At 52.3% G+C, this 115,343-nt stretch carries 100 protein-coding genes, 3 tRNA genes and 1 pseudogene (1 of these 104 running past the window's edge); 52 read left to right on the top strand and 52 right to left on the bottom strand.

Annotation, left to right across the window (positions count from 1 at the left end; genetic code table 11):
• Positions 1-52 precede the first annotated feature (52 nt).
• The 5 genes from cydC to cho all read right to left on the bottom strand — a co-directional run bounded on the left by cydC (position 53) and on the right by cho (position 8,743).
• Positions 53-1,690, bottom strand: a complete 1,638-nt coding sequence (cydC, locus tag JK223_RS06330) for a thiol reductant ABC exporter subunit CydC (protein ID WP_212713363.1) — start codon at positions 1,688-1,690, stop codon at positions 53-55.
• Positions 1,687-3,447 carry a thiol reductant ABC exporter subunit CydD gene (gene cydD, locus JK223_RS06325; RefSeq protein WP_212713362.1) on the bottom strand — a complete coding sequence of 587 codons (1,761 nt, stop codon included), beginning with the start codon at positions 3,445-3,447 and terminating at the stop codon, positions 1,687-1,689. The genes cydC and cydD overlap by 4 nt, the downstream gene beginning before the upstream one ends.
• Positions 3,448-3,454: 7 nt before the next feature.
• Positions 3,455-4,501, bottom strand: a complete 1,047-nt coding sequence (locus JK223_RS06320; protein WP_212713361.1) for a cytochrome d ubiquinol oxidase subunit II — start codon at positions 4,499-4,501, stop codon at positions 3,455-3,457.
• A gap of 16 nt (positions 4,502-4,517) precedes the next feature.
• Positions 4,518-5,969, bottom strand: a complete 1,452-nt coding sequence (locus JK223_RS06315; RefSeq protein WP_212713360.1) for a cytochrome ubiquinol oxidase subunit I — start codon at positions 5,967-5,969, stop codon at positions 4,518-4,520.
• Between the two features lie 1,931 nt (positions 5,970-7,900).
• Positions 7,901-8,743 carry an excinuclease Cho gene (gene cho / locus JK223_RS06310; protein ID WP_212713359.1) on the bottom strand — a complete coding sequence of 281 codons (843 nt, stop codon included), beginning with the start codon at positions 8,741-8,743 and terminating at the stop codon, positions 7,901-7,903.
• A 179-nt stretch (positions 8,744-8,922) separates the two neighbouring features.
• Here cho and def point away from each other — a divergent pair, with 179 nt between their 5' ends.
• Together def and JK223_RS06300 are read left to right on the top strand one after the other, a co-directional pair.
• Positions 8,923-9,426 (top strand): peptide deformylase, encoded by a 504-nt coding sequence (def, locus tag JK223_RS06305; protein WP_212713358.1) that lies wholly within the window; start codon positions 8,923-8,925, stop codon positions 9,424-9,426.
• A 647-nt stretch (positions 9,427-10,073) separates the two neighbouring features.
• Positions 10,074-10,322: a DUF2534 family protein gene (locus JK223_RS06300; RefSeq protein WP_212713357.1), complete on the top strand. Its 249-nt coding sequence runs from the start codon at positions 10,074-10,076 to the stop codon at positions 10,320-10,322.
• 25 nt (positions 10,323-10,347) lie between these two features.
• Here JK223_RS06300 and JK223_RS06295 read toward each other — a convergent pair whose 3' ends face one another.
• Positions 10,348-11,220 (bottom strand): helix-turn-helix transcriptional regulator, encoded by an 873-nt coding sequence (locus JK223_RS06295; protein WP_212713356.1) that lies wholly within the window; start codon positions 11,218-11,220, stop codon positions 10,348-10,350.
• A gap of 190 nt (positions 11,221-11,410) precedes the next feature.
• Here JK223_RS06295 and JK223_RS06290 point away from each other — a divergent pair, with 190 nt between their 5' ends.
• Together JK223_RS06290 and JK223_RS06285 are read left to right on the top strand one after the other, a co-directional pair.
• Entirely contained in the window at positions 11,411-12,310 is a 900-nt protein-coding gene (locus JK223_RS06290) for a DMT family transporter (RefSeq protein ID WP_212713355.1), read from the top strand.
• A gap of 166 nt (positions 12,311-12,476) precedes the next feature.
• Positions 12,477-13,691: an OFA family MFS transporter gene (locus JK223_RS06285; protein ID WP_212713354.1), complete on the top strand. Its 1,215-nt coding sequence runs from the start codon at positions 12,477-12,479 to the stop codon at positions 13,689-13,691.
• 722 nt (positions 13,692-14,413) lie between these two features.
• Here JK223_RS06285 and JK223_RS06280 read toward each other — a convergent pair.
• On the bottom strand, positions 14,414-15,217 hold the full coding sequence (locus tag JK223_RS06280; RefSeq protein ID WP_212713353.1) for a hypothetical protein: 804 nt from the start codon (positions 15,215-15,217) through the stop codon (positions 14,414-14,416).
• Positions 15,214-15,684, bottom strand: a complete 471-nt coding sequence (locus tag JK223_RS06275) for a universal stress protein (protein ID WP_212713352.1) — start codon at positions 15,682-15,684, stop codon at positions 15,214-15,216. Before JK223_RS06275 ends, JK223_RS06280 begins: the two co-directional genes overlap by 4 nt.
• 441 nt (positions 15,685-16,125) lie before the next feature.
• Here JK223_RS06275 and JK223_RS06270 point away from each other — a divergent pair, with 441 nt between their 5' ends.
• Together JK223_RS06270 and JK223_RS06265 are read left to right on the top strand one after the other, a co-directional pair.
• The gene (locus tag JK223_RS06270) at positions 16,126-17,844 is read left to right on the top strand and encodes a sensor histidine kinase (RefSeq protein ID WP_212713351.1); all 1,719 of its coding nucleotides are present in this window, start codon (positions 16,126-16,128) and stop codon (positions 17,842-17,844) included.
• Positions 17,841-18,572: a LytTR family DNA-binding domain-containing protein gene (locus tag JK223_RS06265; protein ID WP_212713350.1), complete on the top strand. Its 732-nt coding sequence runs from the start codon at positions 17,841-17,843 to the stop codon at positions 18,570-18,572. Before JK223_RS06270 ends, JK223_RS06265 begins: the two co-directional genes overlap by 4 nt.
• Positions 18,573-18,621: 49 nt before the next feature.
• On the opposite strand, the gene glk is transcribed toward JK223_RS06265, so the two are convergent.
• Positions 18,622-19,584, bottom strand: a complete 963-nt coding sequence (gene glk / locus JK223_RS06260; protein ID WP_212713349.1) for a glucokinase — start codon at positions 19,582-19,584, stop codon at positions 18,622-18,624.
• 275 nt (positions 19,585-19,859) lie between these two features.
• On the bottom strand, positions 19,860-21,098 hold the full coding sequence (locus JK223_RS06255; RefSeq protein WP_212713348.1) for an Nramp family divalent metal transporter: 1,239 nt from the start codon (positions 21,096-21,098) through the stop codon (positions 19,860-19,862).
• 384 nt (positions 21,099-21,482) lie between these two features.
• On the opposite strand from JK223_RS06255, the gene JK223_RS06250 reads away from it, so the two are divergent.
• Entirely contained in the window at positions 21,483-22,670 is a 1,188-nt protein-coding gene (locus JK223_RS06250) for a NupC/NupG family nucleoside CNT transporter (RefSeq protein WP_212713347.1), read from the top strand.
• A 46-nt stretch (positions 22,671-22,716) separates the two neighbouring features.
• Here JK223_RS06250 and JK223_RS06245 read toward each other — a convergent pair whose 3' ends face one another.
• From JK223_RS06245 to JK223_RS06235, 3 genes are all read right to left on the bottom strand, one after another.
• Complete coding sequence (locus tag JK223_RS06245) at positions 22,717-23,760, bottom strand: glycosyltransferase family 9 protein (RefSeq protein WP_212713346.1); 1,044 nt, start codon at positions 23,758-23,760, stop codon at positions 22,717-22,719.
• Between the two features lie 323 nt (positions 23,761-24,083).
• Positions 24,084-25,220, bottom strand: coding sequence for an AI-2E family transporter (locus JK223_RS06240; protein ID WP_212713345.1), 1,137 nt, complete (start codon positions 25,218-25,220; stop codon positions 24,084-24,086).
• 950 nt (positions 25,221-26,170) lie between these two features.
• Positions 26,171-26,246 (bottom strand) — tRNA-Ala (locus JK223_RS06235).
• A gap of 284 nt (positions 26,247-26,530) precedes the next feature.
• On the opposite strand from JK223_RS06235, the gene JK223_RS06230 reads away from it, so the two are divergent.
• Positions 26,531-26,887, top strand: a complete 357-nt coding sequence (locus JK223_RS06230; RefSeq protein ID WP_212713344.1) for a YfeC-like transcriptional regulator — start codon at positions 26,531-26,533, stop codon at positions 26,885-26,887.
• Between the two features lie 42 nt (positions 26,888-26,929).
• Here the strand turns inward: JK223_RS06230 and gltX are convergent, their stop codons facing one another.
• A complete protein-coding gene (gltX, locus tag JK223_RS06225; RefSeq protein WP_212713343.1) occupies positions 26,930-28,345 on the bottom strand; it encodes a glutamate--tRNA ligase in 1,416 nt (471 codons plus the stop codon).
• Between the two features lie 271 nt (positions 28,346-28,616).
• On the opposite strand from gltX, the gene JK223_RS06220 reads away from it, so the two are divergent.
• Together JK223_RS06220 and JK223_RS06215 are read left to right on the top strand one after the other, a co-directional pair.
• Positions 28,617-28,692 (top strand) — tRNA-Val (locus JK223_RS06220).
• 3 nt (positions 28,693-28,695) lie between these two features.
• Positions 28,696-28,771, top strand: a tRNA-Lys gene (locus JK223_RS06215).
• 363 nt (positions 28,772-29,134) lie between these two features.
• Here JK223_RS06215 and nadS read toward each other — a convergent pair.
• The 3 genes from nadS to JK223_RS06200 all read right to left on the bottom strand — a co-directional run bounded on the left by nadS (position 29,135) and on the right by JK223_RS06200 (position 31,218).
• Entirely contained in the window at positions 29,135-29,419 is a 285-nt protein-coding gene (gene nadS / locus JK223_RS06210; protein WP_212713342.1) for a NadS family protein, read from the bottom strand.
• A 1-nt stretch (position 29,420) separates the two neighbouring features.
• On the bottom strand, positions 29,421-29,753 hold the full coding sequence (locus JK223_RS06205; RefSeq protein ID WP_212713341.1) for a type II toxin-antitoxin system RelE/ParE family toxin: 333 nt from the start codon (positions 29,751-29,753) through the stop codon (positions 29,421-29,423).
• Between the two features lie 544 nt (positions 29,754-30,297).
• A complete protein-coding gene (locus tag JK223_RS06200) occupies positions 30,298-31,218 on the bottom strand; it encodes a LysR family transcriptional regulator (protein ID WP_212713340.1) in 921 nt (306 codons plus the stop codon).
• Positions 31,219-31,309: 91 nt separating this feature from the next.
• Between JK223_RS06200 and JK223_RS06195 the strand changes: the two genes are divergently transcribed.
• The 4 genes from JK223_RS06195 (at position 31,310) to JK223_RS06180 (ending at position 36,819) form a co-directional block, all read left to right on the top strand.
• Positions 31,310-32,317: a bile acid:sodium symporter family protein gene (locus JK223_RS06195; protein WP_212713457.1), complete on the top strand. Its 1,008-nt coding sequence runs from the start codon at positions 31,310-31,312 to the stop codon at positions 32,315-32,317.
• Between the two features lie 242 nt (positions 32,318-32,559).
• Positions 32,560-33,702 (top strand): HlyD family secretion protein, encoded by a 1,143-nt coding sequence (locus tag JK223_RS06190; RefSeq protein WP_212713339.1) that lies wholly within the window; start codon positions 32,560-32,562, stop codon positions 33,700-33,702.
• The gene (locus JK223_RS06185; protein WP_212713338.1) at positions 33,699-35,270 is read left to right on the top strand and encodes a DHA2 family efflux MFS transporter permease subunit; all 1,572 of its coding nucleotides are present in this window, start codon (positions 33,699-33,701) and stop codon (positions 35,268-35,270) included. Before JK223_RS06190 ends, JK223_RS06185 begins: the two co-directional genes overlap by 4 nt.
• Before the next feature lies 1 nt (position 35,271).
• Positions 35,272-36,819: an efflux transporter outer membrane subunit gene (locus JK223_RS06180; protein ID WP_249213501.1), complete on the top strand. Its 1,548-nt coding sequence runs from the start codon at positions 35,272-35,274 to the stop codon at positions 36,817-36,819.
• 18 nt (positions 36,820-36,837) lie between these two features.
• Here JK223_RS06180 and JK223_RS06175 read toward each other — a convergent pair whose 3' ends face one another.
• Genes JK223_RS06175 through zipA form a run of 3 tightly spaced genes read right to left on the bottom strand, consistent with a single transcriptional unit; the run spans position 36,838 to position 40,189 of the window.
• Positions 36,838-37,062, bottom strand: a complete 225-nt coding sequence (locus JK223_RS06175; RefSeq protein ID WP_212713455.1) for a DUF3820 family protein — start codon at positions 37,060-37,062, stop codon at positions 36,838-36,840.
• Between the two features lie 2 nt (positions 37,063-37,064).
• The gene (gene ligA / locus JK223_RS06170) at positions 37,065-39,083 is read right to left on the bottom strand and encodes an NAD-dependent DNA ligase LigA (protein WP_212713337.1); all 2,019 of its coding nucleotides are present in this window, start codon (positions 39,081-39,083) and stop codon (positions 37,065-37,067) included.
• Positions 39,084-39,142: 59 nt separating this feature from the next.
• Entirely contained in the window at positions 39,143-40,189 is a 1,047-nt protein-coding gene (gene zipA, locus JK223_RS06165; RefSeq protein ID WP_212713336.1) for a cell division protein ZipA, read from the bottom strand.
• Between the two features lie 211 nt (positions 40,190-40,400).
• Between zipA and cysZ the strand changes: the two genes are divergently transcribed.
• The 12 genes from cysZ to arnF all read left to right on the top strand — a co-directional run bounded on the left by cysZ (position 40,401) and on the right by arnF (position 54,030).
• Positions 40,401-41,192, top strand: a complete 792-nt coding sequence (gene cysZ, locus JK223_RS06160) for a sulfate transporter CysZ (protein ID WP_212713335.1) — start codon at positions 40,401-40,403, stop codon at positions 41,190-41,192.
• A gap of 117 nt (positions 41,193-41,309) precedes the next feature.
• Positions 41,310-42,278, top strand: coding sequence for a cysteine synthase A (gene cysK / locus JK223_RS06155; RefSeq protein ID WP_212713334.1), 969 nt, complete (start codon positions 41,310-41,312; stop codon positions 42,276-42,278).
• Positions 42,279-42,666: 388 nt separating this feature from the next.
• A complete protein-coding gene (gene ptsH, locus JK223_RS06150; protein WP_025903583.1) occupies positions 42,667-42,924 on the top strand; it encodes a phosphocarrier protein Hpr in 258 nt (85 codons plus the stop codon).
• 157 nt (positions 42,925-43,081) lie between these two features.
• Complete coding sequence (gene ptsI, locus JK223_RS06145; RefSeq protein ID WP_212713333.1) at positions 43,082-44,809, top strand: phosphoenolpyruvate-protein phosphotransferase PtsI; 1,728 nt, start codon at positions 43,082-43,084, stop codon at positions 44,807-44,809.
• A gap of 42 nt (positions 44,810-44,851) precedes the next feature.
• Complete coding sequence (gene crr / locus JK223_RS06140; RefSeq protein WP_212713332.1) at positions 44,852-45,355, top strand: PTS glucose transporter subunit IIA; 504 nt, start codon at positions 44,852-44,854, stop codon at positions 45,353-45,355.
• A gap of 1,315 nt (positions 45,356-46,670) precedes the next feature.
• Complete coding sequence (gene arnB, locus JK223_RS06135) at positions 46,671-47,810, top strand: UDP-4-amino-4-deoxy-L-arabinose aminotransferase (protein WP_212713331.1); 1,140 nt, start codon at positions 46,671-46,673, stop codon at positions 47,808-47,810.
• A gap of 1 nt (position 47,811) precedes the next feature.
• The gene (gene arnC, locus JK223_RS06130) at positions 47,812-48,792 is read left to right on the top strand and encodes an undecaprenyl-phosphate 4-deoxy-4-formamido-L-arabinose transferase (RefSeq protein WP_212713330.1); all 981 of its coding nucleotides are present in this window, start codon (positions 47,812-47,814) and stop codon (positions 48,790-48,792) included.
• Positions 48,792-50,774 carry a bifunctional UDP-4-amino-4-deoxy-L-arabinose formyltransferase/UDP-glucuronic acid oxidase ArnA gene (gene arnA, locus JK223_RS06125; RefSeq protein WP_212713329.1) on the top strand — a complete coding sequence of 661 codons (1,983 nt, stop codon included), beginning with the start codon at positions 48,792-48,794 and terminating at the stop codon, positions 50,772-50,774. The genes arnC and arnA overlap by 1 nt, the downstream gene beginning before the upstream one ends.
• Positions 50,771-51,664 carry a 4-deoxy-4-formamido-L-arabinose-phosphoundecaprenol deformylase gene (gene arnD, locus JK223_RS06120; protein ID WP_212713328.1) on the top strand — a complete coding sequence of 298 codons (894 nt, stop codon included), beginning with the start codon at positions 50,771-50,773 and terminating at the stop codon, positions 51,662-51,664. The genes arnA and arnD overlap by 4 nt, the downstream gene beginning before the upstream one ends.
• A 10-nt stretch (positions 51,665-51,674) precedes the next feature.
• Positions 51,675-53,315: a lipid IV(A) 4-amino-4-deoxy-L-arabinosyltransferase gene (gene arnT, locus JK223_RS06115; protein ID WP_212713454.1), complete on the top strand. Its 1,641-nt coding sequence runs from the start codon at positions 51,675-51,677 to the stop codon at positions 53,313-53,315.
• The gene (arnE, locus tag JK223_RS06110; RefSeq protein WP_212713327.1) at positions 53,312-53,647 is read left to right on the top strand and encodes a 4-amino-4-deoxy-L-arabinose-phosphoundecaprenol flippase subunit ArnE; all 336 of its coding nucleotides are present in this window, start codon (positions 53,312-53,314) and stop codon (positions 53,645-53,647) included. The genes arnT and arnE overlap by 4 nt, the downstream gene beginning before the upstream one ends.
• Positions 53,644-54,030: a 4-amino-4-deoxy-L-arabinose-phosphoundecaprenol flippase subunit ArnF gene (gene arnF, locus JK223_RS06105; RefSeq protein ID WP_212713453.1), complete on the top strand. Its 387-nt coding sequence runs from the start codon at positions 53,644-53,646 to the stop codon at positions 54,028-54,030. Before arnE ends, arnF begins: the two co-directional genes overlap by 4 nt.
• A gap of 25 nt (positions 54,031-54,055) precedes the next feature.
• On the opposite strand, the gene JK223_RS06100 is transcribed toward arnF, so the two are convergent.
• The 11 genes from JK223_RS06100 to JK223_RS06050 form a co-directional block, all read right to left on the bottom strand.
• Positions 54,056-55,492, bottom strand: a complete 1,437-nt coding sequence (locus JK223_RS06100) for an ATP-binding protein (RefSeq protein WP_212713326.1) — start codon at positions 55,490-55,492, stop codon at positions 54,056-54,058.
• A complete protein-coding gene (locus JK223_RS06095; RefSeq protein ID WP_212713325.1) occupies positions 55,489-56,169 on the bottom strand; it encodes a response regulator transcription factor in 681 nt (226 codons plus the stop codon). The genes JK223_RS06100 and JK223_RS06095 overlap by 4 nt, the downstream gene beginning before the upstream one ends.
• A 112-nt stretch (positions 56,170-56,281) precedes the next feature.
• Positions 56,282-57,172 carry a cysteine synthase CysM gene (gene cysM / locus JK223_RS06090; RefSeq protein WP_212713324.1) on the bottom strand — a complete coding sequence of 297 codons (891 nt, stop codon included), beginning with the start codon at positions 57,170-57,172 and terminating at the stop codon, positions 56,282-56,284.
• A gap of 82 nt (positions 57,173-57,254) precedes the next feature.
• A complete protein-coding gene (gene cysA, locus JK223_RS06085) occupies positions 57,255-58,343 on the bottom strand; it encodes a sulfate/thiosulfate ABC transporter ATP-binding protein CysA (protein ID WP_212713323.1) in 1,089 nt (362 codons plus the stop codon).
• Entirely contained in the window at positions 58,333-59,208 is an 876-nt protein-coding gene (gene cysW / locus JK223_RS06080; protein ID WP_212713322.1) for a sulfate/thiosulfate ABC transporter permease CysW, read from the bottom strand. Before cysW ends, cysA begins: the two co-directional genes overlap by 11 nt.
• On the bottom strand, positions 59,208-60,041 hold the full coding sequence (gene cysT, locus JK223_RS06075) for a sulfate/thiosulfate ABC transporter permease CysT (RefSeq protein WP_212713321.1): 834 nt from the start codon (positions 60,039-60,041) through the stop codon (positions 59,208-59,210). The genes cysW and cysT overlap by 1 nt, the downstream gene beginning before the upstream one ends.
• Positions 60,041-61,054 carry a thiosulfate ABC transporter substrate-binding protein CysP gene (cysP, locus tag JK223_RS06070; protein WP_212713320.1) on the bottom strand — a complete coding sequence of 338 codons (1,014 nt, stop codon included), beginning with the start codon at positions 61,052-61,054 and terminating at the stop codon, positions 60,041-60,043. Before cysP ends, cysT begins: the two co-directional genes overlap by 1 nt.
• A 375-nt stretch (positions 61,055-61,429) precedes the next feature.
• Positions 61,430-62,329, bottom strand: a complete 900-nt coding sequence (locus JK223_RS06065) for a Dyp-type peroxidase (protein WP_212713319.1) — start codon at positions 62,327-62,329, stop codon at positions 61,430-61,432.
• Positions 62,330-62,447: 118 nt separating this feature from the next.
• Positions 62,448-63,059 (bottom strand): RpoE-regulated lipoprotein, encoded by a 612-nt coding sequence (locus JK223_RS06060; RefSeq protein ID WP_212713318.1) that lies wholly within the window; start codon positions 63,057-63,059, stop codon positions 62,448-62,450.
• A 63-nt stretch (positions 63,060-63,122) separates the two neighbouring features.
• Complete coding sequence (locus JK223_RS06055) at positions 63,123-63,578, bottom strand: DUF2919 domain-containing protein (protein WP_212713317.1); 456 nt, start codon at positions 63,576-63,578, stop codon at positions 63,123-63,125.
• A 43-nt stretch (positions 63,579-63,621) separates the two neighbouring features.
• Positions 63,622-64,047 carry a GNAT family acetyltransferase gene (locus tag JK223_RS06050; protein WP_212713316.1) on the bottom strand — a complete coding sequence of 142 codons (426 nt, stop codon included), beginning with the start codon at positions 64,045-64,047 and terminating at the stop codon, positions 63,622-63,624.
• 209 nt (positions 64,048-64,256) lie between these two features.
• On the opposite strand from JK223_RS06050, the gene amiA reads away from it, so the two are divergent.
• The 5 genes from amiA (at position 64,257) to ampH (ending at position 70,564) form a co-directional block, all read left to right on the top strand.
• Positions 64,257-65,135 (top strand): N-acetylmuramoyl-L-alanine amidase AmiA, encoded by an 879-nt coding sequence (amiA, locus tag JK223_RS06045; protein WP_212713315.1) that lies wholly within the window; start codon positions 64,257-64,259, stop codon positions 65,133-65,135.
• Between the two features lie 37 nt (positions 65,136-65,172).
• Positions 65,173-66,081: an oxygen-dependent coproporphyrinogen oxidase gene (hemF, locus tag JK223_RS06040; protein WP_212713314.1), complete on the top strand. Its 909-nt coding sequence runs from the start codon at positions 65,173-65,175 to the stop codon at positions 66,079-66,081.
• Between the two features lie 188 nt (positions 66,082-66,269).
• Positions 66,270-67,220, top strand: coding sequence for a transaldolase (gene tal / locus JK223_RS06035; protein WP_212713313.1), 951 nt, complete (start codon positions 66,270-66,272; stop codon positions 67,218-67,220).
• 43 nt (positions 67,221-67,263) lie between these two features.
• A complete protein-coding gene (gene tkt / locus JK223_RS06030) occupies positions 67,264-69,255 on the top strand; it encodes a transketolase (protein WP_212713312.1) in 1,992 nt (663 codons plus the stop codon).
• Positions 69,256-69,421: 166 nt separating this feature from the next.
• Positions 69,422-70,564 carry a D-alanyl-D-alanine-carboxypeptidase/endopeptidase AmpH gene (gene ampH, locus JK223_RS06025; RefSeq protein ID WP_212713311.1) on the top strand — a complete coding sequence of 381 codons (1,143 nt, stop codon included), beginning with the start codon at positions 69,422-69,424 and terminating at the stop codon, positions 70,562-70,564.
• On the opposite strand, the gene JK223_RS06020 is transcribed toward ampH, so the two are convergent.
• On the bottom strand, positions 70,561-71,598 hold the full coding sequence (locus JK223_RS06020; protein WP_212713310.1) for a DUF1176 domain-containing protein: 1,038 nt from the start codon (positions 71,596-71,598) through the stop codon (positions 70,561-70,563). The two genes, ampH and JK223_RS06020, sit on opposite strands and share 4 nt — an antisense overlap.
• 208 nt (positions 71,599-71,806) lie before the next feature.
• Positions 71,807-73,282, bottom strand: a complete 1,476-nt coding sequence (gene ansP / locus JK223_RS06015) for an L-asparagine permease (RefSeq protein WP_212713309.1) — start codon at positions 73,280-73,282, stop codon at positions 71,807-71,809.
• A 572-nt stretch (positions 73,283-73,854) separates the two neighbouring features.
• On the opposite strand from ansP, the gene JK223_RS06010 reads away from it, so the two are divergent.
• Genes JK223_RS06010 through JK223_RS06000 form a run of 3 tightly spaced genes read left to right on the top strand, consistent with a single transcriptional unit; the run spans position 73,855 to position 75,573 of the window.
• Positions 73,855-74,238: an ArsC family reductase gene (locus JK223_RS06010; RefSeq protein WP_212713308.1), complete on the top strand. Its 384-nt coding sequence runs from the start codon at positions 73,855-73,857 to the stop codon at positions 74,236-74,238.
• Positions 74,238-75,365, top strand: coding sequence for a succinyl-diaminopimelate desuccinylase (dapE, locus tag JK223_RS06005; RefSeq protein WP_212713307.1), 1,128 nt, complete (start codon positions 74,238-74,240; stop codon positions 75,363-75,365). The genes JK223_RS06010 and dapE overlap by 1 nt, the downstream gene beginning before the upstream one ends.
• A 19-nt stretch (positions 75,366-75,384) precedes the next feature.
• Positions 75,385-75,573 (top strand): YpfN family protein, encoded by a 189-nt coding sequence (locus JK223_RS06000; protein ID WP_212713306.1) that lies wholly within the window; start codon positions 75,385-75,387, stop codon positions 75,571-75,573.
• Positions 75,574-75,764: 191 nt separating this feature from the next.
• Here JK223_RS06000 and JK223_RS05995 read toward each other — a convergent pair whose 3' ends face one another.
• The 5 genes from JK223_RS05995 to dapA all read right to left on the bottom strand — a co-directional run bounded on the left by JK223_RS05995 (position 75,765) and on the right by dapA (position 81,619).
• Positions 75,765-77,768 (bottom strand): tRNA(Met) cytidine acetyltransferase TmcA, encoded by a 2,004-nt coding sequence (locus tag JK223_RS05995; RefSeq protein ID WP_212713452.1) that lies wholly within the window; start codon positions 77,766-77,768, stop codon positions 75,765-75,767.
• Positions 77,765-78,655 (bottom strand): neutral zinc metallopeptidase, encoded by an 891-nt coding sequence (locus JK223_RS05990; protein WP_212713305.1) that lies wholly within the window; start codon positions 78,653-78,655, stop codon positions 77,765-77,767. Before JK223_RS05990 ends, JK223_RS05995 begins: the two co-directional genes overlap by 4 nt.
• Positions 78,656-78,841: 186 nt before the next feature.
• Positions 78,842-79,555, bottom strand: coding sequence for a phosphoribosylaminoimidazolesuccinocarboxamide synthase (purC, locus tag JK223_RS05985; RefSeq protein ID WP_212713304.1), 714 nt, complete (start codon positions 79,553-79,555; stop codon positions 78,842-78,844).
• Positions 79,556-79,697: 142 nt separating this feature from the next.
• Positions 79,698-80,726: an outer membrane protein assembly factor BamC gene (gene bamC, locus JK223_RS05980; protein ID WP_212713303.1), complete on the bottom strand. Its 1,029-nt coding sequence runs from the start codon at positions 80,724-80,726 to the stop codon at positions 79,698-79,700.
• Between the two features lie 14 nt (positions 80,727-80,740).
• Positions 80,741-81,619 carry a 4-hydroxy-tetrahydrodipicolinate synthase gene (dapA, locus tag JK223_RS05975; protein WP_212713302.1) on the bottom strand — a complete coding sequence of 293 codons (879 nt, stop codon included), beginning with the start codon at positions 81,617-81,619 and terminating at the stop codon, positions 80,741-80,743.
• A gap of 143 nt (positions 81,620-81,762) precedes the next feature.
• On the opposite strand from dapA, the gene JK223_RS05970 reads away from it, so the two are divergent.
• The 4 genes from JK223_RS05970 (at position 81,763) to arsC (ending at position 85,016) form a co-directional block, all read left to right on the top strand.
• The gene (locus JK223_RS05970) at positions 81,763-82,341 is read left to right on the top strand and encodes a glycine cleavage system transcriptional repressor (RefSeq protein WP_212713301.1); all 579 of its coding nucleotides are present in this window, start codon (positions 81,763-81,765) and stop codon (positions 82,339-82,341) included.
• A 148-nt stretch (positions 82,342-82,489) separates the two neighbouring features.
• Positions 82,490-82,954, top strand: a complete 465-nt coding sequence (gene bcp, locus JK223_RS05965; protein ID WP_025903620.1) for a thioredoxin-dependent thiol peroxidase — start codon at positions 82,490-82,492, stop codon at positions 82,952-82,954.
• Positions 82,955-83,174: 220 nt separating this feature from the next.
• Positions 83,175-84,653, top strand: a complete 1,479-nt coding sequence (locus tag JK223_RS05960; protein ID WP_212713300.1) for a M48 family metallopeptidase — start codon at positions 83,175-83,177, stop codon at positions 84,651-84,653.
• Between the two features lie 6 nt (positions 84,654-84,659).
• Complete coding sequence (gene arsC / locus JK223_RS05955; RefSeq protein WP_212713299.1) at positions 84,660-85,016, top strand: arsenate reductase (glutaredoxin); 357 nt, start codon at positions 84,660-84,662, stop codon at positions 85,014-85,016.
• Here arsC and hda read toward each other — a convergent pair.
• The 3 genes from hda to upp form a co-directional block, all read right to left on the bottom strand.
• Positions 85,013-85,714 carry a DnaA inactivator Hda gene (gene hda, locus JK223_RS05950; RefSeq protein ID WP_212713451.1) on the bottom strand — a complete coding sequence of 234 codons (702 nt, stop codon included), beginning with the start codon at positions 85,712-85,714 and terminating at the stop codon, positions 85,013-85,015. The genes arsC and hda overlap by 4 nt on opposite strands.
• 104 nt (positions 85,715-85,818) lie before the next feature.
• Entirely contained in the window at positions 85,819-87,090 is a 1,272-nt protein-coding gene (uraA, locus tag JK223_RS05945; protein WP_212713450.1) for a uracil permease, read from the bottom strand.
• Between the two features lie 240 nt (positions 87,091-87,330).
• Positions 87,331-87,957, bottom strand: coding sequence for a uracil phosphoribosyltransferase (gene upp, locus JK223_RS05940; RefSeq protein WP_212713298.1), 627 nt, complete (start codon positions 87,955-87,957; stop codon positions 87,331-87,333).
• A 243-nt stretch (positions 87,958-88,200) separates the two neighbouring features.
• Between upp and purM the strand changes: the two genes are divergently transcribed.
• The 6 genes from purM (at position 88,201) to JK223_RS05910 (ending at position 95,885) form a co-directional block, all read left to right on the top strand.
• Positions 88,201-89,241, top strand: coding sequence for a phosphoribosylformylglycinamidine cyclo-ligase (gene purM, locus JK223_RS05935; RefSeq protein WP_212713297.1), 1,041 nt, complete (start codon positions 88,201-88,203; stop codon positions 89,239-89,241).
• A complete protein-coding gene (gene purN, locus JK223_RS05930) occupies positions 89,241-89,891 on the top strand; it encodes a phosphoribosylglycinamide formyltransferase (protein ID WP_212713296.1) in 651 nt (216 codons plus the stop codon). Before purM ends, purN begins: the two co-directional genes overlap by 1 nt.
• 162 nt (positions 89,892-90,053) lie before the next feature.
• Positions 90,054-92,114, top strand: coding sequence for a polyphosphate kinase 1 (gene ppk1, locus JK223_RS05925; RefSeq protein WP_212713295.1), 2,061 nt, complete (start codon positions 90,054-90,056; stop codon positions 92,112-92,114).
• Between the two features lie 5 nt (positions 92,115-92,119).
• The gene (gene ppx / locus JK223_RS05920; protein ID WP_212713294.1) at positions 92,120-93,646 is read left to right on the top strand and encodes an exopolyphosphatase; all 1,527 of its coding nucleotides are present in this window, start codon (positions 92,120-92,122) and stop codon (positions 93,644-93,646) included.
• Positions 93,647-93,660: 14 nt separating this feature from the next.
• The gene (gene tehB / locus JK223_RS05915) at positions 93,661-94,284 is read left to right on the top strand and encodes a tellurite resistance methyltransferase TehB (protein ID WP_212713293.1); all 624 of its coding nucleotides are present in this window, start codon (positions 93,661-93,663) and stop codon (positions 94,282-94,284) included.
• 167 nt (positions 94,285-94,451) lie between these two features.
• Positions 94,452-95,885, top strand: coding sequence for a magnesium transporter (locus tag JK223_RS05910; RefSeq protein WP_212713292.1), 1,434 nt, complete (start codon positions 94,452-94,454; stop codon positions 95,883-95,885).
• A gap of 38 nt (positions 95,886-95,923) precedes the next feature.
• On the opposite strand, the gene JK223_RS05905 is transcribed toward JK223_RS05910, so the two are convergent.
• Complete coding sequence (locus JK223_RS05905; RefSeq protein ID WP_212713449.1) at positions 95,924-98,362, bottom strand: glucose/quinate/shikimate family membrane-bound PQQ-dependent dehydrogenase; 2,439 nt, start codon at positions 98,360-98,362, stop codon at positions 95,924-95,926.
• A gap of 231 nt (positions 98,363-98,593) precedes the next feature.
• On the opposite strand from JK223_RS05905, the gene JK223_RS05900 reads away from it, so the two are divergent.
• On the top strand, positions 98,594-98,950 hold the full coding sequence (locus JK223_RS05900; protein WP_212713291.1) for a hypothetical protein: 357 nt from the start codon (positions 98,594-98,596) through the stop codon (positions 98,948-98,950).
• Positions 98,951-99,230: 280 nt separating this feature from the next.
• Here JK223_RS05900 and JK223_RS05895 read toward each other — a convergent pair whose 3' ends face one another.
• On the bottom strand, positions 99,231-100,250 hold the full coding sequence (locus JK223_RS05895) for an FUSC family protein (RefSeq protein WP_212713290.1): 1,020 nt from the start codon (positions 100,248-100,250) through the stop codon (positions 99,231-99,233).
• Positions 100,251-100,642: 392 nt separating this feature from the next.
• On the opposite strand from JK223_RS05895, the gene ycgZ reads away from it, so the two are divergent.
• The 3 genes from ycgZ (at position 100,643) to JK223_RS05880 (ending at position 101,628) form a co-directional block, all read left to right on the top strand.
• On the top strand, positions 100,643-100,876 hold the full coding sequence (gene ycgZ, locus JK223_RS05890; RefSeq protein ID WP_212713289.1) for a regulatory protein YcgZ: 234 nt from the start codon (positions 100,643-100,645) through the stop codon (positions 100,874-100,876).
• 107 nt (positions 100,877-100,983) lie between these two features.
• Entirely contained in the window at positions 100,984-101,247 is a 264-nt protein-coding gene (locus tag JK223_RS05885) for a hypothetical protein (RefSeq protein ID WP_212713288.1), read from the top strand.
• A gap of 126 nt (positions 101,248-101,373) precedes the next feature.
• A complete protein-coding gene (locus JK223_RS05880) occupies positions 101,374-101,628 on the top strand; it encodes a biofilm development regulator YmgB/AriR family protein (protein WP_343870216.1) in 255 nt (84 codons plus the stop codon).
• A gap of 662 nt (positions 101,629-102,290) precedes the next feature.
• On the opposite strand, the gene JK223_RS05875 is transcribed toward JK223_RS05880, so the two are convergent.
• The 3 genes from JK223_RS05875 to JK223_RS05865 all read right to left on the bottom strand — a co-directional run bounded on the left by JK223_RS05875 (position 102,291) and on the right by JK223_RS05865 (position 104,664).
• A complete protein-coding gene (locus JK223_RS05875) occupies positions 102,291-102,647 on the bottom strand; it encodes a putative T6SS immunity periplasmic lipoprotein (protein ID WP_212713286.1) in 357 nt (118 codons plus the stop codon).
• A gap of 229 nt (positions 102,648-102,876) precedes the next feature.
• On the bottom strand, positions 102,877-103,173 hold the full coding sequence (locus tag JK223_RS05870; protein ID WP_212713285.1) for a hypothetical protein: 297 nt from the start codon (positions 103,171-103,173) through the stop codon (positions 102,877-102,879).
• Between the two features lie 360 nt (positions 103,174-103,533).
• Entirely contained in the window at positions 103,534-104,664 is a 1,131-nt protein-coding gene (locus JK223_RS05865; RefSeq protein ID WP_212713284.1) for an FAD-dependent monooxygenase, read from the bottom strand.
• A 104-nt stretch (positions 104,665-104,768) separates the two neighbouring features.
• Here JK223_RS05865 and JK223_RS05860 point away from each other — a divergent pair, with 104 nt between their 5' ends.
• The 3 genes and pseudogenes from JK223_RS05860 to JK223_RS05850 all read left to right on the top strand — a co-directional run bounded on the left by JK223_RS05860 (position 104,769) and on the right by JK223_RS05850 (position 106,705).
• Positions 104,769-105,677: a LysR family transcriptional regulator gene (locus tag JK223_RS05860; RefSeq protein WP_249213499.1), complete on the top strand. Its 909-nt coding sequence runs from the start codon at positions 104,769-104,771 to the stop codon at positions 105,675-105,677.
• Between the two features lie 148 nt (positions 105,678-105,825).
• Positions 105,826-105,951, top strand: a pseudogene (locus JK223_RS05855) (IS3 family transposase); the annotation flags it as partial.
• Between the two features lie 223 nt (positions 105,952-106,174).
• Positions 106,175-106,705, top strand: a complete 531-nt coding sequence (locus tag JK223_RS05850; RefSeq protein ID WP_212713283.1) for a cysteine hydrolase family protein — start codon at positions 106,175-106,177, stop codon at positions 106,703-106,705.
• Between the two features lie 598 nt (positions 106,706-107,303).
• On the opposite strand, the gene JK223_RS05845 is transcribed toward JK223_RS05850, so the two are convergent.
• The 3 genes from JK223_RS05845 to guaB all read right to left on the bottom strand — a co-directional run bounded on the left by JK223_RS05845 (position 107,304) and on the right by guaB (position 111,514).
• Positions 107,304-107,954 (bottom strand): hypothetical protein, encoded by a 651-nt coding sequence (locus tag JK223_RS05845; protein ID WP_212713282.1) that lies wholly within the window; start codon positions 107,952-107,954, stop codon positions 107,304-107,306.
• 443 nt (positions 107,955-108,397) lie between these two features.
• A complete protein-coding gene (guaA, locus tag JK223_RS05840) occupies positions 108,398-109,978 on the bottom strand; it encodes a glutamine-hydrolyzing GMP synthase (protein WP_212713281.1) in 1,581 nt (526 codons plus the stop codon).
• Between the two features lie 69 nt (positions 109,979-110,047).
• Positions 110,048-111,514 carry an IMP dehydrogenase gene (guaB, locus tag JK223_RS05835; protein ID WP_212713280.1) on the bottom strand — a complete coding sequence of 489 codons (1,467 nt, stop codon included), beginning with the start codon at positions 111,512-111,514 and terminating at the stop codon, positions 110,048-110,050.
• Positions 111,515-111,673: 159 nt separating this feature from the next.
• Between guaB and xseA the strand changes: the two genes are divergently transcribed.
• Positions 111,674-113,065 (top strand): exodeoxyribonuclease VII large subunit, encoded by a 1,392-nt coding sequence (gene xseA / locus JK223_RS05830; protein ID WP_212713279.1) that lies wholly within the window; start codon positions 111,674-111,676, stop codon positions 113,063-113,065.
• 421 nt (positions 113,066-113,486) lie between these two features.
• On the opposite strand, the gene JK223_RS05825 is transcribed toward xseA, so the two are convergent.
• The 3 genes in view from JK223_RS05825 to der are tightly spaced (at most 49 nt apart) and all read right to left on the bottom strand, a layout consistent with a single transcriptional unit that may run on beyond the window.
• Complete coding sequence (locus JK223_RS05825) at positions 113,487-113,975, bottom strand: DinB family protein (protein WP_212713278.1); 489 nt, start codon at positions 113,973-113,975, stop codon at positions 113,487-113,489.
• Entirely contained in the window at positions 113,975-114,229 is a 255-nt protein-coding gene (locus tag JK223_RS05820) for a zinc-ribbon domain-containing protein (RefSeq protein ID WP_212713277.1), read from the bottom strand. Before JK223_RS05820 ends, JK223_RS05825 begins: the two co-directional genes overlap by 1 nt.
• A 49-nt stretch (positions 114,230-114,278) precedes the next feature.
• Positions 114,279-115,343, bottom strand: the 3' portion of a protein-coding gene (gene der / locus JK223_RS05815; protein ID WP_212713276.1) for a ribosome biogenesis GTPase Der. The gene runs 423 nt beyond the window's last position; the window shows 1,065 of its 1,488 coding nt (coding positions 424-1,488); its start codon lies beyond the right edge, outside the window — the gene reads right to left on this strand; the stop codon is at positions 114,279-114,281.

Raw genomic sequence — 115,343 nt, 5'->3', positions numbered from 1 at the left:
AAGAAAAAAGCCTGCACCGATAACCGGTTATCCGTGCAGGCCTTATCAGCGATTATTCCAGTATCAGTCGGCTGTCCGCCAGTACCAGTGGCTGAATCTGATGGGTTACCAGTAAAGTCGTTTTCCCCTTCACCAGCGTTTTCAGAGAGTTCAGTACCAGTCCGGTATTGGTCGCATCCAGTCCTTCTGTCGGCTCATCTAACAGGATGACAGGTGCCTGAGACAGGAATGCCCGGGCGATAGCAATTCTGCGCGCCTGGCCACCTGACAGCCTTGCCCCCAGCTCACCGACCAGAGTGTCCAGGCCGTGCGGAAACGCCCTGATTTCCTCTTCCAGCGATGCTTTCGCCAGTGCCTGCCATAACGCATCGTCATCGGCATCCGGAGCCACCAGACGCAGGTTGTCACGGATCGAGGCATTAAACAGATACGTTTTTTGCCCCACGACCGAAATTACCTGGCGCAGCACTTCATCAGACAACGTTCTGACCTCGTGGCCGCCAATGGTCACACTGCCTTCACACTCCCAGAAACCCTGAATCAGGTTAAGGATAGTCGTCTTACCGGCGCCGCTCGGCCCGAGCAGAGCAAGGCAATGCCCTTCAGACACAGAAAAACTCAGTGAATCCAGAACCGCAGGTTTGCCGGCCCCGTAACGCATCGTAACGCCGGAAAATGCCAGATCAAAGTGCTCAGGAGTAACACTGGTCTCCGGTAACGTAATGGCCGGTTTGAGTTCTGCCATCGAAAAAATACGACGTGCCGCTTCACGAGTCACTCCCAGCGCCGCAAACGCTGCAGGCAACGCAGCTACCGCTTCGGTACTGGCGAGCACAGCAAACACCAGCATGACAAAGTCATTACCGGCAATCTTCCCGGCTTGCACGGCACTTAACAGAAACAGGAAGGTGCAGAACATGCCCAGCTGACCTGCCAGCGCAGATAACGCACTGCCTAACGCACTGATCCAGGCCTGATGGCGCTGCGCCGAGATCAGTTGCTGTGAGAGATCAGACAGATGACGGGTCTGACGACGAACCGCCCCCGCAACCTGTAATTCCCCCAGACCACGGATAAGATCCGTCGAGGCCACCTGCAACGATGCCCGTAAACCGGCCACGTCATTACCGCTTTTTTTGGTGCCTGCGGCCACAGCCACCGGTATCACTACCCCGGCCAGCAGCAGCATAACGACATCAATACCCGCAACACCTGGCGAGAACCAGAACAGAACACACAGAATAGCGATCGAAGAGATTAACCCTGCAATCGCTGGCGCCAGGATACGCAGATAGAAGTTATCCAGGCTATCGATATCTGCCCGCAGACGCGCAAGCAGGTCACCGTCACGGAAGTCCTGTAATCGTGCCGGAGCCAGTGGCTCCAGATGCTTATAGAACCAGACACGCAGTACAGACAGCAGGCGCAGTGTCGCATCATGGGTCACCAGACGTTCCAGGTAACGTGCAAACGTTCTCAGTACTGCCAGGCCACGGATAGCCGCTGCCGGGGTGAAAAACTCCAGCGTCAGCTTACCCACGCCTGCCAGTGCCATAGAGGCGATAAACCAGCCAGAGACTGACAGCAGAGTGACATTAGACAGGATAACCACAACAGACAGCGCAATCCCGACAGCCATACGCAATCGCCATGGTCGCGCCAGCTTTAACAAATGACGTAAGTCGTTCATTCTGTCGCTCCCTTTTGCAAGCGTTCCAGTTCAGCAAACACACCACCGCTTCGCGACAGGTCACCCGGATGACCGGACTCAATGACCCTGCCCTGAGCCAGTACCAATACCCGGTCTGCCATCGCCGCCACCGAGGTATCATGGGTGATCACCAGCCGGGCGGATTCCGGTAATGCCGTAACCAGTGAGGCCATCATCTGCTGCGCTGTGTTACTGTCCAGCGCCGCTGTCGGCTCATCCAGAATCAATACCGGCGGAGCCGTCAGTACGGCACGCGCCATGGCCACACGCTGGATCTGTCCACCGGACAACCCCTGCCCCCCGTCACCCACCTGAGTCATATACCCTTCAGGCAGACGTTCGATGAAGGCTGCCGCCTGGGCCAGAGCCGCAGCTGCCTGCATTTGCTCAACGCTGGCCTCGGGATGTGCCAGGCAGATATTGTCCGCAATGGTCCCGGCAAACAGTGTCGGTCGCTGAGGTAACCAGCCAATCTGCTTTTGCCAGTCCCGGAGGTCAAGTTCAGACAGCTCGTGACCGTCCAGCAGGATTTTACCGGAGGCCGGGCTGATAAATCTCAGCAGTAACCGCGCCAGTGTCGTTTTACCGGCACCGCTGGACCCGACAATCGCCAGCGTTTCACCGCGGCGCAGCGTAAAGGAGATATCGTCTATTCCGCCGCCTTCCGGGTGATGGTAACCCAGCCCTTCCACATGGATTTCCTGTGGAGACTGTTCAGGTAATGGTTTGCCCTGCGGTTGTTCAGGCTGCTCTGCATTCAGAATGTCCAGCAGGCCTTCAGTGGCACCGATGGCATCCATACGCGCATGATAATGCGCACCGAGGTCACGTAGCGGACGGAAAAATTCCGGGGCCAGCAGCAGAGCAAACAGGCCTGGCAGAAACGCCAGATCACCGTAATAAAGACGAAAGCCTACATACACCGCCACCATCGCCGTACTGATCGTTGCGAAGAACTCCAGCACCAGAGAAGACAGAAATGCGACACGCAGCACTTTCATCGTCGTCTGACGATAATTATCAGAGATCACTTCAATGATCTTCGCTTGTCTGCGGGCGGCATTAGCCTGGCGTAAAGTTGTCAGGCCGGCAATCACATCAAAGAAATGGGCACTCATCAGACTCAGCTTACGCCATTGTCTGAGGTTCATTTTCTCTGCACCTTTCCCCACCAGAATCATAAACAGGGGGACCAGCGGCGCCGTAAACAGCATAATAAGCCCGGAAATCCAGTCGGCCGGGAATAAGGCGACCAGGATAGCCAGAGGGACAACACCGATGATGATTTTCTGAGGGAGGAAGGCGGAAAAATACGTTTCGATAGCTTCAACACTTTCGCCCAGCGTGCTGGCAATGCTGCCGGTCCGCTGCTGCTGGCTCCATGAGGGACCCAGTGCTGAAATTCGTTCAAGTAACGTCGCGCGTAATGTCTGACGGATACGGGCGGCGCTTTCAAAAGCAAAGCCCTGACGCAGCATGTCCAGCCCTGCGCGTAGGATCATGACGAGAGGTAACAACCAAATCGCCGGGAACAGGTCGGCTAATCCTTTGCCGCCAATGACAACCTTATCTATCAGCCATGCTAACAGCCAGCACTGGGCAATCATCATGATGGCACTGAGCGTGGCCATAGTGACAGACAAGGCAAAGAGCGCACCAGCCTGGCGGCGCTGACCCGAGAGCCAACGTTCCGCCAGGCGAGCTGCCGCTCCGCTAAGGGGGGGGCGAGACGACATAGTGTGATTAGTGTCCGTAGCCAACCAGTTTAGAGATACGGCCGCGGAATACCCAAATCTGATACCAGTTATACATCAGCATGACCGGTACGAACCCACCCATGGTCAGGGTGAAGGTGATCAGGGAAACCTGCGGGGTGGCTCCACTCCAGATGGTCCAGGTGCCTGGCACAATCCACGGGAACATGGTAATCAGCATACCAAAGCCCAGGATCAGTGCAGCGGCGTTGAACCACAGGATTGCCGCAAAATCTTTATCTTTCAGGGTATCACGACGTACCATTTCGATGCAGATCAGTGCCAGCAGGGCAAAGATACCCCAAATCCAGAAGTGCGGACCAAACCATTTCGCACGTGCCCAGTCGAAGTTTGCTGCGCTCCAGATCCAGGTAATAACCACGGCGATAATCGCTAACCAGAAAACCACGGCCGTCCAACGTGCAGCAATCTGACGCAGGGGTTCGGTTTTCTCAAAACGTGCACGGACAAACAGAACACCCGAGAACGTCATGGCGATACAGGAAGCAATACCGGTCCAGACAGAGAATGGGGTAATAAAGCTGAACGCCCCACCCGCATAGTGCGGTACACCCTGAGCAGGCGTATCCAGTGCAAAACCTTGCAGTACCGCACCGACACAAACACCACCAAAGAACGTTACTGTCAGGCTGGCAACACCGAATACACCGTCAGAGAAACGCTGCCAGAACGGGGACGCCAGGTGACGGAACTCCAGGGCCACCGCACGGGACATAATGCCCCACAGGACCAGAGCCATAGGTACCATCAGGTAACTGAACGCAGAGCCGTAAACGAACGGGAAAGTACCAAACATGATACCGCCCGCGACAATCAGCCAGGTCTCGTTAGCATCCCAGGTTCCGGCCATCGCTGCCATGATAGCGCCGCGCTCATCGTGATCTCTCACAAACAGAGAGAAGATCCCGGCACCGAGGTCTGCGCCATCAAGCGCGATGTATAACAGTACGCTGACGCCAAAGGCCAGCCACCAGGCAATTATCAAAAAATGCTGAGTATGATTAAGCATATCCATGATTTTCTTCTCCGTATCAAACCGGTCTTATGTATTCGGGATGGTCAGCATGCTCGCCTTCAGGCAGGTCAAGCTGCCCAAGGTGTTCATGACCTTCACCCGGGATGTTGCTGGTTAAATCAGGACCCTGGCGAACCACTTTCGCGAGGAACCAGATAGTACCGACAACGACCGCTGATTCGAAGATGGCAAAGCCAATCAGCCAGAAGATAGCCAGACCGGTGGTCATAGCACTCATTCCGTCTTCTGTACGCATCAGTCCGTAAACAATCCACGGCTGACGACCGATTTCACGTGTCCACCAGCCTGCGATAACCGCAAGATAAGGCAGAACCACCATCGCCACAGAAATCATCAGGAACAGCTTATTATCTGACGCTTTTTCCGCCGTCAGACGACGACGAGCCATCAGCCATACACCCCACAGGCTAACCAGCAGGAGTGCACCACCCGCAGCTGCCATGATACGGAAGGTATAGAACGGGATGACAACCGGTGGCTGCTCATCTTTCGGGAAGCTGTTCAGTCCGCGTACCGGGCCATTCCAGGTTTTAGTTTCGATAAGGCTCAGTGCATGAGGGATAGAAATCGACCATGCCAGGCCTGTACCTTCTTTATTTGGCCAGCCGATGATGTTCCAGGCATTGTTAACATTGCCTTGCGCATCATAAGCATCATAAGCATCATACTGACCTTCCATCGCTGCCAGCGCTGCAGGTTTGTTCTCAAGGGTATTTTCACCCAGAACATCCCCCATATACACCTGTGCTGCCGCGACAACTGCCAGCGCGACCAGACCATATTTAAACGGTTTCAGAAAGATATCCACATGACGGCGCTTCAGTACGAAGAAGGCACAGACTGAGACCACGAAAGTCAGCGACAGCTCAAAGCTCGCCAGCAGCATGTGCGGGAAAGCAGAACGGACGTTGGTATTAAACAGTGCCGCAATCCAGTCAGTGACCTCGAAGATACCATTTTTGTAGACAACACCGGTTGGCGTCTGCATCCAGGAGTTTGCGACCAGGATCCACATTGCCGACAGTGTTGAAGACAGCGCGACGTTAAAGGTTGCAAACAGGTGCATACCGCGACTGATTTTGCCCCAGCCAAAGATCATCAGACCGATGAATCCGGCTTCATACATAAAGGCTGTAATGGTTTCATACCCTAAGACCTGGCCGAAGAACGGACCGGCGGCCTGAGAGAAGCGACCATAAAGGATACCGAAAGCCATCTCCATCGTAACCCCGGTAGCAACACCTGCACCGAAGTTGACAATGAACAGCTTTTCAAAAAAACGTGTTATGCGGTACCACTTATCATCTTTTTTCCTGACCCAAATCAGTTCAGAAATGAACAGAAGCAGAGCCAGACCAATGGTGAGCGGTGGATAAATTATATGAATTGATGAGATTAACGCGAAGTCGATACGCGTAATCAGCGATGTGAGATCATTACTTAACATGACTATCTTCTTTTGTATTAAGTGACCGTAGTAGCCCGCGACACCCACGAGCCAATTCCCTTACCAGGCAGGTAAAATGATAAGAGAAGAGACAGGGAGAAGTAGAATCAGGTGTCGCACCATCCTTTCCTCTAAACGCCAGAGCACTCCGATAGCACATACCCCTGCAAAAAACCAAAAACACAGGATAAAACTTGCCCGACCGCCCTTATCTTGACAAACAGGGACGTAAACAATTCTTGCAACGAAGCGTTTACAGGCGAAGCTTATTGGATAAGCGCTATGCGGTACCCGACTATAAACAAATTACTGAACTGACTGACGCTGAATTTGCTTATAAGAGATGTACCCAGATTTTAGAGACGCATATATTGTCATAAGAGCACAATAACTGGTTCTGTGTAGTCCGAATGAGGCCCAGTATATTCCTCCACACCCGGATGTTGTCAAGAAAAATGTGGGAAAAACGACTTTTTGTTGCGGAGTGTATTATATTCATTCACAACCAAAAAAATTATTCCCCATTCAATGAACCAATTGTAACCAAAAGAAAATCAGCCCGTGATCTCTGAAGGGGAAAACAACTCACCCCGCCGGGTTCAGATATAATTTAAATATCAGAAATAAGATTTTACCCATTTAAATCATAAATTTAAAAACACAAGCTGCGAGAGGGCTCAGAAGAGAATTACCGCAAATAAAATTACGCTATCCTGAAAGAAATATTAATTGCCTATATTTATAATCACGCCTGGTTAATATAGTCATAGCCACCCGACGTAAATAAAGGCCATTTAATTTACTTTTAAATATACACAAATAAAACCTGAGACTATATTTTATAACCAATATAACCTAATTATAACAATATGGAAGTTGAGAATAAGAATCTTTCTTATTTAATACCCTACATTGTGTTTTCAGGGATAGCAAACTTTACTGGCAGGCCAAAAGACACTCTGGTTTGACGATCCCGCAGAACCGGCGGATGCCGTCCGCCGCCTTTGGGTCATTACGGCGCTCGGCAAAATAACCACCGGAAGCCGTCGATTGGTAGTCCGGGCAAGGGTTCCCCCCTCCCCTGTCGGGATCGCAGTGGAGGTAACGGGGTCATTCGTCTATGCCAGGCAGGCAAAGTGATTATGCCCGGTTAGAACGCTCCTGTGCCTGTGAGCAGAGTTATATAGCCGCACAGACGGAGTGTCCTTTAGCCATCGATGATAGCCCTGCCGCTGAATGTGATGCCGGAGACTCACGGGCACTGCAGACACATGGCTGCAGTGCAGGACAACCGGCAGCGCGGAGCGAAATCAGGAACTCCGGTCTCCGGTAAACCGCCAGTCCTCCCGACAGGAGCCCCGGCGGCGGCACAACCATCGCCAGGCCCTGCGGGTGACGAAGGGCCTGTCACAGCGCCTGGCCCTCTCTGTCGTGAAAAGGCCGTCTTCCCTCTCCCGGGGGGTCTGACGAACATATCGGCAGGCACCGCCACCAGGCCCCTCAATTCAGATGCGTCCGTGCTTCCGTTCCCGCGCGATAATGTCTGTGCGACAAATGAAAAAACGGCCACGTTATCCGCCGGAAATAAAGATAATCTCCCGGTTTTCTGAACGCCATATCCACCCGGGAAACCGGGTAGCCGGTATTTTCTTTTTTAGCAAGAAACACGATAAAATAAAAAAATCCTGCCGGAACAGGTCATCAGCATTTATTTCGCAGAAGGCGGAATAACTATTACCGGATAAGCCGATCCCTGAAAACCGCTCCCGGAACCGCCGGTGGCTGGCAGGATGACGCCCTCTGCCCGCCCGCCAGAACATCGCCTCCGGTCGCCACCGCACCGGTGAGACGTGACCCGGGATCCCAGGCGCCCGGTGGCAGATCCTGCAGGTCTGTCTCCTCCGGCTCCCGGGTAAAGCCGGTGCCCCTGCTCAGGAGAGCGGGATAATGCCGTAATTACCGGATAACAGAGGCTTACACAGGATTTTATAACTGTCGATATCATACCCGCCGGAGACCTGCGTCAGCTCTCTCGCCTGCTCAAGGGTCTCTGCTTCTCCGAGCCATGCCCAATGGTCAATCACATGATATCTATCGCCTTCCTGCAACGCTACCCGGCCAGGCCACGGCCAGCAGACGACTTTAAGGGTCTGTAATGCTTCCAGTAATTGAGCATTATGCGCTTCGGTAGTGATAACGCCGCAGCAGGCACCGGAACATTTACGTAATGCATGGCGGAAACAGGCGCGGCCGGCGGAAATTTTTTCAATCCCCAGCAGTCCATAACAAAGCTGATGGCGATCGGCGATCTCCTTCAGCGCTTCCTGAGCGCTATAACGGTTCCTGAATAATCCGTAGATATTTTCACTGTAGCCAATCTCCTGCTGGGTGAGGGAAACCACGCTGATACCCGCCTCATCCATTTTCAGGGTATGCAACTGCCTGATCTTCCTCAATCTTTTATTAAATAATGGCTTAAGCTGCTTAATCAATTGTGCCTCGAGCAGGAGCGCCCCTATCTCTCCGGATGTCTGCTGATAGCGGATATAGCGGGTCTGACGCAGCAGTTTCGCCTCATCAGGGTTACGTAAATGTGACAACAGGCGTGAACGGAGATTGACACTCTTGCCAATGTAAAGTGGCATCGTGTCGCTTTCACCATAAAAAAAATAGACACCGGTGACGGCAGGAACGCTTTCTATATTCTCGCGCAGTGCCACCGGGTAGATAAACGACACTTTTTCAGGCTGCCAGTGATAACTTTTGGCTCTCATTACGTCAGTATTACCTCTCTTTGAGTGACGTTATTTTAGCCGTTGCGCAGTGTTTCTGTACAATATCTTTTATACATCAGCCCCGTCCCCCGGTATGCTGCAGTAAATCCGGACTTTTCCCTGGCCAGTGATCCGGCTATGCTGTTGAAACACGATGAATTCTCAACAACGGACACATTATGGACACCACGATCTTTTCCATTGTCCAGCCTGAAATGCAGCAACCCTGCCAGCCGGTGACACAGTTTGATGAACAGCTGGCCAGGGACATCGCAACGCTGCATGAAGCCATGAAAACCCACCAGGAATCGGCACTGGCAGCCATTCAATTGGGTATACCGAAACAAATCGTCGCGATTGATATCACCGATGAACAGACTCGCCGTCAGCAATTTGTGCTGATCAATCCGGTAATTGTCGGATACTCAGAGGATACTGCCCTCTTCAAAGAACAATGTCCTTCGTTGCCCGATGAAACGATAGAGACTACCCGGGCCGTGGCGGTGAAGGTGAAATATCAGGATCCGCAGGGCCGGCATCAGCAACTGGAAGCCGAAGGTTATCTGGCCGTTTTTCTGCAGCATACCCTCGACCATCTCCATGGACGCTCTCCCGCAAGTTATCTGTCCCCTTTAAAAAAACAGCGGGTACTCACCCGTCTGAAAAAGCAGCTAAAAAAATAGTCTGCGCAACAGGCTGCCTGCTGAGGGCGCGATGCGGCAGCCGGCAATGCTGTCGCGTAATTATGCGAGACAGACAGAGGCTTTATCCCCTTCAGGAAATGTCCGGCAGATCCGTTTCTGACCAGCCGCTCGTTTTACCAAAAAGTATTTCTGCGTTTAAACACGCTCAGATTCACGGACTTTTTCGCCGCAGTCAGAAATTCACTCCGTTTGATCGCCTACCGGCAAAGACTCAAAATAATATTAATATCATTAATATTATTTTTAAATAACTCCCCCGGAGTTGAATTCCGGTTCACCGACCGGAGAACCGCACGGCGCTTATTACGCTATATTCTGTAGCCATATTTAAGCCTGATAATAATTCTTATTATAAATACATTAGTGATTTTTCACCGTGAGCAGGGAATTACCCCATCGCCGCCAGTCATTAAAGTTAACCTTTTGTTAAATAAAAACAGGCGCTATGATAGTGGTCTGGCTGAGGTTCCGGCACAGTTCAGTGCCGGTTAGCTGCTGGCGACAAGTGTTAACCGCCAATCCGCAGCAGATCACGGACTCCTGTGACATAAACAGGTATCGTTTGGTGAATACTGTCAGTATTCATGGGCATTCCGGGTCGCCGGACTGAACGAGGTAACGGAGAGATGTTAAACAAAAAAAGGCGTCATTTTTTATATGCGGTGATTACCGTAGCGGTGATCACCGCCTGTGTAATGAGCAGAGCGATAATCGGGGGCGTATTTGATGAGTATCATCTGCCACTGAACGAATGGCCTGCGGAACTTATCCTGACCCAGTGCATGATGATAGTCATTTATACTGCCGTGTTTACAGGAATTTTTTCGGTTCCGCTCTGGTATTTCTTCCTGGGTGAAAGCGACGCCCGTCACTAACCGCCCTGCCCTGAGTCCGGCACCGCTAACGGTGCCGGTCCTGACGGTATACTGAAGGGCTCATTCCGGACCAGCGGCGAAAACGGTGGCTGAAATGGCTCAGTGAATTAAACCCACAGCTTACCGCGATATCTGTCAGTGGTATGCCTTGATATCTGAGCAACTCAGCCGCCTTTGCCATGCGTTTTTCCATCACATACTGATGTGGCGGCCGTCCGGTACTTTGGCGAAACATCCTTGAAAAGTGGTATTCACTTAACGCAGCCTCCCCGGCCAGCGTGGACAACGTCAGCGAATCGCTGAGATGATGCTCAATAAATTCACACACCCGTCTGAGCGTGGCCGGTGCCAGGCCGCCCCGGACCGCCGGCAAAGCCCAGTTAACCCGACTGTACTGCTGTACCAGACAGGTCAGCAGTAACGTACTGGCCGTGCTCAGTAACAGGTGGTTCGCCGGTTGCTGCCAGTCATAATTCAGCAGAAACTGCCGGTAAAGCTGAGTGATTTTTCCATCATCCGCAAAGATTTTTTCATCGGGTACGACATCAGACGGGCTGCGATCCCAGATTTTTTCTGCCAGTACGGATAAATGCTCCGGCGTACAATAGAGATGCACAAATGAGAGGCGGGCACGGACATCCCAGACCGAACCACTGCCGGCAGGCATCAGACAAAAACGATCCGGCCCGCCCCCGTTACGCCATCCGTGGGGCGTTTTATGCCAGGTATCATAACCATCCGCAATATACAGACTCAGCGTGTGGTGGTTGCTCTGGTGGTGAACTCTGTCACACTGGTTAAACCACGAAGCCAGCTGAACCCCGCTGTCCAGTGCAACGCTGTCGAGCAGCCTGGCTTTATGGCGTTGCAGAATTTCCATCGTCTGATAATCAGGCATCTTCTCTCCGCCTTTTCCGGCTGTCAGACGCACAGTGTATTCTGCCGCTGTCCCCGTGCGCCACTAATACCTCACCCGGCACACATAAAAGCGCAGAAATACGCAAACCGGCAGCAGACTGGTACAAATGGTCGCTCTCTGTTTTGTGAATACTGGGGGCAGGAAGAAAAACACTGGCCGGAGATTAATAATGACAATACTGCTCTATTTCGCTGTAGTTCTGATCTGGGGAACCACCTGGATTGCTATCTTTGTGCAGGAACATAATGCTGCAATTCCGGTCACGGTGGCTGTGTTCTGGCGTTTTGCGCTGGCGTCGGTGGTTTTATTGCTGGTACTGAAACTCAGCGGGCGGCTGAAGTCGTTGTCCCGGCAGACACATCTCTATTGTCTCCTTCAGGGATGTACGATTTTCGGGATCAATTTCGTCTGCTTTTATCACGCTGCCCAGTGGATCAATAGCGGTCTGGAATCCGTTATCTTTTCGATGGCGGTTTGCTATAACGCGGTTAACAGCTGGATTTTCTTCCGGCAGAAACCGCCCGCCCGCTTTTGGCCGGCCGTTGTGATCGGTATCGGGGGTATTGTCATCTTATTCTGGCCGCAGTTATCAGAAAACCACGTCTCACCGCAACTGCTGGCCGGCATCGGCTTATCGGCACTCGGTACACTTGGCTTTTCGCTGGGCAATATGATCAGTGTTCGCCACCAACGGCAGCAGCAGGATACACTGACCACAACCGGTTATGCCATGCTCTATGGCGCGTTAGTGATGGCGTTACTGAGCCTGGTGATGGGATATTCACTCGTTCCTCCGGGGAATATCCGCTGGCTGGGCGCGGTCTGTTACCTGGCCATTATCGGTTCCGTCTGCGGGTTCGGCGCTTACTTTATTTTACTGGGACGGATCGGTGCCGCTAAAGCCAGCTGGAGTACCCTGTTATTTCCTCTGGTTGCCCTGGCGTTTTCCGCAGAATATGAAGGGTTCGTCTGGCAACCCCATGCCATTATCGGGCTGGCAGCTATCTCCTGCGCTAACCTGTTAATGTTTATCCGCACTCCCCTGCGGCTTAACAACCACCGTTCATAACCCCTGGCAGCGGCCGGTTAACAGACAGGCCGCTGCCCATTGCTCCGTTTATTCCCCCTCCCCTGCCATTCATTCCCTGAAAACTGCATTTCATGCCATTACCCACACACAAAAGCAGGGATTCATTATGCTCACCGCAGCAGATAACTTGCATGCGGAGCATGATATGAATACAAACTCACCTTTTTCACCCATGACCCGCTGGCTGACACTGGCCGGCACCATTGTTACGCAGTTCGCCCTTGGCTCAGTCTATACCTGGAGCCTGTTTAATCAGCCCCTGTCAGAAAAACTTTCAGCCCCCATCAGTAAAGTTGCACTTTCTTTCGGCTTACTCAGTCTCGGACTGGCAATTGCCTCCTCTCTGGCCGGTAAACTGCAGGAGCGGTTCGGCGTGAAAAAAGTCACCGTCGGTGCCGGTGTGTTACTGGCGGTCGGTTTTTTCCTGACTTCCAAAGCCTCATCATTGCCGATGCTGTATCTCAGTGCCGGAGTACTGGTCGGACTGGCCGATGGGGCCGGTTATCTGATGACATTGTCAAACTGCGTGAAATGGTTCCCGGAACGTAAGGGCGTTATCTCTGCCTGTGCTATTGGGGCATACGGTCTGGGCAGTCTGGGCTTTAAATTTATCTGCAGCTATCTGCTGGTTCACCAGGGGCTTGAACATACCTTTATGCTGTGGGGTTGTATTGCGCTGGTGATGGTGGCTATCGGTGCATCACTGATGAAAGAGGCCCCACGCAGAGAAGCGCAGCCCGGTGCTGTTTCGGTATGTGATTTCTCTCTGGCGGAGTCGATGAAACAACCGCAGTACTGGATGCTGGCACTGATGTTTCTTACCGCCTGTATGAGCGGCTTATATGTCATCGGGGTGGCTAAAGATATCGGTCAGAGCATGGTTCACCTGCCTGCGCTGAGCGCAGCTAACGCGGTCACCGTGATAGCGGTAGCCAATCTGGGCGGGCGCCTGGTTCTGGGAGTCTTATCCGATAAACTGCCACGCATTCGTGTCATCTCTCTGGCGCAGATTATCTCTCTGGCAGGGATGAGCCTGTTAATGTTCACGTCACTGAATGAAACCACGTTTTTCATGGCGGTGGCCAGTATCGCATTCAGTTTTGGCGGAACCATCACCGTTTTCCCCTCTCTGGTCAGTGATTTTTTTGGCCTGAATAATCTGACTAAAAATTATGGTGTGATTTATCTGGGCTTCGGTATCGGCAGTATTCTCGGTTCGCTGGTCGCTTCGCTGTCAGGCGGATTCACCGTCACTTTCGCCCTGATTATGGTTCTGCTGACAGTATCGCTGGTGTTATCACTAACCATTCGCCAGCCGGGCGTACGTTTTGTCTCTACCGCTCCGGTCCTGAATTCCTGACTGCCCGTTTCACCGCAATCACTGTGCCTGCTCACTGTAGCAGGCCTCCTGATCCCCCCGTCTTCCTGAACTGCCCCCTTACCCTCATTCTATCCTTGCCTGTTTGTTTGCTTTTACGTTCACAGACCCCGACAGGAAAATCAGCACAGACCGCTTCATCACTCCACAGCATTGCCGTGAGCGCAAACGGCCTGACGGCACCGGGGGGCTGAAGCGTATGGAGTCCGCAGCGAAGACCGGGAAATAATGGTTCACTTACCCTGCAGCTCAGCCCCGCAGCAGGATCATGGCGGACGTATTAACGGTCATGCACAGTAGCTGAGCCGGGTCACCGGCAATGAATACTTTGGTCCACACTTCATCGGGTCAGTATCTAATAAACAAAGCGTGAAAGCCGGATGGTCCGGTGGCACATCACCGGCAATGAGGGCTTTGATCCACACTTCATCGGGTCAGTGCCTGCTAAACAAAGCGTGGAGGCCGGATAGCCCGGCAGCACATCACCGGCAATGAATGCTTTGGTCCACACTTCACCGGGTCAGTGCCTGCGAAGCAAAGCGTGGAGGCCGGATGGCCCGGCGGCACACAAGAGGCCGCCGGCGATCGACCCGCAGACCAGCACAGCACAGCACAGCACAGCACAGCACAGCACAGCAGGATGACCCCGCCCCAGTGCAGGACGGAATACTCCCGGCATTGAGCCACCGCTCGGTTACCGCCGGTTATTCGGCACTAAGCACCATCATCCGTAACAGGTTTACCGACTGAATCGGGGGTAAGCTGAGAATGGTCTGGTAGAAGTCGATTGTCATATGACAAAGCGCCTGATGATTCGAGGAAGTATCTCCGGGCTCATTCAGTTGTCTGAGCTGATCCCCCCAGCGCGGATACAGCGTACTGACCACTTCTTTCAGGGTTTCGGTCGCCAGTGTTTTATTCAGTGGTTTATCCGGCCCCTGACTGGTCAACAGCAGTGCCTCCATTGCCTGAGCATCTTCCGTGTTCAACGCCGGCGGAAGCAATTGCATCAGATTAACCCCGCCCTCGACCTGGGGATAAAGGAAACGAAAACAGGCGTCGGATGAGAGGTTATCCAGCGTCTTCATTTCATCTACCGACATTGAGACATAATGGATCACCGCATCGTCACTGGCCCGGCCGATCCGCTGATTAATCACATCCACCAGCATACCGCGTAACTGCCCCAGCGCGACAGGCACACTATTACCTTCTCGAACTGAGCGTAAAAACGCCGGCTGAAGCATACGCCAGAGCCCGGGTTCCTGAACTTTCAGTATCCGGTAGCCCGGCAGAGAGGCCATCTCAGCCAGCGCCTGTTGTTCCTGTTTCCGGGCATCCCGTTCAGGTTTACAGGCATAAAACCAATAGAGATTTCCGGCAATGACCGGTAACACGGTCAGCAGAAGTCCGCCGGCCAGTGACAACCGGCTTTTCCTGACAACCAGTGTCCACAAAAGCCCCGATATAATCAGACCAGCAATAGAAGGGATAAGGGTGTCAGTCATACTGAAGGCGAAGGCTCTCGTGATACATCGACTAATACCGGACAGTGTGCCCTTTCCAGGACCGCCGCGCTGACTGAACCTTTCAGAATACGGTTGAACGAAGAAAGATGACGCCGCCCCATGATAATCATTGATACATTGAGCCGGTCAGCCTGTTCAACAATCGTGGTGGCCGGGTCACCGCTGCAAATCATTCCGCGGGCAGGAATACCGGCCTCCGCAAACGGGTTAAGCGCATAGCGCACTATCTGTTCAGCGGAATTACGGGAGTCCAGCGCATCCATCGACAGCGCGTTTTTTTCAGCGGTATCAATTTCAATCGGCTGGCTACAGGCAGCATCATCCGGCGCCACACAACATAAAATAATCACCGACGCCTGATGTGCTTTGGCCTGTTCCAGAGTCACGTTAATCACTTTTTCTGCCATGGTAGCCTGACGATCAATCGCCATTAACAGTGTTTTCATTCTATCAAGCTCACTTTCAGTGAAAGGCGGTTACCCGTTGTCGCATCAGTATATTTTCAGAAAGACATCACGTCGTCTGCGGGTAACTCAGTTTAACGAGCAACTACTGTAGCCTGATTATCTATATTTGTCAGAGGATTGATGCCGTCCGGCGATGAAAAAGGTCCGGAATTGCCGATTACCGCATCCCGGAGTGTAAAAGGAATACTGCGCGGCAGAAACGGGCTTTTAATATATTTTCAATCCTGAAAAATTTGATGTGATGAGGTAAGCAGCTATTTCCCGGTACCTTCAGCCAGACTGGCGGGCCGCCGGCAGGTTAAAAAATTGATCAGAATACCCATTCAGGTGGAATAACCGGGCCCGGTACTGGTGCACAGGGTGAGTTTTTTCTATCATACGCCGCAATTCCTGTCGCATTCTGATCTAAGGCCAGCCCCGATGTTCCTGCACCTTGATAAGCTACTGGCAGTTTTTGATCGGGCAGCCCTGATGCTGATTTGCCTGTTTTTTCTGACCCGGGCCGCCCCTTTCCGCCAGTTACTGCAAAAAGATGACTATACGCCGGCAGAAAAACTGACCGTCATCGTTATTTTTTCGTTATTTGCGCTGTTCAGTACCTGGACCGGGATCAATGTTGATGGGTCACTGCTGAACGTACGTATCATTGCCGTGATGTCCGGCGGGATCCTGTTTGGTCCCTGGGTCGGCATTTCTACGGGGATCATTGCCGGACTGCATCGCTATCTGATCGATATGCACGGGGTCAGCTCAATTCCCTGCCTGATCACCAGTATTCTGGCTGGCGTGATTTCAGGAATGATTTATCAGCGAGTCGATAAATCCAGACGCTGGAGCGCCGGGATCCTCTGCGGGATGTTATGTGAATCCCTGACCATGCTGCTGATTGTGCTCTTCGCCCGCCCTGCCGCCCTGGGCATCGAGATAGTCAGTGAAATTGCACTGCCAATGATCCTCGGGTCGATGAGTATCGGTCTGATTGTTTTACTGGTGCAGAGCGTGGAAGGTGAAAAAGAAGCCCAGGCCGCCCGCCAGGCCAAGCTGGCACTCGATATTGCAAACAAAACACTGCCCCTGTTCCGTCAGGTGAACAGCGAATCGTTACGCCAGGTATGTGAAATTATCCGCCATGATATCAACGCAGATGCCGTTGCCCTGACCAACTGCCGGGAGATTCTGGCTTATGTCGGATACGGCGAGGAACACTACCAGACGGGAAATATCAGCCTGAGCCCGACCACCACCCTGGCCATTACCAGCGGGAAAATCATCATCCGCAATAATGATGAAGCTTACCGTACCCGGGACATCCACTCTATTCTGGTGATCCCGCTGCGGGAAAAAGGTGCGGTCGCCGGCACATTAAAAATCTATTATCGCCGGGCCCATAAAATAACCGGCTCGCTGAAAGAGATGGCGGTCGGTCTGTCACAGATCATATCGACCCAGCTGGAAGTTTCACGGGCCGAGCAATTACGCGAGATGGCGAATAAAGCTGAACTCCGTGCGTTGCAGAGTAAAATTAATCCGCACTTCCTGTTTAATGCACTGAATGCCATTTCTTCCTCTATCCGGATGAACCCGGATACCGCACGACAACTGGTGATCAATCTTTCCCGCTACCTGCGCTATAACCTGGAGCTGAGTGATGACGAAACCATTGATATCAAAAAAGAGCTGTATCAGGTGATGGATTACATCGCTATCGAACAGGCGCGTTTCGGCGATAAGCTCTCGGTGATTTACGATATTGATGAAGATATTGCCTGCAAAATTCCTAGCCTGTTAATTCAGCCGTTGGTGGAAAATGCCATTGTGCACGGTATACAGCGGAGCCAGGGAAAAGGTGTGGTCACCATTACGGTCAGAAAGACAGAAACCTGCGGGGATGTGCATATTTCGGTGCGCGATACCGGTGACGGGATCAGCGAAGACGTTATTCGTCGGGTAGCCGGTAATGAGATGCCCGGGAACAAGATAGGACTGCTGAATGTTCATCATCGCGTCCGGTTGCTGTACGGTGAAGGGCTGTGTATCCGCCGGCTTTCACCCGGCACCGAAATCTCCTTTACCGTGACTAAAGACGTCGCGCCTAAGCCTCCCGACCAACGACAGTTCAGTCCGGAGAATATTACGTGAAGGCCATAATTGTGGAAGATGAGTACCTGGCGCAACAGGAACTCCGCTGGATGATACAGCATCACAGTCATATCAGTATTGAGGGCTGCTTTACCGACGGTGTGGATGTCCTCAAATATCTGCAAAGTCATCAGGTGGATGTGATCTTTCTCGATATCAATATCCCGTCGCTGGACGGCATGCTGCTGGCAAAAAATATCAGTATGTTCGCCGTGCGCCCGTTAATTGTGTTTATTACGGCCTGGAAAGAGCACGCCGTGGAAGCCTTCGAATTAGAAGCCTTTGATTACATTCTTAAGCCCTACCAGGAATCCCGTATCGTGACAATGCTGAATAAGCTGGAAAGCAACTGGAAGGCGCAGCAACACCCTGTGGCTCCCCGGGCGGCGGAAAAGATCCAGCAGACTATCAATCTGGTAAAGGATGACCGGATTATCGTGACCAATATCCACGATATCTGTTATGCGGAAGCTCATGAGAAGCTGACCATCGTCTATACCCGGCGAGATCAGTTTATTATGTCGATGAGTATCAGTGAGTTTTGCCAGCGGGTTCCGGAAAATCAGTTCTTCCGCTGTCACCGCTCTTTCTGCGTCAACCTGAACCGGATCCGCGAAATTGAGCCCTGGTTTAATAATACCTATATCCTGAAACTCCATGAGCTGGAATTTCAGATCCCGGTCAGTCGCAGTAAAGTGAAAGCGTTTCGCCAGCTGATGAAGCTGTAACCGTCCGGTCAGTACCGGTGCGGTTACAGCGAACTATCACAGGGTGTAGTTACAGCACCACACCCAGATACTGACGCATATGCGCACCGGCACCTAACAGCCCCGGCTGATCGTGGGTGATCAGGTAGACAGGAATATCCTGAACATAGGCACGGAAACGCCCCTTATCTTCAAAGGCGGCACGGAAACCGGAGGCTTTAAAGAATTCCAGGAAACGCGGCACAATCCCCCCGGCAATATAAACACCGCCAAAGGTGCCAAGCGTCAGCGCGAGGTTGCCACCGAAACGGCCCATGATGACACAGAACAGGGACAGCGCACGGCGGCAATCGGTACACTCTCCGGAAAGCGCGCGTTCAGTCACATCCTGAGGCTGTAATACCTCCGGTTCACGGTTATCTGAAATCACAATCGCACGGTAAATATTTACCAGCCCTTTCCCGGACAGTACACGTTCAGCAGAAACACGGCCACGTTCTGCACGCAGCACGCTCATGATCATATCTTCTTCTTCGGTGCCACAGGTAAAATCGACATGACCGCCTTCGCCCGGAAGACTGACCCAGCGTTTATCCACATGTACCAGATGACTCACGCCCAGCCCGGTCCCGGCACCATAGATGGCAATAGGTTTACCGTTAACCGGTTCATTGCCGCCAAACTGAATAACATCCTCATCACTCAGACACGGAATAGCCATTGAGACGGCGGTAAAATCGTTGATCACTTCCAGATGTTCCAGACCAAGATTTTGCTTCATCTCTTCGATGGAAAATGCCCAGTGATGATTAGTCATCTCGATCCAGTCATCTTTGACCGGACAGGCTATCGCAATACAGGCAGCCTGCACTTCCGGCTGTTCCGAAAGATAGTGACGGATGACATCCTCCAGGCTCTGAAAATCAGAGGTAGAGAAGGTTTTGGTCTGTGAGATGTTACCGTTACTCACCTCACACAATGCAAGGCGGGCGTTAGTTCCGCCGACATCGCCGACCAAGGCATAGTTTGTCATTCTTATGCTACTCCGCTTGGGGGTAATTGATGGTGAAGACGCAGTGGCGTCTTCAAATTATTTCTTCACCGGGAATTCCGGTGAAATCACATTATAATTTTTACAGTCATCTACCATACCTTGCAGAATACCCCATGCACATAGGTAAGATGCTGAATAATACCAAAGAAAACTTTTTACCCTTGACAGTCACACCTGCCACTCCGGGAGTAACCCCGCCCTTTCAGAAGGCGTTCCGCCATCCGGCTGAGTTCAGACCGGAGATTTGCAGATTACTACAATAGTCCCGGAACTTCACCTACCAACAACCCGAGGTTAAGCATTATCACCAGGACAACTATCACACAGCCGGTGATACGTATTTTTTTACTGTTCACCAGTTCACCCATCAGACGGGGATTACCGGTAAAGACCAGTAAAGGGATCAGGGCTAATGCGATGCCAAAACTCAGTAACACCTGGCTCAGGACCAGTACCCGGGTCGGATCCATGCCGGCAATAATAACGATAAAGGACGGCAACATCGTCACGACACGGCGTACCCATAACGGGATGGTAAAATGAATAAACCCCTGCATAACCACCTGGCCGGCCAGTGTCCCCACCACCGTAGATGACAGACCGGCAGTGACCAGACTCAGACCAAATACCAGGGCGGCCGCATTTCCCAGCAGGGGTTTCAGGGTCACGTAGGCCTGATCCAGTTCCGTTATACCGGTATGCCCATTAAAATGGAATACAGCCGCGGCCGTGGCCATCATCGCCAGATTAACAAAACCGGCAATCGTCATCGCCACGGCGACATCCATTTTTGTCGAACTGTAACGCTGGCTGCGGTTACCGCCGGTATCCCGCTGTGTCAGTGCCGAGTGCAGATAAATCACATGCGGCATAATGGTGGCACCCAGTACCCCGGCCGCCAGATACAGGGCATCCGTTTCCGGTAATGCAGGCACCACCATACCGCGCAGTAAGCCTGCAGGATTCGGCTGAGAAAAGAATAATTCAATGACATAGGCTACGGCGACAAACAGCAGCATTCCGCCGATCACCCATTCCAGTGGCTTCTGTCCGCGATTCTGTAACATCAGGATCAGGAACGTCGCGATGCCGGTGACTACCGCCCCTTCCAACAATGAAATGCCGAACAGCAGTTTGAACCCTAAGGCTGCACCGATAAATTCCGCAAGGTCGGTCGCCATCGCGATTATTTCGGCTTGCACCCAATAGAACCAGACGACAGGGCGGGGAAAACGGTCACGGATATGCTCAGCCAGGTTTTTTCCGGTGGCAATCCCCAGTTTCGCAGAGAGCAACTGGATAAGCATCGCCATAATATTTGCCCAGACAACCACCCACAGCAACTGATAGCCATAACTGGCACCGGCCTGAATGTTAGTTGCGAAGTTTCCGGGGTCGATATAACCAATCGCCGCAATGAACGCAGGCCCCATCAGTGCCAGTTTCACTTTTCTCTGTTTGTTATTACGTTCAGTAATCTGACTGTCTGGCATCTGGGTTCCCCGGAGCTATGGTTGACCCCCACTCTACCTGTAAAGCATCAGGGGTGTTAAATCGATAATAATTATTACATCAATAGACGGAGCTAAAAAGTATAGCACTGGCTATACTTCGAACCCTCACGTTACCCGATTAGCAAAATTTGAGCAAAGGATTTTGTGAACAGTTTCGCCGGGGGAGAATGAGAAATTAACAGAAAAACGACAGATTATTTAATAATCCGATACATTCCATACAAAAGCACACACTGTCTGCGTCGGTTATTCAGAAAAAACAGCGAGATCTTTTGCTTATATTGGGTTTTGGATCTCGTTTTTATGCGGCGTGTTACATAGAATACACCACAAAATATAACTCTCCTCAGAACCGGAGCCCGCATGGCACACATTTTTCACTTTATTCTGGCAATGGTGGTTGTCGCAGTCCTTGCCTTACTGGCAAGTAAAAACCGTAAACAAATTCGTATCCGCTACGTTATTCAGCTATTGGTTATCGAAGTTCTGCTGGCATGGTTTTTCCTGAATTCAGAAGCCGGTCTCGGTTTTGTCAGAGCGTTCGCAGGTTTCTTCGATACGCTGCTGAAATACGCCGCCGAGGGAACCAACTTCGTCTTTGGCGGAATGAATGACAAAGGCATGGCTTTCTTCTTCCTGAACGTCCTTTGCCCTATCGTTTTCATCTCCGCGCTGATCGGTATTCTTCAGCATTTCCGGGTGCTGCCATTGGTCATCCGCGCCATCGGTACGGTACTGTCCAAAATCAATGGTATGGGCAAACTGGAATCGTTCAACGCGGTCAGTTCATTGATCCTTGGGCAGTCTGAAAACTTTATCGCTTATAAAGATATCCTCGGGAAGATGTCCCATAACCGTATGTACACCATGGCTGCCACGGCGATGTCTACGGTTTCCATGTCTATCGTCGGTGCCTATATGACGATGCTGCAGCCTAAATATGTGGTCGCCGCCCTGATCCTTAACATGTTCAGTACTTTTATTGTGCTGTCGATTATCAACCCGTACAAAGTCGAACAGGAAGATGATCTGCAACTGAAAAGCACCCATGAAGGACAAAGTTTCTTCGAAATGCTGGGTGAATACATCATTGCCGGTTTCCGTGTCGCTATCATTGTGGCGGCCATGCTGATTGGTTTTATTGCGCTGATCTCTGCTATCAATGCGCTGTTTACCAGCATTTTCGGTATCAGCTTCCAGGGTGTCCTGGGTTACCTGTTCTACCCGTTTGCCTGGATCATTGGTGTTCCTGCTAACGAAGCGCTGAAAGTCGGTAGTGTCATGGCGACCAAACTGGTGTCGAACGAGTTTGTCGCCATGATGGACCTGCAGAAAATGGCCAGCCAGCTGACTCCCCGCTCTGAAGGGATCCTGTCTGTCTTCCTGGTCTCTTTTGCTAACTTCTCCTCTATCGGTATCGTCGCGGGCGCTATCCGCGGTCTGAATGAAGAGCAGGGGAACATTGTCTCCCGTTTTGGTCTGAAATTACTTTACGGTTCAACGCTGGTCAGCCTGTTATCCGCAGCGGTTGCCGGACTGGTTCTTGCCTGATCCGACACACAGACAAAAAACGGGGCCTTCGCAGGCCCCGTTTTTTTTAACGCTCAGCCACCACCGTGGCCTGATCCGCGGCGACGACCCGTTGACGTAACTGCATGAAGTGCTTCACCACCACCTCCACTTCCAGCCGGGAAACATCCTGCCCGGGGGCCTCCAGGATTTCTGAAGGTACCTTCCAGGGGCCCCAGAACCAGGCATCACTGTTACCGAACAGGGCCACGGTCGGCACCTGCACTCCGGCGGCGACGTGCAATGCCCCGCCATCACTGGTCAGTATCTGCTGGCAAAGAGACATGCCGGCAATCAGTTCTCTCAGGTTACGGGTCTGTGCCGGGATCAACGCAATATCCGGGCAGGCCTCAATAATCTGCCGGGCCTTATCATCATCCCCCGGATGACTCTTATTGTCCGCCGCGCCGGGTGACCAGAACAGCAGGAACTGACAAGGCTGCTGCGAGGCAATCTCATGCATCAGACGAATAAATTTCTCTGCCGGCCAGCGCTGTTCCGGCTTACGGGAGCTTATCTGAATACCAAACACCGGAAGTTCTTCCGACAGCGGCAGACGTTCACGCATGGTCAGGATCTCTTCGCGGGTAGGGTACAATTCCAGTCCGGCCGGCGGCTCAGTGACCCCAAGGGGAGCGGCAAGGCGGGAGAATAACTCAACAATATGACACTGCTCACCCGACAGAGTCACCGGGTCACTCACCTCCGGCGGGGTATCATTACCAATGGCTATGATACGCTTCGCACCGGAGAGTCTGGCCCATTTCAGCGGCCGCTCAGACCACTCCCCGCGGGCAATAATGGCGACGTCATATCCGGCATTGCGTACATTCAGGTAGCTTTTAACCCGCTGAAAAAGGACAGAAAACAATGACTGCCCCGGCTGCCGGTGGTGTAATTTACTGTAGGGATGAACCTTCCCCACATGAGGATTATTTTCCAGAACCTTTTGATTATAGGTATTTACCAGCAGGTCAACCTTGCCCCCCAGAGTACGTGATAAGGAGGAGATCAGCGGCGTAGTCAGTATCAGATCGCCGATGTTATCCCTCTGAATAATCAGTATTTTCATCTTTTGGTCAACTTTGTTGTTTTATTTGTACGCTCAGGCGGCCAGGCGCCTGCCACTGTTTTACAGGCTTATCATCATGTTCAGAATCATCAGTCCGACGGCCTGAGTCCAGGATCCGCAGGAGTCTCCCACTACGTGGAGCCGGAGACCTTCCTGTACCGGCGATGCTTCTGATAAGACCCTCTGATGTATAGAAGGTTGCAGCCGCAAGGCAGAAAATATGACCGCACGTAGAGATGAAAAAACCCCTGAACCAGGGGTTTTTAGTGACGACGCGCTTAAAAGTGCCGCGACCGGGCTGACAGACACGCTTTTATCAGTGACTAGTCGGCTTTATCCGCCGTCACCTGCTGCACTTTATGACTCTCCCGTCCTTCGGCAATAACATCATCATCGATTCTATCGGTATTGGACTGGTTGTCACGACCGGATAATAAATTCCAGCAGGCGATGAACAACGCAGCAATCAGCGGTCCGATAACAAACCCGTTAAGGCCGAACAATTCCATTCCGCCCAGGGTGGAGATCAGCACCAGATAATCCGGCATACGTGTTTCTTTACCCACCAGTAACGGACGAAGGATATTGTCCACCAGCCCGATCACGACGACAAAGAAAACCACGAGGAAGACTCCTTTCCACAGCGGCCCGGCGGCGAGGAAATAGATAGCCACCGGCAGCCAGATAATGGCTGACCCGACGGCAGGGACCAGTGAAAGGAACGCCATTAATGCCCCCCACAGCACACTGCCTTCCACACCCAGGAACCAGAAAGCCAGCCCCCCCAGCGCGCCCTGCACGATTGCCACGACTACCGTTCCTTTTACCGTGGCTTTGGAAACGGCGGCCAGTTTAGTGAACAGGTGATGTTTTACATCTCGGCTCAGAGGCAGGGCATCCAGTACCAGGCTAATCAGATAGGCACCATCCTTCAGGAAGAAGAACAGCAGGTATAACATAATGATAAAACCGACCGTAAAGCTGAAGGTTCCCTGCCCTATCACCAGCGCGCTACTGGCCAGTGTATGGCTCCCCTGCATCGCCAGGCCGGAAATTCTTTGCTGAAGCTGATCGACATTGGTCAGGTGATAACGATTCAGAAACTCCTGCACGAAGCCAGGCAGATGTTGAACCACAGTGCTGATGGAGGTGGATAAAAAATGGTTGTTCTGCTGGAGATTGTTGTAGACCTCATTGCCTTCATAAGCCAGAGAGCTCATCACAACCACACACGGAATAAAGACGATCAGACAGATGATCAGTAACGTCAGTAATGCCGCCAGACCATTTTTATCGCCAAGCCACGCCCTGATCCGTGTTTTAAGCGGATAAAACAGCAGTGCCAGAATCACTCCCCAGAATATGGACGAGTAATATGACTTGAGTACCATGCAAAACGCCAGGGTACTCAGCAATAAGAGCAGCACAAAAAATCCTTCATTAATGCCTTTGATTCTCATTTTTTATTCTCATTATCTCTGAATAAGTTACTGTTAACTGTAGTGAATAAAGTACAGAAAGCAACTTCCCGGCAACAGGATGCAGAAGAAATAGCCATCATTGCCCCGGTAGTCACAGGAAAAACAGTTTATTCACTCGCCGGAAGACGATCTCCCCTGCGCATTCTTCTGCAGTCCCCTTTCACCATGCCTGGCAGCAAAAACACAGAGGCGCTGATCCCGGTGAAGGCCACGAATGAGTTGACTTACTGAAAGATAACAGGAAATTCGGGGGCCTTTGCAGTGAGACGCCCGGACCTCAGGATGCCCCGGCTCTGTTTCACGCGTATCACCGCCAGTATTGCACAGCCGGAAAACACACTGTTCGGCCATTCGCCCTGATACGTCCCCCGCAAATGGCCTAAGAGCGGTCGCACAAACACGTGAGCTGCTCCCCTGCCACAACATACGTCTGTCGCGTTGCCGGTATCACTGTCATTCCTTAATACACTGCCGGGTTTCTCTGAGCATCCCGGAGGATCCGCCTCTCCGGCACGACGCCGATTGCCGGTCACCTGCTGGCGGCAACGTCCCTGAACCATACTAAGCGTCTTACCGTTTCGTCGCGATACAGACAGCGGGGGCAGTAAAAAGTATTTATCTGCCGACGGCCACAGCTAATGACAAACCTAAAAAACCTGAAAATAAGGTTATACATCATGACGTTACTTTAAATGATAACAGGATAACTATTTCGAACCGAGAACTGAGAACTGAGAACTGAGAACTGAGAACTGAGAACTGAGACTTTGCAGGGATAATGACCGATAGCCGACGAATAACAGCCTAACGCTTTATTTAATAAGCCGTTAATCGGGACAAACTGAGATCAGGAAAGCAGTGCTAACGATGATAATGCTGAAGCTGAAGGATGAGGCTGAAAGAAAACAGATCGGACGAGAAGAAAGAAGTGGTGGAGATAAGCGGGATCGAACCGCTGACCTCTTGCATGCCATGCAAGCGCTCTCCCAGCTGAGCTATACCCCCAGACCGAAAATTGTCAGGGCTGACCTGACGGACGGCATAATATGAAACCGGCGCATGAGTGTCAACGGCAAATTTCTGATCTGTGTGCAACTGCTGAAAAAGCCGCCAGATTCAGGGGGTAACCTCATCTGCAGCTCCTCAGGATCGCAGTCCCCGGGGAGTTAAGGAAAATAAAAAGTGAATCCGTCCATAGGGATGATGACGAAATCTTTTCTTTTTTCAAAGTACACGTTACCTTTCATTGTAAAATGACATCGTTACATCAACCAGGAAAGGAAAACAGTGTGAAAAAGGAATGGATGACTCCGGAAGAACTGGCGCTGGAAACAGGGTATAGCCGCCAGACGATCAATAAGTGGATCAAGCGTGAAGGCTGGACAACCCTGCCAAAACCTGGTGTACAGGGAGGCAAAGCCCGGCTGATACATATTGATGAAGAAGTGAAGACGTTTCTGGATTCCATCAGGCATGTGTCTGAACCGAAAGGCAACTATTTTGCCGAAAAAGATCCACTGGCGACCCTGCTGTTGAGCAGTATCAGTCAGATGACACGTCATGAAAAAGAACAGTTAAGCGGGTTGTTACTTCGTGAAGGGATCCGCGGAATGCTGCAACGACTGGATATCCCGGACGGGGAATAATAAAGACCGGAAACCCGTCGGTTTCCGGTACATTGACCGCGTTTACGCCTGTGCTTCGCGCTCTGCAATAAAGCCTAAGGCTTTATGAATACGGGCGATACTGCGTTGCTGGCCAATTGCCGCAACGGTCACGTCCAGGCCCGGAGACTGCCCGGCACCGGTTACCGCGACACGTAATGGCATGCCCACTTTACCCATACCCACTTCCAGTTCATCGGCCGTAGACTGAATTGCCTGATGAACATTCTCAGCCGTCCAGTCAGTGATCGCTGCCAGTTTCTCAGCCACACATTCTAATGGCTGACGCGCAACCGGACGCAGGTGCTTTTTCGCAGCATCTGCATCGAAGGCATCAAAGTCTTCATAGAAATAACGGCAGCTTTCCGCCATTTCTTTCAGTGTCTTGCAACGGTCGCCCAGCAGTTTAACCAGTGCAGGCAGTTCCGGCCCGACAGCGGTATCGATGTTCTGCTGTTCAATATGCCATTGCAGCTGGGTTGCCACATATTCTGCCGGCAGCGTATTAATATAGTGGTGGTTCAGCCACAACAGCTTTTCAGTATTGAAAGCACTGGCAGATTTGCTGACAGCATCCAGACGGAACAGCTCAGTCATCTCAGCCACAGAGAAGATTTCCTGATCACCGTGCGCCCAGCCCATACGAACCAGATAGTTCAGTAACGCTTCCGGTAAAAAGCCATCATCGCGGTACTGCATCACACCCACGGCACCATGACGTTTGGACAGTTTTTTACCGTCATCTCCCAGAATCATAGAAACGTGTGCATACAGCGGCACCTGCGCACCGATCGCTTTCAGGATGTTGATCTGACGCGGGGTATTATTGATATGGTCTTCACCACGGATCACGTGGGTAATTTCCATATCCCAGTCATCGATCACCACACAGAAGTTATAGGTCGGTGAACCGTCGGTACGACGAATGATCAGATCATCCAGTTCCTGGTTACTGAATTCAATCGGACCACGGATCTGATCGTCAAAGATCACCGAACCTTCCTGCGGGTTACGGAAGCGAACCACACAAGGCTCATCATTACTGTGATGCTCATGGCTATCACGGCAACGTCCGTCATAACGAGGTTTTTCGCCATTTTCCATCTGCGTTTCACGCAGTGTCTCCAGGCGTTCTTTAGAGCAGTAGCACTTATAGGCGGTTCCGGCCTCCAGCATCTCATCGATGACCTGGTTATAGCGGTCAAAACGTTTCGTCTGGTAATAAGGACCTTCATCCCAGTCCAGGTTTAGCCAGTTCATACCATCCATAATGGCTTCGATGGCTTCCGGTGTGGAGCGTTCAAGATCGGTGTCTTCTATACGCAGAACGAACTCACCTTTATTGTGGCGGGCGTATAACCAGGAATAAAGAGCGGTGCGGGCTCCACCCACATGTAAGTAGCCGGTAGGACTTGGCGCAAAACGAGTCTTAATTTTCATTAAACATTGCCTTAGGACGCGGTTTTATCATCACTGACGACAAAAACCAGAAATAAATGCGGAATTCAGTGGATTCATTTTAACACCTGGCAGTGAATCCTCAATCATTGCTCGCCCTCTGAAACTGTTTAATCTGCGTTTTGCGATAAAAAAAACACCGTTTTGTTTAAAACCCCCGCAGGGTGGCTATTTTTAAAACGAACGAACATTTTATTCAGGAAAAGCGTTGACTCATATTCAACTATCCCTATAATGCGACTCCACACAGCGGGGGTGATTAGCTCAGTTGGTAGAGCACCTCCCTTACAAGGAGGGGGTCGGCGGTTCGAACCCGTCATCACCCACCAAACGGGTCGTTAGCTCAGTTGGTAGAGCAGTTGACTTTTAATCAATTGGTCGCAGGTTCGAATCCTGCACGACCCACCAATTCAGAAAAAAGCTCCCTCAGGGAGCTTTTTTCGTTTCTGCCCTCTGATAAGCCCGCTCACCGTCTGCGTAATGTCAGCCAGGTCCCGGAAATATTGCCCGCATCAGCATCAGCATCAGCATCAGCAGTAAAAATTACACGGCCCTGCTGACTCACTAAAATCACTCACTGTGCGCATTTTTATCGGCCCCCTGCTCTCTGAGAACCGGATGATGGGATGAAGCTCTGCGCAGTGTCAGTCCGGTTTCGGAAAGTTTTCATCGCCGCCCGCCAGGGGGCCGGGTCTTATCTTTTCCGCTGGCATTAGCGTGACACGTAAAGCACCGCTTCTGACGGGTTACCTGCCACTTTCCCCGTCATTTTTAGTGGGCTGCCAGCACCTTAAAGTACTGCGGGTCGTCCTGAAGGGTCGCCAGAACCTTCGCGGCCAGCCCGGTCGGGTTACGCCGTTTCTGCTCCCAGCTTTTCACCGTATCAAGACTGGTACCCAGCGCTGCCGCCAGCTCGGCCTGCGAAACGTTCAGTTTCGCCCGGATAGCTTTAACATCCGCGACGTTATAACGGGTTACCCGTGCCGGTAACGCGTCACCCTTTTTGATGGCGACGGCTTCTTCGAGAGAGGTTTTCAGTTCGTTAAAAATGCTCATGCTATACCTCATCTTTGAGTTGTCGGGTCAGTTTTTTCAGCGCCGCTTTTTCTGCCGCGCTCAGACTGTCCTTAGTATTTTTCGGATAGGCCATCACCAGCCAGATAACCTCACAGGTCGCCAGAAAGTAAATGACTCTGGCACTGCCGCTTTTCCCCTGATGGCCGGTCGCCATTCTGACTTTTCTCAGTCCGCCGGTTCCCTGAATTAAATCCCCCTTTTCCGGGGATTCAATCAGTTCACACTGCAATGCTTTCAGCTCATCGTCCGTGGCAATCATTCGGATTTGCCGGGTAAAAAGCGACGTCTCAATAAATTCAATTGAATGATCCATAAAGGACTCCCTTCCAGGGTGACATTGTACTCCGTTATCTGTACTTTACCAGCCCGTTGTTAATACTCATCCCCGGGCACCGGCACGTCCGGTGACGTAGCATCTTTCGGCCAGAGTCCTGTCCTCCGGCTTAATATGCCAAGCGACCGGCCAGCCCGTTCAGGTAAATGACCGGTTCTGTTCAGCGGAGCACTCTCAGCGGCTGAGGTCTGATTCGCCCGCCGTGTCATTTTTTGCCAGGTCTGCACTCTACTAACACTACCTGATAAAGTTTACTGCGGTGTTTCTGAGTCACGCGGTAAGATCTGTGAGACGCTGAGTCAGCGATTTTCAGTCCCCGTATGGCATTACACCGATCCTGTGTAATGCCACGGAATTAACGACAGGTCTCGGTGGCGGGTAATAAACCCTCAGATAGAGGGCACTAAGACCCCGGATGACAAAGCTTTCCTTTATTACCGCGACGACAGGTATCACCGGGAGCACAGATCCCCTGCCTGCTTTTATTCACGGGTTGTCGTCCCGCCCCCCGGCACACATTCCCTTAGCATTCAGGAATAAAATCCCGGTGGCTGCTCAGATAATCCGCCTGTTCACAGACCAGTTGCCAGATAGCTTCTGCCGCCGGACTCAGTGAACGGTTTTTTCGCCGGATAAGCATCAGTGTCCGGTGATACTCCGGGTAGATCCGCCTGACGGCCAGCTGACTGCCGGAAGGTAGTGGCAATGCCAGCGCCGGCAGAATACTAATACCGATCCCGGCTTCTGCCATCGGATAAAGCGTTACCGGATGCCCGACCTGCTGGATCACACGGGGGGTTATGTTTTGTTCGCGAAAAATGTTATCAATCAGCGCCCGGCTACCGGAAGCATAATCCTGCAGCACCAGATCCCGATCACGGAGATCTCCCCAGTTGACCGCGGGGGCTGCACTCAATGGATCGTCTGTCCGGTACAGCAACAAAAAAGGATCATTCAGGATGGGCTGGATCTCAAATTCATCACTATTTAAGGGATCGATAACGATACCAAAGTCGACCGTGGCGTTCAGTACACTCTGCAGTACCGACTGCTGAACACTGTCCTGCAGCAACAACCGTATCTCCGGATAGCACTGCCGTGCCTGTGCCAGGCAGGCGGGCATTAACCGCGCAGAAATCGTCTGACTGGCAGCCAGCCTGACCGTGCCACTGCGCTGTCCCCCATAACGCCGTAGCTCCAGTAACGTCGTGTTCAGCTCCTCCAGTTGCACACCCAGCTTCGAGGCCAGTTGCTGACCGGCATGAGTCAGCCGGACTTCCCGGGTCGTCCGGTCCAGTAATTTGACACCAATCTCGGCCTCCAGCGCTTTGATACTATGGCTGACCGCAGACTGGCTCAGGCCTACTCCCTGCCCTGCCAGACTGAAATTGCCTTCGGTGGCGACAGCCACAAATACTTTCAACTGCCTGAGAGTATAATTCATGCATTATATTCATATATAGGTTCGATAAATTAATTTTATTTCTAAGCTGCATTACCGCACAATATTTTTTATTTCAGATCGGAAAATGACGATGGGATTTCTGCGCCTTGACCCGATGATGATAAAACTCATCATTACCGTATTACTTGCCACCTTTCTGCCAGCGAAAGGCGGTTTCGTGCCGTTTTTTGAATGGCTGACCACTGCCGCTATCGCTCTGCTGTTTTTTATGCACGGCGCCAAATTATCCCGGGAAAAAATCGTGGCCGGCAGCAGCCACTGGCGGCTCCATCTGTGGATCATGTTCAGTACCTTTATTATGTTCCCGATCCTTGGGTTGCTTTTTGCGTGGTGGCATCCGCTGCACATCTCTGCTGATCTCTATAACGGATTCCTCTACCTCTGCATCCTGCCGGCGACCGTTCAGTCTTCCATCGCATTTACTTCGCTTGCCGGGGGCAATGTTGCGGCGGCGGTGTGCAGTGCCTCTGCCTCCAGTTTACTGGGGATTTTTGTTTCTCCGCTGCTGGTCGGGCTGGTCATGCATGTTCACAGTAATGTGCCGGGTAACGGGATGGAACAGATCGGAAAAATCATGCTGCAGTTGCTGGTGCCATTCCTGCTGGGACATTTTTCCCGTCGCTGGATTGGCAGCTGGGTAGAAAAACACCGTTCGCTGATCGGGAAAACGGATCAGACCTCGATTTTGCTGGTGGTCTACTCCGCGTTCAGTGAGGCCGTGGTCAACGGGATCTGGCATCAGGTCAGCCTCGCGACCATGTTGTGGATCATCGTGGGCTGTCTGGGACTGTTATCCGTCGTGCTGTTGATCAACGTAATTGCAGCCCGTGCGTTCAGATTTAATCGTCAGGACGAAATTACCATCCTGTTTTGTGGTTCGAAGAAAAGCCTGGCCAATGGCGTACCGATGGCAAACATCCTGTTTCCTGCCAGTACTATCGGTATCATTGTGTTACCGCTGATGATTTTCCATCAGGTTCAGCTGATGGCCTGTTCATTTATTGCCCGTCACTACCGAAAACTGAATGATGACGCTGCTGAACAGGAGCAAATAACCGCCTCTTCATCCGGACAGTGATCCCTCCGCAGCGCAGCTACCATCAGGTTCTGCGCTGTATTACCCCCGTTCCCCCGCCTCCGGTACAGATATTTTCGGGTTTTCCCGCTATTGATTTTTCTGCCGACTCTGTCAATGATTAGTGCTGTGCTATTAAGACAAATCAGTCCGTTGAGTCAGTCCCACCACCTCAGTGACGATAATAAACTGAACTAAAAGCGTTTCAGGGCTTCACTTTTCACTTTTTAAAGGCAAAGGCAGATATGAACGAACAAACGCATGATGACAGCGCGGAAAAGAGCGCGGCCGCCTCTTCATCTCAGGATGATCAGCAGAAGAAAGAGAACTCACCGCCTGATGACGAGCGCAAACGCCCCGGTAAAAAACCGCTGATCATCCTGGCGATTGTCGTGGTGGTCGTCATCATCGCAGCCGTTATCTACTGGCTGATGAACCGCGGCATCGAAACGACAGATGATGCATTTACCGACGGGAATGCGGTGACCATTTCTCCCCGGGTCTCCGGCTATGTGACACAGTTACTGGTGAAAGATAACCAGAAGGTTAATAAAGGGGATCTGCTGGCCGTTATTGATCCGCGGGATGCTATCGCTCAGCGTGATCAGGCTCAGGCACAACTGGCACTGGCCAATGCGCAGCTCCAACAGTCCGAAGCTCAGTTAGCCCTGGCTAAAGTTCAGTATCCGGCGCAGAAAGAACAGGCACTGGCAAGCCAGGCCAGAGCCAGAGCGGAACTGAACAATGCTACCGCTGCCTATCGCCGCCAGCACGGGGTTGATCCGAAAGCGACCTCGCAGACCAATATAGACAGTGCCACGGCCCAATGGCGCTCTGCCCAGGCAGAATATCAGAACGCCACAGCACAGGTTGATGTCGCCTCACAGGTCGCACTGCAGATCCGTCAGCAGGAAACCAATGTTGAAGCGCGCAGACAACAGGTGACACAGGCGCAAGCACAGCTGGAAACGGCCGAACTCAACCTCTCATATACCCGCGTGACCGCCCCCTATACCGGTTTTGTGACCAAACGTAATGTCGATCAGGGTAGCCTGGTCCAGGCAGGCAGCAGTATGTTTGCGCTGGTTTCGCCGGATATCTGGATCACCGCGAACTTTAAGGAATCCCAGCTGGAATCGATGAAACCTGGCGATCACGTCGATATCAGTGTCGATGCCTGGCCCGATTTGAAACTGCAGGGCCATGTCGACAGTATCCAGATGGGCTCCGGTTCACATTTCTCTGCATTCCCGGCGGAAAATGCCACGGGTAACTTCGTAAAAATCGTACAGCGAGTGCCGGTTAAGATAGTTATCGATAAAGGACTGGACCCGAACCATCCGCTACCACTGGGCTTATCTGTCGAACCTGAGGTAACCATAAAATGAGTGGCGCCACAGAGTGGCGTCCGGCAGCTAACCCCTGGCTGGTCGCCTTAACGGTAACGCTGGCGGTGTTTATGGAGGTACTGGATACCACCATCGTCAATGTCGCCCTGCCCCATGTGGCGGGGTCGCTCTCATCCAGTTACGATGAATCCACCTGGGTACTGACGTCCTATTTAGTGGCTAACGGCATTGTCCTGCCTATTTCTGCCTTCCTTAGCCGGTATTTTGGCAGGAAACATTACTTTCTGCTGTGTATTGTGATGTTCACACTGTGTTCATTCCTGTGCGGAATGGCCACCGAGCTCTGGCAGTTGATTTTATTCCGTATCCTGCAGGGATTCTTCGGTGGTGGCTTACAGCCGGTTCAGCAGTCAGTCCTGCTGGACTACTTCAGTAAAAAAGACCGGGGTAAGGCCTTCGGTTTATCGTCGATAGCGATCATCGTCGCACCGGTCATCGGACCGACGCTCGGCGGATGGATCACCGATAACTTTAGCTGGCGCTGGATTTTCTTTATCAATATCCCGGTAGGGATTATGACCGCACTGGCCATTTACCAGTTGCTGGAAGATCCCCCGTGGGAGAAAAAAGCGGCAAAAGGCAGTCTCAGTATCGACTATATCGGTATCGGGCTCATCACTCTGGGACTGGGTTGCTTACAGGTTTTTCTCGATCGCGGAGAGGATGAAGACTGGTTTGCATCGCACTTTATTGTGCTGTTTGCCACGCTTGCGGTTATCGGGATCACCGGTGCCATTTACTGGCTGATGTATACCCGTAAGCCGGTGGTCGATATTCTGGTGATGAAGGATCGCAATTTCTGGGTCTCAGGTTTACTGATGGCGGGCATGGCTTTTATCCTTTATGGCAGTTCGGTGGTTATTCCGCAACTGGCACAGCAGGAGCTGGGTTACACCGCAACCCTGGCGGGCCTGGTACTAACGCCCGGGGCAATTTGTGTGATTCTGGCCATACCCGTGGTGCTGAAACTGATGCCCGTCGTGCAGACCCGCTACATTATTATGTTCGGTTTTGCTTCACTGGCACTTTCGTTCCTCTACTCAGCGATGCACCTGACGCCGGACCTCGATTTCACCTCCATGGTAATTATGCGTAGCCTGCAATCCATCGGTCTGGGATTCCTGTTTGTACCGTTAACTACCGTGGCGTTTATCTCGATTCCGCAAAAACTTAACGGGGACGCTTCGGCGCTGTTTACTATGTTCCGTAACGTGGCAGGCTCCATCGGGATTTCATTATCCACCGCAGCCATTACCGAGCGGGCACAAACCCGTTCCGCCTACCTCTCGTCCAATATGACGTCCCTGAACCAGCAATTTGATCAGGCGGTGTCGAAAATGACGCACGCGATACAGAACTTTTCGAGCGCCGCCGGAGATGCAACCTCTCTGGCCACAGGGCAACTGTATAAACAGATGATCAGCCAGGCCCGTTTTCTTGCCTATGTGGATGTCTTTTCAGGCCTCTGTATTATCGGCCTGATCCTGTTACCGTTTTGTTTATTGCTGGCTCCGGTCAAAAGCGAAGGCAGTGCCGGAGGCCATTAAAATGAAGGAAATTACTATGCGATCTGTCAGTTATCGCTTCAGTGCAATCGTTGTCAGTCTGTTACTGGCAGGATGCAGCGTGGGCCCTGATTTTCATGCCCCGGAAAATAAGTTACCCGCTAACTGGCACAATCTCGACTCGTCTCAGCAATCCCGTCCGGAAACTGCCGATACGTCAGCCAGCTGGTGGAAGAATTTTAATGACCCGCAACTGGATAGTCTGATCCAGCGGGCGATTGCCGGTAACCTGACATTACAACAGGCGATGCTGCGTATCGCCGGGGCCCGTGAACAGGTCAATGAGGCCACCGGCGGCTTTTTCCCGACGCTGAGTGCGCAGGCCAGCTATGCCCGCCAGCAGGTCGGTTTAAAAGGCCTGCTTAAATCACACGGTGTCTACGATAATCTGAACGAGGAAGGCAGTCAGCTGGTGAATTCGGCGACCGGCAGTGTGAACTTTTATCAGGGCGGATTTGATACCCGCTGGGAGCTGGACCTCTGGGGCAAAGTACGTCGCCAGCGGGAAATGGCGCAGGCCGAACAGTTGTCAGCTATTGAACAACGTAATGATGCGTTAGTGTCACTCGAAGCCGAGGTAGCGCGGACTTACCTGCAATTACGTGCTGCTCAGGCAATGACCCGTGTCACAGAAGAGCAGATCACCATTGCCCGTCAGACACAGCAACTGACGGAAAGTCAGATGCAGAACGGCCTGGCCCCGGCCACCGATCTGCAAAGTGCCACTGCCCAGGTCACGTCCCTTGAAGCACAGTTGCCGCAATATCAGGCGCAAATCAGTCAGGCCATGAACGGACTGGCGGTCCTGCTGGGCAAAGCCCCGGGCACACTGGATAACGAACTGATACAGGTGAAACCTTTACCTGCCCTGCCGGCGATGATTTCTGTCGGCGTCCCGGCAGAGCTCGCACGCCGGCGACCGGATATTCAGGAGGCGGAAGCCACACTGCATGCCCGCACCGCAGATATCGGAGTCTCGGTTGCGCAGCTTTTCCCGGATATCTCACTGACAGGCCAGCTGGGGGTCAGGAACACCGATGCCAGCTATCTTGACGACTGGAGCAGCCATTTTTATAGCATTGGTCCCGGCATCTCATTGCCTATCTTCCAGGGAGGGCAACTGGTGTCGCAGGTCAGACTCGCCAGGGCTTCTCAGGCAAGTGCGGCACTGGACTACAGAAATACTGTGCTGAGAGCATTGCAGGAAGTTGAAAACGGACTGGTAAGTTACCGGGCGGATCAGCAGCAACTGACATCGTTACAGGCCTCTGCAGATGCGCTGCAACAGGCATTTTCACTGGCCAGCGAAAGTTACTCAAAAGGTCTCAGTAGCTATATCAATGCCCTGGATGCACAACGGCAACTGGCTCAGACAAGGTTACAGTTGATCAGCGCCCGTGCACAGACCGCCACAGACCTGGTCGCATTATACAAAGCGCTGGGCGGAGGCTGGGAAAACTATCAGGCCGTATCACTGCCGGAGTATCCGGTATTCGGAGCGACCCCGAAAACCGGCGTTACCGCACAATAACCATAGCCCACAGGGTACTCAGTACCCTGTGGTTTTCCGTAGCGGATCCACCAATCCCTGTAATCCTTCTATCTTAATCGCCAGCGCCAGCTGCATTAGCTCACCGAGATGCCCCGCCGGAAAGACCTCTTTGCGGGCAAACCACAACAGATATTCTTCCGGCAGGTCTATCAGCACCCGCCCCTGATATTTTCCGAAAGGCATGCGGGTATTCGCCAGCGCAATAAGGTCCTGCTTGTTCAGAGTCAGCCTCCCAGCCAATCGATCATTTGCTGTTCATCAATGACCTGAATACCCAGTGCATTGGCTTTTTCCAGCTTGGATCCTGCCGCTTCACCGGCAATCAGCAGATCCGTTTTCTTCGACACACTGCCACTCACTTTCGCGCCCAGTGCGGTCAGCCGGTCTTTTGCTTCATCACGGGTCAGCTGACTTAATGATCCGGTCAACACGACGGTTTTACCCGCAAACGGATTATCGTCCACCGGAGTGGCTCCGCGCCCGGGGGCCGGCCAGCGAATGCCGGTCTCTTCCACCAGCTGGCGGATCACTTCACGGTTACTCTCTTCATCCATAAAATGGCGGATATGGCTGGCCACCACCGGCCCCACATCCGGGACTTCCTTCAGAGCCTCCAGCGGCGCATCCATCAGTGGCGGCAATTCACCAAAGTGTAACGCCAGGCTCAGGGCCGTCGCTTCACCCACTTCGCGGATCCCCAATGCAAAAAGAAAACGGGGAAGCGTGGTCTCTTTTGATTTTTCCAGCGCATCAACAATATTTTGCGCCGAACGTGGCCCCATCCGATCAAGCCCGGTCAGTTTTCCTGCGGTCAGACGGAACAGATCGGCTGGCGTATGCACATATTCTTTTTCCACCAGCTGGTCGATGATCTTATCTCCCATCCCATCCACATCCATCGCTCTGCGCGAAACAAAATGCTTAAGGGCTTCCTTCCGCTGAGCGCCACAGATCAGCCCCCCCGTACAGCGGGTCACGGCTTCACCTTCGGTACGCTCCACATCAGAGCCACACACCGGACAGTGGACAGGGAAGATGATTTCCTGTGTGACATCCGGGCGTTCAGAGAGAACCACATTGACAATCTGCGGAATAACATCCCCGGCACGGCGGATAACGACGTTGTCGCCGATACGGATCCCCAACCGTTCTATCTCATCAGCGTTATGCAGCGTGGCATTACTGACCATCACGCCGGCGACCTGTACCGGTTCAAGGCGGGCGACCGGGGTAATCGCGCCTGTACGTCCGACCTGGAATTCCACATCACGCACCGTGGTGACCTGCTCCTGGGCGGGGAATTTAAAGGCAGTCGCCCAGCGCGGGGCCCTGGCGACAAATCCAAGCTGTTCCTGCAAGGCCAGTGAGTTAACTTTAATCACCACGCCGTCAATATCAAAGCCCAGTTCAGAGCGCTGTTCGCCGATACTGTGGTAGAACGCCAGTACGCTTTCCGGGGTATCACAGACGCGGACATGATTATTGACCGGTAATCCCCAGTGTTTCAGTTGCTGCAAACGTTGCCAGTGCGTATCCGCCAGTTCTCCCCCTTCAGAGACTCCGATACCGTAACAGCAGAAGGTCAGCGGACGCTTTTCGGTAATTTTTGGATCCAGCTGACGCAGGGAACCGGCAGCGGCATTTCGTGGGTTGGCGAAAACTTTTGCACCGCTTTTTCGTGCACTGTCATTCAGTTTTTCAAACCCTTTCTGGTTCATAAATACTTCACCACGCACTTCCAGCCGCGCCGGAATGCCGTCACCGGTTAAACGCAGAGGAATTGCACGGATGGTACGGACGTTCGCGGTGATATTTTCGCCGGTCGTCCCGTCACCCCGGGTAGCTGCCTGTACCAGCTCTCCCTGCTCGTATAACAGGCTGACGGCCAGGCCGTCCAGTTTCAGTTCACAGCAGTATTCCACCGGAGCGCTACTCTTCAATCGCTCAGAAACACGCTTATTGAATGCCAGAAAACTCTGGTCATCGAAGACATTATCCAGAGACAGCATCGGCACTTCATGACGGATAGACTCAAAACCGGTCAGCGGGGCAGCCCCGACGCGCTGTGTCGGGGAATCGCGGGTGATCAGTTCAGGATGCTGTTCTTCAAGAGCTTTCAGCGCCTGCATCAGTTTATCGTATTCGGCATCAGGGATTTCCGGTGCATCCAGCACATGATAGAGATATTCGTGATGCCGCAACTGTGTGCGCAGCTGGTTGAGCTGTTGGCGGATGTTATTCATACAACCCCATAAGATAAAAAACCCCCGACTAGCGGGGGTTTATTGAGACAAATTAGCGATTAAGCGATTTCAGTGACTTCCCGGATACGTGTTTTGTACACTTCCAGTTTCTGCGGAGTGATCATTCTGCGTTCATCATCAAGAACCACCGCCCCCACATCGTCAGCAATTCGCTGTGCAGACTGTAACATCAGCTTGAAATTCTGGTGTGCATCCCCGTAGGAAGGGACCATCATAAAAATGGAAACGCCAGGGGTGGTAAAGTCACCCATCTGTTCCGGGTCAAATGAACCGGGCTTCATCATATTCGCCAGGCTGAACAGTACCGGACCGCTGCCGGATGGGTTCAGATGCCGGTGGAAAATGTTCATTTCACCGAACTGGAAACCGGCCTGCAGAATCGCCTGCAATAAAGGCTCACCATTCAGCTCTCCGCCGGTATGCGCAGACACATGAAGCACCAGTACCGCTTCTTTAGCACCACCGGTGTTTTCCGCCGCGGGCGCGTCGGTATTTTCCGGAGCTGAAGGTTCAGCCTCAGCAGGGACACTTTCAGCCACCGGCTCTGCATCGACGTCAGCCTCATACGCGGCCTCAGCCTGAGGTGCGCGCATCTCTTCACGTGGCACAGAATCACTCGCCGGAGCAGCAGTTTTCGGCGCAGTGGTTATGCCTGGCGCAGCATAGGCATTATCCGCCACCGATTCCGGACGCTCAGGGGTAATCTGTGGCTGATGAATGTCGGCGGTGATCTCCGGTTGCGTGGCTTCATAGTCTGTTCTGACATCCATCAACGGATCGGCTGAAGGCTCAGGCCGGTCACGCAGTGATTTCTTCAGCGCAGGCTTAGCCTCTGGCGCACGGGTAGCACGTTTCTCAGCCGGAGCAGGCTCCTCCTCATATTCACGGCTGGCGCGAAAATCAGAGACACTGTCCTCTTCCTCAAAGCTGAGATCATCATCGTTACGTTGTTTCAGACGTTTGTGCGGGCGATCGCGAAATACAGAAGACCGCTCCTTACGATTGGTCCACAGACCATGCAGGAGAAGTGCAACGATGGCAACCGCACCAACAACGATTAATATCAGACGCAAATCCTGCATCATTGTATTCTCTGTTGTTCCAATACTTTGCCTAAAAAAGGCACCTTTACCCTTAAATGTATTTGCAGGGCCGGACAAGTGCAAGTCTGCATAGTACTTTCTGACAAATAATATGCTATCCGTCGTGTAACTGCTGACTTTTTAGCCAATATTTACTTACCCGTCCGCTAAACAACGTTATGATATGCCTAAGTTACGTCAGGAGAATGATTGAATGCCGGAAGGAAAAACCAAAACAGCGATGAACGGTGTCGACTACTTTCGTCAGGGATGGCACCTGGCGATGCTGCCGGGCATCCGTCGATATGTCATCGCCCCGTTACTGGTCAATGTACTGCTAATGGGCTCTGCACTTATCTGGTTATTTAAACGACTGAATGTCTGGATTCCGGAATTACTCGGCCACATTCCGCACTGGTTGCAGTGGCTGAATTATCTCCTCTGGCCACTGGCTGTTCTCTCGCTGCTGCTTTTCTTTGGGTATTTTTTCTCGACCCTTGCCAACTGGATTGCCGCGCCGTTTTGCGGACTACTGGCGGAGCAACTGGAAAATAAACTCACCGGGCACCCTCTTCCGGAGATTGGCTGGGCAGGACTGATTAAGGATTTGCCCCGCATTATGTGGCGTGAGTGGCTTAAGCTAAAATATTATCTGCCGCGGGCTCTTCTGCTGTTGCTGGTACACTTTATCCCGGGTATCGGACAAACCCTCGCTCCGCTGCTCTGGTTTATCTTCGGCGCATGGATGATGGCGATTCAGTACTGTGATTATCCCTTTGATAACCATCGTGTGCCGTTCGTGACCATGCGCCAGGCCCTGGCCACCCACCGGAGTGCGCACTTACAATTTGGCGGGCTGGTCAGTGTGTTTACCCTGATCCCGGGGGTTAATCTGGTCATTATGCCTGTTGCCGTTTGCGGGGCGACCGCCATGTGGGTTGACCAGTACCGGGGCCTGTCAGCTACGCTGGCTGCACAGGGTCAGCGTGACGTGAAAAGCAGCTGAGTAAAGCGGCCTTTATTGCCCTCTGAAATAAGGATATACGATTTCTTTCCTTCACTGTCTCAAAAGAAAGCGTATTCTCATGTCGTGCTCCACATTTCAAAGAGTTAAGGACAAGCTATGAGTAAGATTTACGAAGATAATTCTTTAACCATTGGCCATACTCCGCTGGTCAGACTCAACCGCATTGGTAACGGGCGTATTCTGGCAAAGGTTGAATCGCGTAATCCAAGCTTTAGCGTTAAATGCCGTATCGGCGCCAATATGATTTGGGATGCGGAGAAACGCGGTATCCTGAAACCCGGGGTTGAACTGGTTGAACCCACCAGCGGCAATACCGGTATCGCTCTGGCTTATGTGGCAGCTGCCCGGGGCTATAAACTGACACTGACCATGCCGGAAACCATGTCTGTTGAGCGCCGTAAATTACTCAAGGCCCTGGGAGCTAATCTGGAGCTGACGCCAGGGGCTCAGGGGATGAAAGGCGCTATAGCTAAAGCCGAAGAAATCGTCGCCAGCAACCCGGCCAAATATGTCCTTCTGCAGCAATTCAGCAACCCTGCCAACCCGGCAATCCATGAAAAAACTACCGGTCCTGAAATCTGGGAAGACACCGACGGTGACGTGGATGTCTTTATTGCCGGCGTCGGGACCGGGGGAACACTGACCGGGGTCAGTCGTTACCTGAAAAACACCCGCGGTAAAAAATCACTGGTGAGTGTCGCGGTAGAACCGACAGATTCTCCGGTGATCGCGCAGGCACTGGCAGGCGAAGAAATTAAGCCCGGCCCGCATAAAATTCAGGGGATCGGTGCCGGCTTTATCCCGGAAAATCTGGATTTATCATTGGTTGACCGCGTAGTCGCGATTACCAACGAAGAAGCTATCTCCACCGCACGCCAGTTAATGGAATCTGAAGGCATCCTTGCCGGGATCTCCTCCGGTGCAGCTGTCGCCGCAGCACTGAAACTGCAACAGGAACCGGAGTTTGCCGATAAAAATATCGTTGTTATCCTGCCGTCTTCCGGAGAACGCTACCTGAGTACCGCATTATTTGCTGATCTGTTCACCGAAAAAGAACTTGGCTAATAATCAGTGGGTTACGCTGCCGGTTCGTCTGTCTGAAAAAAGCACCTGCGGGTGCTTTTTTTGTGTCCCCGATCTCATTTTTACCCTAAATCGTATTGCTTTTTGACGTCAAGGTTTGTTATCAACGCTGATATTTATTTAGAAGCCCGAAATAAATAGTCATTGTTATGAAGCGGATCAAAACCAGCACAATTACCGATAGGGCATAATCCAAATTAACGGCATAATGATTCGGTCAGGTGTGCGGATTTACCGCAAACTATGAACAGGCGAAACCGGGTCTGCTAACTGACATTGCCCGTACAACCGGGCTTTGTCGCAGGAGTCCACAGGGACGTTTTCCGGCTCCGGTGCCAGAATTAACCTCTGATAACGTTGGGGAAATAAAATGTTTCAGCAAGAAGTTACTATCACAGCTCCTAACGGTTTACATACCCGTCCTGCAGCGCAGTTTGTCAAAGAAGCCAAGGCTTTTCAGTCCGAAATCACCGTTACCTCAAATGGTAAATCTGCCAGCGCAAAAAGTCTGTTCAAGTTGCAGACGCTTGGTCTGACGCAAGGGACGGTTATCACCCTCTCTGCCGAAGGCGAAGATGAGCAGCAAGCCGTTGAACATCTGGTCAGCCTGATGGCTGAACTTGAGTAGTGTTGTCATTCAACGGAAACAGTGTAGATTTATTGAAGATTATGCAACAGTCTTGATCGCGGACAACATGTCCGCGTTATTGCTTCCGTAGATTACACTGATTACGGAAAATGGCGTACCGTCATTCTTTTTGGCCATCGTACTTAAAGGTAAGGTTATGATTTCAGGCATTCTCGCATCACCCGGTATCGCTTTCGGTAAAGCTTTGCTGCTGAAAGAAGATGAGATCGTCATCAATCAGAAAAAAATTGCCGATGATCAGGTTGAATCAGAAGTTGCTCGTTTCCTTGAAGGCCGCAGTAAAGCCGCTACACAGCTGGAAGCCATTAAAATAAAGGCTGGCGAGACTTTCGGCCCGGAAAAAGAAGCGATCTTCGAAGGTCATATCATGCTGCTGGAAGATGAAGAGCTTGAGCAGGAAATTATTGACCTTATTAAGAAAGATCATCAGTCGGCCGATGCGGCTGTACAGGCGGTGATCGAAGATCAGGCCGGTGCGCTGGAAGAACTCGACGATGAGTATCTGAAAGAACGCGCTGCGGATGTGCGTGATATCGGTAAACGTCTGCTGCAAAATATTCTCGGCTTAACGATTGTCGATCTCAGCGCTATCAGTGACGAATCTATTCTGGTCGCCAAAGACCTGACGCCTTCAGAAACAGCACAGCTGAACCTGAAAAAAGTACTCGGTTTTATCACCGACCTGGGCGGCAGAACCTCACATACCTCTATTATGGCCCGCTCTCTCGAGTTACCGGCCATTGTAGGCACCGGCAGTATCACCCGCGAAGTGAAAAACGGTGATTACCTGATCCTGGATGGCGTCAGTAACCAGGTGCACATCAATCCGACGGCAGAGACCATTGCCGAACTGCGCGATGTACAGGATCACTATCTCAGTGAAAAAGCCGAAATGGCTAAACTGAAGGATTTACCTGCCATTACTCTCGACGGTCATCAGGTGGAAGTCTGTGCCAACATCGGTACGGTGCGGGATGTGGCCGGGGCTGAGCGCAACGGCGCAGAAGGTGTCGGACTGTACCGTACCGAGTTCCTGTTTATGGACCGTGAATCTCTGCCTACCGAAGATGAACAATTTGCAGCCTATAAAGCCGTTGCGGAAGCGATGGGCTCACAAGCCGTGATTGTGCGTACCATGGATATCGGAGGTGACAAAGACCTCCCTTACATGAACCTGCCGAAAGAAGACAACCCATTCCTCGGCTGGCGCGCTATCCGTATTGCTATGGATCGTAAAGAGATACTGCATGCGCAGTTACGCGCCATTTTACGTGCGTCCGGTTTTGGCAAACTGCGCATCATGTTCCCGATGATTATCTCGGTAGAAGAGGTCCGGTTCCTTAAAAACGAAATTGAACTGCTGAAAACACAATTACGTGACGAAGGTAAAAGTTTCGACGAAAATATAGAAATCGGAATTATGGTCGAAACACCAGCATCGGCTGTGATTGCACGCCATCTGGCGAAAGAAGTCGACTTTTTCAGTATCGGCACCAACGATCTGACCCAGTATACTCTGGCGGTAGATCGTGGTAATGATAGAATTTCTCACCTGTATAATCCGATGAGCCCTTCCGTTCTGGGCCTTATCAGGCAGGTTATCGATGCATCCCATGCTGAAGGTAAATGGACAGGGATGTGTGGTGAACTGGCCGGTGATGAACGTGCTACACTATTATTACTGGGAATGGGGCTGGACGAATTCAGTATGAGTGCCATTTCAATTCCACGTATCAAAAAAATTATTCGCAATACTAATTTTGAGGATGCGAAAGCATTAGCAGAACAGGCACTGGAACAGCCGACCGCGGACGATTTGATGACACTGGTTAACCAGTTCATCAAAGAAAAGACACTCTGCTAATCAGCCATACGCGGGCCCAAAATTACTGCTCAGGAGAAGATCATGGGATTGTTTTCTATATTATTCGGCGAGAAGTCTGAGAGTACCTCCGGTACTATCGATATAGTCGCCCCGCTGTCCGGCGAAATTGTAAACATTGAAGATGTTCCTGATGTGGTGTTTGCTGAGAAAATTGTCGGTGACGGTGTGGCCATACGGCCGAACGGAAGCACAATTGTTGCCCCGGTAGATGGCACTATCGGTAAAATTTTTGAAACAAACCATGCTTTTTCTATCGAGTCCGATAACGGCATTGAACTGTTTGTCCACTTTGGTATCGACACTGTCGAGCTCAAAGGTGAAGGATTTACACGCATTGCTTCAGAAGGGCAGAAAGTCAAAAAAGGCGATATCGTGCTCGAATTCGATTTGCCTTTCCTCGAAGAAAAGGCCAAATCGACGCTGACGCCGGTCGTGATTTCCAATATGGATGAAATTCGTGAACTGGTTAAACTCACCGGTCAGGTCGTTGCCGGAGAAACACCGGTCATCCGTATCAGGAAGTAATTCTTCCGGATAAGCCAAAGACGTCAGTCAGGGAATACTCCCGGCTGGCGTTTTTTTTCGGCCTGAGATCTGTCTGCAAAGGTGCTTACAAACTCACACGACTTCGCTGACGGTTTGAAATATTCTTAATTACCGGAGTGTCCCTCATCCCTGCAGGATAATATTCGCAATAATTAACTTCATGTTTTTAAAAACATTCACCAGTACCTGGCCGCTGACATCTCCATAGAGTTTTTATCATTCAATAATATATCCTGACATATTTCTCCTGCTCCTCTGCTGACCCGCAAACAAAAATAAAACTGTCACCTTCTGTACTTTGCATCTCACCTGTCGCACTGTTTTTCTTATATAATAATAAATTAAGTTATTCCTAATCAGCATCACCAGACTCAGAGACTTACTGCAGCGTATCAGGCACTGAGCTTTCAGGCTCAGAAAAATACGATACCGCCTTCACGCCAGATCAGCAAAGTCTCCCGTTGGTTAATATCATTGACGACGACTTCTCACGTCGTAATACACTCATCAGTCGTGCCATAATCTGTATTTTTCTTATTTCGCAGCGTGCTGGCATACCTTGAAGAAGACCGCCCCTCTCGCCGGGGCACACTGCCTGTACGTCAATCATCAACTGAAAGCGCATTTCCCGGCATACCGGACAATCTCAGCACAACCGGACCCGGACATAGAACCCGGGCTTAGGGCTTAGGGCTTAGGGCTTAGGGCTTAGGCAGGAACGATACACTGGTGTCTGACACCGTCAAGTCCCCCCTGTGCAGAGAGCCATTTCCTGCCGGCGGCTGGTCACTCCCGGCTACCCTACGTTACTGGCTGTTCAGCGGACACAATGATGACGAAGTGTGAAAAATTATTTTTCCTCGCCTTATACTGCAACTGTTTTTTTCAATATCCCTTTGGGGTGCTAGACGATTAATTAAAATATGCAAAGCCGAAAAATGCCATTTTTCACCACTGGTTATCTTTCGTTTAATTTCGGGCGCGATTTTTTATAATTGTTTATGTTCCATTAAATATTCACCGGTCAGACAACATTAAAAAAAATTAATAATCATGCCTTCGTAAAATAATTTAAATATTCTTCCTGTTCCCCCGGAACTTTTCCTCTGTATAATTCTCTTAACCTGAGTAAAATACAGGGCACATCACCCTGTATTTCGTTGAATCATCATATATATCTGGTCAGGTACTATTCCTTTCAGGCTGCGTTATTCGCGCTATCCGCCATGCATGTTTTGCATAACGGAATACGTTTACCTGCTGACCAGCTTTTATTTTAATACCAGGAAATTTTATGACTGATTTTATTCCTTTTTCACGTCCCTCTCTGGATGAACAGGATCTTGATGCAATTCGTGAGGTGCTCCGGTCCGGGTGGATCACCACTGGTCCAAAAAATCAGGCGCTTGAAGCAGAGTTCAGCCAGCTTACGGGAACAAAGCATGCGATTGCCGTCAGTTCAGCAACCGGCGGAATGCATATCACACTGATGGCCGCGGGTGTGGGCCCGGGCGATGAGGTCATTACTCCGTCGCTGACCTGGGTGTCTACCGCGAATATGATTTCGTTACTGGGGGCAACGCCAGTGATGGCAGATATTGACCCTGATAACCTTATGGTGACAGCAGCCACCCTGGAAGCGGCCATCACCCCGCGGACCAAGGCAATTATTCCGGTACATTATGCCGGTGCGCCGGTAGATTCAGACGCCATCTATGAGGTGGCTCGCCGTCATAATCTGCTGGTTATCGAAGATGCTGCTCATGCTACCGGATGTTACTACAAGGGGCAGCACATCGGTCACCATGCCACAGCCATTTTCTCATTCCATGCCATTAAAAACGTAACCTGCGCGGAAGGCGGAATGATCGTTACCGACGATGATGAACTGGCCGCCCGCATACGGACACTGAAATTCCATGGCCTGGGCGTAGATGCCTTTGACAGGGAGACACTGGGCCGTAAGCCCCAGGCAGAAGTGATCACCCCCGGCTTTAAATATAACCTGACCGACATTCAGGCCGCGATTGCCCTGAATCAACTGAGTAAACTCCCGGCGATTAATAGCCGCAGGGCAGATATTGCAGCCCGTTATACCGAAGCCTTCGCCGATGCTCCCGTATTACCTCTGGCCCTGCCCGCCTGGCCCCACCAGCACGCCTGGCATTTATTTGTGTTACGGATCGATGAGACACGTTGTGGTGTCAGCCGGGATCAGTTTATGCAGCAAATGAAAGACCGGAATATCGGAACCGGTATGCATTTCCGCGCGGTGCACACCCAGAAATATTACCGTGAACAATTTCCGGACCTGCACTTACCGGCCACCGAATGGAACAGCGACCGTATTTGCTCCATTCCCCTGTTTCCGGACATGACCGATGGCGACTGTCATCGGGTGATTACCGCCATTAAAGAAATTACCAGGATGTAAGATGCGGACACCAACCCCTGTGAATAAAGTCTCTGTCGTTATTCCTGTATATAACGAGCAGGAGAGCCTGCCTGACCTGATTTCCCGGACCACGGCCGCCTGCCGGCAGCTGGACACCGATTATGAGATCCTGCTCATTGATGACGGCAGCAGTGATAACTCCGCACAACAGATTATTGATGCTGCGGAAGCGGTGGATAGCCATATCGTCGCCATCCTCCTGAACCGTAATTATGGCCAGCATTCCGCCATAATGGCAGGCTTCAGCTATGTCACCGGTGACCTGATTGTCACACTGGATGCAGATTTACAGAATCCGCCGGAAGAGATCCCAGCCCTGGTCGCGACCGCCCGGCAGGGCTATGACGTCGTCGGCACCGTACGGCAAAACCGTCAGGACAGCCCGTTCCGTAAGATTGCTTCACGGATGATTAACCGGCTGATCCAGAGTACCACCGGTAAAGCGATGGGCGATTATGGCTGTATGCTGCGGGCATACCGGCGCCCTATCGTCGAGGCCATGCTGCATTGTCAGGAGCGCAGCACGTTTATCCCCATTCTGGCCAATACCTTCGCCCGTCATACCACGGAGATTCCGGTGCATCATGCGGAGCGTGAGCACGGCACATCGAAATACAGCTTTATGCGCCTGATAAACCTGATGTATGACCTGGTGACCTGTCTGACGACCACACCACTGCGAATGCTTAGTGTCGTCGGCGCGCTGATCGCCTGTGCCGGTTTTCTGTTCGCATTTCTGCTGGTCGTGTTGCGACTGATTTTCGGTGCCCACTGGGCCGCTGAAGGGGTTTTTACGCTATTCGCCGTGTTATTTATTTTTATCGGCGCGCAATTCATTGGCATGGGATTACTGGGTGAGTATATCGGCAGGATCTACAGCGATGTCCGTGCGCGCCCGCGTTATTTTGTTCAGCGTGTCGTTAATCACGCCGCTTCGTCAACTAATGAGGATAATTTATAATGAAAGCTGTCGTTTTTGCTTATCATGACATGGGATGTGTGGGCGTTGAGGCGCTGATTGAAGCCGGTTTCGATATTACTGCCATCTATACCCACCTGGACAATCCGTCAGAAAATCATTTCTACGGTTCTGTCGCACACCTGGCGGCAGAACATAACATTCCGGTATTTTCACCGGAGAACGTGAATCATCCGCTGTGGGTGGAACGGCTTCGCGAAAGTGCGCCGGACATTATCTTCTCTTTTTACTACCGGGACTTGCTGTCAGAAGAGATCCTGAATCTCCCGCCGGCCGGTGCTTATAATCTGCATGGTTCTCTGCTGCCCCGTTACCGCGGACGCGCGCCTCTGAACTGGGTGCTGGTGAACGGCGAAACAGAGACCGGTGTTACCTTACATAAAATGGTGAAACGGGCGGATGCCGGAGAGATTGTATCTCAGCAAACGGTCGCTATTTCCGCCAGTGATGATGCACTGCGGTTACATAAAAAACTGACTCAGGCGGCCCGCGAACTGCTTCAGTCCACTCTGCCGGCGATAAAGCAAGGCAAGGTCGCGCTGTCAGCCCAGGATGAACAACGGGCGACTTATGTGGGCCGCAGAACCCCGGAAGACGGTCGACTTGACTGGAATCAGCCCGCCACGGTATTGCATAACCTGGTGCGCGCCGTCAGTGAACCCTGGCCGGGCGCCTTCAGTTATGTCGGTAACACCAGGTTTATCGTCTGGAAATCCCGCGTACATACCGATGTCCCGGCAGCGACACCAGGCCAGGTATTGTCGGTCTCTCCGCTGATAGTCGCCTGTGGTGAGGGCGCACTGGAAATTGTGACCGGACAAACGGAACAAAGCGTCTATATGCAGGGCCGCGAACTCGTACGTCCCTTAGGCCTGACCGAAGGTTCAATTATCAGTACACAGCCGGTGGTCGCGCAGAAAAAACGCACCCGGGTGCTGATCCTCGGGGTCAACGGCTTTATCGGCAACCATCTGACCGAACGCCTGCTGCAGGATGACAATTATGAAGTCTTCGGCATGGATATCGGCTCGGATGCGGTCAGCCGTTTTCTTGGCAATGAGCGTTTTCATTTTGTCGAAGGTGATATTACGATCCATACCGAATGGATCGATTACCACATCAAAAAATGTGATGTCATCCTGCCTCTGGTGGCCATTGCCACACCGGTAGAATATACACGTAACCCTTTACGGGTATTTGAGCTGGATTTCGAAGAGAACCTCAAAATTATCCGTGGCTGTGTAAAATACAAAAAACGGATCATTTTCCCGTCCACTTCTGAAGTTTACGGCATGTGTACGGATGAAACCTTCGATGAAGACCGCTCTAACCTGGTGGTCGGGCCTATCAACAAACAACGCTGGATTTATTCGGTTTCAAAACAATTACTGGACCGGGTGATCTGGGCCTACGGCGAAAAAGAAGGACTCCGCTTCACGTTGTTCCGGCCATTTAACTGGATGGGGCCGCGCCTCGACAGCCTGAATTCTGCGAGGATCGGCAGTTCCCGGGCCATTACCCAACTGATCCTGAATCTGGTCGAAGGCTCGCCGATCAAACTGGTGGATGGCGGCCGGCAGAAACGCTGTTTCACGGATATCGCCGACGGTATCGAGGCCCTGTTCCGTATTATCGAAAATAAACAGGGACAGTGTGACGGACAGATCATCAATATCGGTAACCCGGAGAATGAAGCCAGTATCCGTGAACTGGCCGAAATGCTTTACCGCTGTTTCGAGCGTCATCCACTCCGGCAGCACTTCCCGCCGTTTGCCGGTTATCGCGATATCGAAAGCAGTAGTTATTATGGTAAAGGGTACCAGGACGTCGAGCACAGAAAGCCTAATATCCGTAATGCTCAACGCCTGCTGAACTGGACCCCGTCCATCGGAATGGAGAAGACCATCGAAGAGACACTCGACTTCTTCCTTAATACGGTCATTCCCGCGGATCAGACCCGATGAAAAAAGTCGGCCTGCGCATTGATGTCGATACCTGGCGGGGAACCCGCCAGGGGGTTCCCGCGCTGCTGGACATGCTGGCGGCTGAAAATATCCGGGCTTCCTTTTTCTTTTCTGTCGGACCGGACAACATGGGGCGCCATCTTTGGCGCCTGATCAAACCGGCATTTTTACTGAAGATGCTTCGCTCGGGAGCCCCCTCCCTGTATGGCTGGGATATTTTACTGGCCGGAACGGCCTGGCCTGGCCGGCTGATCGGTGCCGGTAATGCGGAGATTATCCGCAGGGCCGCCGGTTTACATGAAACCGGGCTGCATGCCTGGGATCATCATGCCTGGCAAACCTGGGCCGGGGTCTGGAAAGCGAAGGATCTGACTGAACATATCCGCCGGGGGAAAGAGGCCCTGGAAGCCATTACCGGCACAGAGGTAACCTGTTCAGCGGTCGCCGGTTGGCGTGCCGACCAGCGGGTGGTGAAAGCCAAACAACCTTTCCGCTTTCGCTATAACAGTGATTGCCGGGGAACGGCCCCCTTCAGGCCAGTGCTGAATGACACCACCTCTGGCACGGTGCAGATCCCGGTGACCCTGCCGACCTGGGATGAGGTCGTCGGGCGCAATATTCGTCCGCAAGCGTTTAATCGTTTTATCCTGGATGCCATGCATAAAGACGAAGGCACCCCTGTCTATACCATCCATGCCGAGGTCGAAGGCATTGCCTATCGCGACGACTTTTCACGCCTGCTGGCCGCCGCCCGTGATGAGGGGATCCGGTTTGTCCCGCTCAGTGAACTGCTTCCCGAAACTGATGCATCGCTGCCCGCCGGAAAGATAATGCGCGGACATGTGCCCGGCCGTGAAGGCTGGCTGGGCTGTCAGACACTTCAACGATAATGTGTATATGATGAAAGCCACTAAATACGGTGTATGCCTGCTACTGCTGTATGCTCTTTTTTATCTGTTCCCACTGCAGACGCGCGCGCTCTGGCAGCCTGACGAATCGCGTTATGCCGAAATCAGCCGTGAGATGCTGGTAAATCATAACTGGGCGGATCCGCATTTTCTGGGACTGCGCTATTTTGAGAAGCCGGTGGCGGGATACTGGATAAACAATGTCAGCCAGATGATTTTTGGTCATAACAATTTCGCTGTCCGCTTCGGGGCGGTCTTCTCGGTCACGCTGTGTGCTTTACTGGCTGGCTGGCTGGCCTGGCTGATGTGGCGGGATAAGAAACTGGCCATTATCTCCGGCGGGATCTACCTGACCTGCCTGCTGGTGAATGGTATCGGCACCTATGCGGTGCTTGACCCGATGATAGCACTCTGTCTGACGGCATCGATGGTCAGTTTCTGGCGGGCGACAACCGCAACCACCGGCACTGGCCGGGCGGCCTGGTATCTGGTGTTGGGGGTAACCTGTGGCCTGGGCATCATGACTAAGGGCTTTCTTGCTCTGGCCGTACCGGTGATCAGTATTATCCCCTGGGTTATCAGCACACGACGCTGGCGGGAAGTAGTAATATTCGGGCCACTGGCGGTACTGAGCTGCCTGCTGTTTACTCTGCCCTGGGCGCTGACTATCAATGCCAGAGAGCCTGACTTCTGGCACTATTTCTTCTGGGTTGAACATATTCAGCGTTTTGCCGAACCGGATGCTCAGCACAAGGCGCCTGTCTGGTACTACCTGCCTGTGCTGCTGGGCGGCTCACTGCCCTGGCTCGGCTATCTGCCAGCGGCGCTGAGAACCGGCTGGCAGGGACGTCATCAGCACCCGGGCACCGTTTACCTGCTCGGATGGGTCATCATGCCCTTACTCTTTTTCAGCATCGCAAAAGGGAAATTACCGACCTATATCCTGCCCTGCTTTGCTCCGCTGGCCATTTTACTGGGCAAAACGGTGCTGAATGCGACCCGGCGTACCACTGCGGCGAATGGCTGGATCAATATCATTTTCGGTATCACCGGCATCCTTCTGTTAGTGGTGAGCTGGCGAATGCCCACGCATCCGTTCTATAGCCCGCAGGAAGGCCACCGTTTACTGCTGGCCTTGATTGTTTTTCTGAGCTGGAGCCTGTTTGGCGTACTGGCACTCATTCGCCAGGGAAAATTCCGTCTGGCAGCGGCGCTATGTCCGTTAGGTCTGGCTTTACTGGTCGGGTATACGATCCCCGCATCCGTCAGGGACAGTAAACAGCCGCAGGAGTTTCTGGAACGGATGACGACTCACCTGACAGCAACCCGCTACATTCTGTCCAACCGGGTGGGGATTGCCTCCGGGATCGCCTGGCACCTTAAACGTTCAGATATTGATTTGTATGACGAAAAAGGTGAACTTACCTATGGACTGAACTATGCCGATGGCAAGGGGCGGTTTATTTCCCGTGAGGCATTCCCGGCGTGGCTGGCCACACATCGCAGTCAGGGGGTTTCGATGGTGCTGCAGACAAATAAAGGTGAAACGCTGTCCGGGATGGACCTTCCGCAGCCTGACTTTAGTGTCCAGCAGGGCCGCCTGCTGTATGTCGAATACGGCCCGCAACGATGACCCTGGTCGCACTGTTGTTCTCGAGCCTACTGAGCTGCCTGGGACAGTTATGCCAGAAACAGGCAGCCTCCGGAGCAACGGGGCGCCCCGGGCTGAACCATCTCTGTCTGTGGCTCGGCCTGGCCCTGCTTTGCCTTGGGTGTGCGATGCTGCTCTGGTTGCAGGTACTGCGCACCCTGCCGGTCGGGCTGGCCTACCCGATGCTCAGTCTGAATTTTATCTGGATAACACTGGCCGCGCGCTGGCTGTGGCATGAACCTGTCAGCCGGCGGCACTGGCTGGGGATTGCCTGTATTATCGGCGGTATTCTGTTACTTAGCCGGGGGATCTGATGGGATATTTCTGGGCATTATTGAGCGTCCTGCTGGTGAGCGGTGCACAGCCTGCCATGAAGGAAGCCATGACCGTACTCCCTGCGTCAGGGGAGCTGATATCACTGCTTGTTTTCCTGTGGCATCATCCGATGACCAGCGGATTATTGCTGGCAGGGCTGCTTGGCTATGCGTTGTCGATGGGATGCTGGTTTCTGGCCCTGAAACGGCTGGCGCTCAGTAAAGCTTATGCCTTACTGAGCCTGAGTTATATTCTGGTGTGGGGGATCGCCCTCGGACTGGGGTTACACGGGGAACATTTCTCAGTGTCTGCGCTGGCCGGTATCTTGCTGGTGATCACCGGGGTGATACTGGTCTGCCTGCCATCAAAACCGCCACGCTGAACAGGCCACATACACGTCGCCTGTATTACTCGCCGGCCACCCAGTGCGGCAGACGCAACATAATTTCCAGCCCGCCCTGACGGCGATTTTCTGCCCTGACCTCACCATGATGGGCCAGGATAATTTTACGTACAATCGCCAGTCCGAGACCGTAGCCTTTTCCGGATTGTGCCGACTGTACACGGACGAACGGGTCAAAGATGCTGGAGAGTTTATCCTGTTCCACCCCCGGCCCCTGGTCCCTGATATACAGCGTCAGCCATTCCGGTGCGGAAGATAGCTGAATATCAATACACTGTCCTGCGGTGGAAAAACGCAATGCATTTCTCAGCACATTCTCAATACACCGGCGGATCATCTCTGCGTTCCCCTGCACCATATGATCAGCCCGGGTGTCATAACTGACATCGATTTTCACCTGCGGGATCTGCGCTTCAAACCGGGCATCCGCAACCACAACCTCCAGCAGACTGGTCAGATCAAAATATTGATCAACGTCCGGAGAGTCATGCTCTGCCCGCGATAAGGTCAGCAATTCACCAATCATTTTATCGAGCTTATGCGCTTCGTTATCGATCCTATCCAGTGAATCTTCGACATTTTCCGGCGTCTGGCGGGCCAGTGCCGTTGCCAGTTGCAGCCTCGCCAGCGGTGTCCGCAACTCATGAGAGATATCGTGCAGCAACTCCTCTCTGGCTTTTACCAGAACATCCAGTCGCTCCACCATTGCATCAAAGTCACGCGCAACCGCCGAGAGTTCATCATGGCGCCGCTGCATTTTGTGATACAGCCTGACCGACAGATCACCGGTAGAAACCTGTCTGAACCCTTCACGGAACTGCCGCATCGGGCGGGTCAGGTTCCATGCCAGTAACAGGCTCATCATCAGTCCCATAGGAACAAACATGATCACCATTGGCATCGGAATGTGCAGGAACCGCTGGATGATCGAATGGTCATAGGATTCCTGATGACGGAAAGCACGGAGATTGAACCAGAGGTCATATACCACCCCTCGTGGTCCGGTCACCTGACGATAAATTTGTCCGGAGGACATATAAAGGGGTGAAGAGACCGTTTGCGAATCACTGCCCGAACGAGGTATCAGTGGCGGCGGCAGTCCCTGCGGCTCACCGGCCGACCGGCTTTCCGCCGGCATATCGGTAAGATCCAGTAACCGCGGGGGTTGTTGCGGGCTGACGCTGACCGTGAAGACCTGTTTCATATTCTCCGGCCAGCCGGCAGTGAGGGTAGCAATCCCTTCCGGTCCGGCCGTCCTGAGCGTCGAAACCGCCGATTCCAGTTGCAGGTTCAGCATCCGCCGGGCTTCTTTCTGGCTCGGCGGTTCAAAGTTACCGAACATGCTGAATCCCAGCCACAGGAACTGACTGATAATCAGAAACACCAGCCAGAACAGCAGCAGCATTTTCCAGAACAACCGTCCCGGGTAACCTGTTTTCATCGTATCCGGTAACCGATGCTGCGGACAGTTTCGATGTTCACCTCGTCATCGGTCAGCTTACTCAGTTTCTGACGGATATTACTCACGTGGACATCGACACTGCGATCATAGGCTTCACGCTGTCGTCCCAGCGCTTTCTCTGATAGCTCATCTTTCGAAACTACCCGGTCGCTGGCCGCCATCAGCAGTTCGAGCAGATTAAACTCCGAAGCGGTCAGATCAAAGTTTTCACCCCGCCAGGCGGAAGTACGGGTAGAGGAATTCAGCGTCAGCTCCCCACAGGTGAGTAACTCTTTTTTCTCCGGGACTATCGGATGTTCGTCAATACGGCGCATCACCGAGCGTAACCGGGCCACCAGCTCACGGGGATAACAGGGTTTTGGCATATAATCATCCGCCCCCATCTCCAGACCGATAACCCGGTCAATATTATCGCCCTTCGCGGTCAGCATAATGACCGGTAACCGTCCCTGCTGACGGATCTGCCGCAGAACATCAATGCCGCTCATATCGGGTAACATAATATCCAGAATTACCGCATTGAACTGACCCGAAGCCGCCTGACTGATGGCCTCTTTGCCGGTCATCACCAGCACAGTCGCAAAGCCCTCACCTTCCAGATACTGACTCAGCATGGTGCCCAGCTCGTGATCATCATCAACCAGTAATATTTTCATGTCACACTCTCTGTCTCTGTATTCGTCGTATTCTGACCGGTTATTCCGCCGCTGACCGCAGGATTTACGCTATCCTTACCATTTTCCGCCGCAAGACCCGCGGCGTCTCTGCTCAGGATAGTTCATAGATTCCGGTAGAAAGATAACGATCACCGCGATCGCAAATTATCGCCACTACCTTCGCCCCGGGGACATCTCCGGCAATTTTTAACGCCCCGGCCACTGCACCCCCGGAACTCATTCCGCAGAAAATACCCTCACGACGGGCCAGCTGGCGCATGGTCTCAGTGGCCAGTGCCTGTGACATATCGATGGTCCTGTCTATCCATTCCGCCCGGAAAATGCCCGGCCGGTAAGCTTCTGACCAGCGGCGGATCCCCGGGATTTGAGAATCTTCTTCCGGTTGTAATCCTATCACCTGCACCGCAGGATCCTGTTGTTTGAGGTAACGTCCGACTCCGGTGATCGTCCCGGTCGTTCCCATACTGGACACAAAGTGCGTCAGTTTTCCCGCGGTTTGTTGCCAGATTTCGGGACCGGTGGTGCGGTAATGCGCCAGAGGGTTATCCGGATTATTAAACTGATCCAGCACCTTACCTTCGCCGTTGGCGGCCATCTGCATCGCCAGATCACGGGCGCCTTCAATTCCCCCCTGTTCACGGCTGACCAGGACCAGCGTTGCACCGTAAGCCTTCATTGCCGCCTGACGCTCGAGGCTCATATTATCCGGCATCAGTAAAACCATCCGGTAACCTTTCATCGCCGCAATCATCGCCAGAGCAATCCCGGTATTACCGCTGGTGGCCTCGATAAGCGTATCACCGGGGGAGATCTCCTGACGGAGCTCAGCCTGATGGATCATCGAATAGGCCGCCCGGTCTTTGACCGAGCCGGCAGGATTATTTCCTTCAAGCTTCACCCAGACCTCACTGCCATTATCTGGCACCAGGCGCTGTAAGCGGATCAGGGGAGTATTACCGATAGTGCTTTCCAGAGTTATCACAGCGTGTTACCTGCACAGAGAAACGAAAACAGCCTGGCCGCGATGAGCGCCAGGCTGTTTTACAGACAATGAATTGAAAATATCAGGCGCTTTTCGCAAAGGCAATAGGTTGCAACCTCTGCTCTCCCTGATAGACACGCGCATTCTGAACACCGATATACAGTGTCTGACCGCGCACCGGAGGCGCAGAGGGAACTTCACTCACCAGCGTCAGCAGTTCGCCTGTCCAGCCCAGCGGTTCGGCAATGATTTGCCAGTAATGGCCGCGCGGGCTGACTTCCAGGATCTTAACGGCCAGTGGCGTAACGTCAGAGAACTCATGGCGGATTGCCGCTTCCCAGGGACGGAGAAACAGAGCCACCTCGCCTTCAATACCGGTCACGCCATTCAGTGGCCAGGACTGCCCGGCGACCTGCAATACTCCCCCCGTAACATGGCCATCAAAGCGGTTCACTTCACCGAGGAATTCAAGCACAAACCGGGATTCAGGATGCTGCCACACCTGCTCCGGCGTCCCGGTCTGTTCAATATTCCCCTGGCTCATCACCACAATCCGATCCGCCACTTCCATCGCCTCTTCCTGATCATGGGTCACAAATACGCTGGTGAACTGTAACTCTTCATGTAACTGACGTAACCAGCGCCGCAACTCTTTGCGCACCCGGGCATCCAGGGCACCGAAGGGTTCATCCAGTAACAGAATCTGCGGATCGACCGCCAGCGCACGGGCCAGTGCAACACGCTGTTTCTGGCCCCCGGACAGCTGGGCCGGATAGCGGTTGGCCAGATGCGAGAGCTGCACCATTTCCAGTAACTTGCTGACTTTTTTCCGGATGTCGGCCGCCGAAGGGCGATCGCGGCGGGGTAATACGGTCAGCCCGAACGCAATATTGTCAGAGACCGTCATATGCCGGAACAGCGCATAGTGCTGAAACATAAACCCCACATGACGATCCCGCGCATGCAGGTGACTCACATCACGGCCGTGAAACGAAATGGCTCCGCTATTCTGGTGCTCCAGGCCTGCAATAATACGTAACAGCGTCGTCTTACCGGACCCGGACGGCCCCAGCAGCGCCACCATTTCACCGGAGGCAATATCCAGCGACACATCGTTCAGTACCGATGTTTTGCCAAAAGATTTATTAATCTTCTCAATATTAATGCTCATAATTGTCGTCCTGTTGCTGGCGCCGGTGCTGACGTTCCAGTCGCCATTGCAGTGCGCTTTTCAGAAAAAGTGTAACGATAGCCATTAATGCCAGTAACGCGGCTGCCGTGAAGGCACCCACGGTATTGTAATCCTGATGGAGTAATTCCACCTGCAGAGGCAGAGTATAGGTTTCACCCCGTATCGAGCCGGAAACCACCGACACGGCGCCGAATTCCCCCAAAGCGCGGGCATTGGTCAGCACCAGACCATACAGCAGCGCCCAGCGGATATTCGGTAACGTTACCCGGAAGAACATCTGCCAGCCATTCGCGCCCAGTAAGACTGCGGCTTCATCTTCCTGATTCCCCTGGCTTAACATGACGGGGACCAGCTCACGGATAACAAACGGACAACTGATAAAGATACTGACCAGCACCATGCCGGGCCATGCAAACATGATCTGAATATTATGGGCATCCAGCCAGTGTCCTGCGGGTCCATTAATCCCCCAGAACAGCAGATACAACAGCCCCACCACGACCGGCGACATGGCAAACGGAATGTCATACAACGTCAGTAGTAGCTGACGGCCCGGGAAATTAAAGCGGCTCACCAGCCAGGCCAGTAACGTCCCGAACACCAGATTTACCGGCACGGTGATCAGTGCAATCATCACGGAAAGCCAGATAGCGTGCAGCATATCCGGGTCCGACAGATTATGCAGTGAAGCCAGAATACCTTTTCCCAGCGCCTCCCAGAAAATGGAGATCAGCGGGATCACCAGGATCAGCACAGACAACAGCACACCCACGGTGATCAGCAGATATTTCCCCCACGGGAGGGACTTTTTAAAGGCGACAGGCCCTGTGGTGACATCACGCATCAGTGACCTCCGATACGACGGCCATAACGGCTCTGCAACACGTTAATGGCAAAAAGTAACAGTAAAGAGGCCGCCATAATGACGGAGGCAATCGCGCTGGACGCCGGGAAGTCAAACTCCTGCTGACGGATAAAAATCATCAGCGAAATGACTTCGGTTTTCCAGGCGATATTCCCGGCGATAAAGATCACCGCGCCGAACTCTCCCAGGCTGCGGGTAAAAGAGAGCGCAGTGCCTGCCATCAGAGCCGGTGCCACCTCCGGCAGGATCACCCGTAAAAACGTCTGCCAGGGCCTCGCCCCCAATGTTTCAGCCGCTTCCTCATATTCCGGCCCCAGCTCTTCCAGTACCGGCTGCACCGTGCGGATAACAAACGGCAGGCTGGTGAAGGCCATCGCCACAGAAATCCCAAGCCAGGTATAGGCGACTTTGATGCCATGCTCAGCCAGCCAGTGACCGTACCAGCCGGACGGAGCCAGTAACCCCGCCAGGGTCAGGCCTGCCACCGCCGTGGGTAATGCGAAAGGCAGATCCATCAGACCATCCAGAAACGTTCTGCCGGGAAACCGATAGCGGGTTAAAACCCAGGCCATCAGCATGCCAAAAAAAGCATTGAATATCGCTGCCACGGCCGCCGACTGCAGTGTCACTTTATAAGCCACCACCAGTTCCGGGTCGGTGATCACATGCCAGTACTCTGACCAGGTCATTTTTGATAACTGAATGAGTAAAGCACTCATCGGTAATAACAGGATCAGACAGGTAAAAAACAAGCTGGTCCCTAAACTTAATCCAAATCCCGGTAATACCCGCTTTTGACGCTTTAGTATCATTACTTATGTCCTGCTGACTGCAATTGATCAAACTCTCCGCCGGTAGCGAATTGTGTTTTCATCACCTGCTCCCAGCCACCAAACTGCTCCTCAACACGAAACAGGGTGACATCAGGGAAACGGGCTTTATTCTGCGACATTAACTGCGGGTTATGGACCCGGTAGTAAAATCCGGTCAGGACTTTCTGAGCCGCCGGACTGTACAGAAAATTGAGATACGCCTTTGCGGCCGCGGTATTCCCCTGCTCAGACACATTTTTATCGATCCAGGTCACGGGAAACTCCGCCAGAATATTGGTCCGTGGCACAATCACTTCATAACCGGCGTCCGGGTATTGCTGACGAATAGTATTGATTTCGGATTCAAAACTTATCAGCACATCCCCGATACCATGCCCGGCAAAGGTGGTGGTGGCACCGCGTCCGCCGGTATCCAGGACCGCCACATTACCGATAAACCGGGTCATAAACGCCCGGGTCTTCGCCGGATCGTTACCGTCTGCTTTTTCGGCCGCCCCGAGAGCAGCCAGCCAGGTGTAGCGCCCGTTACCGGAGGTTTTAGGATTCGGGAAGATAAGACTCACCCCGGGCTTCGTTAAATCCGCCCAGCTGTGAATATGTTTCGGGTTCCCTTTGCGGACTAAAAAAGCCATGGTGGAGTAGAAAGGCGAGCTGCTATCCGGCAAACGCTGTTGCCAGTCCGCCGGGATCAGATGGCCCTTATCATGCAGGATCTGCACATCCGGGACCTGATTATAGGTCACGACATCCGCACGTAATCCCTGCAGGATTGCCAGCGCCTGGCGGGAAGAGCCACCATGTGACTGACGAATCGTCAGAGGGTCATCCGGATGAGCCTGATCCCACTGTTTTTCAAACAACGGGTTCAGGGCGCTGAATAACTCCCGGGAGACATCATAGGAACTGTTCAGCAGAGTCGTCGCCTGAACCGTACTGACGAAGGCCAGCGACAACAACGCTGCACCTGTCCATTTTTTTCCTGAGAGATTCATTAACTTACCCCTGAGCACCCACGCGACACCCGATAGCCGCAGTGAGTCAGTGTATTTATTTCTCAGGGGAAAGCTGTAGCAGTTTTATATACTTTTTATTGCTTTCAAAGTCTAAAATTGCATAAGGATTGCCGGAGGATGGCAAACAGCGCAGCGGAGAATGCGCCCTGCCCGCCCGGGCGCCTGTCAACCCCGACTGGCAGGGCTGAATGTCAGGTCAGCGGACCGGAGCCTGCCCCGGCACATCCGGCTGTACTGGCGGTGCTTACGATAAGGCCCGACGGTTTAGTGCCTGTCCGGAGATATGTGGCAGGGCGAAGGCTGAGGCCAGCGATCGCCATGCATCAGCATAAGACCGCCGCCCCGGCAGGGATATCAGAGTGCGTCCAGCTGGGACAGCGACGGGGCGTAATAATAGCTGCCGGTCACCGGTTTGGAAAAACGCAGTATGCCGTCAAACTTACCATCGGTCTCGCCGAACATACTGAGCAACTGCTGTTCAATATTGTGCAGTCGCGCGCAGTAGGCAATAAAATACAGCCCATGAACGCCACTGACGCTGCCATAAGGCAGGCTCTGGCGTAAAATTTTCAGGCCTTTCCCCGCTTCTTTCAGATCCACGCGACTGACATGTGATGTGACAGGACGTTCATCGGCAGGCAGTTCTTCGCTGGTCTCTTTGGTTCGCCCGATAATGGCTTGCTGGCGGTCTACCGGTAATTTATTCCACTGCCCGAGATTGTGCTGCCAGCGCTGAGTGAAAACATAGCTGCCGCCTGCATCTTCGCCATCTTCGATAATGGCGACCTGGCGGCGGTCGTCCCCGTGCGGGTTCTCTGTACCATCCACAAAACCACTGAGATCACGATCTTCGACCCAACGGAACCCCTGCGTTTCCTCGTTGATCTCCAGCAGACCCGCAAAAATTTCACAGGCCATCTGGCCGAGAGAAAAGTTAACATCGTGACGCAGGGAGTGGATATGGATCAGCAGATCACGCTGGGTGGCGGGTGCCATCCCTTTCCCGAGCGGGGTGAAGTCTTTCAGTTCCGGGGCAGAGGTGGCCGAGGGTTGCAGATCACGCCATAATCCCGGTCCGAAGGCAATCACCGAACTGAGTTGCGCATCAGGAAACTTTTGCTGTAATTCATGCTGGCGGGCGAGAAATTGCCGGATTTTAGGTCCTGCTTGCGTCAGGTCTCCGCGGACGCCGGCTTCAAGCCAGATAGCCGCACGGCAATGTTCCGGCAAAATGCCGCTCTGAAAATGTGTCACGTTATGCTCTCCGGTATCACTCAACAGGATATATTTCTGGTTTATGATACCGGAAAAACGAAATAATAACCTGTGACAGAACAGGGATATTCCCGGTCCCCCTGTTCTGCGTCACCGGTTACTGTTGCCAGATAATTTTGGTCAGGGTCCAGTTTTTCAGCGTCTCATCGGCCGGCATAATGCCTTCCGGCCCGTGCCCTTCCCCCTGATAGAGGTACTGGATATTTCCGGCCACCGGCGAACGGCACTGCACACTGTTACCGTTATCCGCTGACTGACAGTGACCGAAAGCTTTACTGTAAAGCGCTGAGAACGGGCTGCCGATATGTACGCCATCTGCCGTCACGACGGACGGGTCAGTCACGGTAATCCGGGAAATGGTACTTTGCCCCTGAATATCCAGCATGACCTGTCCCTGCTTCAGCGCCTGCCAGAAAGTGACAATATTTCCGTTTTCGGTGCGCATCCCCTGTCGCAACTGATAGTCGCTGCCCAGTGCCTGATGGATCTCAGACTCATTCATTGGCGTCAGGCTATTAAGTCCGCCCACGCCCTGATCTGTCACTTTAACCGGACTGCTAAACCAGTGCCACGGGAGTGCCGATGACCAGGAATAGGTCAGCGGGTTCCACCAGTGAACGGTACTCTCCGTCGCTGTACTCTGGCCGGAACCGGCGCATCCGCCAAGTAGCATGGCACTGGTCAACAGCGCGGTTTTTAACAATTTCATGGCAGTTTCTGTTCCTTACGCATTAAGCTAATGCCTGATTGGAGTCATAAATCAGCAGAAAGTTTATTCGCCGGCCATATTCTCCGTCCGGAAGCAGTCGCGCAGGCGGCGATCAGCCAGCAGCCAGAGGGCCGATAGCAGATCAAAGATCAGTAAAATCAACGGGACCGGTGATTGTTGCAATAACGTATAACTGAACTGCTGAAGTTGCCAGACGGCGGTGAATACAGCTGCGGCGACTAAGGCCCAGCGCCAGGCCGCCCACAGGCGGGGGAATTGCTGGCGGCGACCGGACAGTAAAAACGCCACCGCCGCCACCAGGCCAAACGCCAGCCCTGGATAGAACCCCTGTTGGTCAGGATAAAACAGCGTCAGGAGTGCATTGCCCTGTTGGCGGGACGCACCGGCGAATACCAGCACTATCCAGGTTCTCGCCTGTAAAATCAGGACCAGCCAGAACATAAGAGGCAAGCGAAGCTGGCCTTGGCTGTCATAGTGATCAGGTGAATAATGAATCAATGGTAATCTGTGGCCTCACTCCGTGCCTGCGGGGACAGGCAGATCAATATTCCCTGTCTTCAATCAGTCGTTTACCCAGTAATACCGAGTCAACCGTTTCGTATTCCAGTTTTTCGTAAAACCCGAGAACCACATCATTCTCTTCACGAACCATCAGATTGATCTTTGGACAGCCTCTGGCGACCAGTTTTTTCTCCAGCCGGGTCATCATGGCATTTGCAAAACCACGACCGCGATAGTCCGGATCCACCCCCAGATAATAGACAGAGCCGCGATGACCGTCATACCCCCCCATCACCGTGGCAACAATTTCACCGCCTAACACGGCAACCAGGAATAAATCAGGATCATGGCTCATTTTACGCTCGATATCCATTTCCGGATCATTCCATGGGCGTAATAAATCACAACGCTCCCATAGCGTAATAACTTCGTCAAAATCTTCCTGGCGAAATACCCGTATTTCCATCGCCGATGCCCCTTTTACATTACAGATATCCGCTGATTATGGCGTTTTCCGCCCTCACTGCAAGCCTGAAGCATGAAACAAAGCCGAAAATTCTGATATTTGTAAAGAACAGAACTGCAATACTCGGTAAAAGGCTGAAATATTTGCTTTGTCGCAAAAGCAGGGTTGTTACGATATAACACAATGGTATTAACTAAATAATTACCAGAATGGAACTGCAGATGAAAAAATTGTCCCCGATGAAACAACTGGTGAACCGCCGCCAGCTACTCTTTTCCGGTCTGGCATTGGCAGTACTGTCACCCAGGGCGGTACTGGCAAAAGAGCCAGATCTCAGAGCGCAGGCAGCCCATACGCCGCAGCCCCATAAGCCTGCCAAAAACGGTAAGTTTATTGTCATGCTGGACCCGGGTCATGGCGGGATCGACTCCGGTGCCGTCGGTGAAGAAGGCTCCATGGAAAAACACGTGGTGCTGGAAATTGCCGGTAACGTCCGTCAGATGCTGAACAATCATCCCTATATTGAAGCGCGGTTGACCCGTGACAGCGACCACTTTATCCCGCTGTATCAGCGTGTGGAAATCGCCAGTCAGCACGGTGCCGACTTGTTTATGTCCATTCATGCTGACGGCTATACCAGCCCGGATGCTCATGGTGCCTCGGTCTTCGCCCTCTCTAACCGTGGAGCCACCAGTGCCATGGCCCGCTATCTTTCAGATCGCGAAAACTCTGCCGATAAAGTCGCCGGACTCAAAGTCGAGGAAAAAGACCACTATCTGCAGCAGATCCTGTTTGACCTGGTACAGACTAACACCATAAAAAACAGCCTGACGCTGGGGAAACATGTTATTGAACGTATCCGTCCGGTGCATCACCTGCACAGCCAGGTCACCGAACAGGCCGCGTTTGCCGTGCTTAAATCACCGTCAATTCCTTCGGTTCTGGTGGAAACCTCGTTTATTACCAACCCGTCAGAAGAGAAATTGCTGGGGACGACGGCCTTCCGGCGTAAAATTGCCGGGGCAATCACTGAAGGGATCGTGAATTATTATAATGAGTCAGTGGTCCACAATCGCCGGGTAAGTTAGGTATAATCCCCGGAAACCCCTCAACGAATAAAGTGATATGAGCGCTCCCGACAAGAATCAGGTCAAAAACTTCCTGCTGTCATTGCAGGACAATATCTGTCAGCAACTGGCTGATGCTGATGGTAAAACAGGTTTCAGCGAAGATGTCTGGCAGCGGGAAGGCGGTGGTGGCGGACGTTCACGCGTGTTGCGTGAAGGGGCGGTTTTCGAGCAGGCGGGTGTTAATTTTTCTCATGTCTCCGGAAATAACCTGCCGGCCTCGGCCACAGCCCACCGGCCTGAACTGGCGGGCCGCAGTTTTGAAGCGATGGGCGTTTCGCTGGTCATCCATCCGCACAGCCCGTATATACCGACCAGCCATGCCAATGTCCGCTTTTTTATTGCAGAAAAACCCGGTGCTGACCCTATCTGGTGGTTTGGCGGGGGCTTTGATCTGACGCCTTATTACGGTTTTACAGAAGATGCCGTGCACTGGCATCAGACCGCACGGAATATTTGTCAGCCGTTTGGTGAAGACGTCTATCCCCGGTATAAAAAGTGGTGTGATGACTACTTCTATCTGCGCCACCGTGATGAACAGCGCGGTATCGGTGGATTGTTCTTTGATGACCTGAACAGCCCGGATTTTGACCACTGCTTCTCATTTATGCAGGCGGTCGGGCTTGGCTTCACAGAAGCTTATCTGCCGATCGTCGAACGTCGTAAGTCTCTGGGCTGGGGTGAGCGTGAACGCCAGTTCCAGTTATACCGGCGCGGACGTTATGTGGAATTTAATCTGGTCTGGGACCGCGGTACCCTGTTCGGTTTACAGACCGGAGGCCGGACCGAATCTATCCTGATGTCAATGCCGCCGCAGGTACGCTGGGAGTATAACTACCAGCCGGAAGCAGGCAGCCCTGAAGCCGAATTGTATGAAAAATTCTTACCGGTAAACGACTGGATCTGACCCCCACCCTTATTCTGACGGGAGAGCGTCCCTGCTCTCCCGCTTTCCCCGTTTTTAGTCTCCCCTGTTGCTACTATCGGAGAAAACGTATTTTCTTCCCGAAAAAACTCCGGCACAGTGTTAAATTACTGTTACGGGTGATTCCGTTTGCCACGGAAACCCGCTTCTGAAGAGACGAGAACCGGATTATGCATCCGCTTGACGCATTAAAAGAATTTACGACTGTGGTCACCGACAGTGACGATATTCACGCTGTGCTTGCGTATCAGCCCCATGACGCCACCCTCACGCCCTCGCTGATACTGAAGGCGGCCACCTTAAGCGACTACCAGCCACTGATCGCAGAGGCGATTCAGTATGCCAGTCTGCAAGGCGGAAACCGGGAAACCCGTATCATCAACGCCAGTGACCGGTTGGCAGTCAATGCCGGTGTCGAAATCCTGAAACATATTCCTGGAGGGGTATCTGCCGGGATCGATCCGCGCCTCTCCTTTAACCGTGGATTGTGCGTCTCGCGCGCCGAAAAGCTGGTTAAAATGTACGAAGAACAGGGCATTGACCGTTCCCGGTTGCTGATTACGCTGGCTGCGACCTGGGAGGGAATTAAAGCGGCTGAAACGCTGGAACAGAACGGTATCCGGTGCAACCTGACGCTGCTGTACTCGTTCGCTCAGGCCCGGGCCTGTGCTGAAGCCGGTGTCTGTCTGATCTCACCGCCCGTCGGACCTGTCTGCGACTGGTATCAGAGCCGTTACCCTGATTCATCTTATGTTGCAGAAAATGACCCTGGTGTGAAATCAGTCAGAGCGATTTACGACTATTATAAGAAACATCGCTATATGACGATCGTGATGGCTACCGGCTTCCGTCAACCGGAACAGGTGCTTGCACTGGCCGGCTGCGACCGGTTGGCAGTGTCACCGGAATTACTTCGGGCACTGAAGGACTCAGAATCCACCATTGAACGTCAACTTATTCCTTCGACTGAAGCGTTCCATCAGCCAGCCCCGCTCGCCGAAGATGAATTTCGCTGGCTGCATAATCAGGAGGCTATGGCTGTGGAAAAACTGGCTGAAGGGATACGTCAGCTCGCTATCGACCAGCAAAAACTGGAAGACATGCTGGCAGCCCGGCTATAGTTTTTATATTCATTAACTTTTTATTAACCGATTGGAATGTACTATGCCTTCTCATAACGCACTCGCGAATGCTATTCGTGCCCTCAGTATGGATGCCGTACAACAAGCCAAATCCGGTCACCCGGGCGCCCCGATGGGCATGGCGGATATTGCCGAAGTGTTATGGCGTGATTTCCTGAATCATAACCCGCAGAACCCGTCCTGGGCCGATCGGGACCGCTTTGTGCTGTCTAACGGCCACGGTTCGATGCTGATTTACAGCCTGCTGCACCTCACCGGGTATGATCTGCCGATTCAGGAACTGAAAAACTTCCGCCAGCTGCACTCCCGTACCCCGGGTCACCCGGAATACGGTTACACCCCGGGCGTGGAAACCACCACCGGGCCTCTGGGCCAGGGCATTGCCAATGCCGTCGGTTTTGCCATTGCTGAGCGCACGCTGGCTGCCCAGTTTAACCGTCCGGGCCACGATATCGTCGACCACTACACCTACGCGTTTATGGGTGATGGCTGCATGATGGAAGGGATCTCTCACGAAGCCTGTTCACTGGCCGGTACCCTGAAACTGGGTAAACTGATCGCGTTCTATGACGACAACGGGATCTCCATCGATGGTCATACCGATGGCTGGTTTACCGACGACACCGGAACACGCTTTGAAGCTTATCACTGGCATGTGATCCGCGGTATCGATGGCCACGACCATGACGCTATCCGCCGTGCGGTGGAAGAAGCGCGCAGCGTGACCGACAAACCGTCACTGCTGATTTGCAAAACCACGATTGGCTTTGGCTCTCCGAACAAGGCCGGTACCCACGATGCTCACGGCGCCCCGCTGGGTGACGAGGAAATCGCACTGACCCGTAAACAGCTGGGCTGGAACTACGGGCCGTTTGAAATTCCTGCAGATATCTACGCAGGCTGGGACGCCAAAACCGCCGGCAGAGAGAAAGAGCAGGCGTGGGATAAGAAATTTGCGGCGTATCAGCAGGCTTTCCCGGCGCTGGCTGAGGAATTCATCCGTCGTACCACGGATAAACTGCCGGAAAACTGGCAGGAAGAGTCACAGAAATACATCGAACAGCTGCAGGCAAACCCGGCGAACATCGCCAGCCGTAAAGCCTCACAGAATGCCATTGAAGCGTTCGGTAAACTGCTGCCGGAATATCTGGGCGGTTCAGCCGACCTGGCACCGAGCAACCTGACCATGTGGTCCGGCTCTAAACCAATCAACGAAGATGCCGCCGGTAACTATATCCATTACGGTGTGCGCGAGTTCGGTATGACCGCAGTGGCGAACGGTATCGCGCTGCATGGCGGCTTCCTGCCCTACACCGCGACCTTCCTGATGTTTGTGGAATATGCGCGTAACGCAACCCGTATGGCAGCCCTGATGAAGATCCGTCAGGTGCTGGTCTACACCCATGACTCTATCGGTCTGGGGGAAGACGGCCCGACTCACCAGCCGGTCGAGCAGCTGGCCAGCCTGCGCACCACCCCGAACATGAGTACCTGGCGTCCGGGTGACCAGGTGGAATCGGCGGTGGCATGGAAATACGCTATCGAACGTCAGGACGGCCCGACCGCGCTGATCTTCTCCCGCCAGAACCTGCCACAGCAGCCACGCAGTGCGGAGCAGCTGGCGAACGTCGCCCGCGGCGGCTATGTTCTGAAGGACTGTGACGGTCAGCCGGAACTGATCCTGATTGCGACCGGTTCAGAAGTCTCTCTGGCCGTGACGGCCGCAGAGCAGCTGAGCGGCCAGGGCCGTAAGGTCCGGGTCGTTTCAATGCCGTCAACGGATACCTTCGACAAGCAGGATGCGACGTACCGTGAATCGGTACTGCCGGCGGCGGTCACCGCCCGTGTGGCTATCGAGGCAGCTATCGCTGACTTCTGGTACAAATATACCGGCCTGAACGGTGCGATTGTCGGTATGACCAGCTTCGGCGAGTCAGCCCCGGCAGATCTGCTGTTTAAAGAGTTCGGCTTCACCGTGGAGAACGTGGTGGCGAAAGCTAACGCTCTGTTGTAATCCCTCCGCTCCCTCTTTTCGTAACGAAAAGAGGGAGATTTTTAAAAAGCGTAACGATTCTCATATCAGGATACATAAAATCCCTGATTATTCTCTTTCCGCCAGCGTTAAACCCATTACACTATCCCTTTCCCGTTATCCACTGATTTTCCACGGACATTATCGATTGAAAAAGCATGCATCACTTTTGCTGGCGCTGGCTGGCTCACTTTATTCATTCTGTAGCCAGGCACAGGTCACCCCGTCACCGGAACTGACATCTCAGATTACCGACCGTTATGCAGATCAGATTTTCAAGGGTACCCGGGCCGCCGGTATGGCGATCATGGTTATCGATGGCAACGAGCGGGTCTTTACCGGTCTGGGAGAAACCCGGCCGGGAAGCCGTATCCATCCGGGAAAAGATTCAGTGGTGAGGATAGCGTCACTGAGTAAACTGATGACCACCGATGTACTGGTTCATCTCGCCGAATCCGGCCGGGTTCACTTTAATGATCCGCTGAGCCGCTATGCACCAAAGGGTGCCGTCGTCCCGACGTGGCATGGTAACAGTATCCGGTTAATCAACCTGGCGACCCACAGTGCCGGCCTGCCCCGTGAAATGCCTGGCGGTAGAGCGAACCGTCCGGTCTTTGTCTGGCCGGTGCACAATCAGCGCTGGTCCTGGCTTGCGCATGCCAGACTCAAATACTCGCCAGGGACTGAAGTCTCCTATTCCAACCTTGGCTTTGACTTCCTGGCTGATGCCCTGTCGCGAGCCGCCGGTCAGCCTTATCCTCAGTTGCTTCGTACACTGGTCACCCGGCCGCTGGGTATGAAAGACACCACTTTTACACCGTCACCGGACCAGTGTGAAAGGCTGATGATCCCGGAAGAGAATGCGAGCCCGTGTGATAACACCCTGGCCGCCATCGGTAGCGGTGGGGTCTATTCCACCCCTGAGGATATGGGCCGCTGGATGCAGCAGTTCCTGAGCGCCACCGGGCATCCGCGTTCACCGTTAGCACCTGACCTGCAAAAAATGATTTATCCGCGTTCTTCTCTGTTGCGTGTTAACGGGATGGATGTCGCCGGCCGGGCCGATGCTATCGGCATGGGATGGCTGCATATGCCTGCGGACGGTGAGAGACCCGCACTGCTGGAAAAAACCGGCGGAGGTGGCGGCTTTATGACTTATATCGCCATGTCACCTGAACATAATGTGGGGGTCTTTATTGTGGTCGCCCGCACCGGTGCCAGCCATTTTATGCCGATGAGTAATGGCGTCAACGAACTGATCACCGCACTGGTCAGTAATCACCGCCCTTAGGTTCCGGCGTCTGCGGGCAGGGCTCTGTCCGCAGACGGTGATGACCATAATACCGGCCAGTCACTGGCGGTATGCCAGTGGTCACAGCCACTTTCACTGCTGAATTTCTCCAGCACAAACTGTTGACCATCGTAACGCCAGTGGCTGGCCGTTCCGCAATCCCCCAACGCCCTTCCCCATAATAACGTCGTCAGTTCACGGGTTTGTGGATCATAACGGACATTCGTCAGGTCGAACCCTTGCGGATAAGTAAACGGCAGACGGAAGACCTGGCGCCGGGCAATAAACGGTGCCTGACGGCTGATTCGGTAAGCCTGGTAGAAGGTATTGTACGCTGCACTTTCACAACTGATCAGCATCAGGGCTTGTGAATTACTCAGGGCCGCCAGCTTGATCTGCCGGAATACCGGGGCCAGCGGACAACTGTTCACATCTATCTGCGAAATTGCGTAATCTACAAAATCCCTGATCTCGGGAGCCGTCAGTGGCGTGACCGGTGCCGGCTGACCGCCGCCCACCGTCAGAATCGGGGGCGTTTCCGGTCCGGAGGAAGCAGGCTGTACCGCCGACTGGATTCTGTCGGCCTCTGCCAGTACCGCCCCCAGAGCCGTCAGGGATATCCCGCCCCCGCCGGGCTGACCGGCGGTCAGCCGGTTACCGTGTACCAGCGCCGACAGTATCTGCTGTGCGGCCTCAGGATTATCGATCAGTAACGCGTGGCTGCTCTCCTGTGCCGGGACCGGCGTCAGCGGCTGGTTATCTATCTTAAGTCGTTGTGTCAGCGGAGTCTCTGTCGCGGGCAGCGCTGCATGCGGATGCAGTTCAACGTGCAGCCAGCTGACCGGCGCCCGGGAAGATGTCCGGTAGAAGCTGATAATTAACCCGCCATCGCTGTTCAGATTCCGTCCCTGACAGGCAGAAAAATTATCACAGGTTAACTCCCATCCGGAAATAATTGTCTGGACCGGTTGTGCCGCGTGGCAGGCCCCCGCCGGGAGCAATAACGATAACAAAAGAATTTTATATAGTTGCATAACACTTTACCGGGGAAGGCGCCGGACAGGATCTCCGGTACAGACGAACTAAACAGGAATCATCCGGAATGCCCTGGTCTGCCTCAATAAGAATCTTCGGACTCTTGTTGATTAATCGGCTCTGCGGTAAGTTTCAGGATTGGCTGACCTGCCACGGCAAAAAAAAACCTGCCGGCGGCAGGTTTTTCATCTTATGCATTACCGGAAATCAAAGCTTATCCAGCGGCACGCTCCCGGCATGATCATGTTGCTGTGCAGCAATCGCATTAACGCGTTTGCGCACGCCAAACCAGCCGGCAACCAGTATGATCATAATCAGCGGGATAGAGGCGATAGTATAAGTCCCGTTAGGGTAGTCGAAAGCCATCAGAACCAGCACACTGAACAGGAACAGTAAAGTCAGCCAGGAGGTGAACGGAGCCCCCGGCAACTTGAAGCTGATATCTTCCGCTTTCCCTTCTTTAATCGCCTTACGCAGTTTCAGCTGGCATAACACGATAAAGCCCCAGGAAGAGATAATCCCCAGTGATGCCACATTAAGAACGATTTCGAATACCTGAGAAGGCACCAGATAGTTGAGCAGTACCCCGAAAATATAGACCCCGATAGTCACCAGAATACCTGCATAAGGGACCTGCTGACGGTTCATCCGCGACATAAACTTCGGTGCCGACCCGCCCATCGACATTGAGCGCAGAATACGGCCGGTCGAATAGAGACCGGAATTCAGGCTGGACAGCGCGGCACTCAGTACCACAATGTTCATAATGCTGCCAATATACGGGATACCCAGTTTAGAGAAGAATGTCACAAACGGACTTTCACCGGACTGATAGGCATTCCAGGGCAGTAACAGGACCAGCAGGACTACAGAACCTACATAAAACAGGCCGATACGCCAGATAACACTGTTGATCGCTTTCGGCACCATGATTTTCGGGTTTTTACATTCACCGGCCGCAGTCCCCACCAGCTCAATAGAGGCAAAAGCAAATACCACGCCCTGCACCAGCACCAGTGCCGCTAACAGTCCATGCGGGAATAAGCCCCCGTTATCGGTGATCAGATGGAAACCAGGCTGACTGCCCGCCAGAGGTTTGCCGCTGCCGAGAAAAACCACACCGACGATCAGGAACACCACGATAGCAATGACTTTAATCAGCGCGAACCAGAACTCCATTTCGGCGAACCACTTCACCCCGACCATATTCATGGTACCGACGACCGCTAAGGCCCCCAGCGCAATGACCCATTGCGGGACGTCACCGAATGCACCCCAGTAATGCATATACAACGCCACGGCAGTAATATCGACAATACCGGTCATTGCCCAGTTAACAAAATACATCCAGCCGGCAACGTAGGAGGCCTTTTCGCCCATAAATTCACGGGCGTAAGAGACAAAACTCCCGCTCGACGGGCGATGCAGCACCAGTTCACCCAGTGCACGGAGAATGAAAAAGGAAAAAATACCACAGACCAGGTAGACCAGAGCCAGTGCCGGACCGGCTGCCTGTAAACGGGCCCCGGCGCCCAGAAATAATCCGGTACCGATCGCACCACCAATAGCAATCATCTGTACCTGTCGGTTACCCATCTCTTTCCGGTAACCGGCATCGTGCGAATTAAGCCATTTACGCTTTGCCGCTCGTAACTCTTCGGCTGTTTTTTTTGTATGTTTCATAGTTATCCTGTTTGTCCTGACCATCTGCCACACAACAGTAATCGTTTGCGTTTTGGATATTGCGAACGGAGTACAACATCCCACGCAACGTCATAAAATTCTGTCATAAGAAAAAAATGGGGCGTCGCATCCTACCCGTTAAATACATCCTCCGTAAAGACCCGTTATTCGTCGGGGATCACAGTCTGTCGTTACCCTGTGGGCAAAAGTAATATAATTTAATGTTATGTCGGGTGTTTTGTATCAAAAAAACCGTATTTCAGCGCCTGTCGTTGAAAAATGTAAGACAATGTTCTGGCACCCCTTTCCCCTGGCCCGCGACGGGACGGTGAGATATCCGGGGCATATCCGCAACAGAACAAAACCGCAGGATCCGCAACCGGACTCCCGACGAAGCGTTTTAGCTGCCAAAAATGGCCTTCCCCCCGCGCCAGTCAAGGCCAACGGCATGACTGCAGGGTAGATTAAACGGCGCCGATACGGCATTATCACAGGCATAGATGATAAATGGTTTATCAGACCAGTCCTCTGGTGTGGCTGGCAGCACTTTTAATAACAGGTTGTTCCCCTGAATGATAAATAATGAAACCACTCCCTGCCTGACCCTGTATGGAATTAAGAACTGCGACACCATGCGTAAAGCACGTCGCTTTCTTGAAGAACAGGGTATTGCTTTCCGCTTCCATGATTACCGTGCTGACGGAATCGACAGCCGTCGCTTATCGGCATTTGTTGACACACTGGGCTATGAAACGCTGCTGAATAAGCGCGGTACCACCTGGCGAAACCTACCTGAAGAACTCCGTGACACCGTTCAGGATAATGCCAGCGCTGTCAGGGTGATGCTGGAACATCCGGCCGTGATTAAACGTCCGCTGTTATGTGCAGCCAACGGTCACCTGCTCGCCGGTTTTTCACCTTCCACTTACCTGACGTTTATTCAGGAGAATGTATAATGTTTTGCCCCGTTATTGAGCTTGCACAGCAACTGATCCGTTGTCCTTCGGTAAGTCCTGAGGATGCCGGGTGTCAGTCGCTGTTAACCGACCGTCTGAAAGCGATCGGTTTCCGGATTGAACCGATGAATTTTGGAGATACCAAAAACTTCTGGGCGACCCGGGGCGAAGGCGAAACACTGGCCTTTGCAGGCCATACCGATGTCGTCCCGCCGGGAGAGGCCCGCCACTGGTTAAACCCGCCTTTTGAACCGACGATCCGCGACGGTATGTTGTTTGGTCGTGGTGCGGCCGATATGAAAGGGTCACTGGCGGCCATGGTGGTGGCAGCGGAGCGCTTTGTCACCATGAACCCGAACCATCGTGGTCGCCTGGCCTTTCTGATCACGTCTGATGAAGAGGCGAGCGGAATAAACGGTACCGTCAAAGTAGTTGATGCTCTGATGGCGCGCCGGGAGCGCATGGACTACTGCCTGGTCGGTGAACCCTCCAGTACCGAAGTGGTCGGGGATGTGGTTAAAAATGGCCGTCGGGGATCCATTACCGCGAATCTGACGGTACATGGTGTACAGGGCCATGTGGCTTATCCGCACCTTGCCGATAACCCGGTACACCGCGCATTGCCGGCACTGACTGAGCTGGCGGCCACCCGCTGGGATGAAGGTAATGAGTTCTTCCCCCCCACCAGCATGCAGATTGCCAATATTCAGGCCGGTACCGGCAGTAATAACGTGATCCCGGGCGATCTTTTTGTGCAGTTCAACTTCCGTTTCAGTACGGAACTGACCGATACCATGATCCGTGAACAGGTGGAGTCCCTGCTGACACGCCATCAGCTCCGGTACACCCTGGAATGGAATCTTTCCGGTCAGCCTTTCCTTACTCCGAAAGGTAAACTGGTGGATGCGGTAGTAAACGCAGTTCAGCACTATAATGAAATCAGGCCACAACTGCTGACTAACGGCGGTACCTCTGACGGACGTTTTATCGCACGGATGGGAACGCAGGTCGTGGAACTGGGGCCGGTCAATGCCACCATCCATAAAATTAATGAATGTGTGAAAGCATCTGATCTGCAAACACTCAGCCGGATGTACCAGAGGATCATGGACCAGCTGATTGCCTGATGACTGAAGGAGTCACGTCATGGAATGGTTAAAAGAGTATTGGTGGGTTTTAATTATTGTGTTTATGGTCGGCATTCTGATGAATGTGTATAAAGATCTGAAACGCGTCGATACGAAGAAATATCTGGATAATAAACCTGAACTCCCGCCACATCGTGATTTCAACGATAAGTGGGACGACGACGACGACTGGCCAAAGAAAAAATAATCAGACCTCACACGGATATCCTCTGCGGATATCCGTGTTCCTCCCCTTCCGGCTCTGTTTTTTCATCCGGCCCCACATCCTCCCTGCCGGATAATGGCATCATCAGCCCTGCTGCGGGGCCGCCTTATCTCCACAGATTTCCCTTTGCGCCGGAGGATCGCGGATATCGCCTGAGCAGCTTGCTCCGCGGATCAGACGTTTTGCAGTGCCCGCAGCCGACTGGCCCACTGACTGACCACGGACGGATGACGTGCGGACAATGCCTGAGCGACTTCCTCACGCAGCAGACGCAGCCACGCCTTTCTGCCCCCCGCCGCTACGACCGACTGCTGTTCGCAGATAGCGCCCTCCTCAGCCGACAGCGCAGATAAACAGAGAAAAGATAGCGGCAGGTTGGCCTGTAAGCGCATCAGTGCCGGGAAAGCCGATTCAAACGGCCGCCTTCCCCAGGCGAACGCCGCCAGCTCACGCCAGTCTTCATCATTCAGTGCCGTATCGCTGTCTTCTTCAGCGACAGGTAAATCCGGATCTGACAACCCGCGCTGGCGCATATATCCCCCGTCACGGGATAATCGCCGCTCAGCGGCGGCGGCTAATTGTTCTGCTGCCACCGTCCGCGGAAGGATAGCCATGGCCGCATAACAGCCACTACTGGCTTCACGCTGGGTCCCCAGCCTGACCAGACGAAACCCGCATGACCGCCAGAAATGCCATAGCTCAGGGGTATAACCGAAACTGACCGACAGATAATCATAGCCTTCTGCCGCGGCAATCGCTGCCATCACCAGTGCCCGGCCTCTCCCCTGACGGCGCACCTGCGGGTGAACGGCAATACGACTGATGCGCAGAGAATGCATGCAGGCCGCCTGAGGGAAACCGGCATGGGCGGCCAGAGACTGCGCCACCAGATTCCCTTTCGGACGGCGAAATCCGGCCCACACCGCCTCACTGAGCGGCAATGAGAGCCCGCCTTCCTCCAGTAACCACAAGGCCCCCCGCAACCCGGTGTTCGCTTCATCGACCAGCAAAGTCATGCCGGGAGCATCCATCATTCGCCGTAAATCCAGCGGTGAGGTCCGGTAATGGGCTGCCGTCAGCAGGCGGTACACGTCCTGTGCTTTCGCGGGTTCCTCTGACCAGACCGCTGGCGGCAGACGCCGGATGCCGGTGCCCCGGCCGGCCGGGGGGGCGGTGCTATCGTCAAACAGAAACAGCGCATCAATAAAACGTTCCAGAGGATCCCCGGCCGCCCAGCGCAGCGGTTCAGAAAGAGTGTACTGAGCTACCTCCGGTAATCCGGCGCAAAACTTCAGCAGAAAACCGCGGCCTGTGCCTTCATAGCCCTGCACCGTGGTACAGAGCAGCACACGCCTGAAGCGGCTGACCATCTGTTGCAACACGGGGGCGGGGATGGCCGCGGCTTCATCGACAATCAGCCAGCCCTCTCCCGTCTTCCCCGCAGCAATCAGCGCATCCGGGGCCATAAACTGAAAATGTTGCCCGGCAAAGTGCTGTAAGACTTCGGTAGAAACTTTGGCGGGTGCAGAGATCAGTGCCCCCGGGTTATCCCGGGCCAGCATCCCGGCCAGCGCAGATTTCCCGCGTCCCCGGGGGGCAGTGACGACCGCCACGCCCTGCTGCATGGCCTGTAGCCGGTGAAGTAACACTGCCTGCTGCGCGGGGGCGCGGCATTGCCATGTCTGATGACCGGTGATCGGCGCTACTCTGGCGGGTTGATACTGTTCCAGGTAACTGACGTCCGGGGACGAGGCGAGCACCGATTGCAGATGCCGCATAAACCCGGGGACGGCGATCGCCTCCGCAGTATCGGCCCAGCGCAGGCTGTCCTGATCCTGCCAGTGCTCCCACCTCTCACGGGCCGGCAGCAGCAACAGCATCCAGCTACCGGCCAGTAAGGTACCGGCCACGGTCGCCAGCGCTTCCGCATGAAAACCGGATCGGGCATCAAAAATGGCATGAAGAAACTCGCGGCCCAGACATTGCCTGACCGCTGAGGGGGGAATACAGGGGGAAAGCGTCTGTGTATCGGTACTGACGGTCAGCCAGTCCCCCGCCAGGTTCTGCCGGAGTCTCTGCGCTGACTGACTGACCCAGCCGTCCTCCCCACTGATAATACAGATGCGGCGAACCCCGGTTCGCCGCATCAGTTCACATTCAGAAAGCAGTGCTGTCATTGAGCCGCAAAGGTGTTGCACTGAGCCGGGTCTCCGCTGTCAAAACCACGTTTGAACCAGCTGTAGCGCTGTTGTGATGTTCCGTGGGTGAAGCTGTCCGGCACGACACGTCCCTGGCTCTGCTGTTGAAGCTTATCATCACCAATCGCCTCTGCGGCATTCAGCGCCTCCTGCAGGTCACCGGTGTCCAGTACATTCTGTTGCTGCATGTAATGCCCCCACACCCCGGCAAAGCAATCGGCCTGTAATTCCAGCTTCACAGATAAGCGGTTTGCTTCCGCCTTGCTGCCTTGCTGCTGCTGTTGTCTGACCTTTTCTTCAATCCCTAACAATTTCTGAACGTGGTGACCGACTTCATGGGCGATCACATAGCCGTCAGCAAAGTCACCCCCGGCTCCCAGCTTATTTTTCAGCTCATCATAAAAGGAGAGATCGATATAAACGGTCTGATCCGCCGGGCAATAAAAAGGCCCCATCACTGACTGTCCGGTACCGCAGCCGGTGGTGGTATGTCCCCGGTACATCACCAGCTTAGGATCCACATAATGGCGGCCCATTTTCTGGAATATCTGCCCCCAGACATCTTCTGTGGAGGCGAGGATCACCGAGGTAAACTTCGCTGCCTGGTCATCCGCCGCCGTATGAGGCTGTGGTTTCCCGGTGGTCTGTGAAGAGGTGGACACCTGGCTCTGAGAGCTTCCGCCGCCGAGCAACGGCGTCAGGTCATAGCCATAATAGCCGGCCACCACCACCACAATCAGTATCACAATACCGCTTTTCCCCCGCGGAATACGAATGCCTCCGCCCCCTGTCCCGCTGCTGTCAGCAGAGGACTGATCACGTCTGTCCTCTACGTTGTCACTTTCCCGACGCCCTTGCCAACGCATCTGTTACCTCTGTTATTTTTTATTACAATAGACTGATTTTAGTGGCTGAACGGAAAGATAACCAGTACCGGAAGATAACGCAAAGACAGGCGGGGGATAAACGGCCGGCAGGATATGCCAAAAACAAAAACGCCGGTGGCACCAGACAGTGCCCTACCGGCGTTTCAGCACGAGGTTCTGCGGAAATTAATCGAGCGGAACACCCAGGCGGTGAGCCACTTCTTCATAAGCTTCCACAACACCGCCCAGGCTCTGACGGAAACGGTCTTTATCCATTTTAGCCATGGTCGATTTATCCCACAGGCGTGCGCCGTCCGGAGAAAATTCATCCCCCAGCACGACTTCACCGCGGAACAGACCAAATTCCAGTTTGAAGTCCACCAGTATCAGCCCGGCGTCATCAAACAACTGGCTCAGTACCGTGTTTGCCTGCAGCGTCAGTTCACGCATCCGCGCCAGATGCTGCTGGCTGACCCAGCCAAAGGTTTCGCAATAAGATTCATTGATCATCGGGTCATGATGAGCATCGTCTTTCAGGAAAAGATCAAACAGCGGCGGATTCAGGGGGATACCCTCTTCCACACCCAGTCTTTTCACCAGAGAACCGGCTGCACGGTTACGTACCACACACTCCACCGGCACCATATCGAGTTTTTTCACCAGGGCTTCGGTGTCAGAAAGCAATCTTTCCATCTGAGTCGGAATACCGGCCTGTTGCAGCTTTTGCATAATAAAATAGTTAAACTTGTTGTTAACCATTCCCTTGCGGTCAAACTGCTCAATTCTTGCCCCGTCTCCTGCTGATGTATCATTGCGGAATTCCAGTATCAGTAAGTCAGGATTCTCAGTACTGAACACTGTTTTAGCTTTGCCGCGATACAACTCAGCTTGCTTTTGCATCTTATTAACTCCAAACATGAAAGAACTTACGCACGGTTGCTGATTTTATCGGAATCTTCACGCCACGCAATCGTTTACCTTGCGGAATACTACTATGCCAAAACAAAAATAAAAAGGCCGGAGAAGCTCCGGCCTTCTGGACTTATTTGTTTAACGCGGCCTGTAACACCGGAACCAGCGCATCATTCTGCGACTGGGTCAGCACATGCCCTTTCGGGTCGATGAACTGCAGGCTACTCCGGTTATCCAAATCACCTAACTGCAATTTGTAATCCCCGTTCACCAGGCCCGGGTCTTTCGCCCCCAGAGCATCCCAGGTACTGCTACCCGGTGCGCTGTAACTCACTTTCAGGCTACCTTCAGAACGGTCTTTATCGGACACTTTCATACCCACACGTAACAATGCTGCAGGTAAGCGTTCCCAGGCCGTATTGAACGGCGCACGAATAATCAGATCCGGCAACCCGGTATCATCCGCACCGCTTTGCACATCAATGCTGCCGGTCACATTACCGGCGGCATTGGCACGCGCCGTCGCGACAGCATTCAGTCCGGTTGTCAGTGTATTCAGCAGTTGGGTGTTATAACGCTGAATTTCTTCGGCACTCGTGACAGTCCCGCCCTTTTGCTGCAGATCCAGCGAACGAACGGTGATCACCGTCTGGTAGCTTTGCTTCTGTACCGCTATCTGGTAGCGGCCACGGTACTGATGGTCTTCATCCGGACGATTCCAGTTGATCCATTCCGTGGTTAATTGCTGAGTCGCGTCATCACGTTGTGCAATGCCGTATTTCTGTGCCTGCAGAATACCCACGACCTGGTCCCAGATATCCGATTGCGGATTTTCAATGATAAGCAATGCGCTGTTACCGGAAAGCTGTGTCCGGCTGCCATTCAGCAGTGCCAGCGGTTGGGCTGGCGGACGAATATCCAGCTGCTTGCCGGTAGCCCCTTTCATGGTGCCCGCCGGTACCTGATACTGGCTATTCTGCAGCGGTAAAATCATACCTGAAGGGGTATTGAGATCCTGCAGTCCTGCCGCTTTCAGGTAATCCTGGTTGCCATTGATTTCCCGTTTGTAATGCTGATCATGAGAACAGGCGGTCAGTAATAACACCACTGACAAACCGGCAACTTTGGCGACTGCCGAACTCTTAACTGAATAAGCCATCGAAACTCCCTAAATTATCGCAGACCGGCTTCACGCATTGCCCCGGCGATGACAGGTTCTGCTTTTGCAGTTAACGGCGTCATCGGCAAGCGTAAAGTGTCTTTCGCGATCAATCCCAGCTGCCTGGCTGCCCACTTAACGGGGATAGGATTGGGTTCACAAAATAACGTGTGATGTAAAGCCATCAGACGTTGATTCAGGCGCCGGGCTTCAGCAAAATTTCCTTGCTGAGCAAGCGTACATACTTCTGCCATTTCACGGGCAGCAATATTCGCTGTGACAGAAATGACACCCGAGCCACCCAGTTGCATAAAGTCTAATGCACTGGCGTCATCGCCGCTCAGCAGAATAAACTTCTCATCAACCAGCTCTTGGATCTGACTCACACGTGATAAGTTCCCTGTCGCCTCTTTAATTCCGATAATATTTTTAATTTCGGCTAAGCGGGCAACGGTATCGGGTAACATGTCGCACCCGGTACGGGACGGCACATTATACAGCATTTGTGGTAAATCGGTGCTTTCGGCGATCGCTTTGAAATGCTGGTACATCCCTTCCTGCGTTGGACGGTTGTAATAAGGGACGACGGTCAGGCACCCCACCACTCCGCTGTTTTCAAAATGACGGGTCAGTGCAATACCTTCGGCAGTCGCGTTGGTGCCGGTGCCGGCAATGACAGGAATACGTCCGTCTGCCAGTTCGACCGTGGCTTTTACGACGTCCACATGCTCTTCATGGCTGAGTGTCGCCGACTCTCCCGTCGTACCGACGGACACGATGGCAGACGTTCCGCTATCAACATGATAATCAATGAGTTTTTTCAGACTTTCCCGACAAAGATGGCCGTTATCGTCCATCGGCGTGATTAGCGCAACAATACTTCCGGTAAACATTAGCGATCCCCTCAACCAACAATTAGTTCATGGTACGGTTTACCTCAGGTGAAAAGCAAGCAAGCCAGACGCTTCATGTGCTTGTCAGCAGTTTTTTTTATGTTTACCTTAGGGTTATTAGTAAAAGAACAGGAAAGCATACTTTGTCGCCATCACAACAACACCATTTGGTCATTACCGCGTTGGGTGCTGACCGGCCGGGGATAGTGAACACCATCACCCGCCATGTCAGCCGCTGCGGTTGCAATATCGATGACAGCCGACTGGCTCTGTTAGGGGACGAATTCACCTTTATTATGCTGTTGTCCGGGTGCTGGGACGCTATCGGCCGGATCGAGTCCACGCTGCCGATGAAAGGGGCTGAACTCGAACTGCTGATCGTGATGAAAAGGACAGAAGTTGAGGCTCATCCGCCAAGGCCGGAAACCGTTCGGATTGAAGTCGAAGTGGCCGACTCGCCCAGTATCATCGAACGCTTTACCGACCTGATGGATAAACACCGGATGAATATTGCCGAACTGGTCTCGCGTACTCACCCGGTCAGCGCAGGGCAGTCCCCGACCCTGTATATTCAGATGACCGCACACAGCACCGGTCAGAATGAACGTCATATTTTTGAACAGGCGTTTCATCAGCTCTGTACAGAACTGCACGCGCAGGGCAGTATACGGCTGTTTAGCATACTCGACAGTGACGCGTCAGAAACATTTCCCGGCCGGTGAAGGCACCTGCCCGGAAGTTACCCTTATCAGGGAAAAATTGCGCATTTTACGCACTTGTGCCACAGCCAGTTTTTTCCGAAGGTAAGGTTAGCAGATATCTTAATACCCACGGGCGGATAGAGCCCAGAGATAAGTTCGGAGAGTTGTGATGAATCCACTGAAAGCCGGTGATAAAGCACCTTTGTTCAGCTTGCCTGATCAGGATGGGGAACAGGTTAATTTGACCGACTTCCAGGGTGAGCGGGTACTTATATACTTTTACCCTAAAGCGATGACCCCGGGATGTACGGTACAGGCCTGTGGCTTACGGGATAATATGGCAGCCCTGAACAGCGCCGGAGTACAGGTGCTGGGGATCAGCACCGATAAACCGGAGAAGCTGTCCCGTTTTGCAGAGAAAGAGTTACTGAACTTCACCCTGTTGTCCGACGAAGACCACCAGGTCTGTGAGCAGTTCGGAATTTGGGGTGAGAAGAAATTTATGGGGAAAACCTATGACGGTATTCATCGTACCAGTTTTCTGATTGCGGCTGACGGGACGGTGGAAAAAGTCTTTGATGATTTTAAAACCTCCAATCATCACGACATTATCCTGAATTACCTGCAGTCCTGATCCCCCGGTGTGATACCGCTGTCGGGATTATCCGCCGGTATCACACCCTCTCAGGACGGCGCTCACGCCTCTGCCGTCACTCTGTTATACTTCAGCGTATAACGACCCCCTCTGACACCGTTCGCCATTCACGCAGATTCAGATATGAGCCGTTGCGAAACCGGCGAACCTGCCTCAGTATCAGGGTCATTGTTCCACTGCTGACGAACAGGGACGGAGAATGACGTTCTCGTTAAAAAACACGCTGGCAACGCTGATATTACTGACGTCTGCCGGAGGGGGGATCACGGCTGTCTCTGCCGCCGATGTGGCGGATACCCTGCCGGATATCGGGACTACCGCCGGCTCCACACTGTCGATTAGTGAAGAGCTGCAGATGGGTGACTTTTACGTGCGTGAATTACGCCAAAGTGCACCGCTGATCAATGACCCGCTGCTGGACAGTTACATCAACACCCTGGGCCAGCGCCTGGTGGCCCATGCTTATTCGGTCAAAACCCCCTTTCACTTTTACCTGATTCAGAATGATGAGCTGAATGCGTTTGCCTTCTTCGGCGGTAATGTGGTGCTGCATTCTGCCCTGTTTCGCTATACCGATAACGAAAGCGAACTGGCCTCGGTTATGGCCCATGAGATTTCGCACGTAACCCAGCGTCACCTCGCCCGGGCAATGGAAGAACAGAAACGTAGTGCGCCTCTCACCTGGGTTGGCGCCCTGGGCTCCATTCTGCTGGCCATGGCCAATCCGCAGGTCGGGATGGCGGCACTGACCGGTACCCTGGCCGGTACACAGCAGGGGATCATCAGCTTTACTCAGCAAAACGAAAAAGAAGCCGATCGTATCGGTATTCAGGTACTGGATCGCGCCGGCTTTGACCCGCAGGCAATGCCGGATTTTATGCAAAAACTGGCGGATTTATCCCGGTATGATTCAAAACCCCCGGAGATCCTGCTGACTCACCCGTTACCGGATAGCCGGCTGGCCGATGCACGGAATCGTGCCAATCAGATGCCTGCCGTCGTGGTGCATTCGTCTCAGGATTTCTTCTTCGCCAGGGTGCGAATTATGGGAATGTATGGCACGACGGGGGGGCAACCTAACGGGCTGCTGGACGATATTCTCGACCAGTATGCGAAAGGTAATCAGCGTCAGCAACTGGCCGCCCGGTACGGTAAAGCGGTATTATTCCTGCAGGCAAAGAAATTCCGTGATGCCGAAAATATCATTCAACCGCTGTTGCAACAGCATCCGGATAATCTGTGGTTTCTGGATATTATGAGCGACATCGACATCGGTCTGAAACAGCCAGCGGCGGCGGTGAAGTTACTGACGTCGGTGAGCAGCCCGTTGCAGAAAAACCCGGTGATCCAGCTGAATCTGGCGAATGCCCGTCTGGAAGCCGGCCAGCCCGGCGAGGCCCGCACCCTGCTGAATCGCTATACCTGGAGTTATCCGGATGACCCTAACGGCTGGGATCTCCTCACGCAGGCAAATGCTGCATTGGGCGACAGTGACGAGGTGTTATTTGCTCAGGCTCAGGGGCTGGCACTGAACGGACAACTGGAACAGGCGATTCGGGCTCTGACCAGTGCCAGTGCACAGGTCCCCGTTGGCAGCCTGAAACAGGCGCGTTATGATGCCCGTATCGATCAGTTGCGTCAGTTACAGCAACGTTTCCGCCAGTATCAGAAAGGTTAATCTCCTATGACTATCCAGATTTATCACAATCCCCGCTGTTCCAAAAGCAGAGAGACCCTCAGCCTGCTGCAGCAACACGGGATTGATCCGGAAATTATTCTTTACCTTGAATCCCCGCCATCCCCGGCGACGCTGAAACAGCTGCTGGTGGCCGCGGGATTCAGTGATCCTCGCCAGCTGATGCGGCGTAATGAGGAAATCTATAAAACACTGGGGCTGGCCGATAACACATTGACGGAGGATGAATTACTGGCGGCGATGGCCAGCCATCCGAAACTGATAGAACGGCCGTTAGTGGTAAACGGTGACCGGGCCCGGCTGGGCCGGCCTCCTGAGCAGGTTATTGAAATCCTCGATTGCTAAAGACTGAGGGTTTCTTTCACGAAAGGGATCGTCAGTTTACGCTGGGCGGTGATCGAGGCATGATCTAACCTGTCCAGCGTTTCAAATAAGGTACGCATCTCTCTGTCGAGCCGCTTAAGCAGAAAACGACCGACATCTTCCGGCAACTCGAACCCTCTCAGCCCTGCCCGTAACTGCATGGCCTGTAATTTTTCATCGTCGGACAGAGGCTGCAAACGGTAGATCTGCCCCCAGTCAAGACGGGATGCCAGGTCAGCGAGTTTCAGATTCAGCTGTCTTGGCGGTCGATCGCCGGTGATCAGTAAGCGGGTTTTCCCGGTTTCCAGGATCCGGTTATAGAGATCGAAGATAGCCATCTCCCAGTCTTCATCCCCGGCAATACATTCGATATTATCGATGCACACCAGCGCCAGATGTTCCATCCCTTCCAGAACTTCCGGAACAAACCAGGTCCGTTTATCAAGCGGCACATAGCCTACCGCTTCATCCCGTGAGGATATCTCGGCACAGGCGGCATGCAGTAAATGGCTCCTTCCCCCGCCCTCACGTGACCAGAAATAGAGATAGCCGCCATGTTGCTGTGTTAACGCTCCTTTGAGCGCAGCGAGTAGCGACGAATTGGCCCCGGGCCAGAAACTGGCAAAGGTTTCATCGTCAGGCAGGTAAAGTGGCAATGACAATTGCGCCGGCGTGTTCAGGTGCACCTCAGCATAAATGGCAAAAAACGCGCTCAGTCTATCACAACTTTCCCGCGGAGATGAATCGGACAACCCGCCAGGCTGTCCGATGAGGGATCCGCGGATCATCCCCTGCCGGCAGCGTCATCCTTTTCCGGGCGCAGCACTCCGATCAGATGGAAAATCACACTCAGGATCACCCCGACAATCGTTGCCAGCGCCATCCCTTTCAGTTCAACGGCACCCACCTGAATTTTCGCACCGCTGACCCCGATGATCAGGATGATAGCGGTCAGCATCAGATTTTTTGCGTTGCTGTAATCCACTTTAGCATCGATCAGTACACGGATACCGGAGGCCGCAATAACGCCGTACAGTAGCAGCGACACACCGCCCATCACCGGGACCGGAATCGCCTGAATTAATGCCGCGAGTTTACCGACACAGGACAGGCAGATAGCAATAATCGCGGCCCCGCCAATCACCCAGGTACTGTAGACCCGGGTAATCGCCATCACACCGATATTCTCGCCGTAAGTGGTATTGGGTGTGGAACCGAAAAAGCCGGAGATGATCGTTGACAGGCCGTTGGCGAACATGGAACGGTGCAGGCCCGGATCCTTTATCAGATCACGTTTTACAATATTTGCCGTCACCACCAGATGACCGACATGTTCGGCAATCACCACCAGTGCCGCCGGCAGAACCGTCAGCATTGCCGCCCATTCGAAGCGCGGCCTGTAGAATGTCGGTAATGCCAGCCAGGGGGCTTGTTCGACCACCGACCAGTTCACCATCCCCAGGCAGGAAGCCAGCACATAACCGGCGACGACGCCAATCAGAATCGGGATTATCGCCAGGAAGCCCCGGAACAGAATGGATCCGAACACCGTGACACCGAGGGTGACCAGTGAGACCAGTACCGTTTTATTATCCATCAGCGCACCGTTCGCCGGTAATAACCCGGCCATCCCGGCCGCAACACTGGCCAGCTCTAAACCGATGATGGCGATAATGGCCCCCATGGCTGCCGGAGGAAACATCACATTCAGCCAGCCGGTGCCGGCTTTTTTGACAATGAATGCCACCAGACAAAACAGGACCCCGCACAGAATAAAGCCGCCCAACGCCAGGTCATATCCCTGAGGTAACAACAGTAATACGGGGGAAATAAACGCAAAACTGGACCCGAGATACGCCGGAATTTTGCCTTTACAGATAAACAGATACAGCAAAGTGCCCAGGCCATTGAAAAGCAGAATGGTCGCCGGATTAACGTGAAACAGTATCGGTACCAGAACCGTCGCCCCGAACATTGCAAACAGATGCTGCAGGCTTAACGGGATAGTTTGCAGCAAAGGTGGTCTTTCATTCACTTCTATCGTACGCCGTGTCATTCCTTCATCCCCTTCATTTTTATTTTTACCGGACATAAAAAAACCGACATCACGTCGGTCAGAACAAACAGAATAGTGCCGGTCTCTTCCGGCGAAAAAAAAGTGCGGTCACTGCGGGCCAGAGAAGTCGCGGGGATTGCCCGGGACCGCGCCGGAGACGGCGCGGTCATCAGGCCCTGCCTGCATCCGCGGCTTCCGGCGGAGGAAAACAGTCTCCTGCCCCTGCCCCGCATTCCGGGCTTACTTAGTCCCGAAAATTTTATCGCCCGCATCACCGAGCCCCGGAATAATGTATCCGTGCTCATTCAATCCCTGATCGACCGACGCGGTATATAGCTCGACATCCGGATGCGCTTTTTCCAGTGCTGCAATCCCTTCCGGGGCCGCGACCAGCACCAGAACTTTGATGGATTCACAGCCAGACTGTTTCAGCAGGTCAATGGTGGCAATCATCGATCCCCCGGTTGCCAGCATCGGATCGACCACCAGCGCCATACGTTCTTCTATATTGGAGACCAGCTTCTGGAAGTAAGGCACCGGCTCCAGGGTTTTTTCATCGCGATAAACCCCGACCACACTGATCCTGGCGCTCGGAACATGTTCCAGCACACCGTCCATCATGCCCAGCCCTGCCCGCAGGATAGGAACCACGGTAATTTTTTTACCCTTGATCTGATCAATTTCTACCGGACCATTCCAGCCTTCAATCGTCACGGTTTCTGTTTCCAGATCAGCCGTCGCTTCATACGTCAGCAAGCTTGCGACTTCAGAGGCTAATTCACGAAAGCGCTTAGTACTGACATCGTGTTCACGCATCAGGCCAAGTTTATGTCTGACCAGGGGGTGTCTGACTTCCACGATCTTCATTATTCTTCTCCCGGAAAGTGTTGAGCTAAAAAAAAATCGTCGGATTATAGCGCTTTTTACGGATGGCCGATACTGACTTAACGCAAATCTGAGGCGCAGATTTTCCGGAAAAAACAGAATCAGACACCGGGGGTATGCTCAGTGAAGAGAGGTGAACAACAGACTCGCAAACGTTTGCCTGCACTGCTAGAATACCCACGCTCTATTTAAACCACCAACCGCAATTCGCGTGGGGAATCTGCAGTGACCGACAAAACCACTCTCAGTTATAAAGATGCCGGTGTTGATATTGATGCCGGTAATGCTCTGGTTGACCGTATTAAAGGGGTTGTGAAAAAAACCCGCCGCCCGGAAGTGATGGGAGGCCTCGGAGGCTTTGGTGCACTTTGTGCCTTACCACAAAAATACCGCGAACCGGTGCTGGTTTCAGGTACCGACGGTGTGGGAACAAAATTGCGCCTGGCGATGGACCTGAAACGCCATGATCACATTGGTGTTGACCTGGTGGCCATGTGTGTCAACGATCTGGTGGTACAGGGTGCTGAGCCCTTATTTTTTCTGGATTACTACGCGACCGGCAAACTGGATGTCGATACCGCTGCCGCCGTGATCACCGGGATCGCCGAAGGTTGTTCGCAGTCCGGATGTGCACTCGTCGGCGGTGAAACGGCTGAAATGCCAGGCATGTACCACGGTGAAGACTACGATGTCGCGGGTTTCTGTGTCGGGGTGGTGGAAAAATCAGAAATCATTGATGGCAGTAAAGTCAGTGAAGGGGATGTGTTACTGGCCCTGGGCTCAAGCGGCCCGCACTCAAACGGATATTCTCTGGTCCGTAAAATTCTGGAAGTGAGCCAGACCGACCCGACCGTGAAACAACTGGAAGGCAAATCTCTGGCCGATCACCTGCTGGAACCGACCCGTATTTACGTCAAAAATATCCTTAGCCTGGTTGAGCAGGTGGATGTGCATGCGATAGCCCACCTGACCGGTGGCGGCTTCTGGGAAAATATCCCGCGTGTCCTGCCGGAAAACACCTGTGCGGTCATCGATGAGTCCAGCTGGCAGTGGCCGGCCGTATTTAACTGGTTACAGCAGGCAGGGAATGTCAGCCGCCATGAAATGTATCGCACCTTTAACTGTGGTGTCGGTATGGTCATTGCGCTGAGCCCGGAGAACGCCGATCAGGCGCTGCAATTATTGCAGGATGCCGGAGAAAAAGCGTGGAAGATCGGGGTAATTGCAGCCGCGGAACCTTCTGCAGAGCAGGTCATTATCAAGTGATGAAAAAGCTGGTTATCCTGATTTCAGGAACCGGCAGTAACCTGCAGGCGATTCTGCATGCCTGCAGGTCAGGTCAACTGGCGGCTGAAATTACCGCAGTCGTCAGTAACAAAGCCAGCGCAGGGGGCCTTGACTATGCCCGTGAGGCCGGTATCCCTGCCCTGTCACTCGACCCGGCCGCGTTTTCTGATCGTCAGCAATTTGACCGTCAGCTGATGGCGGAAATTGACAACTTTCATCCGGATCTGGTCGTCCTGGCCGGATATATGCGTATTTTAAGTCCGGAATTCGTTGCCCGTTATACCGGACGGATGCTTAATATCCATCCTTCTCTCCTGCCGGCGTATCCCGGGTTACATACTCATCGCCAGGTGCTGGAAAACGGGGACCGTGAACATGGGTCTTCCGTGCATTTCGTCACCGAGGAACTGGATGGCGGACCGGTTATCCTGCAATCGAGGATCCCGGTTTTCCCTGGTGAAACAGAGCAACAGTTACAGGCCAGAGTCAAAGCCGAAGAACACTCGCTTTATCCGCAGGCTATCCGCTGGTTCCTTGAGGGGCGGCTGGCGCTGCGTAATCATCAGGCCTGGCTGGATAATATCCCTCTCCCGCCCGGCGGCTACTCTCCGGAACACGCTGTTCGTTAATCTCTCTGCGCTGCCTTCCGGCAGCGTTATTCTTTTCATCTGCCGGCAAACCGCTGACCGCCCCGAAGGAAACTGACCAGTATTGGACATTTCTGCCATATTCTCGCCATAATGTTACGAGACACTGGGACCGGAGTTCTGTCAGAGTGATACGGAGTGGTAATGGGTCAGGAAAAACTGTACATAGAGAAAGAACTAAGCTGGTTATCTTTTAACGAGAGGGTGCTGCAGGAAGCGGCGGATAAACTGAATCCGTTAATTGAACGTATGCGCTTTCTGGGGATTTATTCCAGCAATCTGGATGAATTTTATAAAGTCCGCTTTGCTGATCTGAAACGCCGTATTCTGATTGGTGAGGAACAAGGTTCCGTCACCGTGCCGCGTCATTTGCTGAAAAAAATACAGCAACGGGTTGTAAAAGCCGATCAGGAATTTGACCATCTGTATAATGAATTACTGCTGGAAATGGCCCGCAACCAGATTTTCCTGATCAATGAACGGCAGCTTTCACCGAATCAGCAAATCTGGCTACGGAATTATTTCCGCCAGCATCTGCGCCCGCATGTCACCCCTATCCTGATCAACAGCGATACCGATCTCACTCAGTTTCTGAAAGATGACTATACCTATCTGGCGGTGGAACTGATCCGTGGCAGCCGTAAACGCTATGCACTGCTGGAGATCCCGTCAGATAAAGTGCCGCGCTTCATCAATCTGCCGGCCGAACCGCCGCGCAGACGAAAACCCATGATCCTGCTGGATAATATTCTTCGTTACTGCCTGAACGAAATCTTTAAAGGCTTCTTTGACTACGACGAACTGAATGCCTATTCCATGAAGATGACGCGTGATGCGGAGTATGATCTGGTGACCGAAATGGAATCCAGCCTGCTTGAGCTGATGTCATCCAGCCTGAAACAGCGTCTGACGGCCGAGCCGGTACGTTTTGTCTATCAGCGTGATATGCCGGCTGAAATGGTGGAGCTGCTGTGTGAAAAACTCTCTGTCTCGAACCAGGACTCTATTCTGGCGGGCGGTCGTTATCACAATTTCAAAGATTTTATCCAGTTCCCGAATGTCGGCCAGCGCAATCTGGAAAACAAGCCATTGCCGCCGATTCGTCATCAGGGGTTTAACGGGTTCCGTAATGGTTTTGATGCGGTGCGCGCACGGGACATTCTGTTGTATTACCCCTATCACACGTTTGAGCACGTGCTGGAGTTCCTGCGTCAGGCCTCTTTTGACCCGGCCGTACTCTCAATCAAAATTAATATTTATCGTGTCGCCAAAAATTCACGGATCATGGAGGCCATGATCCATGCGGCGCACAACGGTAAAAAAGTGACGGTTGTGGTCGAACTGCAGGCGCGTTTTGATGAAGCCGCCAATATTCATTGGGCAAAACGCCTGACAGAGGCCGGGGTGCATGTCATTTTTTCTGCGCCGGGCTTAAAAATTCACGCCAAACTGTTCCTGATTTCCCGCCGTGAGGGCGAAGAAGTTGTCCGTTATGCGCATATCGGTACCGGTAACTTTAACGAAAAGACAGCACGCCTATATACGGATTACTCGCTGTTAACCTCAGATGCCCGGATCACGAATGAAGTCAGGCGGGTATTCAACTTTATAGAAAACCCTTACCGCCCGGTCTCTTTCGATTACCTGATGGTATCGCCGCAAAACTCACGGCGTATGCTGTATAAACTGGTCGACCAGGAAATCGCCAACGCACAGGCAGGTAAGCCGGCAGGCATCACCCTGAAGATCAATAACCTGGTGGACAAAGGTCTGGTAGACCGCCTGTACGCCGCCTCCGGGGCCGGGGTTAAAGTGAATTTGCTGGTGCGCGGAATGTGTTCGCTGATCCCGGATTTACCCGGTATCAGTACCAATATCCGGGTGATCAGTATCGTGGATCGCTATCTTGAGCATGATCGGGTGTATATTTTTGAGAACGACGGCGATAAAAAAGTCTATCTCTCGTCGGCTGACTGGATGACGCGTAATATCGATTACCGTATCGAGGTGGCCGTTATTATTCTTGACCCGCAAATTAAACAACGCATTCTTGATATTATCGGTATTCTGTTCAGTGATACCGTGAAGGCAAGGATCATCGATAAAGAGCTGAGTAATCAATATGTGCCCAGAGGTAACCGCCGTAAAGTCCGCGGACAACTGGCCATTTACGACTACATCAAAAATCTGGAACAACCTGAATAATATTTATGCCAAAAACAGATAAAAAAATCGCAAAGCCTCAGGAATTCGCGGCGATTGACCTCGGCTCTAACAGCTTTCATATGGTGATCGCCCGGGTTGTCGATGGTGCCTTACAGGTGCTCAGTCGTCTGAAACAACGGGTCCATCTGGCCGATGCTATCGATAGCGATAATCGCCTGAGTGAAGAAGGAATTGACCGCGGCCTGTCCTGCCTGGCTTTATTTGCCGAGCGGCTGCAGGGGTTCGACCCTGCCAATGTTTCCATTGTCGGGACACATACCCTGCGGGTGGTCACCAACGCGGAAGAGTTTTTACGGCGCGCCGCAGAAGTGATCCCCTACCCGATTGAAATCATTGCCGGTAACGAAGAAGCCCGGTTGATTTTCATGGGGGTTGAACACACCCAACCGGAAAAAGGCCGCAAACTGGTGATCGATATCGGTGGCGGTTCTACGGAGCTGGTCATCGGCGAGGACTTCGAACCGCAACTGGTGGAAAGCCGTCGTATGGGGTGCGTCAGTTTCTCTAATATCTACTTCCCGGGAGGCGTCATCTCTGCCGATAATTTCCGGCGGGCCCGTCTGGCTGCGGTACAGAAGCTGGAAACCCTGTCATGGCAATTCCGGCTGCATGGCTGGAAATATGCCCTGGGGGCGTCCGGTACCATCAAAGCGGCTTGTGAAGTGCTCACCGCGCTGGGAGAAAAAGAGAAAACGCTCACTCCTGAAGGGCTGGACCGTCTTTACGATGAAGTGATCCGGTTTAAGTCTTTTGATGCCCTGAGTCTGCCCGGACTTTCTGAAGAGCGAAAAGCCGTCTTTGTTCCCGGGCTTGCCATTCTGCGTGGGGTCTTTGATTCTCTCGGCATTCGGGAACTGTTGTTTTCTGACGGTGCGCTGCGTGAAGGTGTGCTCTATGAAATGGAAGGCCGGTTCCGCCATCAGGATATCCGTACCCGAACGGCACAGAGCCTGGCGAATCATTACGCCATTGATAATGAACAAGCCGCCCGTGTGCTGTCCACCGTACAACATTTACATCTTCAGTGGGCGGAGCAAAACCCTAAGCTTGCTAACCCGCAGCTGACCGCGTTACTGCAGTGGGCCGCTATGCTGCATGAAGTCGGCTTATCCATTAACCACAGCGGTATGCAGCGCCATTCATCTTATATTCTGCAAAACTCCAATATGCCGGGCTTCAGCCAGTCCCAGCAGTTATTACTGGCAACGCTGGTCCGTTATCACCGCAAAGGGATTAAGCCGGATGAGTTTCCCCGCTTTCTCTCCTTCAAGAAAAAGCAGTATTTACCGCTTATTTTCATCCTGCGGCTGGCGGCCCTGCTCAGTAACCAGAGACAGGCGACAACCCGTCCTGAATCGCTGGATTTGACAACCGATGATGGTCACTGGACGCTGACCTTTCCGAAAGGCTTTTTCGACCAGAATACCCTGGTTCAGCTGGACCTGGAGCGGGAACAGAGCTACTGGAAAGAGGTTACCGGCTGGCAACTGAAGCTGGCTGAAGAAGAATAAACGAAGGAATCCCCATGGACGAAAAATCTGCCAGTGCCGGTCGTTTCGCTGACGATTATTTTGCAGAGAAGTACCAGCTTACTCTGCCACACTCTGAACTCTGTGCCGCACTCCCGCATCTTTCTGCGGGACGTGCCCTGGATATCGGCTGTGGCCGCGGCCGGAACATGCTTTATCTGAACAGCCACGGGTTTGATGTGACCGGCTGGGACAATAATCCCGCCAGTCTGGCGCATCTGCAGCAGATTATTGACCAGGAACAACTGACCGGCATTGACTGCCACCCGGTGGATTTAAATCAGCATCGCTTTAATGGCAGCTATCAGCTGGTCATGTCGACGGTGGTCATGATGTTTCTGCAACCGCAGACTATCCCCCGCCTGATTGCCGATATGCAGGCAGCCACGGCAAAAGAGGGATTTAATCTGATTGTCTCGGCCATGGATACGGCGGATACGCCCTGCCCGCTGGACTTCCCGTTTACGTTCAAATCCGGTGAACTCAGCCACTACTACCGTAACTGGCATATCCTGAAATACAACGAACATCACGGCGAACTGCATAAACGGGATGCCACGGGTCAGCGTATCCGCATGCGGTTTGCCACCCTGCTGGCACAGAAAACGTCTATCAAGTAACCCCGGCCTGCCGCCTGTCCGCCGGAAACGGCTGACAGGTGCGCCGTTGACTTCCCTCGTTCCCCGCTGCGCCAGCCCACTGAATACCCTTTCCCCTTTGCCGCCTGAGCGATTTTCACCGTAAAGGCTACAATTGTTACTTCTGATTTATGAACAAAGGATGTTTTATGTCCGCATTACATGCCCAGACATTGCAGCAAAAACGCCACCTGATCATCAGTACCTTACTGAATGAGCCTTCTCTCATTTCGGCACTGCTGAAAGGTGTTTCTGATAATCCCCGTTTAGCTGCTGATGCTCATCTGAGCGCAAAATGCCAGTTACTGGAGGCCGCATGCCGCGATCTGCATGCGGCGGATATGGCCGATATCCTGGAATCATTACCGGAAGATGCCCGCCAGGCTCTCTGGCAACTGGTGCCGGTGGAACGTCGGGGACAAATTCTGGTTGAGGCGGCAGACAATATCCGTGAAAGCCTGACCGATGGAATGAGCGATAAAGCGCTGTTACGGGCCATTGAACCACTGGATCTTGATGATCAGGCCTGGCTGGCCCGGTTTTTATCCCGGGATCTGACCGGACGCCTGTTAACCACCCTGAAACCGCGTCAGCGTGCCGACCTGTTAAACATCATCAGAAACGATGTCGACGGTGTGGCCCGGGTGATGGACTTTAATTTTATTACCGTCCGCGGGGATATCCGTCTCGGGGTCGTCCAGCGCTTTTTACGGCGCAAAGGAAAAATCCCGGCAGGAACCGATAAGCTATTTGTCACCGATGATAAAAACACCCTGCTGGGTGAACTGATGCTGACCGATATTTTACTCCATAACCCGGAACAGCAGGTCAGTGAGGTTATGAACAGAGACCCGGTCACGTTTCAGCTGGAAGATAAGGGGGAGGATGCCGCCAGTGCGTTTGAGCGTTATAACCTGATATCTGCAGCAGTCACCGGTGCCGGACAGCAGTTAATCGGTCGTATTGCTATCGAAGATATTATCGACCTGGTAAATCAGAAAAACGAAAACAATATTCGTAATATGGGGGGCGTCAGTCAGGAAGAAGATGTGTTTGCGCCGGTAACTAAAGCCGTACGTAACCGTTGTGCCTGGCTGGCACTGAACTTATGTACCGCCTTTGTGGCATCCCGCGTGATTGGTCTGTTTGAAAATACCATCGCTCATCTGGTGGCACTGGCAACGCTGATGCCGATTGTCGCCGGTATCGGAGGAAACACAGGCAACCAGACCATTACCATGATAGTCAGGGCGCTGGCACTGCGTCAGGTCGAGCCGGGGAACTTTTCCTTTCTGTTTTTGCGTGAATTAGGGGTCGCCCTGATCAATGGGATTTTATGGGGCGGGATGATGGGGGGGATCACCTGGCTGATGTACCATGACCTGGCGATGGGCGGCGTTATGATGCTGGCCATGATCCTGAATTTACTGCTGGCAGCCTTTATGGGCGTGATGATCCCGCTGATTATGACCAAACTAAAACGCGACCCGGCGGTCGGGTCCAGTGTGCTGATCACGGCAATGACCGATACCGGCGGCTTTTTTATTTTCCTGGGACTGGCAACACTCTTTCTGCTGCATTAAAAAAAGCCCCCGCTGTGCGGGGGCTGATAGCTGGTCAGTTACTTACCGTCGAGAGAGTACGCGATGACGTAATCACCGCGGTCAGGTGACTGACGCGCCCCGCCGGCCGTGATAAGAATATATTGTCGGCCGGTTTTCGGAGAAATATAACTCATCGGTCCCCCCTGACTGCCGACCGGTAAGCGGGCTTTCCACACTTCTTTCCCGGTCGAGCTGTCAAATGCTCTCAGGTAATAATCCTGGGTCCCGGCGATAAACACCAGCCCGCCTTGTGTGGCCAGAGTACCGCCCAGGGTAGGCATACCGATCGGCATTTTCATCTTCATTTTAATACCGAAAGGACCGGTATCCTGTACCGTCCCTACCGGGACCTGCCAGACGATTTTCCGCGTATTCATATCGATAGCACTCAGCGTACCGAATGGCGGCGCCTGACAAGGAATACCCAGCGGAGACATAAAGCGGTTCTTATTCACCGAATAAGGGGCCCCTTTCATCGGCACCGCGCCCATCCCGGTATTCACGGCCTCCCCGCCGGTATTCACCCCGGTTTGTGCTTTCGGATCCGCTTTAATCAGCTGTTGCCATAAGCCCAGACGCATATCATTCACGAAGATATAGTGATTGACCGGGTCGGTAGAAATACTGCCCCAGTTCATCCCCCCCAGTGATCCCGGGAAGCTCAGTGAAACATCCGTCCCGGGGGCGGTGTACAGCCCGTTATAGCGCATTGATTTGAAACTGATACGACAGACCAGCTGATCAAACGGCGTGGCCCCCCACATATCTGATTCTTTCAGTGTCTGTGCGCCAATCTGTGGCATTCCGACAGAACGTGGTTGCGTATAGCTGTACTGTTCACCCGGGATCCCACCTCCTTTCACACTGACATTTTCAACCTTAGTCAGCGGCTGACCGGTCAGGCGATCCAGCACATAAATCTGCCCCGCCTTGGTACCGACCACCACGGCCGGTTTTTCGATACCCTCACTGGTTTTAAAGTTAATCAGGCCAGGTTGCATGGGAATATCAAAGTCCCACAGATCATTGTGGACGGTCTGATAGACCCATTTTTCTTTACCGGTGGTCGCATCTACCGCCAGAATGGACGCACCGTATTTATGATCCAGTGGCGTACGGTTTGCCCCCCAGATATCCACCGAGGAGCTGCCCATCGGCATAAAGACGGTGTTCATCGACGGATCATAGGACATCGGTGCCCAGGAGTTCGGGGTACTGCGCGCGTAATGTTCACCCGCTTTCAGCACCGCATTCGGATGATTATTTCCGGTATCGAATGCCCAGCGTAACTGACCGGTGACCACGTCATAACCGCGGATCACGCCGCCCGGCATATCGGTACTGACGTTATCGGAAACTCGTCCGCCCACCACAACCGTCGTGCCTGCCAGTGTCGGTGCTGAAGTCAGCACATACTGCGGGTCCGGTGCATGGCCCATGCCTTCCAGCAGGTTAACCGTCCCTTTGTTACCGAAGTCCTGACAGAACTGGCCGTTATCGGCATTCAGAGCAATCAGGCGGTCATCGATGGTATTCATCAGAATACGACGCTGACATCCACCGGCATCCACCGCGGCTACCGGTGCCGGCGGAACACTGCCCGGAACGGTTGGCTGAGGAACCGGCTGTGTGGCATCAAAATAGGCCAGACCACGGCAACGCATCCATACGGAAGATTTTGCGTTGATTTCGGCTTTCCAGATCTGCTTGCCGCTATCGGCATCAACGGCAATCACGTTATTGTGCGGAGTACACAGGAAGACTTTATCCCCGACCTGCAGAGGGGTTTGCTGGTCTTCCGCACCGTTGCCATCCGGGCTCAGCGGCGTATCGCCGGTGTGGAAGGTCCAGGCCGGTTTAAGTTCAGAAATGTTATTACGGTTGATTTGATCCAGCGCGACAAAGCGGCTGCCACCCGGCGTATTGCCGTAGTTTTCCCAGTTTTTCTGCATCTCATTTTTAGCCACCGGGACAAGGGGTCTCTCCTGCCCTGAAAATTCCACCGGATCATGAGGAACAAACATGCCGGCAAAGGCCGCAATAAACGCTGCAATGGCAAGCGTCCCCGGTACATAGGCCCATTTCCAGGCAGAAGAACGGTTTTCATAATGACGTAACGAAGGCAGCAGGAAAAATGCCAGAATCGCCAGGCCACCGGGGAACATCAGACGGGAGATTAATGGCCAGAAATTTAAGCCTGCATCAGCGATAGCCCAGATGAGCGTGCCCAGCATCGTCAGCAGATAAAGTGCTGCACCTGACGAGCGCAGACGAAGGAGGAGTACCCCGCTGATCAGCATAAACACACCGGAAATCAGGAAATACCCGCTCCCCCCCAGGCTAACGAGCCTGACGCCGCCAATAATAAAAAACAGGGCCGTCGCGATCAGCAAAAGGCCGAGAATCAAGCTCCCCAGCCTTAACCAAAGTGGTCTCTTTTTTGATAATAATTTCATCATGTAACCCCTGAAAAGAAATAGCCCCGGGAGTATACATTTAAAAACATAAAACAAACATAAATAAAACAAATGAAAAACAAAATCACAAAACAATTACAAACAGAGAACAGGTCGCTGAAAAATCGTCTCTGCCAGGCTGTCTGACCGAGAGACAGCGTCGCGATTTAATCTTCAGATATACTATTGTGTTATGATCTTGTGATGTATTTTTCAGGAAATTATCATCTTATGAAATCATCACTCCGCGCCCGCCGCCGCAATTTACTGCTGTTATGCTTTCTCCTGATCATCATCGCAGGGTGGTTCTGGCCTAAAAAAGTTTCCCCGGAATCCTACAGTTATTACAGTTCTCTGCTCTGTCTGATCGTCGGCAACCCGCAAAATACCCCGACCGGGAATTTACCCTCGGTAATGAAAAAGACGGTGGCACAGTCGGATTCAGATTACGCACTCACTAAAACAAAATATGACGATGCTGCTGCCGATGCCGTCATAAAACACTGGAAAACACTGAGCAGCGAACAGCAGCAACAGGCAAGGCAGGACAGCACTGTCTGCCGTCAGTTAATGCATTCCGGTAACTAAAACACGATAAATGCTGAATTATTCCACCCGTTAGCATATCCCGGCAGCCAGTGACGGGAGCTGCCTGCGGGGCCGAAGAGAAGTGGCGGAGGTAAGGGGCTGGCGGACGGGTTAACGCGGGATCACAGGTTACAGACCACGGAAACCCGCCCGGCTGAACTCATACCATAAAGTGAGCGGTTTATATCCGTTGGCTATTCAGGCCTGAGTCCGGCACTTCACCGGACTCAGGCCGGTAAGTTTCAGTGTTATTCTCCCGCGGTAATTTTACGCCGTAAGGTCAAACCTTACGGTGCGTTACCCACCGGGTTATCAGGAATGCGGCAATGGCAAAAAAACCGCCCACCAGAGTTGCTTCAACCCGGTGTTCAGCAATACCGGTTTCCGGTGCGGTAAAACTGGAAATCATAAACACAACCGTCATAGTGATAAATGCACTATACAGCCAGTAACACTTAGATATCAGTGAATAAGATAAGGTAAAAGAGATAAACCCTGTCACCATAAATGCGGTGACAAGAAACCACGGGTGCTGAAAATAGGTAATCATTAACGCTGCGGTAACGCCTCCCAGTAACGTTCCTGTCACACGGCTCCGGGCACGGCCAAAAGTATCCTGGTAATTATTACGTAAACACAGCAACAGTGTCATACCTGCCCAGTAGCCATTCGGCATGTGAAAGAACCGTACCGTACTCATTACCGCACACATCGCCATCACGCCGGTCAACACGGACCACTGTAAATGTAATTTATGCCGGTAAAGAAAGGCGTTACGTTTGAGGAATGTCAGCCACGCGCGCGGGTTAAGGTTTTTCAACCTGAATGAGGTATGCTGGTAGACGATAGCCAGGAAAAACATTTGTATCATGCCACCCAGCCCTATCATAGCGGCCCTTCCCAGGTCCTGAGTTGCATTATCTGAATAATAGCCTGAGATAAGATATGCAATAGCCCACTGCTGTATCATCCACCAGGCACTGCTATCGATGTTGGCTATCATCACATACAGACCGGTATAAAATAGTGCACCTGCAATATAGAGCGGTACCACATTCCCTGCCATACTCCCCATCCAGGCCGATAACATCAGGCCCAAGGTCGTGATAAGCATCATCACAAAGGTAGATCCGCCCCAGGACTTATTTGCACCGAATGCAAGGGTCATCGCACCGCTCGCGGCAATGCTCGCCGCCGGAACGTGCCCTGAGAGTAAGCCCGTAACAGAGATGGCTATCATGACCGGGAGGCAAAACAACCCCAGCCGGATGTCATGTTTGATTTGATCAGACAGGTTCATAGAGTTAAATATTCCTTTCAGAATCATGATGATTCGGCTGATAATTATGAGGTAACATAGATACCTGTCAATGGAAGCAATCCTTCGTAGCTCCTGTAAAATCCTCACGATTTTTAGTTAAATTCTATTGTAATTCAATTGGTTGATTAAAAAAACTTTCTCTCCCTCATCCTCTTTCACCTCTGCGGAGGAGAGCCTAAGAATGATCATTTTTTACTCAAAGCGTATAGGGTAATGAAAAATAATTGTTATAAAAATAGCATTTTTTGACAAAACTAAAAACTGTACAAGATTATATTTGCTGTACAAGTTAATCGGAACTGTACAACTTTGCGGGTGAACAACACAGGCAAACAAGCAGGTTCGGCGATGAACGACTAAAGGGGCATACCATGCGTCAGAATGTAATCAGTCCGGGTAGTGCAGGTGAAATCATCAATTATTTCAACGGATCGGCAGAGTTTTCACAGCAGGAAACGCTGGGCCAGATCGTGTTAGAGATCCTTAGCGAAGGTAAAAATATCAACCGTAAAGCTCTGTGCGGCGCATTACTCGCCCGTATTGACCATGCGGCGACCGAAGATGAAGGGCAACATTATCAGAAGCTGATTGGATTACTGATGTAATTACTCAGGTTCCGGAGACGGGTAAGTTATGAATGAATTCTTTTGTTCATTCTTAGTTGTCTGAAAGATAAATTTTATTCCCGAAAAGGATATTCAGAATTATAGCGATGCGAAAATACTCACAGGAAAAACTAACTGAAATCGTCCTTGGCGAAGCAGTCATGTCTTTGCTGGAAGTGAATGCGGCGCTGAATGGTTCTGCTTTAGCTCGCCGTATCAGGCAAATGATAACAGCGGAAGTTAATCCTGAGCGTAGTCATGCACTTTTCTGCGCACTGGCAGAGGTGAAAGCCAGCCTCTCTTCAGCGAGAGAAGCTGAGCCGAAGACTACATCAGCTATTCCGGCTTCAAAAGATATACAAAAACATTAGTTCCGGTATTCGCTTTTATCACTAAAGACTGATGACAGGTATGGAGCCTGGCTCTGACCTGCATCGTAAACTTTACGGCTGAATACATTTTTCAGCCTCTGGTCAATTAACCTAATGGATAATAACGTGCAACAGACAACTCATGAAGCAGAGATTACTCGTCACTTTCGTAATGCAGGCGATAAATTAACCGCAGAAACGGAAGTTCTCGACGCTGTTATCGCAGATATCGTGATGCATGGCAGAAAAGTGACGAATAAAGCTATTATCCTTTACCTGATCGCCGAGCTTGAAAATACCTCTGATCCTGTTCAGCTGGATGTTTTACGCGGTGCCCTTGAAATTATCGTCGCGAAAACACCGGATGATAAAAACATCTGAGTCATAGCGCTCAGAGATTAGGATTACGGTAACAGAAAAATAAAATGGCTGCCTGTTGAATATCTATTCAACTCAGGTGGCCTTTTTATTGCCTATCGTAATGCCTTGCGGAAAAATCGCGTTCAAAACGCCTTCTCACATAACCTTTCTTCAGCGGTTAAGTTAACCTCCGAAAGATTACGGCACTCATCTACATGTCTATTAAATTGACTGGTCAGGATTGATTTCCCCTGTAAATTCCATTATGAATCCCCTGCCCCCTAAAAATATATACCTCAACAGGGATTTTTCGGGAGACTTCATTTTCACATTGTTATTGATAATGACTGTCATTATTAAATTAGCGAGTGAATTTTTAATGCTAATCATTCACCTGTTCACTCTCTTAACTCTCTTAACTCTCTTTACTCTCTTTACTCTCTTTACTCCCTTTACTCCCTTTACTCCCTTTACTCCCTTTACTCTATTTACTAAACAGGGATTGTCTGTAAACGATTTAAAAAAAACGAATATCTTCCCGGATTATAGAGTTATGCGCTGATTTAACCTTACCCACTCGTGCGGAAAGTTTCAGAATGAATTTTCACTCGCTTACCTCTGCAGTCCCTTTTCATCTTATCTTTTTTCCGCCCTCAGATCTTTCATATTTATTTACACGGGGCTTATTTTATTACCTTCTTATTTTTTAGTTCACCCTTCTCATTGATAATGAAATCAACCCGATATTTAATCCCGTTAATGATATAAAGAAGATTATAATCTGCAGTTTTTTTAAGATCAGCAACAATGCAGGTGTCAGGGAATTTCCTGTCAATATTATCCTCATAAGCTAACGGGTTTTGATACTGATCAGCTGAATAACTCAGTGAATAATAACTCAGATGATCACCCGGTGAGGAACGAATACATAGGTGTTGATCCACAACACGTACCTCTCCTGGGTGACGAAAGACCAGCCTGTCACCCGGACCACAACCGGTTATGATAAACATCACCAGGAAATAGCTATATTTTTTCATTACGGAAACCTCCGGAGAATAATTTTATATTTTTCCAACAAAAATGTGTCAGATTCTTTTCTGTTTTTTCCCGCTATAGCTAATAATATTATGACACTTCCCGTACATTGACCCGTACAGTGAATTAATTAGCAACCAGTAGCCGGCAACGATACTTGCCTGCTGCACCATAGAATCTCGGGATAACAACCCCTGACTCAGATCATATTCGTAACTTCCCCCCATGAGATCACCCCCTTATCCTGACATTCATTCCCCGCTGATGTTGCCTGACATGCATCATTTCATGTAAAAATAAATGTTTTAAATCAATCGTCTCACGTGAGTAATTATCGCGATAGATATTCGTTTCGATCCACATTTCTCCATCGGGAGTTATTGCTGTATTATCTTCCTGTAATCCGAATGGCAGATAACTCCCATAATGCCCCCATATACGGCGGTATTGAATACTATGGCCAAAAATCTCCTTCGCCAAACGTATCTCGCCAGGTGTTAGTAACCGTAATCCGTTACGTTTTAACATTATTCTCTCCGCCTGATACAATTTTAAATTACATTAATCCTTAACTCTGATAGTGGCAAAGTTCTTCACCCGAATCCATGAAGCAGACCTCATAATAATAAAAACAGTAATTTACTGATATTAACCCAGTATCTGAAACATTCTTATCATTAACTGTTAATTAATAATCCTCTGGTTTTACTATGACGGCTAATCACCCTCACTCTAAAATATTTTTATGATATGACAGGTAAGTTACTCATCAGAAAAACCATAAACAGGATCCTTATTTCCTTTTGTGCCCGGCTAAAATAACAATTTTGCTGCTCTCCAAACTATTATATCGCCGGGCCAAAACGGTATCACTGGCCCCGGGCCTTATCAGGCCAGCGACGTCAGCCCTTGCATCCAGAAACGACTGAGTTCACTTGCGGAAATATGGGTGGCAGGTAACAGAGGTTCTGGTTGTGCGGAAGATTCAGTAAAAATTTTACCCGCAAGTTCTCTTCCCACCCTTTGGGCCGCTGAGGTCTTCAGGTATCTCTGTTGATAAAATCTTTGCAGCGCGGTTTCCGGTTCATCCTCCGTCTTCAGTATCAGAGAAAGATGCCATGCATCTTCCAGCGCCTGACAGGCCCCCTGACCGGAAGTGGGTAATGAGGCATGGGCTGCATCGCCGATAATTAAGATATTACCCCGGTGCCAAAAGGGAAGAGGATCAATGTCATGAACAAAAATGCGATCCACCGATGCAGTGTCACCGGAGAGTAGCACTTTCTTTACCGGATCAGGCCAGTCCCGAAAACGCTGATGTAACTCTTTATACCACTCCTCCTGCGGTCGTTCCCTGTCAACCGCGGTATTCCATGCCCCGGCCCAATAGCACCGACCGTTATTCACCGGGACGATACCAAAACGCTGACCCGGCCCGCGAAAATCACAAATAGTGTTATTCGCCAGGTTCTGTTCGGGACGGCTTACCCCAATAACGTTCACAAAGCCGTGATAACAGGGAGTGACTTTATCCGCATACAATGCCTGACGTACGGCTGAATTCATACGGCCATCGGCGCCGACAACCAGATCAAACTGCAGGCCCAACGGCCTGACATCCGCGGCAGTAATTGAACAATTAAGCTGAATCTTCACCCCTAAACTTTCTAATTCAGACGCCAGTAAACTCATTAGCTCACGCCGTAATACCGTGACACTGGGAAAACCGCAAAGAGAGTTGATGGCTGAAATATCGAACTCAGTCTGAACAACGCCGTGCTGATCAAACTGACGCATCCTATCCGGTACGCCTCCTGCATGCCTGAGCTTTTCGTCCAGTTCCATTTGCTGCATGACAAACATGGCATTCGGCCACAACGTCACACCGGCTCCCATAGAAGACACCATACTGCCGCGCTCAAAGAGAGTGACTTCATGGCCTTGTTTCGCCGCAAGTATTGCCAGTGCCATTCCTGCAACGCCAGCGCCGGCAATGGCAATTTTCCGCTTTCTGATCATAATTTCTTTCCTGATGATAAAGAGCGATGGAAATTGTAATCACTGTCCGATTAGTGATAAATATGGATTTATTACTTTATTAATCTCATTTTATGGGATAGTTAATGATTGAAAATATTGAAATTCAGTGGCTGATTTGCTTTCAGGCGGTGTATGAAAAACGGAGTTTTAAGCTCGCAGCAGAACAACTTCAGTTGCCGATGTCCAATGTAAGCCGGCATGTCGCATTACTGGAACAGGAACTTCATGTGCGGCTGCTGGAACGTACCACGCGTAAAGTCACGCCAACCACAGCCGGTAAACAGCTTTATCAATCTATTACGCCGCTTACGCAAGCTATGGATCATGCACTGGAAGAGGTATCCCTGAGTGGTGATTCAATTTCAGGTCACCTGAAAATAATTACTCCTGACCTCCCCTTTATGGCAGATATTCTCGCGGAATTCTGTATCAGATATCCGCAAATAAAGTTAAGTTGTGACACTCAGCTGGATCCCACAGAAGGACTGCTGGACGGGTTCGATCTGGTATTGCGCTTTGGACGCGGGCAACTGGAAGATTCAGGCTGGGTTGCCAGAGAAATCCTGCGCTTGCCGAGCTGTGTAGTGGCTGCGCCAGAACTTTTGAAACGTTACCCGCCGCCTCAATCGATGGATGAACTGAGTAAAATTCCCTGTATCACCAGTTTGTCGGTACTTCAGGGTACGCCCTGGCGGTTCAAACAGAACCAAACCGTCCAGGTACAGTCCGGCTACAAAGTTAACAGCGGGCAGATGGCTAAGGCAGCGGCACTGAAAGGACTCGGTTTCGCCATTTTGCCACTTCACTCTTGTGGACCAGAAATCAAAAACGGCTTGCTGGTGAAGATTAACTGTAATAGCGAACCTGAAGACCTGGTGCTATACGCGTTGTATTCGGGCAGAAAATACCTGCCGGTAAAAGTTAAGGCATTTCTGGAACACCTGCAATCGGCGGTTAGCCATTCCGGGCTGAGCTGTAATGGCAATGGCTGATACATCGGGCAGCTGCATTTTTATATCGGCGAAAGCCATAACGGGGAGGTATTTTACTGGCAGAGTGGCTTTCTCTGTTGCTGAACAGAACCATTCTCAGCACTTTTCACCGGCCGCAATCAGAGCTGAATGACCTGCAGAGTATCCCGAATGCTTCTATCTGGAAGAATTTAATAGAATTCCTGCGCTGAGAGAGGCCATTGAGGCCTATATCCACTACTACAACCATGAGCGAATCAGCCTGCGGCTGAACGGCCTCAGCCCTGTTGAATAAAGGTTACTGCATCTGAAAGCAGCATGACCAGGGAGCGTATGTCATATGAACGGTTTCTCCTCGCATCAGTTTTCACACAGCCTGAGCGAGGAGTGGACGTAGCCTCATTCAGTTGTTGATCACGATGAGATCTGTGGGACAGCAGTGGTCATATGGGGATTTTGATTGAATGATTAAACCGGATACGTAATGATATAATTTTAGGGATAAAGGGTTTTATATCATGCAGGCGTTAATCATCATTGATTTGCAGAAAGCGTTATGTAATCAAGAACCTTTGCCATTTAATATTCAGCAGATTATTAGTAATATCAATGAGCTGCTTTGCCACGCGATAGAACGTAACTATCCGGTTATTTTTGTACAACATGAAGCATCGTTTATTCCTGTTGGCGAAGAAGGATGGAAAATTCTTGATGAACTTTCCGTCCCAGATAAGGCAATCTTTATCAGTAAAACCACCGCTAACGCTTTTCTACAAACAAAACTAAACGCTAGCCTTAACGACCTAAAAGTGAATCATTTACTGGTTTGTGGTTATGCTTCAGAATTTTGTATCGATACCACTATACGTGCTGCGGCTGCTTTGGGTTATGACGTCACGCTTATCAGTGATGCCCATACAACTCACAGCAAGCCCCATGCCAGCGCTGAAGCCATAATATTGCATGAAAACGCCACTCTACCAGAGTTAACCAGCTTTAATGTAAAAATCGATGTTGCAGCCTCCAGAGAAATACTGACCTTGAAGTAAGGTTGAATAAAACCATTTTGAATAATTCTCTGTAAAGCATTTTGGCTGCTCAAAGCAATAAGGTTCTGTTAAAGCCCCCCGACCAATCTATACCAAGTTGGGCGAGAGGGCACCCCACTCCGATGATCCAGTGTCCAACATTCCGGGGTCAGTTCATGTGATAAGGGCTTAGACTTATTCCATGTTTTAACATGGAGGTTACTGTCGACACTCACTTATTTTTAGCTTCGGGAGAATAATGATTAGCGGCTAAAAATCTGCCCGCCAATCGGCTCAGGGCAAGAAAAGGTTACGGGTAGGTTCTGAAGCAAAGTGGCTAAGGCCGGCACAGAAGTGCTATACGCTGAATGTCCTGCCGAATGTATCCCATATCAGTGTCCGGCAGGGATTCGACCGAAGGGTCAGATAGCAGAATATAGCGTATTTCCGCCGGGACAGTCTGAATCTTCGCAGCTAACCTTAGCCACAGGCCTGTCACTGCACATATGCCGGTATTGTCAGATCCTGATACCTTAGCTTATGCCGGAATTTTTATCTGAAACAGGTGTATTCCTTCCTGCACTTACCTGCAGATGACGAAAACTTTCACCACAACTGTCTAGACCCCATAATCAACGTGTTTTTTTTCTATATCGGAGTAGCTGGGACGTTGTTTTACATAAGCAGGAAAACGGGCAACGAAATTAAATCCGGTCTGTAATTTTTTCCACAACATATCCAGACAATAAAAGGCCTTAACTATGTCACCCACCTCATCACCGATAACCCGCGTATTCTGTAATCCCGTCACTGAATCAAAAAACACGGCCATGAGCCGGCTGGCAAACTCCCTTTTAACGATATAACCGGATGCCGTCTGAGAATTTATCACCCGATAAAAACCTGCCTTTTTATCTATGATACTGACAGGAATGGCCTGATTATGTGATAAAAGGAAAACATCCCATCGATCAGCAATACACAGCGCTTTGTTCAGGTCTGCTAAAAAATCATCTTTATTGATAATCTCAAAGTCATCTTCAAACACCAGCAGATATGGACATGCTGACTCAGATAAATATCTGGCGATAAGGTTAGCATGGCTCAGACTTGCCCCAAGCTCGCCAAACTCAGGTTTATAATAAGCTTTAAAGAATGAGTCATCATCTGCCGTTATGCCTGAGAGTGAAAGCTCCGCCAGACATTCAGCCTTACGATCATACCGATGCTCAAGGTTAATAATTTTCAATAACACATCACCGCCAGACATCTCACCTCCACAGGATTGAACAGAATGCCGACAGTATTTCACTGATGGTTCATAGTCTATCTGATGAAAAGAGCGTGCTTTATGCTCCGTCGGCTTCCCCGGCAAAGCTGTAATCACTGTTTTACCTGCAAAACACATGGCCCTGTGATCGGGGAGTGCCTTTAAAAACAGTAAAGCTGCTTACCCAGCTGATGTCTCAGCATCCTGAAACGTCACTTTAGCGTCCCGACAATGTGGGATTTGCAACGCCAGTAAACTGATAAAGTCCCGTAAAGCCGCACGCCGGTATCTGCTTTTACTTATGATAAGTGAGCCGGGATAGCCTTCAGCAGGCCAGGCAATCTGCGTCACTCAGGGGAGAGTTTTGGGGTAAAAAAAAGCCCGCAATGCGGGCTTAGAGGTACTTTACTGCTTTTACGTGCAGGCTGTTGCCGGACGTTAAATCATTCCCACTCGATGGTGGCCGGGGGTTTACCGCTGATATCGTAAACCACACGGGAGATCCCGTCGATTTCGTTGATAATGCGGTTAGAAACACGACCCAGGAAATCGTAAGGCAGGTGTGCCCAATGCGCCGTCATAAAGTCGATGGTCTCGACGGCACGCAGAGATACAACCCAGTCATACTTACGGCCATCACCCATAACGCCTACCGAACGAACCGGCAGGAAGACGGTGAATGCCTGGCTGACTTTGTTATACAGGTCGGCTTTGTGCAGTTCTTCAATGAAGATAGCATCGGCACGGCGCAGCAGGTCGCAGTACTCTTTCTTCACTTCACCCAGAACACGTACACCTAAGCCCGGCCCCGGGAACGGATGACGATACAGCATGTCGTAAGGCAGGCCCAGTTCCAGACCAATTTTACGCACTTCGTCTTTAAACAGTTCTTTCAGCGGCTCCACCAGCCCCATCTTCATCTCTTTCGGTAAACCGCCCACATTGTGGTGTGATTTAATCACGTGCGCTTTACCGGTCGCGGATGCCGCAGATTCGATAACATCCGGGTAGATGGTGCCCTGAGCCAGCCATTTCACGTTATCCAGTTTCAGTGCTTCTTCGTCGAAGACTTCAACAAAGACGCGACCGATGGTTTTACGTTTGGCTTCCGGCTCATCGATGCCTGCCAGCGCGTCCAGGAAGCGGTTTTCTGCAGGCACATGCACGATATTCAGACCGAAACGATCACCGAACATCTCCATCACCTGCTCTGCTTCGTTCAGACGCAGCAGACCGTTATCCACAAACACACAGGTCAGGCGTGAACCGATAGCACGGTGCAGAAGCAGCGCCGTCACCGAGGAATCCACCCCACCGGATAATCCCAGAATCACCTGATCATCACCGACCTGCTCGCTCAGACGGGCAACCGCGTCATCGATAATTTTCGCCGGCGTCCACAAGGCTTCACACTGACAGATATCGATGATAAAGCGTTGTAACAGCGCCATCCCCTGACGGGTATGTGTCACTTCCGGGTGGAACTGTACGCCGTAGAAACGCTTCTCTTCGTTCGCCATAATGGCAAACGGGCAGGTTTCCGTGCTGGCAACGGTGACAAAATCCTCAGGGATAGCCGTGACTTTGTCGCCGTGGCTCATCCAGACATCCAGCAGGGGCTGTCCGGCCGCATTCAGAGTGTCCTGAATACCTTTCACCAGTGCGCTGTCTGTTTTGATTTCGACCTGAGCAAAACCGAATTCACGCTCTGAAGAGCCCTGAACTTTACCCCCCAGCTGCATTGCCATGGTCTGCATACCATAACAAACACCCAGTACAGGAACGCCGGCGGTAAAGACATATTCAGGGGCACGCGGGCTGTTTTCTTCGGTGGTGCTTTCCGGGCCGCCGGAAAGAATAATGCCGTTTGGATTAAACTGGCGGATCTGCTCTTCGGTAACATCCCAGGCCCACAGTTCACAGTATACGCCCAGTTCACGGACACGACGTGCCACCAGCTGCGTGTACTGAGACCCGAAATCGAGGATCAGAATACGATGTTTATGAATATTTTCCGTCGTCATTACAGTTTTCCAGGCAATAAATTTACTTAAAACGCCCGGCATGACCGGGCGATGAGGATAAGAAAGAGATTAAGAGCCTGTACGGTAGTTAGGCGCTTCTTTGGTGATGGTTACATCATGAACGTGGCTTTCAGAGATACCCGCGCCGCTGATACGAACAAATTCAGCTTTGGTACGCAGGTCATCAATCGTCTGACAACCGGTCAGACCCATACATGAACGCAGTCCGCCCATCTGCTGATGGATGATCTCTTTCATACGGCCTTTGTAAGCCACCCGGCCTTCAATACCTTCCGGGACCAGTTTGTCCGCCGCGTTATCAGTCTGGAAATAACGGTCAGAAGAACCCTTAGACATGGCGCCCAGTGAGCCCATACCACGGTAAGATTTGAACGAACGCCCCTGGTAGAGTTCAATCTCACCCGGAGACTCTTCTGTCCCGGCCAGCATTGACCCCACCATCACGCAGGAAGCTCCTGCGGCAATCGCTTTAGCGATATCACCGGAGAAACGGATACCACCGTCGGCAATGACAGGAATACCGGTTCCTTCCAGGGCGTCGACAGCGTCTGCCACGGCTGAAATCTGAGGAACACCGACACCGGTCACAATACGGGTGGTACAGATTGACCCCGGGCCGATACCTACTTTAACTGCGCTCACGCCTGCGTCAGCCAGCGCTTTCGCACCGTTAGCTGTCGCGACGTTACCGCCAATAATTTCCAGGTCAGGATATTTCGCACGGGTTTCACGGATACGTTGCAGGACCCCTTCAGAGTGACCGTGAGAGGAGTCGATCAGCAGAACATCAACACCTGCAGCCACCAGCGCATCTACACGCTCTTCGTTACCGGCACCGGCACCGACAGCTGCACCGACACGCAAACGCCCCTGTGCATCTTTACAGGCGTTAGGTTTACGTTCAGCTTTCTGGAAGTCTTTTACGGTGATCATGCCTTTCAGATGGAATGCAGCATCCACCACCAGCGCTTTCTCGATACGCTTTTCATGCATCTTCTGCAGAACGACTTCGCGGGATTCACCTTCTTTCACGGTGACCAGGCGCTCTTTCGGCGTCATCACTGCAGAAACAGGCTGGTTCAGGTCAGTCACGAAACGAACATCACGGCCGGTAATAATCCCGACCAGTTCATTTTCGGCGTTCACCACCGGATAGCCGGCGAAACCGTTGATTTCGGTCAGGCGCTTAACGTCCAGCAGTGAAGTCGTCGGCAGTACGGTCTGAGGTTCAGTCACCACACCACTTTCATACTTTTTCACTTTACGAACTTCGTCGGCCTGACGATCGATAGGCATGTTTTTATGAATAAAGCCGAGACCACCTTCCTGTGCCAGCGCAATCGCCAGACGGGCTTCGGTGACGGTGTCCATTGCTGCGGAAACCATCGGAATGTTTAAACGTATATTTTTAGTCAGTTTTGTACCGAGTTCTGCGGTGTTCGGCAGGACGGTAGAGTGAGCAGGAACGAGTAAAACATCGTCAAATGTGAGGGCTTCTTTAATGATTCGTAGCATAGCAATATCTCGACCTGGAAGTGATAAAATATTGCCGCGGCATTATACAGGGGGGAACCGTTTGCCTCCAGCTTTTTTTATAAAAAACTCTTGATACTTCATTCAGGCAATGTAGTATCGGCTAATTAACCCGCTGATTTATTATTTGATCTTCATCACATGTTGAATGACGAAAACACCAAAATTTTCTCAGTCAGTCGCCTGAATGCGACCGTCCGCCGGTTGCTGGAACATGAGATGGGTCGTGTCTGGCTGACTGCCGAAATATCTAACTTTACCCGGCCGGCTTCGGGACATTGGTACTTTACCCTGAAAGACGATAACGCTCAGGTGCGCAGTGCCATGTTCCGTAACAGTAATCAGCGGGTCAGCTTTCGGCCGCAAAATGGTCAGCAGGTGCTGGTACGCGCCACAGTAACCTTATATGACCCGCGGGGTGATTATCAGCTGATCGTCGAAAGTATGCAGCCTGCCGGTGAAGGGCTTCTTCAGCAGCAATTTCTTGAGCTGAAAACCCGGCTGGATACTGAAGGCCTGTTTGCCACACAGCATAAACAGCCACTCCCCTCGCCTGCGGGTCAGATCGGGGTCATTACCTCTGCCAGCGGCGCGGCTCTGCATGATATTTTACAGGTGTTACGCCGCAGGGACCCTTCTTTACCGGTGGTCATCTACCCTACCGCCGTGCAGGGTAACGAAGCGGCTGCCGGGATCGTCCGGGCTATTGAGCTGGCTAACCAGCGCCGGGAATGTGATGTCCTGATTGTCGGTCGTGGGGGCGGCTCTCTGGAAGATCTGTGGTGTTTTAACGATGAACGTGTTGCCAGAGCTGTTTTTGCCAGCAAAATCCCGGTCGTAAGTGCAGTGGGTCATGAAACCGACGTCACCATCTGTGATTTTGTGGCTGACCTGCGCGCACCAACTCCGTCTGCTGCCGCCGAACTGGTCAGCCGTAACCAGACCGAACTCCTGCGTCAGTTGCTGTCACAGCAACAGCAAATGGAAATGGCGATGGATTACTATCTGGCACGCCGTCAGCAAAACTTCAGCCAGCTCGGACACCGGCTTAATCAGCAGCATCCGCAATTACGCCTTTCACGCCAGCAAACGCTGTTATTACAGCAGCAGCGTCAGCTACAGTCGGCCATGCAGCAACAGTTGCAGCAGCATAGCCAGCATTTTGAACAGCTATCACAACGTCTACAGCGCCGTCAGCCACAGCCGCTGATCTATCAGGGGTCGCGGCAACTGAGCGAAGCCCGTTATCGCTTGCAACAGGCACTGGAAAAGAAACTCAGTGACACCCGGCAGCGCTTCGGGACCCTGGCCGTACAGCTGGAAAGTGCCAGTCCGCTGGCAACACTGGCGCGCGGGTTTAGTGTGACGACCGCAAGTAACGGGGATGTTATCAAAGAAACCCGTCAGGTACAGACGGGAGAGACCCTGCGAACACGCCTGAATGATGGCTGGGTGGAAAGTGAAATCACGGCGATTACCCCCCAAAAAGCGGCCAGGCGTCCGCGTAAACCCCGCGTCCCTTCCGCAGAGTGATCTTACCCATACTGAAAACCACGACCGGGGCCCCGTCTGCCGGCAGAAACGGCTCTTTGCTTTTCTGTATGAAACCGGGGATCAGCGAGCCCGGTATGTTATCAGGCGCGTTGCAGACCCTTTTTATCTTTAAGGCCTCCTGTCACGCAGCACGCATTTCGCCAGCCTGACAATTACGCTTCTCACAACCAAAACGAATGAAACGGCCTTGCGTAGAGATTCCGGTACGCACAGAAGAATGAATCGTGTTTCGGTCCTTTGCCGCTGCCTTACGGCACAGAAGTGAACCAGCGCAGCTATTGACCGGTCATACCGCTTATCAAATCCGAAACCGGATGATAAGGCCTTGCGGGAGAGATTCCGGTACAGGGCCGTCCGGGATTACCGGTATCGGTGTTTATCCCGGAGGCCGATGACTGGACTAAGACTGATAGTCGCGAAGAAACACGGTCAGGACATCTTTCGGGGCAATGCCGCCGCTGCTCTGAATCAGCCAGCCAACCGCGCCGCGGTGATAGGTTCCGTGAAACAGGATATGATTAACCATGTCCATCAACTGCATTTCGCCTTCACCGCCATCGACAAAAGTAAAGCGGATCACTTTCCCGAATTCCTCTTCAGATAGTGCAGAAATAAACGCGATATACTCGTCAGTGCTCTCCCTGAAGGCGGTCATCAGTTCTTCCGCTGTCGGGGTTTCCGGGGTATTCAGGGCCTGATAACCATGTGCACGGCCGGCGATATTGGCACGGAATATCCGGTCCACCACATAAATATGGTTCATCAGACGAAGCATCAGATGATGCTCTTTCGGATACAACGCCGAATCGATCCCTGTTATCGCGTCCAATGTCGCGGCATCTGCCCAGCGCTTATAGGTCAGTAATTTAATCAGTGTCTGTTTGTCCATCACTCATCCCTTTTCATCTGTGTCTCGTTACCGGGTTTCTCTGCTCCGGCCCGCGGTACCACCGTCGTCCGGGACTGTAAGCCGTGCTGCGGGCAGAAATAATCGACAGCCCCGCACGCCTTAAGAACCTCCAGCGCCTGATGGCAGACCGGGCAGCAGGGTTGCTTAAGATAGTGTCGCTGACACTGCGGACAGATAAATTCATGCTCTTTTTCCGACAACGGGATCTGACAGTGAAGACAGACAGAGTTCATTATTTTCTCCGGGGCATAAAAAAGAGGACCCTCAGGCCCTCTTAATCAATTAACGCTTATTCTTTTTCAGATGCGACATCAGACGCTGACGTTTACGCTGCTGGGTTGGCGTCAGCAGGTTACGTTTACCGGCGTACGGGTTTTCACCCTCTTTAAACTGGATACGGATCGGCGTCCCCATCACATTCAGTGAGCGACGGAAGTAATTCATCAGGTAGCGTTTATAAGAATCCGGCAGATCCTTCACCTGGTTACCGTGGATCACCACAATCGGCGGGTTATATCCCCCGGCATGGGCATATTTCAGCTTCACACGGCGACCACGAACCAGCGGCGGCTGATGGTCTTCTTCTGCCATTTTCATAATACGCGTCAGTAACGAGGTGTTCACACGACGTGTTGAGCTATCGTAAGCCTCGGTAATGGACTCGAACAGATTACCCACGCCGCTGCCATGCAGTGCAGAGATAAAGTGAACACGGGCAAAATCAATAAAGCCCAGGCGATAATCCAGCGCTTCTTTGACTTCGTCTTTAATTTCCTGAGAAAGGCCGTCCCACTTATTGACCACAATCACCAGTGATCGGCCGCTGTTCAGAATAAAGCCCAGCAGTGACAGGTCCTGATCGGAAATCCCTTCGCGTGCATCGATCACCAGCAGTACCACGTTGGCATCTTCAATCGCCTGCAACGTTTTGATCACGGAGAACTTCTCAACCGCATCATTGACTTTACCACGCTTACGAACGCCGGCGGTGTCGATCAGCACGTACTCACGCTCATCACGTTCCATCGGGATATAAACGCTGTCACGGGTCGTGCCAGGCATATCGTAAACCACGACACGGTCTTCACCGAGAATACGGTTGGTCAGCGTCGATTTACCCACATTCGGGCGTCCGACAATCGCCAGTTTAATCGGCAGTGTTGTCGGGTCAAAATCGTCTTCCTCATCTTCAGGGATCAGATCCTGCTCTTCAGCTTCCACCGCAGCCCAGTATGCTTCGTTCTCTTCTTCTTCAGTCAGCGGTTCGCTGACGGTTTCTTCTGCCCAGGGTGACAGCACGGTTTCCAGTAACTGCGTGACACCACGACCGTGAGATGCCGCAATCGG

Source organism: Tatumella sp. JGM118 (assembly GCF_018257515.1).
In the GTDB taxonomy this organism is placed as follows: Bacteria; Pseudomonadota; Gammaproteobacteria; order Enterobacterales; family Enterobacteriaceae; genus Tatumella; species Tatumella terrea.
This window is presented reverse-complemented; position numbering and strand designations above follow the sequence as displayed.

Excerpts from the sequence above, each read along its gene's own strand:
- cydC (WP_212713363.1), bottom strand. The coding sequence starts at position 1,690 with ATGAACGACTTACGTCATTTGTTAAAGCTGGCGCGACCATGGCGATTG.
- cydD (WP_212713362.1), bottom strand. The coding sequence starts at position 3,447 with ATGTCGTCTCGCCCCCCCCTTAGCGGAGCGGCAGCTCGCCTGGCGGAA.
- JK223_RS06320 (WP_212713361.1), bottom strand. The coding sequence starts at position 4,501 with ATGGATATGCTTAATCATACTCAGCATTTTTTGATAATTGCCTGGTGG.
- JK223_RS06315 (WP_212713360.1), bottom strand. The coding sequence starts at position 5,969 with ATGTTAAGTAATGATCTCACATCGCTGATTACGCGTATCGACTTCGCG.
- cho (WP_212713359.1), bottom strand. The coding sequence starts at position 8,743 with ATGAGAGCCAAAAGTTATCACTGGCAGCCTGAAAAAGTGTCGTTTATC.
- def (WP_212713358.1), top strand. The coding sequence starts at position 8,923 with ATGGACACCACGATCTTTTCCATTGTCCAGCCTGAAATGCAGCAACCC.
- JK223_RS06300 (WP_212713357.1), top strand. The coding sequence starts at position 10,074 with ATGTTAAACAAAAAAAGGCGTCATTTTTTATATGCGGTGATTACCGTA.
- JK223_RS06295 (WP_212713356.1), bottom strand. The coding sequence starts at position 11,220 with ATGCCTGATTATCAGACGATGGAAATTCTGCAACGCCATAAAGCCAGG.
- JK223_RS06290 (WP_212713355.1), top strand. The coding sequence starts at position 11,411 with ATGACAATACTGCTCTATTTCGCTGTAGTTCTGATCTGGGGAACCACC.
- JK223_RS06285 (WP_212713354.1), top strand. The coding sequence starts at position 12,477 with ATGAATACAAACTCACCTTTTTCACCCATGACCCGCTGGCTGACACTG.
- JK223_RS06280 (WP_212713353.1), bottom strand. The coding sequence starts at position 15,217 with ATGACTGACACCCTTATCCCTTCTATTGCTGGTCTGATTATATCGGGG.
- JK223_RS06275 (WP_212713352.1), bottom strand. The coding sequence starts at position 15,684 with ATGAAAACACTGTTAATGGCGATTGATCGTCAGGCTACCATGGCAGAA.
- JK223_RS06270 (WP_212713351.1), top strand. The coding sequence starts at position 16,126 with ATGTTCCTGCACCTTGATAAGCTACTGGCAGTTTTTGATCGGGCAGCC.
- glk (WP_212713349.1), bottom strand. The coding sequence starts at position 19,584 with ATGACAAACTATGCCTTGGTCGGCGATGTCGGCGGAACTAACGCCCGC.
- JK223_RS06255 (WP_212713348.1), bottom strand. The coding sequence starts at position 21,098 with ATGCCAGACAGTCAGATTACTGAACGTAATAACAAACAGAGAAAAGTG.
- JK223_RS06250 (WP_212713347.1), top strand. The coding sequence starts at position 21,483 with ATGGCACACATTTTTCACTTTATTCTGGCAATGGTGGTTGTCGCAGTC.
- JK223_RS06245 (WP_212713346.1), bottom strand. The coding sequence starts at position 23,760 with ATGAAAATACTGATTATTCAGAGGGATAACATCGGCGATCTGATACTG.
- JK223_RS06240 (WP_212713345.1), bottom strand. The coding sequence starts at position 25,220 with ATGAGAATCAAAGGCATTAATGAAGGATTTTTTGTGCTGCTCTTATTG.
- gltX (WP_212713343.1), bottom strand. The coding sequence starts at position 28,345 with ATGAAAATTAAGACTCGTTTTGCGCCAAGTCCTACCGGCTACTTACAT.
- nadS (WP_212713342.1), bottom strand. The coding sequence starts at position 29,419 with ATGAGCATTTTTAACGAACTGAAAACCTCTCTCGAAGAAGCCGTCGCC.
- JK223_RS06205 (WP_212713341.1), bottom strand. The coding sequence starts at position 29,753 with ATGGATCATTCAATTGAATTTATTGAGACGTCGCTTTTTACCCGGCAA.
- JK223_RS06200 (WP_212713340.1), bottom strand. The coding sequence starts at position 31,218 with ATGAATTATACTCTCAGGCAGTTGAAAGTATTTGTGGCTGTCGCCACC.
- JK223_RS06195 (WP_212713457.1), top strand. The coding sequence starts at position 31,310 with ATGGGATTTCTGCGCCTTGACCCGATGATGATAAAACTCATCATTACC.
- JK223_RS06190 (WP_212713339.1), top strand. The coding sequence starts at position 32,560 with ATGAACGAACAAACGCATGATGACAGCGCGGAAAAGAGCGCGGCCGCC.
- JK223_RS06185 (WP_212713338.1), top strand. The coding sequence starts at position 33,699 with ATGAGTGGCGCCACAGAGTGGCGTCCGGCAGCTAACCCCTGGCTGGTC.
- JK223_RS06180 (WP_249213501.1), top strand. The coding sequence starts at position 35,272 with ATGAAGGAAATTACTATGCGATCTGTCAGTTATCGCTTCAGTGCAATC.
- ligA (WP_212713337.1), bottom strand. The coding sequence starts at position 39,083 with ATGAATAACATCCGCCAACAGCTCAACCAGCTGCGCACACAGTTGCGG.
- zipA (WP_212713336.1), bottom strand. The coding sequence starts at position 40,189 with ATGATGCAGGATTTGCGTCTGATATTAATCGTTGTTGGTGCGGTTGCC.
- cysZ (WP_212713335.1), top strand. The coding sequence starts at position 40,401 with ATGCCGGAAGGAAAAACCAAAACAGCGATGAACGGTGTCGACTACTTT.
- cysK (WP_212713334.1), top strand. The coding sequence starts at position 41,310 with ATGAGTAAGATTTACGAAGATAATTCTTTAACCATTGGCCATACTCCG.
- ptsH (WP_025903583.1), top strand. The coding sequence starts at position 42,667 with ATGTTTCAGCAAGAAGTTACTATCACAGCTCCTAACGGTTTACATACC.
- ptsI (WP_212713333.1), top strand. The coding sequence starts at position 43,082 with ATGATTTCAGGCATTCTCGCATCACCCGGTATCGCTTTCGGTAAAGCT.
- crr (WP_212713332.1), top strand. The coding sequence starts at position 44,852 with ATGGGATTGTTTTCTATATTATTCGGCGAGAAGTCTGAGAGTACCTCC.
- arnB (WP_212713331.1), top strand. The coding sequence starts at position 46,671 with ATGACTGATTTTATTCCTTTTTCACGTCCCTCTCTGGATGAACAGGAT.
- arnC (WP_212713330.1), top strand. The coding sequence starts at position 47,812 with ATGCGGACACCAACCCCTGTGAATAAAGTCTCTGTCGTTATTCCTGTA.
- arnA (WP_212713329.1), top strand. The coding sequence starts at position 48,792 with ATGAAAGCTGTCGTTTTTGCTTATCATGACATGGGATGTGTGGGCGTT.
- arnD (WP_212713328.1), top strand. The coding sequence starts at position 50,771 with ATGAAAAAAGTCGGCCTGCGCATTGATGTCGATACCTGGCGGGGAACC.
- arnT (WP_212713454.1), top strand. The coding sequence starts at position 51,675 with ATGAAAGCCACTAAATACGGTGTATGCCTGCTACTGCTGTATGCTCTT.
- arnE (WP_212713327.1), top strand. The coding sequence starts at position 53,312 with ATGACCCTGGTCGCACTGTTGTTCTCGAGCCTACTGAGCTGCCTGGGA.
- JK223_RS06100 (WP_212713326.1), bottom strand. The coding sequence starts at position 55,492 with ATGAAAACAGGTTACCCGGGACGGTTGTTCTGGAAAATGCTGCTGCTG.
- JK223_RS06095 (WP_212713325.1), bottom strand. The coding sequence starts at position 56,169 with ATGAAAATATTACTGGTTGATGATGATCACGAGCTGGGCACCATGCTG.
- cysA (WP_212713323.1), bottom strand. The coding sequence starts at position 58,343 with ATGAGCATTAATATTGAGAAGATTAATAAATCTTTTGGCAAAACATCG.
- cysW (WP_212713322.1), bottom strand. The coding sequence starts at position 59,208 with ATGCGTGATGTCACCACAGGGCCTGTCGCCTTTAAAAAGTCCCTCCCG.
- cysT (WP_212713321.1), bottom strand. The coding sequence starts at position 60,041 with ATGATACTAAAGCGTCAAAAGCGGGTATTACCGGGATTTGGATTAAGT.
- cysP (WP_212713320.1), bottom strand. The coding sequence starts at position 61,054 with ATGAATCTCTCAGGAAAAAAATGGACAGGTGCAGCGTTGTTGTCGCTG.
- JK223_RS06060 (WP_212713318.1), bottom strand. The coding sequence starts at position 63,059 with ATGAAATTGTTAAAAACCGCGCTGTTGACCAGTGCCATGCTACTTGGC.
- JK223_RS06050 (WP_212713316.1), bottom strand. The coding sequence starts at position 64,047 with ATGGAAATACGGGTATTTCGCCAGGAAGATTTTGACGAAGTTATTACG.
- amiA (WP_212713315.1), top strand. The coding sequence starts at position 64,257 with ATGGAACTGCAGATGAAAAAATTGTCCCCGATGAAACAACTGGTGAAC.
- hemF (WP_212713314.1), top strand. The coding sequence starts at position 65,173 with ATGAGCGCTCCCGACAAGAATCAGGTCAAAAACTTCCTGCTGTCATTG.
- tal (WP_212713313.1), top strand. The coding sequence starts at position 66,270 with ATGCATCCGCTTGACGCATTAAAAGAATTTACGACTGTGGTCACCGAC.
- tkt (WP_212713312.1), top strand. The coding sequence starts at position 67,264 with ATGCCTTCTCATAACGCACTCGCGAATGCTATTCGTGCCCTCAGTATG.
- JK223_RS06020 (WP_212713310.1), bottom strand. The coding sequence starts at position 71,598 with ATGCAACTATATAAAATTCTTTTGTTATCGTTATTGCTCCCGGCGGGG.
- ansP (WP_212713309.1), bottom strand. The coding sequence starts at position 73,282 with ATGAAACATACAAAAAAAACAGCCGAAGAGTTACGAGCGGCAAAGCGT.
- JK223_RS06010 (WP_212713308.1), top strand. The coding sequence starts at position 73,855 with ATGATAAATAATGAAACCACTCCCTGCCTGACCCTGTATGGAATTAAG.
- dapE (WP_212713307.1), top strand. The coding sequence starts at position 74,238 with ATGTTTTGCCCCGTTATTGAGCTTGCACAGCAACTGATCCGTTGTCCT.
- JK223_RS06000 (WP_212713306.1), top strand. The coding sequence starts at position 75,385 with ATGGAATGGTTAAAAGAGTATTGGTGGGTTTTAATTATTGTGTTTATG.
- JK223_RS05995 (WP_212713452.1), bottom strand. The coding sequence starts at position 77,768 with ATGACAGCACTGCTTTCTGAATGTGAACTGATGCGGCGAACCGGGGTT.
- JK223_RS05990 (WP_212713305.1), bottom strand. The coding sequence starts at position 78,655 with ATGCGTTGGCAAGGGCGTCGGGAAAGTGACAACGTAGAGGACAGACGT.
- purC (WP_212713304.1), bottom strand. The coding sequence starts at position 79,555 with ATGCAAAAGCAAGCTGAGTTGTATCGCGGCAAAGCTAAAACAGTGTTC.
- bamC (WP_212713303.1), bottom strand. The coding sequence starts at position 80,726 with ATGGCTTATTCAGTTAAGAGTTCGGCAGTCGCCAAAGTTGCCGGTTTG.
- dapA (WP_212713302.1), bottom strand. The coding sequence starts at position 81,619 with ATGTTTACCGGAAGTATTGTTGCGCTAATCACGCCGATGGACGATAAC.
- bcp (WP_025903620.1), top strand. The coding sequence starts at position 82,490 with ATGAATCCACTGAAAGCCGGTGATAAAGCACCTTTGTTCAGCTTGCCT.
- JK223_RS05960 (WP_212713300.1), top strand. The coding sequence starts at position 83,175 with ATGACGTTCTCGTTAAAAAACACGCTGGCAACGCTGATATTACTGACG.
- arsC (WP_212713299.1), top strand. The coding sequence starts at position 84,660 with ATGACTATCCAGATTTATCACAATCCCCGCTGTTCCAAAAGCAGAGAG.
- uraA (WP_212713450.1), bottom strand. The coding sequence starts at position 87,090 with ATGACACGGCGTACGATAGAAGTGAATGAAAGACCACCTTTGCTGCAA.
- upp (WP_212713298.1), bottom strand. The coding sequence starts at position 87,957 with ATGAAGATCGTGGAAGTCAGACACCCCCTGGTCAGACATAAACTTGGC.
- purN (WP_212713296.1), top strand. The coding sequence starts at position 89,241 with ATGAAAAAGCTGGTTATCCTGATTTCAGGAACCGGCAGTAACCTGCAG.
- ppk1 (WP_212713295.1), top strand. The coding sequence starts at position 90,054 with ATGGGTCAGGAAAAACTGTACATAGAGAAAGAACTAAGCTGGTTATCT.
- ppx (WP_212713294.1), top strand. The coding sequence starts at position 92,120 with ATGCCAAAAACAGATAAAAAAATCGCAAAGCCTCAGGAATTCGCGGCG.
- tehB (WP_212713293.1), top strand. The coding sequence starts at position 93,661 with ATGGACGAAAAATCTGCCAGTGCCGGTCGTTTCGCTGACGATTATTTT.
- JK223_RS05910 (WP_212713292.1), top strand. The coding sequence starts at position 94,452 with ATGTCCGCATTACATGCCCAGACATTGCAGCAAAAACGCCACCTGATC.
- JK223_RS05905 (WP_212713449.1), bottom strand. The coding sequence starts at position 98,362 with ATGAAATTATTATCAAAAAAGAGACCACTTTGGTTAAGGCTGGGGAGC.
- JK223_RS05900 (WP_212713291.1), top strand. The coding sequence starts at position 98,594 with ATGAAATCATCACTCCGCGCCCGCCGCCGCAATTTACTGCTGTTATGC.
- JK223_RS05895 (WP_212713290.1), bottom strand. The coding sequence starts at position 100,250 with ATGAACCTGTCTGATCAAATCAAACATGACATCCGGCTGGGGTTGTTT.
- ycgZ (WP_212713289.1), top strand. The coding sequence starts at position 100,643 with ATGCGTCAGAATGTAATCAGTCCGGGTAGTGCAGGTGAAATCATCAAT.
- JK223_RS05885 (WP_212713288.1), top strand. The coding sequence starts at position 100,984 with ATGCGAAAATACTCACAGGAAAAACTAACTGAAATCGTCCTTGGCGAA.
- JK223_RS05875 (WP_212713286.1), bottom strand. The coding sequence starts at position 102,647 with ATGAAAAAATATAGCTATTTCCTGGTGATGTTTATCATAACCGGTTGT.
- JK223_RS05870 (WP_212713285.1), bottom strand. The coding sequence starts at position 103,173 with ATGTTAAAACGTAACGGATTACGGTTACTAACACCTGGCGAGATACGT.
- JK223_RS05865 (WP_212713284.1), bottom strand. The coding sequence starts at position 104,664 with ATGATCAGAAAGCGGAAAATTGCCATTGCCGGCGCTGGCGTTGCAGGA.
- JK223_RS05860 (WP_249213499.1), top strand. The coding sequence starts at position 104,769 with ATGATTGAAAATATTGAAATTCAGTGGCTGATTTGCTTTCAGGCGGTG.
- JK223_RS05850 (WP_212713283.1), top strand. The coding sequence starts at position 106,175 with ATGCAGGCGTTAATCATCATTGATTTGCAGAAAGCGTTATGTAATCAA.
- JK223_RS05845 (WP_212713282.1), bottom strand. The coding sequence starts at position 107,954 with ATGTCTGGCGGTGATGTGTTATTGAAAATTATTAACCTTGAGCATCGG.
- guaA (WP_212713281.1), bottom strand. The coding sequence starts at position 109,978 with ATGACGACGGAAAATATTCATAAACATCGTATTCTGATCCTCGATTTC.
- guaB (WP_212713280.1), bottom strand. The coding sequence starts at position 111,514 with ATGCTACGAATCATTAAAGAAGCCCTCACATTTGACGATGTTTTACTC.
- xseA (WP_212713279.1), top strand. The coding sequence starts at position 111,674 with ATGTTGAATGACGAAAACACCAAAATTTTCTCAGTCAGTCGCCTGAAT.
- JK223_RS05825 (WP_212713278.1), bottom strand. The coding sequence starts at position 113,975 with ATGGACAAACAGACACTGATTAAATTACTGACCTATAAGCGCTGGGCA.
- JK223_RS05820 (WP_212713277.1), bottom strand. The coding sequence starts at position 114,229 with ATGAACTCTGTCTGTCTTCACTGTCAGATCCCGTTGTCGGAAAAAGAG.